Origin of the sequence: Streptomyces sp. SYP-A7185, assembly GCF_046103685.1 — a bacterium.
In the GTDB taxonomy this organism is placed as follows: Bacteria; Actinomycetota; Actinomycetes; order Streptomycetales; family Streptomycetaceae; genus Streptomyces.
This window is the reverse complement of record NZ_CP122310.1, coordinates 9,221,849-9,334,795: the sequence shown is the minus strand read 5'-3', so window position 1 is coordinate 9,334,795 and position 112,947 is coordinate 9,221,849. Positions and strand designations below refer to the sequence as shown.

The window sequence follows — 112,947 nt, the reverse complement described above, 5'->3', positions numbered from 1 at the left end:
GGAAGCGGTGCCCGAGGTCGTAGCCCCGGATGACGGTGAAGGAGCCGGTGCCGTCGTAGTCGGCCTCCAGGGCGGTGACCTCGCCGGTGAGCAGCGGTTCGCCGGAGCCCTGGCCGTCGGCCACCGGGGTCAGCACCACCTCGGTGCCGAACTTGACGTTGAGTTCCTTCAGCAGCAGACGGTGCGGGTCGCGGAAGGTGATCCGGAACGCGGCCGGCACTCCGGCGCCCTGGTCGACCCAGCCGTCGACGAACATCCGGGCGTACTCATCGGGCAGTTTCCGCCCGCCGAGCTTCACCTTCATGACACTGGAGAACGCGACGTCGGCCATCAGCGACCCACCTCCTGCAACGCGGGCAGCACGAGCTCCGTACCGGACCTGAGGGTCGAGGGGTCGTCGATCCCGTTGGCCTCGGCGATGGCCCGCCACGCCGTGGCGTCGCCGTACTCGCGCCAGGCCAGCGACTGCAGCGAGTCGCCGGCGACGACCCGGTGCACGCTCTGCGCGGTGAGCGCGCCGGAGGTCGGGTTCTGCCCCGGGGCGTCGCGCGGGATCTCGTGGAGCCGCAACTGGCAGGTGGCCCGGATGGGGACACCCGAGGTGCCGAAGAGGGTGTACGAGGCGTCGACGGAGGCGACGTAGGCGGTGAACCGGGCCGTCTTGAACGACCCCCACTGGAAGACGACCCACGGCGGCGACGGCTGATCGGCCTTCTTGCTCTTGGCGGTCACCCCACAGCAGTCGAGGAGCGTCTGCACCTTCTTCAGGACCTCGTTGCTCGTCGGCCGGTCGGAGGAGTCGAGGAAGATCTCCACGCTCATCTCGCGCTGCTCGGAGCCCATGAACTCCGGCATCGCGCCGTCGCGGTTGTCCGCGGTGGGCGTCATCGTCCAGTTGGCGCGGCGTCCGATGGTCAACTGCGCCGGGTTGAAGTCGAATTTGAACGTCTTGATGAGTCCGCCCGGCGTGGTGCTGGTGCCGACCGGGGGCTCGTGGATGGCGAGGCTTGCGCGAACGAGGCTCTTGCCGGCGCCATTGCTCTTGGGCATGTGGGTGTCTCCTGCTCCTCTCTCCGGACTCCCGGGTCACTCGGACCCCGGGCCCCTTGCTGGTTCCGGCTCTCTCAGTCCGTGAACCCGTGGTGGGCGATCTCCAGGACCTCCGTGGCGACGGCCGGGCTGCTGGGGTCGAGCCGGGGGCCCTGCCAGCTGACGGGGAGCACGTCGATCAGACCCCAGCGCGCGACCTGCGACCCGTCCGCGCGCAGCGCCGCTATCTCGGCGGTGGGCCGTTTGATCCCCGTCTGCACGGAGGAGATCCACTTGGCGACCTTCGTCGTGTCCGGAGTGAGGGGGCGGGTGAGGCGGATGGTGGAGAAGGTGACGCGGGAGGGCAGCTGCCAGACGAACCCGTTGTTGCCGCCCTCCTGCCGGTGCTCGATCTCCACCTGGGAGGAAAGCCCCTCGCACCCGTTGAAGAAGCCGAGGCTCTGGCCGTCGATGGACAGGCTGAACCAGATCGTGGAACCCGGGTCCTGACGGGGCATCGCGGGTGGGCCTTTCTGTCGGTGCTGAGGGTGGTGCTGTTGTGGCTGCGGCGGGCACGGCCGCACCGGGAGGAAGGGAGGTCGGGTCAGCGGCGGTCGTCGCGGAGCCTGCCGATCCGTTCGCGGTCCATGCGGAGTTCGGTGCGGACAAGGCGCGTGATGCGGCCGATCATGCGGTGCACGAGTTCGTCGAGCTGGAAGTCCGTGAGGTCCTTGGGGTCGAACGTCCCCTTGGGCACGCGGGTGTATTCGGGCGGCGGTTTGCTTCCGGCGGCGGACGACGTCGCCGAGGAGGTGTTCCTGTCGGGCGGGAACGGCAGGGGGTCGTCCCAGACCGTCTCCTGCTCCGGTCCGCTCTGCCGGCCCCGCTGCTCCTGCTGGCTGCCCGGCCACATCCGCTCCAGTGCCGACGCGGCGGTGGTCGCGGCGGCGGCCGCGAGCGCCCCGGTGGCCGAGCGGGTCGCCGAGCGCAGACCCCGCTGGACGACGGGCCCCCCGCCGGCGCCCGGCGCTGCGGTGCTGCCCGTCCGGGCTATGGGCAAGGGCTGGGCGGCCGTGCCCAGGGACGGGGTCGAGGGGGTGGCCAGGCGGGCTACCGGGAGGGGTGGCCGGGGTGCGGTGACGGAGCGATGTACGGGCGCACCGGGGTGGGTGGCGCGTTGCACGGGAGGACGCGCCACGGCCGGGGCGGCGGCCGGTCCGGGCCGGGTGAAGGTGCCTGGTTCGGCCAGTCGTTGGATCGGCGGCAGCGCCGCGGCGTTCGGCCGGGGGGTTGCCGGTGCCTGCGGCAGGCTGCTCGGCTGCGGCGCGGCTTCGCGGGGCGCGGCCGGTGTGGTGCGTGGCGCCCGCGGCTGCGGGGTGGCGTGGGCGTGGGGTGTACGGAGGCGTTGTGTCGGGGCGGGATCGGCGGGTGCCGTCGTGGTGCGCGTCGAGGCATGCGCGTCGGGGGTGGTGGCGCGCTGCACGGGCCGCACTGCGGGGGTGCCGGCGCGCGGTGCTGGGAGGGTCGGCGTCAGGGGCTCGGCAGGTGAGGGCCCCATTGCCCGTTGCACGGGCGTGGAGCCGGTGGGGTGCGCGGGCCCGGAGTCCGGCTGCGTGGTCGTGGTGCCGGCGAGCGGTACGGGGACCTGGCGCGGGGCGGAGACGGTGTCCGGCACGGAGGCGCGCTGGACCGGCAGTGCGGTGGGCGTCGTAGGCATGGGTGAGGCAGCCGGTGTGGTGGCCGAGCTGGGGGTGACGGCTCGTTGGACCGGTGACAGGGCCGGTCCAGTGGGTCCTGATGCTTCGTGGACGGGCTGCGCGGCGGCCCGGTCCGGTGCGGAGACCGGGTGTGCGGCGGCGCGCCGCACGGGTGGCACGGCAGGCGCCGCCTGCCCCGGCGCAGCAGCAGCCTCCGTGGGCGAGGTGGTGTCGACGGCGCGCCGGACCGGCGGCAGCGTCGAACCGGGGAGAGGCGCGGGCCGCGGCGAGGGAGCGGGCGCGGTGCGCGGGTGGGATGTGACGGCGCGTTGAACGGCTGCTGACGGCGGTGCCGTGGGCCCGCTCGGGGTGGGCGTCTCCTTCGGGCGATCCGGGCCTGGCGCCGCATGCGACTGCGGGGCGGTCGAGGTGGTCGGGGTGGGGGCGCCGGATGAGGTGGGCTGCTGGATCGGTGTGGCGGTGCGGGGCCTCGCCGGGCTGCTCGGCGTGGCGGGCGAGTGGGAGGCGAGGGCCCGCTGGACCGGTGGCGGAGCCGTGCGGTGACCACTGGGTGAGCGGTCAGCGTCGGGTGAGGGGGCAGGCCCCTGCCGCAGCGAGTCCGTGAGCGGTACGGCTCCCGGGGGCGGGGCGGTGACCGGCGCGCCGAGGGGGATGCGGCCGCGCGGGGCGGGCTTGCCGGTGGGCACCGTGGAGCGCTGGACCGGGGGTGCGGGGGGCGTGGCGGGCTGCTGTGCCGACGGCTCGGCGGAAGTGGCCGGTGCGGTGGCGGCGCCGAGGTCCGAGGGTGCCGCTGTGCGTGGCGTGGCTGACGGCGGTGCGGGCGTCGGCGCCTTGGGCAGGGCGTCGGAGGTGACCGGGGCGCCGAGGCCCGGGCGGGGGGCCTGGTGGGAGGTGCGGCGCTGGACCGGCGGGAGCTGGGGGTGCACGGACGGTATCGACGCGTCATAACTTGGCCTGCGCCCGGCAGGGTTCGGCAGCCGTGCAGAGGTCGTTCCGCTCGCGGACAGCGCTCTGCTCTCCTCAGCACGCGCAGCACCCTGCTCCGCAGCAGGGGTGCTCCTCGCCGCACGCGCGTCGGAGGCCGCCGCCGGCCACGAAGAACCCGACACCGGCGGCACGGGGGTGTCGGCGCTCCGTGTCGCCCGCTGCACCAGCGGCCCCGCGGCGGACGGCTGGTGGCGGTGGTCGGCCGCCTTCTCGGCGGCCGGCGCCGCCGCCGACGACGAAGGACTCGGCCCAGGCACGGGAGGAGCGCTGGGCCCGGTTGACGACATATCCGTGGAGGGAGCTGCCGGAGTGGACGCTCCGCCTCCCCCGTCTCCCGAAGCAGCCGTCCCCGCCCGGTCAGACGCGGCAGCCGGCGCAACCTCCCGACGGGCCACCGGCAGGACGCGGCGCTGCACGGCGGCCGCAGGCGCGAGCGGCGCCCTGGTCAGAGCGGGAGGTCGTGTGGTCGACGGGGGCACGGCGGCCGGGGCGGACGTCACGCGGATGCCGCGGGCCGGGGTGGGCGAGGGCGTGGCAGCGCTCGGCGCGCGGGACGGCGTGACCGGCGGCGTCCCGCTCCCCTCCTGCACGGCACGCGAGCGCTGCACGATCCGCGGCTCAGGGAGTCGTCCGCCGGAACTCTGTGCCTCGGGGCGTCGTGGCCCCTGAGGTAGAGAGGCCAGGCCACCGCCCCGCGGCCCGGTGCCGTGTCCCTGGGGCGCCGCCGCACGCTGCACCGGCACGGACGCGGTCACGGGCGAACCCCCCGGCGCCGATGCAGGCCGCCGCGCGGCTCCCAGTCCCGTACGGCCGGCTTCTGTGCCCGACCGGGCAGGTGCCGCGCGCCTCCCTCCGCCGGCGGAGCCCGAAGGTCCCTGCGAGACCCGGGACATGGTGCGCCCGGCGGTCAACCCCGCCGGCCCCGCGGTCCCCACCGAGGGACGGGAGGCGGCAGGCCCCATCGGGCCGCCGGACGCACCTGCCTGGGGCGGCTCCCCCGCTCCGGAGACCTCCGAAGCGGCGGGCAGCGCAGCCCGCTGCACCTCCCGCAACGGAGCCACCGGCATCTGCCGCGCCGACGGCAACGGCGACGACGGCGTCCAGGGCGCCGCCCTACCGGCCCGCTCAAGCCCAGTGACCGGCCGCGCCGTGTCGCTCAGCGGCCCGGACGGCGCGGAGGTGGAGGCGGCGGAGACCAGGCTGCTCGACGCGGCCTCATCCAGGACGCCGGGGCGTGACGACCCTGCCGTGAACGAAGGGTTCTGCCACGTGGACAGCCGCCTCCCGAACGCGGAGTCCGCCACGCCGGATCCGCCGCCGCGCACGGCCAGTTGGATCGGCGCCAGCCCGGACCAGGCGCCCGGGACCGCTGCCCCATTGCCGGACGCGGTGGCGGCCGGGGCGTCGGAGGCGGTGTCGGGGGTCGCCGAACCCCCGAGGTCGGCGCCCTCGAACGCATCCACCCCTCTGGTGCCGCCGCCGTTCCGTGCCCGCAGCCGATCGAAGAACCCCACCCCTCAGCCCTCCGCGCCGGCGAGCGTCACGAACGACGCGATCTGGTCCGTGTAGCGGCGGCGGTCGTGGTGCTCCAGGTCCAGGATCGTCTCCAGGTTCCAGTGGAAGTGATAGGCGACGTACGCGATCTCCTCGTGCAGTCGGTCGGTCGCGTACGTCACGATTCCCCCAGGCGGCTCCCGCCGAGTTCCACCTCGAACGGCTCGGAGCAGTGCGGGCACTGCACGGCGGCGCGGGTGTGCCCCTCGGCGTTGATCTGACGGTAGAAGTCCTGGAGGAACGCCAGGTCGGAGGCGAACAGGTTCTCCACCGTGCCGTCGTGCACCGACGGCAGCGAGCCCAGGCGCGTGATGACCCGGCCCAGGAGCACCACCGACAGGTACGCCGGGTTCTCCTGGACGCGGACATCGCGCAGCGGGACCAGCTCGTCCCGCGCGGTCGACAGGCGCATCACGCCGTCGCGGTGCACGGTGCCCGCCTCGTCCACGTATCCGCGCGGCAGCTGGAAGGGAAACTCCGTGCGCAGCACCCGCGGTGCGGGGTCGGGCTGAGCGGCGGCGGGGGACGGAGCGGGGGACTCCGCTCCCGCCGCCGCGGTCTGGGTGGTGGCCGGGGGCGCCGCGACGGCCGCGCCCGTGTCCGGCGCACCGGCAGCCTTGCGACGCATTACTCGATGACCAGTTCTTCGAAGACGATGGTGACGGTCTCGGTCAGCACGGCGGCCTCGCCGGCCTTCAGGCTGCTGGCGTCGATCTTGCTGCACCAGGCGTTGCGCAGGTTGTAGCGCTTCACCGGGTTGTCCTCGTAGTCCATCATGATGATCGAGGCGTTCTTGCGGGCCGTGCTCATGCGGCCGGTGATCGAGTCGTTGATCCACTGCGTGAACGCGGACGACTGGGTCATGCCGCGCACGACGGTGCACTGCCCGTTCTTCTGCACGCCCGGCAGGATGGCGGTCTCGATCTTGCCTTGGGCGGTGTTCTGCTGGCTGACGATGATGTCCTGTTCGAGCGTCAGGCCGCTGACCTCCTGGAGGTACTCGACCATCACCCCGTCGATCTGCAGACCGAAGTTGTGTGAGGTGAGGGAGTCACCCTGCATGAGACTCATGGAATCGCTGTCCTTCTAGTGCTTCGTCGATGGCGTACGCGGGCCGTGTACGGAGGCCGGGGCCGGGGGCGACGTGCGCCCTACTCGTCCAGCTCCCCGCTGCCGCTGGAGAACTGGGACAGCCGGAAGATCACGAACTCGGCGGGCTTGACCGGCGCGACACCGATCTCGCACACGACCCGGCCCAGGTCCACCGACTCCGGCGGGTTGGTCTCCTCGTCGCACTTGACGTAGTACGCCTCCTCGGGCCGCTGGCCGAAGAGCGCGCCGTTGCGCCACTCGGTGACCAGGAACGCCGAGATGTTGCGCCGGATCCGGGCCCACAGCGCGTGGTCGTTCGGCTCGAACACCACCCACTGGGTGCCGATCAGGATCGACTCCTCCAGGTAGTTGAAGTAGCGGCGGATGTTCAGGTAGCGCCACTCGGGGTCCGAGGCCAGCGTGCGCGCGCCCCAGACGCGGATGCCGCGGCCGGGGAAGGCGCGGATGCAGTTGACGCCGATGGGGTTGAGCAGGTCCTGCTCGCCCCGGGTGATCTGGAGCTCCAGGTCGATGGCGCCGCGGACGACCTCGTTGGCGGGCGCCTTGTGCACGCCGCGCTCGGCGTCGTTGCGGGCCCAGATGCCGGCGATGTGACCGCTGGGCGGCATCATGCGGGCCTTGCCCGACGCCGGGTCGAAGGTCTTGAGCCAGGGGTAGTACAGGGCCGCGTACTTGGAGTCGTAGCCGGCCGTCTCCTGGCGCCACACCCGGATCTGACGGGCGTTCAGGCTCGGCGGCGGATCGATGACCGCGACCCGGTCGCCCATCAGCTCGCAGTGCGCGATGAGCCCGAGCTGCACGGCCTTGACGGCCTCCAGGTCGATCGCGCCCTGCTGGTAGGCGGCCATGAGGTCGGGGACGGCCACCATGGATATCTCGTCGATGGCCTCCAGGCCGCCGAAGCCGGTGCGGTCGGCGGAGTCGCCCAGGTACTGGGCCGGGCCGGGGTGCGAGCCGCCGTCCTGCTCCGTCGCCACGGGCACGGGGGCCGGGGCGGGAGGCGCCGGCAGGGCCACGGTCTGGTTCTCCGGGCGGGCCAGCTGCGCACCGGAGGCGTTCTCCGTCACGGTGATGAGCTTGGAGCGCTCCTTGACCTGCGTGACGACGTAGCTCCGGTTGCCCTTCTTGGCGCTGACGTCGAAGGTCTCGACCTGCTTGTCACCGCTCTTGACGATCAGCTTGAAGCGCTCGGCGGGGCCTTCGCCCTCGGGGTCGGCGACCTCCACGCTCAGCGGGCCGTTCGCGCCCGGTGCCGTGGCCGCCACGGAGAACGTGCCGAGCTGCCGGGGCTCGGCGGCGGGCAGCGCGGGCGCGGGCGCCGCGCCGTTCACCGCGGCGGTGTTCCTGCCGCCCGCCACCGACCCGCTCGACCCTTCGGCGGCGCCGCCCACCCGCACCACGTAGGCGGCCGATCCGCCGTTGTTGAAGAAGCCGTAGACGGCATGAGCGAGGTAGTAGCCGTCGGTGAAGTCGCCGAAGGCGGCGACGTACTGGGTCCAGTTGGTCACCAGCGTGGGCTCGTTGAGCGGGCCGGACGACGCGAGTCCGACGAAGGCCGCAACGGAGGTCCCCACTCCCTCGATCGGGCGCGAGCCGCCGGACACCTCCTCGACGTAGACGCCGGGCGACAAGTAGGACGGCATGCTCTGATCTCCTCGGGGTACGAGACGGGACTTCTTCAGCCTGCTCGGCGCGGAGCAGCGGGGGAATGTCCTCGGGTGCCATGACCCGGGCAACGCCGATGCCCGCGAGGGCACTTCGCCGTGCACCGGTCACGAGAATCCGCCGACGCTCGCGGGCTCACCCCCATTCGGAGTTGGCCCATACGTCCTGGATGGTCTCGTGGTTCCTTGCGGACATGCCGCGCAGATCCGCATCACGCTGACGCTTGACGGCTTCGAATACCGCCGGATGCTCCTTTTGGAAGCGCTCGATGGTTTCGTACTGGTCGGCGATTTTGTTGTGCGCCGCCACGCCTCCGGCGACCATCGACAAAGCCCGTCCCGCCGCGCTGACGATCGGGTGCGGGACAGCCGACATGGCCTTGCCGATCCCCATCCCCATCGCCGCGGAGCCCGTGGCGGAGGACAGTGCCTTTTTGGCGTTCTCGGACTTCAGAGCTTCCCAATCATTGCGAAGTCCCTTTCCTTCGCTTTCGCTGGCCCGATTCGCGATTTCCTCCACCACCGAATTTGCTTTCTCCAGATTATTTGCGGTCCAGAGACCCCAACGCACCATTTCTACGGTCTTTTCCGGGGCCTGCGGGCCCCCGGACAGCGCATCCAGGCGGCCGGTGACGGCTCCGCTCACGCCCTCCATGAACCCTGCCGATATCGGATTCTCCGGGGTCCGCTGGGCGAGTTCCGGCCTAACCCTCTGCGACAGAGCGTCGGCCAGCCCCGCGGTGCCGAGACCTACGGCGGGTTGCGCGGCGGGGCGACCGGCACCGGGCCTGGCTGCGGAGAGTCGCTGCAGGAGTTCCGGTGCCATGTCGTAGACCGACATGTTCTTGCTGGGGCCGGTCGGCCCTGCTTCAGCGCGATTCCCGGCTGCCTCCTTGGGGGGGTCGCCGATTTTTTCGCAGATTGCTTCGGCCAGCTTCTTCGCGCCGTCTGCGCTTTTCTCGTACACACGAGCTTCGCTGTCGTTCAGTACCTGGTCGACAGCCGGGACGAGGCGAAACCCCATGACACCTGCCGCGCGCAGCGGAGACAAATGATGACGTGCACTGTAAATGAGTTCAACCGACACCTTGAACTGACGGAGGAACGCCTTTACATCGTCGAAACTATCCAGCGCCTGAGTGGTCGACGTTTCCGGGTCTTTCAAGCTCACCCGTCGCTGGACAGCGGGCGCGGCGAGGGCGTCCCCGTCGTGCGACGCGTGTGCTCCGTGGGCGTGGGCCTCGGCATGCTCCGAGGGCGCGGGGGCGGGCGCACTGCTCAGGGCATGCGCGGTGGCCTCCGCCGCCTTCTCATGCTTGTCGTCGGGGTGGCTGACCTTGATACCGCTGCGTTGAACGGTTCCCTCGACGTCTCCACTCCGCTGCTGCTTGACGTGCTCGAGCTCGTGGATCATCGTGTGCCGGTCCAACGGTCGGTCGCCGACGACGATGTGCTCGCCCGCGGTGAGGGCATGCGCGCCCATCATCTTGGCGGACTCCGCCGCCGCCGCGTCGTCATGCATGCGCACGGTGGAGAAGTTCGAACCCATCAACGCGCCCAACTCGCTGGCGACTTGGGGTTCCAGCGGCCGTCCCGGGCTCTTGAGGACCTTGTCCAGACTCTCCCGCTGCATGCCGGCCTCCTCCGCCTTCGCCTGCTGCATCTCTGCCTCCGGCCCGGCGAATTCATTGCTGACGGCAACCCGCCGCTGCACGGTGGCCGGCCCGTCGCTGCGGTGACCGCAGTCAGGACCGTGCTGGTGCTGGTCCTGCGCCCAGGGATGACCAGCGTTGCGCAGCATCTGGACCACGGCCGCGTTGCCTGCCGACGCCTGGGCTGCCGCCAGGCCTTGAGGGCCGGCCCTACGGCTTGTCGAACGCTGACGCTGCTGCCGGCTGACGCTGCCTTCGTTGTTCTTTTCGCCGGATTGATCGCGCACAAATGTCTCTCTTTCTTGCCTATGGGTAGGGAGGTAGGGGTGCAGCGGCGTGAAGGTGGGGCACGTCCGGGATACTCGCCGCAACACGCTCGGCGCCAGGGACGGAGGGGCAGGGTGGGTGGCGTGATCGGGCAGAGTTCGGAGGCGTCGCGGCCGTTCGCCGTTCGTGTCCGACGCTCGTGGGGCGGGGCTTGGGTGCGGTCACCGGCCCGATGCGCCCAGGAGCGGTGCCTGCGGGCTTCACGCTGATCCGTCCGGGACCGCAGGACATCGCTGCTGCCCCTCCAGGCAGCCAGGTATGCCCGGCGGACTCCTGACGTCCCGCGCTGCTTCTCCTAGCGTCGGGGCGTGAGCCTATGGACTTCTCTGGAACCCGCTTCCGCGACCGTCGATCCCGGCAGCAGCACCACCGTGCGGCTGAAGGTGCGTAACACCGGTGACATCGTCGACGAGTACCGCTTCGAACCGGTCGGTGATCTGTCGCCCTGGACCACGGTGGAGCCGCCCTCGCTGCGGCTCTACCCGGGTACGACCGGCACGGTGGAGCTGACGTTCGCCCCGCCGCGCACGCCCGACGCGACCGCGGGACCTCATCCGTACGCGGTGCGGATCACGCCCACCGAGCACCCGGACGCCGTGACCGTGCCCGAGGGCAACCTCACCATCACCCCCTTCACCGAGGTGCGCGCCGAGCTGGTGCCACCGACGGTGAAGGGACGCTTGCGGGGGCGGCCGCGGCTCGCGGTGGACAACCTGGGCAACACCAAGGTCACCGCCTCGCTCAGCGGCAGCGACACCGGTGACCGCCTCTCGTACGACCTGCAGCCCAGCAACATCCAGATCGAGCCGGGCCGGGCCGCGTTCGTGAAGACCACGCTGCGCCCCCGGCAGATCACCTGGTTCGGTTCCAAGCAGGAACAGCCCTACACGCTGGCCGTACGGCGCTCGGGCACCGAGCCGATGGACGTGGACGGCACCTTCGTGCAGCGCGGGTTCCTGCCCGGCTGGCTGGCCACCACCTTCGCCCTGCTGCTCGCGCTCGCCATCGCTTTCGTCGTGATCTGGCTGTCGTACAAGCCGCAGGTGAAGAGCGTGGCGCGGGAGAAGCCCGTGGAGGCCGGGAAGATCGCGCCGTCCAGTCCGCCCCCGCCGATCAGCAGTGCGCCGCCTTCTCCCGAGGCGAAGCCGGAGGACGACGAGAAGAAGGAGCCCGAGGGCGATGGCTCGGGCGGTGGCGGCGGGGGCGGCGGAGGCGGCGGCGACAAGCCCCCGAAGCCCAAGAAGGCGACCGCGGCCGACGCGGTGCGCAAACTCGCCGAACGCAGCGAGGGCCGGCACGTCTGCTACCGCGCTTTCGTCGCGGGCAAGGGCTGGCAGGACCCGGTGTGCGACGGGAGCGAGGCCGGCACGGTCGGCAAGGGCACGCCCATCAAGGCGCTGAACATCGCGGTGGTCAACACCAAGGGCGTCAGGGGCACCGGCGCCTGGGTCGGCGAGGGGTGGCGCAAGGAGATCCCCTGGTCGGACGCGGAAGACGGCAAGAACCTGTACTTCGGCAGTTCAAAGAGCGCCGATCCCGCTCTGGAGGGCTACACCTTCCAGGTCCTCGACGGCGTCGTGTGCAGCGACGCCCGGGTGAAGGGCGGCCAGTGGATGGGCCGGGTGTGCACCGACCCGGGCGGGTGGAAGTACCACGGCAGCCCCATCGAGCAGTACAAGCAGCTGGAGGCGGTCCGCTTCACCGTGTGACGGCGTGTGCCGGCCCCCTTGGGCCACCGGGCTCCGGTCAGCGCCGGCGCTCGGTGGCCCGCGGTCACCAGTTGGCCTCGCCCGGGACGAGTCGGCCCGCCTTGCGGTATTCGCGGCGGGCCCCTTCCAGGAGGTCGCCCGCCGCGACCGGCTCGTCCCGCCCGGCCGCCAGGTAGGCGGCGGTGACCACCGCGCTGCGGATGGAGCCGCCCGCCAGCTCGAAGTCGCGGGCGAGCGGGCCCAGTTCGATGCCTTCGGCATGGGGGACGTGCGCCAGGCCGTGGTGCCACAGCGCCAGGCGCTGGTCCGCCTCGGGGAAGGGGAAGTCGACCACCAGGTCCAGGCGGCGGGTGAACGCGTCGTCGATGTTGGCGCGCAGGTTGGTGGTCAGCAGCGCGATGCCGTCGAAGGACTCCAGGCGCTGCAGCAGGTAGGCGCTCTCCATGTTGGCGTACCGGTCGTGGGAGTCCTTGACCTCGGAGCGCTTGCCGAAGACGGCGTCGGCCTCGTCGAAGAGGAGTACGGCGTCCGTGCGGTCGGCCTCCGTGAAGATCCGCTCCAGGTTCTTCTCGGTCTCCCCCACGTACTTGTCCACGATCGAGGAGAGCTGGACCACGTACAGGTCCACGCCCAGATCGGCGGCGACCACCTCGGCGGACAGCGTCTTGCCGGTGCCGGACTCCCCCGCGAAGAGTCCAAGGACCCCGCGGCCGCGTCCGCCGCCCGCGCTGAGCCGCCAGTCGCCCAGGACGCGGTCGCGGTGGCGGGCACGCAGGGCGAGTTCCTGGAGCTGGGCTAGGGGCGCGGCGGGCAGGACCAGGTCCTGCCAGGTCACGTCGGGCCGGATCCGGCGGGCGTGCTGTTCGAGGCCGGAGGCCGACTGCTGCCGGGCGGCGAGCCGCACGTGGGCGGCGGAGAGCGGGGCCCCGTCGAAGGCGGCGAGCGTCACGGCGGCTTGTGCGGCGCGCCCGATGCGCTCGGCGCCCAGGTGGTAGGGGGCCACGGTGGCGGCCAGGTCGAAGCCGTCGGCCGCCGCGCCCAGCGCGCTGTGCCAGGTGGCCGTGCCGCCCGCGGGGAGGCGGGGGGCTTGGAGCACCAGCGGATCGTGGGCGGACCACTGCGGATCGTACGGGCGCGGGTCGGCGAGCAGCACGGTGACGTCGGTGGCGGCGGCCAGTTGGGCGACCAGGGGGCCCGGTGGGTCGGGCAGGCCCGACACGACCACGGCCCGACCGGTCAGGCGTGCCTCACGCAACAACTCGGGCAGCTGGTCCGCGGAACCGGAGAAGCGCAGGGCGCCGAGGCCCGCCGCGTCCAGAGCGGAGGCGAGGGCGGCCAGGGCGTCGCCCTCCCGGTGCTCCTGTAGATAGGCGGTGCAGGGCCCCGCCCCGAGCCGGGCGGCGAGCCGTCGCACGAAGGTCTCGTCGTGCGCGGCGCCGTGCTGCGGGACCGGCATCGGCTGCAACAGGTCCAACAGCGCGGCATCGGGGGTGGCATCACCCAGCAGATGGGCGGTGACCCGGTCGGGCACGCGCAAAGAGCGGGTGAGCAGCGGCCGTTCGGCGTCCTCTACCTCCAGCAGACCCAGCGAGCGCAGGGGCGCCGAGAGGTGGAAGCGGGCGCGAGCGTCGGGCAGGTGTGCAGGGATCCCGCACAGTTCCAGGGCGAGCGTCACGGTGGCGCGGCGGCGGCTCACGTCGTCGTTGAGGTAGCCGTACAGCGGCTCGAAGGTGCGGTCGAGGTCGGGGGCGAGAGCGATGAGCAGGACGGCCGCGTCCAACTCGGTCAGGCCCAGCCGGGCGGCGATGCCGGGCAGGCGGTCGTCGGGGTCGCCGGAGCCCCGGCCGTGTGCTGCCGACGCCCCCGGCGGCCGGATGTCCGCCTCCGTCGGGATGTCCGCCTCGGGGGCGGTGTCCACCTCGGGCGCCGTACGTGGCCAGGCGTGCAGCAGATGACGTACGGCCTGCTCGGACAGGTACAGGCCGCGCAGGGGGTCGTCCGCGGTGGGGTCGCCGGCGGAGCGGGCCTCGACGAGGGCGGTCACCGTGTGCCGCAGCGCGCCCAGTCGTTCGAGAAGGTGGCGCGCGGGTCCTGCGGCGGCCGGTTCCTGCGGGCGAGGGGCGGTCGGCGCGTGGCCATCCAGGGCGGGGATGCTCATGACTGCTGCCTGCGGCGGGCTGCCGCCTGCTCGCGGGCGGTGCGGGCTGCCGACTGCTCACGAGTGGCACGGGCCGCCGCCACCTGGCGGGGACGGTGGGAACGGTCCTCCGACCGGGGCGGGCCGCCGTCGGCGGCGCGCAGCCGGACCGTGGCGCCTTCGGTGACCGGCGGTCCCGCGTCGTAGTCGGGGTGCGCCGGGAAGGGCACGGTCACCGCCACGTCCAGCGAGGGTTTGAGCTCTCCGCCCAGGGCCGACCAGATGTCCGCGAGGGATCTGGCTTCCGACCGGCTGCCGGAGACCGCCACCGGAACCGAGAGGCCCAGGCGCCCCAGCGCGTCCGGGAGCGCCTGGGGGGACAACAGCTCGTGCGGCAGCAACGTCGCCAGCACCGCGGACAGCAGACGGTGCTCGTCCTGCGGCGTCTTCGTCCAGGCCGTCACCAGATACGAGAGCCGGAACCAACGCGGGGGACGCCGGCGGCGGACGACGACGTCCCGTTCGTCGCGCAGTCCGGTATGGCCGCGCTGGCGCAGGGAGACGTCCTCCCGGATGTCGTACAAGTACGCGTTGACCACGGGCGCGTTGCGCCGGGCCGCCCAGTCGCGGGTCGGCACGTCGAAGGACACGTCGATGCCGGACCCGGACAGCGCCCCGCCCCCGATGAGGCCCTTGAGCACCTCGTCCACCTCATGGATCACCCTTGCGCTCCCACCTGCGGTTCGCTGCCTTGCCGGCCGAGGACGGCCCCATCGATCGTGCCCGTAGGGGCGGCGGGCGTGCAGGTCCGTCGGGGATGACGCGGGGGCAGCGTGCGCTGCCCCAAGAGGCCGCCAGGGGCGCCCGTCCGATGGCCGTCCCGGGAATCCGGCCGACGGCCGTCTCGGGAATCCGTCCGACGGCCGTTTCGGGAATCCGCCCGATGGCCGTCCGGGAATCCGGCCGATCAGATGTAGCCCTCGCGCAGGGCGTAGGCGACCACGTGCGCGCGGTTGCGCAGGTTCAGGCGTGTGGTCAGGCCGTGCATGACGTTCTTGACGGTCCGTTCGGAGTACGAGAGCTTCAGGGCGATCTCCGAGGTGTCGAACCCCTCGGCCACCAGCGCCACGACGTCCACTTCCCGCTTGGTGAAGCCCCGGAAACCTCCCGACAGTTCGCTGCCGCCCCGGCTCAAGCGGCCCACCTGTCCGATGAGTTGCCCCAGCAGGTCCGCCGGCAGGTCGCCTCCTCCCCTGGCCGTCGTCAGCACCGCCTGGACCAGCCGCTGCGCGGTTGCCTCATGACGCCAGACGATGGCGCCCACACCGCACTCGATGACCGCGAGGAGTTCGCGTTCGTGGATCGATCCCGCGACGAGCACCGCGCGCGCTCCCTCGACGCGTACCGCGCGCCTCAGCCGGGCCAGCGCGGCCTCGTCAAGGGTCTCCTCGATGAGCAACGCCACCGTGGCGGGGCCCGAGTCCATTTCCAGTTGGACCTCGGGGTGCCGACGCAACTGACTGAAGACTCCCTCGCGGCTGATGGGATCGGGGGCGCTGACGGCGACCCGCACCCTATTGGTCGTCGGTAAAGCTGTCGGCGAAGCGGAAGAGACCGGAGTATCCGGGGTCGAACTGGACACGCGAATTTCCTTACTTGTGGGGCCGCGGGGGGTGCCAGGGCACCTCCGCAGTCAGCCGATCGGCCGGAATCTTGGGAGGCGGCGGACCGGAGGGGTGCCTTGAGGGACGGCCGGGACCACCACGGGTGCGCCAAGTGGCGGACCGGCGGCGCCCGGTCGCGGTCAGGAACAGTTCTTGTAGAAGTGCTTCCAGCCGTCGGTGGGCATGGCCGGCGGCTCGGCCGGGGTCCCGGTCTGGCCGTACTTCTGCTGTAGGTCGTAGTCATACGCGCCGGGTCCGCCGCCGGGTTCGGTCAGACGGATGGAGCGCTCCCACACGCCGTCGCCCGCGTTGTTCAGGACGGCCAGGTCCGGGTAGCCGTCGCCGCCGTAGTCGGCGACGCGGAGCTGCTTGGCCTCGCCCTGCTCGCCGATGTCGGAGTGCCGGGCGCCGGCCGAGCCCAGGTTCGACCGCTTGAGCGGGCCGGGGCGGAATTCCGCGACTCGTGCGGGGTTGGGGTCGTCCGCGCCGGAGGGTGTGACGAGGTTGACGACCATGTCCAGGGTGCCGTCGTTCTGGAAGTCGGCGACCGCGGCGGTGGCGACTTCGCCCGGCTTCGCGCCGAGGAGCGTGGCCACGTTCTTCTTGCTGCCGAAGGAGCCGTCGACGGCTCCCCACTGCACCGTCATCTTGGTGCCGGTGTGCCCGGGGTTGATGATCTTGTCCGGGCGGCCGTCACCGTCGAGGTCACCGATCAGCGTCGTGGCGCCGGACAGGCAGGGGGCCGCCCCGGCGGCCTTGCCGGACCGTGCCGCGCCTCCCTCGTCCGGCGACCCGGCCGCGTTGGCCTGGTACCCGGCAGCGGTCAGGGCGAGGGCCACCGCCGCGACCGGGGCGGCGAGCAGGCGTGAACGCTTGCGAATCATGTGCGAACTCCTCTTGTCATAGATGCGGCAGAAGGCCCGACGAGGATGGGCGAGGGCCGGCTCCACGGCACGCCCGCCCGCGGAGGTGGGCGCGCCGTCATGAACGCGCAGTGCTCCGCGCGCTGCGGGGCGCCGGAAGATCTCCCGGATGCGCACCCCCCGAGCTTGCGGGGCGATCCCTCCAGACCGCCACAACATCCGGGCAATCAGGGACGCTGGAACGCAAGAAGACCCTCTGAGCAGGCAGAACGCACGCTGCCTGGAACGCCGGGCTGGGACGCGCCCGACCTTTGGCAGCCACAGAGAGATGCGAAAAACACCTGCGGCGGGGTGCCCGGCCCTCCCACGTCACCGCGCTTGCAAGCCCCCGAACGCGAGACTGGCGGCAGCGGTCGGGACCGCGGCAGCAGCGCGTGCGGAGCGACGACGCACCACACGGGCAGTGGTGTTGGAGCGCATGGCAGATCCCCCCGATGGACAGCGGGTGGCGTTCCCTCGCCGGAACACCCCCCACTCTGATCGGGACCGCTAACGCAAAGCTCCCACCCCGCTAACATCCGCCTACTGACCTTTCCGATGAGTTGTCGGAGGTTACGTCGTGATCGACAGACCGGTGCTGTCCAGGCATCCGTCGATGAGGGGCGGTGTGTACTGGATGCGTCTCAGGCCGCTGCGGATGGTCTGGACGAGGTGGTCCCGGCTGGCGAAGACGGTGTTGGCTGTCACGGCCCGCCGCAGAAGAGACCAGATCCCTTCTACTGGGTTCAAGTCCGGTGCGTACGACGGGAGCTGGATGATGCTCAGCCAGTCGTGCTCGGCTGCGTAGTCGCGGATTGCGGCACTGCGGTGGACGTTGAGATTGTCCCAGATCACGACGATGGGGCCGCCGAGTTGGAGATGAGCGCGCACGAGCAGGTCACGGTAGTTCTGCCAGGTGAAGCCTCGTTGAGCGCCCAGGTGGTGGCCCTGGATCCGTGGCCGGTAGATGAGCCGGCTGCGTTCGCCGGGTTTGTAGCAGGCGAGTGCGGCCAGGGTCACTCGGCCGCGGGAGGCGCCATTGAACCGGACCACCGGGGTCTTCCCCTTCGGCGCCCAGGTGCGTCCACGATGCGACGTCATCGTGACAGCGGCTTCGTCCTCGAAGACGAGCCAGGCCCCGAGCGCCGCCGCGGTGGCTTTGCCGATGGCCAGGTCTCCTTCACCCAGCCTGCAACGGCTGCCTCGTCCCGTTCCACTGCCCGACGCCCGGGCTGCTGGCAGGACCAGCCGTGACGCCGCAGTAACTCCCAGACTCCGCGGACGGACAGGCTCACACCCAGCTTTTCGGCGATGAGGGCCTGCACCCGGGACAGTGTCCATCGCTCGTTCGGCCACCCGTGGAACACCGATCCCCGCAGCAGCTCTTCCTCCAGCTCAGCGAACTTCTCAAGGCTCACCTTCGGGCTCTTGGCCGGTCCCGAACAGCGCAGGCCAGCGGTGCCGTTCTCCCTCCATGCCCGCCGCCACCGCTCAACCGAACGGACACTCACGCGAAGGCCCTTCGCGATCACCGAGTTCCTCTCACCCTGCTCAAAACCCTCTGCCGCCAGCATCCGTATCCGTTCCCGGGCAGCTTGTTCATGAGTCCTGAGCCCACCTCCTTGCGCATACCGCATATCACCGGGATAGCGCGAAGCACCGTCAGCGTCACCCCCGACAACTCATCGGAAAGGTCAGTAACGCGCGCGAGAGCAGCGCCGAGCCGCCTCTCTGCCGTGTGCGCGGGAGGGGCCGCGTTCTCCGTGGCGGGATGGGAGCGGCGCGGACCGGGGGACGCGGTCGTCGCCACTTGATGATCGCCACCCGTAGTGGCACAACGTCGCACAGGCGCTCGCCCGCGAAGGCCTGCCATAAACGGACGGGGTTCGGGCAGCCACACAGCATGGCAGTCGACGTGCACGTTCTGCGCAGACAACTGGACACCACGCACCATCAGTCCCGCGCCCTGGTGGCGAGGGCCCGTCAAGCCGCGACCGCGAGTCAGCTGAGCCGCAAGCTCAGCCGTGAACGGCGTTTCGAGCGGTAGTCATCGCCCTGCCCGTCCGGCCAGGCGCCGGCACGACCTCTCATGTCGCCGCCTCCGGATGCGGAACAGCATGGGGCAGCTGTCCTCTCCCCTCTGGCGGCGGATGTGGAGGAATTACGGCGAGAGAACACGCAGTTGCGTCAGGCGCTTGTCACCCGGTCGACGGTGGACCAGGCCCGCGGCGTGCTGATGGCGGTGGGATCTTGCGGAGCCGACCGTGCTTGGGAAGTCCTGGTGGACACGCCCCACCAGCGCACCAACATCAAGCTGCGGCACATCGCAGAAAAGATCGTGGCCAGTACCGACGGCGGAGAGATCCCCGCGGCCGTAGGAGCAGCATTGAAGCGGTCGCTGGCCCGCCAGTCCTCCTCGCTGCGGGCGCCCGCGTCCTCCGACCGGGCCTGAGGCCGATTCCTCGCAATGCCCGTACGCAGACGGCCTGTTCCGGCACCCCGTCACCCGGCGCCGCCCCGAACAGAGGTCTCATTGCCAATCGGATGGGACGAGCGTTAACTGGATCCGTGTCCTCCCCCCATGGCGCCCTGGAATACTTCTGGCCTTCCCGGCGCGCCTATCTGTTCGATCTGTTCTGTCGGTAGGCGACTTGCGCGTACCTGGCACGAGGCGTCCTGCGCCCGTGCTGTCGCGCACTCCCAGCACGCCCGCGACGACACACGAACAGAGGATCACCATGTCTGTGACCGATGAACTGCTGGCCAACAACGCGTTGTACGCGAAGTCCTTCTCAGGACCGCTGCCGCTGCCGCCCGCCAAGCATGTGGCCGTCCTGGCCTGCATGGACGCCCGCCTCAACGTCTATGCCCTGCTCGGCCTGCACGAGGGCGAGGCGCACGTCGTACGCAACGCGGGCGGCGTCGTCACGCATGACGAGATCCGCTCGCTCGCCATCAGCCAGCGCCTGCTCGGCACCACCGAGATCATCCTGATCCATCACACGGACTGCGGGATGCTCACCTTCACCGACGACGGCTTCAAGGACGATCTCCAACGTGAGACGGGGATCCGCCCGCCCTGGGCAGCAGAAGCCTTCACGGACCTGACCACGGATGTGCGGCAGTCCATCGCCAGGATCAAGGCCGACCCGTTCATCCTGCACAAGGACGCCGTACGAGGATTCATCTTCGACGTAGCCAACGGCAAACTCAACGAAGTGATCTGAGAACCCCACGTCCCGACTCCCACCCGGCACAGGACATGAACAGCCTGTCCGGGCAGCCTTTGTGCTCGGGGACACAGGGGGCACAACGCTTCGTGCGAAGCAACGGGCGCCGGCCGGGCCGGCGTCCCACTCGCGGCTCCCCGCCCGGCGCCGCCGGGCCCGCGCAGGATTCGGCCGTCCGTCGTGGATCTGGGCCAGGACGGCCCGGCAGCGGGGTGCCTATTCGACTTCGCCGCGTACCCGCCGTTTGAGCTCCAGTTGGGCCCAGACGCGTTTTCCGCGTCGGCCGTGGGGTCCCAGGAGGGTGGTGTCCCAGTGCTGGCTGAGCGCGTCCACCAACAGCAGTCCGCGGCCGTGCAGGCCCGCGGTGTGCGGGGCGCCCAGGTGCGGCAGGTCGCGTGAGGTGTCGACGACGGCGACCAGCAGCCGGGCGAGCCGCGGCAGTGCGTGAGCAGTTCAACGGGCGCTGGATGGCAGGTGGGAGGAAAAGCGCAGGCACGGCCGTGCGCAGGTGAGCGGAAATTTCCGGGTCCTTGCTCCCGGCGAGAGGCTGCACGTCCCATCGTGTGGTGGCTACGGTGAGTGGGTGACCGGAAATTTCCTCCTGCGGCTCAAGATCGATCAAGCCGGTTTCACACAGAGCGAGTTGGTCGACGCGCTCAATGCCGAACTGCGTGCGGCGGGCGAGCGTGACAGCGTCGGCGATCGCACGGTCCGCACCTGGCTGACCGGAGAATCGGCCTGGCCGCACCGGGCGAAACGCGCGGCACTGACGGCAGTATTCGGGTGCACCGTCCAGGAGCTGGGATTCGTGGACCCGGCCGCGCCCGCACCACCGCAGGAGGACCCCGACGTGATCCGCCGTACGTTCCTCAACGTATCCGCCGGTGTCGTGGCCGCCCCCTTGATCGGGTCGCGACCGTTCAGGGTCGGGACCTCCGACGTCGCGCGGCTGCGCACCGGCCTGCAGAAACTGACGGATCTCGATGACCGGCGTGGCGGCCATGCAGAGCTGGAGAAGAGCGCACTGGCCGGGGCTCGAGAGGCCGTCACCCTGCAAAACCAGGCGGCATCCCAGCGCGTACGGCTGCGCCTGTTCAGTGTGGCCGCCGATTTCGTCGCTACCGCCGCTTGGTCGTGCATCGACGCACGGCAGCTCGAGCGCGCTCATGGCCACCTGAACGAAGCGCTGCGGTTGGCAGGGATGGGGCAAGACCCGGCGGCACAGCTGCGCGTATGGAATTCCTCCGCGATGCTCGCCCATCAGCGAGGTGAACACGGGGAGGCCGTCGCAGCAGGACAGGCAGCGCAGTCCGTCGGCGTGACCCGCAGCGACCCGCTCTTTGCCTCGCTGGCCCACGCCCGCACCGGCTGCGGCCACGCCAACCGCGGGGATCGCCAAGCGGCCCTGCGCTCGATCGGGTACGCCGAAGAGGCCCTGACCAAAGCCCACGACCGCCCCCGCCCACCCTGGGTCTCCTTCTACGGCCCCGCCGAGCTGCACGCCCTGAGCGCCGTCGTCCGGGACCGCATCGGAGAGCACGCCGCCGCGGAGGCCGCGTCCTACCGCGCCTTGGCGGTCCTGCCCGCACACTTCCGCCGCAACCGCGCCCTCATCACCTGCCGTCTTGCCCTCGCTCAACTCCACCAAGGCGATGCCGACCAGGCTTGTGCCACGAGCGAGGAGGTCTTCGCATTCATGTCCGGGGCGCCGATCCCGGCTCGTATGCGTGTACTCCTGGGAGATTTCTACCGCGAGCTGCTCACCCTCGCGCCCACGGCGACGATGGCCAGAGAGTGGGGCGACCGTTATCGCACCGAATGGAGCCCTACGTGACCACGGAGACAGAGCTTCGGCAGTTCGCGCACGAGGATCTGGACGCGATCCGCGACACTCTGCTGGCGGTCCACCAGGACGCCTACGCAGCCCAGATGGACGATGAATTCCATCAGCGCTTCGCCTGGTTCGTCGACCACTGGGGCGGCAATCCTGGCTTCTCCTGCGTGATCGCCTACCACGGCGACGAGCCGATCGGATTCGCCTACGGAGCTCCGGCAGCACCGGGCCGCGAATGGTGGCGCGAACACCTTGATCCCGCACCGGCGGAGCCGGAGACGTTCGCCGTGTCCGAGCTGATGGTCAAGGTGGATCACCGCAAACAGGGCCTGTCCCAACGGCTCCACGGCGCGCTGCTGGGAAAGCGCGGCGAGGCCCTGGCGGTACTGCTGGTCGACACCACCCACCCCAAGGTCCAGGCGCTGTACGAGGCATGGGGATACCGCAAGGTCGGCGAACGCCGGCCCTTTCCCGACTCCCCGCTGTACGCCGTGATGCTCCTGAGTCTCAGGGGCTTCCAAGGGAAGCGGAAGCGGTCGGCAGGTGCCGGTGGGGGCTCGGCCGCGTCCGGCATGTGAACCTTCTCCATGCCGCCTGTCGGCGCCGAGGGGCGCCTGAGGTCCCAGGCCCGACAGCGCCGAGCTCATGCGCATCGCGCGCGTCGGCCCGCTCCGCACGGTGCTCCGCTCTGTGCGCCGTCAGTCCGCAGAGCGGACCGGAAACGTCGCGCAGGTCATGCAGGAGGCAGAGCATGGCGCCCCCATCGCTCCGGCCTCTCAGGAGAATCAGTGCGATCTACTGTCCGACAGAGACTTCTTGCCTGCATGGCGAGTGTCCTCTTCCTGCTGTCCTTTGTGCCAGCCGTGCCCGCGGCCGCCGCTTCACGCTCTTTGACCGTCCACACCGACAAGGGTTCGGTCGCGGGAGCCTCGGCAGACGACGTCGACCGTTACTCCGGTATCCCGTACGCGGCTGCGCCCGTCGCCGCCAAACGCTGGCAGCCTCCGGCGCCCGCCGCCGCCTGGAGGGGCACCCGGCCTGCCACTTCCCCTGGTTCTCGCTGCCTGCAGAACGGGAGCAGCACGAGCCCGGGGATGAGTGAAGACTGCCTGTATCTGAACGTCTACACCCCCGCCCACAGGAGCAACCGCCCGCTGCCGGTGATGTTCTGGATCCACGGCGGCGGCTTCTCCTCCGGTTCGGGAGACACCCAGGACGGCTCGCTGATCGCCAAGACCAACAACGTCGTGGTCGTCACGATCAACTACCGCCTCGGGGTGTTCGGCTTCCTCGACCTGCCCGGGCTCAGCAAGCAGGGCGCGGGCAACTACGGCCTGCTCGACCAGCAGGCGGCGCTGCGCTGGACCCAGCGCAACATCGGCGCGTTCGGCGGGGACGCGAACCGCGTCACCATCGCCGGTGAGTCGGCCGGCGGCCACTCCGTCTGCGCGCTCCTGGCGTCGCCCCCGGCCCGCGGCCTCTTCTCGGGCGCGATCATCCAGAGCGGCGGATGCCCGAGCTATACGGTCGAGCAGGCCGTCGCCCGCGGGAAGAAGTACGCGACGGCCGCCGGCTGCTCCGCCGCCTCGGCCGATCTGGCCTGCCTGCGGACCAAGCCCGCCAGTGAACTACAGGCCGCCGCGAAAGACTTCATCGGCGGCCTCGTGACCGGTCCGCTGCCCACGTCCGGGGTTCCCGAACTGCCGGTCGCACCGCTGAAGGCCGTACGCACCGGCCGTACCGCGAACGTCCCCCTCCTCATCGGCCACACGCGTGACGAAGTGCGCAGCTGGGCGCGTCCGTTCGCGAACGCGACGAAGGCCCAGTACGAGAAGGCGGTCCGCATCGAGTTCGGGGACGAGGCCGACGCCGTCCTCGCGCACTATCCGTTCAGCGCCTATGGCGACGCGTACACCGGGGCGTACGCCTTCGGCGCACTGTGGGGTGATAGCAGCACCTTCTTCGGCCTCGGGGGCTGCCAGTACCAGAACCTCACGGCCCAGTACGCGAAGCGTCAACCCCACACGTACTACTACGAGTTCAACGACCCGCACCCGCCCACCGGCCGGCCATCGACCGGCTTCGATCCGGGCGCCTCGCATGCCAGCGAGATGCCGTATCTGTTGCCTTCGGCGACCTCGGCGCTGCTGACTCCCGAGCAGCGGCAGCTGTCCGGCGAGATGGTGCGCTACTGGGGCTCGTTCGTGCAGCACGGCAAGCCCGCCACCCCGGGCATCGCCCCCTGGCCTTCGTTCCGTGCCGGGACGTTCATGTCGCTGCTGCCGGGCGGTGAGAGCCGGGCACTGGACACCGGCGTGTACGAGGCGCGCCGCCAGTGCGCCTTCTGGAACTCCATCGACTACGACTGGCTTCCCGTCGACCCCGACCAACTCGCCGCTCAGGCAGGCGTTTCCCCGTCCTGATCCGATGAGCGCGAAGGGCCCCCTCCTGTGGAGGGGGCCCTTTGAGTGTGTGCGGCGGCAGAGCACGCGGGTTCAGGTACCGGTGCGCTCCATGTCGAGCACGATCTTGCCCACCGCCGTGCCCGAGCGCAGCCGCTCCACCGCCTCGCCGAGCGCGTCCATCCCGTAGCTCTCGTAGGGCAGCGTCAGCGCGCCGGAGGACAGGTCGGGCAGCAGGCGCAGCGCCTCGGGGGCGACCTCCGGGCCGCGGCTCATCATGTTCACGGGAAGCAGGGAGACGTCGGCGAGGAAGAAGTCCGCCAGGTCCAGGGTGAGTTCGCGGCCGGCCGTGTAGCCGAGGAGCGCGGCCCGGCCCCGCGGGCGGACCAGGGTGAGGGCATCGCGCAGGATCTGGCCGCCGACCGAGTCGATCAGGACGTCGACCTTGCCGCCGATCGCCTCCTCGGAGAGGTCGGAGGCGAGCAGTGCCTTGGCGACGCCGGGTACGTGCGGCAGTTTCGCCGGGCGGCTGACCACGCCGACCACCTCCGCGCCGGCGCGTGCCGCGAGCTGCACGGCCACGGCACCGACCGCGCCGGACGCGCCGGTGACCAGGACCCGCTCCCCCGGCCGCACCTGGGCGATCGCGTGGACGGTCGCCCAGGCGGTGCCGACCGGGGAGAAGTAGATGCAGGCCAGAGCGGGGTCGGTGCCCTCGGGCATGGTCTCCGCGGCGGTGTCCGGCACGAGCGCGTGCTCGGCCCAGGCGCCGTCACGGCTCAGGCCGAGCCCCTCACCGCGCAGCCGCACCAGAGCACCCTCGGGGTGGGTGTCCGAGGCGACGACGTAGCCGCTGCCCTGGGTGCCGGGGATGAACGGCAGCTCGGGCAGGATGCCGAACTGTCCGTCGAGGATGTTGAGGTCCAGATGGGCGGCGGTGGCCGCCGCCACCCGGACGAGGGTGTGCCCGGGGCGCGGCTCGGGCACGGGACGTTCCCCGAGCTTGGGCAGCGTGCCGAACTCCTCGAGGAAGAGGGCGCGCGATGTGGACGAGGCGGTGCTCACGTGCTGTGTTCTCCATTCTTCCCCCGCTGGTCACGGCGCTTCCCCCGTTAGATCGTTTCGGCCACCGTTTACACCTTAGCTCCATACTTGTGTAGTACACGCATCGCGATGACGCGCAGGATCCGGTCGTAGACGAGGCCCAGGGTGCCGAGGGTGATGATGCCGACGAAGACCCAGTCGATCCGGCCGTAGTTCCGGGAAGTCCAGATCAGGGAGCCAAGGCCCACCTGGGCGGCGACGATCTCGGCCGAGACGATCGTCAGGAAGCTGTTTCCCATGGCGAGGCGGGCGCCCGTGAGGATGTACGGGACCGTGGACGGCAGCACGACGCGTTGCAGGATCTGGCGGCGGCCGGCTCCGAGGCTGGCCGCGGCCCGCAGCTTGGACTCGTTGACGGCCATCACGCCCGCGCTGGTGTTGAGCGTGACGATGAAGACGGCCGTGTAGAAGATCAGGACCACCTTGGAACTCTCACCGATGCCCAGCCACACCACCGCCAGGGTCACGAAGGCGACCGGCGGGATGAAGCGGAAGAACTCGGTGTACGGCTCCAGGAGCAGGCGGACGATCCTGATCTGCCCGATGAGCAGGCCGACCGGGGCGCCCACCACGACGCCCAGGCCCCAGCCGATCAGAATGCGGCGGCTGGAGGCGATGACCGAGTTGCCAAGGGTGCCGTCGGCCGCCAGTTCACGGGCGGCCGACAGGGTCTGACGCGGCGAGGCGACCAGGGACGGGCCGTACTTCATGGCCAGGAGCTGCCAGACGCCCAGGCCGACAAGGAGGGCGACGGCGTAGAGGCCGACGGCACGCAGCGCCTGTCCGCCGCCCTTCCCTTTGGTGCGGCGCGGGCGGGTGCGGGTGCGGGCCGGGGCCGCCACCTCGGTCGTGGTGATCGTCATGCGCCCTTCGCCTCTCGGTCGAGCTGGTCGTCCAGTCCCTGATCGCGCATGGCCTTGCGGACCTCTTCTCCGATGTCCTCGCGCAGCCGGCCGCGCAGACGCAGGGCGGCGGGGTCGGACTCCTCGCGCGGACGCGGCAGGTCGACCGTGTACAGGGACTTGATCGAGGCCGCGGGGCCCGCCGTCATCACGGCGACCCGGTCGGCCAGGAGGATCGCCTCGTCGATGTCGTGCGTGACGAAGACGACGGTGCAGCCGGACGCGCTCCAGATGCGGGCCGTCTCCTGCTGCAGCACCTGCCGGGTCTGCGCGTCGAGCGCGCCGAAGGGCTCGTCCATCAGGACGACGCCCGGTTCGTTGGCCAGGACCCGGGCGATCTGGACGCGCTGGCGCATGCCGCCGCTGAGCTGGCCGGGGTAGCGGTCCGCGCAGTGGCGCAGGCCGACCAGGCCGAGGTACTCGTCGGCAACCCGGTTCTGCTCGGCGCGGGACAGGCCGCGCATGCGAGGCCCGAAGGTGACGTTCTGCTGCACGGTGAGCCAGTCGAAGAGGGCCTCACTGCTCTGGAACACCATGCCGAGGTCCGGGCCGGGGCCGCGGACGGGCGTGCCGTCCGCGGTGAGAGTCCCCTCGCTGACCTGGATGAATCCCGCCATCGCCGACAACAGCGTGGACTTGCCGCAGCCGCTGGGTCCGAGCAGACAGAGAAACTCTCCGGCCGCGATGTCCAGATCGATGCCTTGGACGGCCCGGAAGTCACCGAAGGAGATGCCCGCGCCCTCGACGCGCAGAGCCGCTCCGCGTCCGGCTGCCTGTTCCGTACGCGGACGGGGGCCTGCCACCGTCCGCGCGGCCACCGCATCCTCCCCCGGCACCGTCTCCTTCTCGATCCCCTTGATCGCCTCGGTCATCAGGACCCCTCCGCGTTGTCGGAAAGCCAGCCGCGCTGGACGGTGCGGGACACGTCGGGGCGGGCCTTGACCTTGCCGGTGTCCAGGTAGAACTGGGCGGTGCTTTCGTAGCCCTTGAGGTCCTTGGCCGTGAAGTCGCGCACGGCGAAGTCGATCTCCTTCGCCGCGTTCAGGGTCTGGTCGGTGGGGATCTTCGCGGCCTTCTTGGTGGCCTTCGCCGCGCCCTGCGGATCGCTCTCGGTCTTCTTCGTCGCTTCCGCGAGGGCGGCGGCCACCTTGACGGCGACGCTCTTGTTGTCCTTGAGCCAGGGCGCCGTCGACAGCAGCCAGTGCTGGTAGCTGAAGCCGTAGTCGCCGGTGGTCTCCAGGACGCGCTGGCCCAGCTCCTCCCCCTTGCCCGGCCACGGCTCCCACAGGACGTAGGCGTCCACGTCACCCTTCTTGGTGAGCGCCGGGATCTCGGCGGGGTCGGCCGTGATGAATTCGACCGCGTCGGGCTTGATGTCCTTCGATTCGAGGAACCGCGTGGCGGCCAGCTCGGACAGGCCCGGGACCACGGCCATCTTCCGGATCTTCGCGGGGGACTTCACACCGGGCCGCAGGACGACCTTGAGGTACTTGCCGGAGTCCTCGTACACGAGCAGTGAGCGCAGGTCCGGGTTCTGTCCGAGCAGGCCGATGGTGGTGGCATCGGAGTTCCCCGCCATCTGGACCTGCCCGGCGTTCAGAGCGTCGACGCCCTCCCCGCCCTTGGCGAACTGGACGAGGTCGACGTCGAGCCCGTGCTTGGCCCACAGTCCCTGGGCATCGGCCACGAAGAACGGCGCGTACCCGGCGTCGATACCGACCGCGATACGGATGTGGGGATCACCTGCCCCGCCGCCGGAGCCCGAGCCGGCATCGGTGGTGCCCGCGCCGCAGGCGGTCACCGCGGTCAGTACGGCGGCGAGGAAGACGGTGCCGGCGATGCGCTGCACCGGGCGGGCTTTGGGGCGGGACGTTGTCTGCATGGTCACCTCAGAGTGGGGCGCTTTTCGGCAGGTAATCGGGGTGCGGGCCCGCGAGTGGGCGAACGCTACTGCCGGTCGAAGGGCAGGTGCATGCGCAACGGTCCGCTCAGCGGGACGGCCCGGACATGGCGCGTCGAGGGCGGTCACTTGGCGTGCTGGTCGTACCAGCCGCGCAGCAGCACGGTGTCGTAGTCGGGTGCGCTCTTGATGAGCTTCTGTGCGAGGAGAAAGTCCACGATCTTGCGTGAGGAGGCGACATCGGTCGCCGTCAGAGCGCGGGACTCGAAGGAGATCTCGCCGATGGCCTTCTTTGTCTGTCCCACCGGCAGTTGGGCCTGCCGGTGAGCCGCGAGGGCGCCCGCGTGCGGATCCTTCGTCACCAGCCGGTCGGCCTCCGCGACCACCTTGAACACCTTCCCGGCGAGATCCTGATGCTCCTTCAGCCACTGCTGGTCCGCGAGCAGCCACTGCCGGTAGGTGACGCCGAAGTCGCCGGTGGAACCGGCGACGTGGCCGCCCGCCTCGACGCCCTTGGTCACCCAGGGGTCGAAAAGGATGTAGCCGTCGATGTCGCCGCGCTGGAGCATGGTGGGGATCTCCTGCGGCGAACTCTGCTGGATCTTCACGGAGTCCGGCTCGACGCCATGGCGCTGCAAGTACTCGTGCGTGGCATACAGACCGATGCCCTGGATCGAGCCCATCGACTTGATCTGCCGCGGTGAGGTGATGCCCTTGCGCAGAACGACCTTGAGGAGGCGGCCCGAGGACTGGAAGACGCCCAGGGCGCGCAGGCGCGGGTTGCTCACCATCTGCGGCAGCGCGGTGGAGTCCGCGTTGGCCGACATCTGGGCGGTACCGGCCGTGACCGCCTGGGCCGCGGCCGGACCCCCCTCCACCTTCGTCAGCCGCACGTCGAGGCCGGCCTTCTCGAACATGCCGCGCTCGGCAGCCAGATACAGCGGGGCGTACGAGGCGTCGACGCCGAGCGCGATCCGGACGGTGGGGCTCTTGCCGCCCGCGGATCCCGCCGAGTCGGTGGTGCCCGCGCCGCAGGCGGTGGCGAGGAGCAGAGCGAACAGGCCGAGCAGGGCGGCCACCGGGCGCCGTCTGGTGCGGTGGAGACAGAACATCGGATGCGACCTCCGGGTCGGAGTGCTGTCGAGGTGGCGGAAACCTGGCACCCCGGGAGGCCGGCGGAAAGCGCGGTGTCCCGCCTGGCGGACCGGCTCGATTGAGGCGACTTCCGGCCGTTCGTACGCTCCACCGATCTGAGGCTCGAACGGCAAGGAGCTCACATGCCCCCCAGGAGCACGACCGAGGGCGCGTCCACGACGCGGCGCGTGGTCATCGCGTCCGTCGCCGGCAACATGATGGAGTGGTACGACTTCTTCCTGTACACCACCGCTGCCGCGCTGGTCCTCGGCAGCGTCTTCTTCCCCTCCGGCGGCCATCCGCTGGTCGGCACCATCGCGGCCCTGGCCGGTCATGCCGTGGGGTTCGCCGCCCGGCCCATCGGGGGTCTGATCTTCGGACACATCGGTGACCGGCGCGGGCGCAAGGCCGCGCTCATGGGGACGCTCTCGCTGATGGGCGGCGCCACCTTCTGTATGGGGCTGCTGCCCTCGTATTCCACGGCCGGTCTGCTCTCCCCGCTGCTCCTGGTCCTGCTGCGGGTCCTCCAGGGCGCGGCGGCCGGCGGCGAATGGGGTGGCGGCGTTTTGATCATCACCGAGAACGTCCCGGCCGAGCGGCGCGGGTTCCTCGCCTCGTTCAGCTCCTGCGGCATGGGCCTGGGCTTCGTCCTGTCGGCCTTGGCGCTGTGGCTGGCCGAGCAGGTGTCCGGGGACGGCTTCCTCGTCTGGGGCTGGCGGCTCCCGTTCCTGGCCAGCGTCGTGATCTTCCTGGTGGGGATCTACATCCGCCGCAATCTCGGCGAGACGGACAGCTTTGAGGCCGAGGCGACCGACACCGAGAGCACACCTCATACGCCGCTGCGGGAAGTGCTGCGGCGGCATCCGCGCCAGGTGCTTTTCGCGATGGCGCTGCGCTTCTCCGACAGCGGCGCCAGCTACATCTTCATGTCCTTCTCCCTCGTGTACGGGCGGTACGTGGGGATCTCCTCGACCGTGCTGCTGTGGGCCGGGATCGGCGGGATGCTGGTGGACTCGGCGATGATGGTCGTCTTCGGCCGGCTCTCCGACAAGGTGGGCAGGCGTCCCGTCTATCTGGGCGGGGCGATCGGCATGCTGGTGTGGTCGGCACCCTTCTTCATGCTCATGAGCACGGGCCAGACCGCCGCGGTGTGGGTGGCGTTCGTCGTCGGCCACATCACCATGGCCGCGATGATCGGCGTGCAGCCCTCGTACTTCTCCGAGCTGTTCAGCACCAGCACCCGGTACTCCGGGATGGCGCTGGGCCACGAGCTGTCGACGGCCATCGCCGGTGGCCTGTCACCCGTGGTGGCCACGGCACTCCTTGCCGCCACGGGGCACTTCCTGCCGGTCGCGCTGCTGACCATGGGGCTGGCTCTCGTCTCGCTGGTGGCCCTGGTCTTCTTCGCGCACGTCCCGCAGGAGCCCGGACAGGACGCCCCGCGCGACGCCGACCAGCCCCAAAAGGAGGAGCACACCACGCCTGTTGCCTGATTTTTACACTCCCGCCCCTCTATGCAACATGGCGTTGTTGCACTTCAAATGGCCTGTACCGCCATGCGACGACGTGAGGGGACGCTGATGGGGTCGTACGCCGACGAGGACCTCTTGCTGCCGAATTCCGTTCTGGGCAAGGCTCAGCTGCTGCTCGCCGCGTTCGAATCGGGGGCGGACCGACTGCGGCTGAGCGAGCTGAGCCGCCGCTCGGGCGTACCCAAGGCGTCGGCGTACCGGCTCGCCCAGGAACTGGTGCAGTGGGGGCTGCTGGACCGGCACGGCGAGATGTACGAACTCGGCATCAGGCTCTTCCACCTGGGGCAGCGGGTGGCCGCCTCCTCGGTGCTGCGGACCGTGGCCCGCCCGCTGATGGCCGACCTGTTCACACGCACCCGCACGGCCGTGCACCTCTCGGTCCTCGACGGCGGCCACGTCCTGTTCCTGGAAAAAATCGCGGGCGAGGCCAACGTGCTCACCCACTCATACGTCGGCGGTCGCCTCCCCGCCTCCTGCACGGCGACCGGTCAGATGCTGCTCGCCCTGGCCGCGGACGGACCCGAGCGGGTGGCCGCGCTCGTCGGCAGGGGGCTGCCCGCACTGACCCCGCGCTCCGTCACGGACCCGCAGACCCTGGCCCAGCGGCTGTCCAGGGCGGCCCGCCAGGGGTACGCGCTGGAGCGCGAGGGGGTCAGGATCGGCGACGCCAGCCTCGCCGTACCGGTGGCGCTGGCCGGGACGGAGTACGCGGCGCTCTCGGTCACCGGACCGATCACGCAGGTGTCGGCGGACCGCCACCTCGCGGCGCTGCGGGCCACGGCGGACAGGATCGAGCGGGGCGTGGCGCGGCAGACGGAGGAGAGTCCGTCGTACCGAACGCCCCGCGCGGCGCGCACGGTCCACGGCCCGAAGCCGGCCGGGGTACGTCCCGCCCACGCCACGAGCTGAGCACTCTTTCGCCGGCGCCAGCGAGCCACGCCCGGCTGCGGTTCCGGTCAGCAGAACAGCCCGGTGGCCCGCCTCCCCGCCCCCGGTGATCGTGAGATTCCGCAAAGGCTGCGGACACCTAAGGGGAGGAGCCGTGGTGGGACCAGACACGGACCCGAAAGCACTGCGCGTGCTCGACCTGACCGACGAACTCGCCCTGCAGGGCGCCCGCTTGCTCGTCGGCATCGGCGCCGACGTCGTACGCACCGAACCGGGCACCGGCCTCGACCCGGCGGCCCGTGCGCACTGGCACGCGGGCAAACGCTGGGTGCCGGCGGCGGACCTGGCCGGCCTCGACGCACTGGCGGCGGCCGCCGACGTCGTCCTGGAGAGCGGGCCCGTGGCGCGGCTGCGCGGCCTGCGGGAGGACGGCTCGTCCCGATGGCCGCACACCGTGCATGTGGTGGTGACGCCCTTCGGGCTGACCGGGCCGCGCCGCGAGTGGACCGGCGACGATCTGGTGCTCGCGTCGGCGGGCGGCATGACCTGGCTCGGCGGACTCCCCGACGGGCAGCCCAAGCCACCGCCGCGCGAGCAGGCGCTGCAGACCGCCGGCGCCCACGCGGCGATCGGGGCGCTCCTGGCCGTCGTGTCGGGCACCCCGCAACTGGTCGACGTCTCCGCGCAGGAGGCCGTCGCCGCCACACTGGAGACCGCCGCCCTCGCCTGGATCCACGCCGGACGCTTCCCCGTACGCAACGGCGGGGTGTACGAACACGTGGCGCACCAGATCTTCGAGACCGCGGACGGATACGTGGCCGGGGGCTACTCCGGCAGCAACCGGATGTGGACGGACCTGCTGGCGTGGATGGCCGAGCGGGGCGAGGCCGAAGACCTCCTCGACGAGCGCTGGCAGGACGCCGCGTTCCGATGGCAACAGCGCCCCCATGTGGACGCCGTCGTACGGCGGTTCGCGGCGCGGCGGACGGCCGCCGAACTGGCCGCGGAGGCGCGGGAGCGGGCCCTGCCGTGGGCGGAGGTCGTACCGGCCACGCGTCTGACCGACAACCCGCAGCTGCGCGACCGCCGGTCCCTGGTCACGATCACCGGCGAGGGGCTGCCGGACGGCGGCGTCGAGGACGTCGGCTTCCCGTGGGCGGCGCTGCCGCGGCCGCTCACGCTGCCCGCGCTGCGGGAGGCGGCGCCCGGAGATGCGCCGTGGCGCGGGTCCGAGCCGAGAAAGGCGCGCGGCAGCGGTGAGAAGCCCAAGTCCAAGGCCCTGGAGGGAGTGCGGGTCCTCGACCTGACCTGGGTCCTCGCCGGTCCGTACGTGACCAAGCAGCTCGGGGAGCACGGTGCGGACATCGTCAAGATCGAGTCGCGGCACCGTCAGGACCCCACGCGTTTCGCCCCGTCGATGCATCTGCGGCCGGGCTCCGACCCCGATGACAGCGGCTACTTCATCAACTTCAACCGCAACAAGCGCGGCGTCGCCCTGAACCTGCGGACCGAGGAGGGCCGGCGGCTGCTGCGCGCGCTGGTCCCGCACTGCGACGTCGTCGTGGAGAACTTCAGCCCGGGTGTGCTCGCCCGCTGGGGCATGGACTACGCGTCGCTGCGCGAACTCAACCCGGACGTGATCCTGGTGTCGATGGCAGGGGTCGGGCAGACCGGGCCCTGGCGCAACGCCGTCACGTTCGCCGACACACTCGCCGCGATGTCCGGCCTGTCCAGCGAGACCCGCGCCCCGGGCGGCCCGCCGCAAGGCCTGACCTTCGGGCTCGGTGACATGATCGCGGCCAACTCCGCGGTGCTCGCCACGCTCGACCTGCTGGCACGGGGGCGTGGCGGGCACGTGGATCTGTCCCAGCTGGAGGCGATGGCCGCGACGATGGGCCCGGCCGCCCTCGAATCCGTCCTCGGCACCGGCGCCCCCGACCCCCGGACCGCCGAGTTCCCGAACCGGTCGCCGCACGCCGTGCCGCACGGGGTGTATCCGGCGGCCGGGGACGACCGGTGGGTGGCGGTGTCGGTGGCCGACGAAGCCCAGTGGCACGCCCTGACGCGCCTCGCCGACCTCCCCTGCTCCCACGGCGACTTGACTGCCCGCCGGGCGCACGAGGACGAGATCGACACCGCCCTCGCCGCCTGGACGGGCCGGCACGACGCGCACAAACTGGCCGAGACACTCCAGGCGGAAGGCATCGCGGCGGCGGTCGTGGCAACCGGGCAGGACCTGGTCGAGGCCGACGAGCAGCTCGCGGCCCGCGGCTTCTACCCCGTACTGGACCACCCCCTCACCGGGCCGGTCCGGCACGAGGGCATCGTCGCGCGGCTGGCCGCCACGCCGGGCGAACTCGACCGGCCCGCACCTCTCCTGGGCCAGCACACCGGCGAGGTACTGCGGGAACTGCTGGGCCTGAGCGACGACCAGTTGAGGGACCTGACCGCCGAGGGAGTGACCGAGTGAGCGAGGCGAGGATGACTCAGGAGAAGCTGACCCAAAAAAGGCCGACCGAGGACAAGCTGACCGAGGACAAGCCCTCCGTACTGCACGTGACGCACGACGGCGCCGTGGCCACCGTCCGCGTGGACCGTCCCAAGGTGAACGCCGTGGATCCGGCGATGATCGAGGAGTTCCTCGCGACCCTGTCGCCGCTGGCCGCCGATCCGAAGGTGCGCTGCATCGTCATCACCGGCACCGGCCGGTTCTTCGTCGCCGGTGCCGACATCGCCGTCATGCGGGACCTGTCCGCGGAGAACCAGGCGAAGATGCGCCGCTGGATCCACGTACAGCGGGTGATCGAGCAGGCCCCCAAGCCGGTCGTCGCGGCGATGAACGGCCACGCGCTGGGCGGCGGCGCGGAGTTGGCGCTCGCCTGCGACCTGAGGATCCTCTCGACGCAGGCCACCTTCGGCTTTCCGGAGATGCGGCTGGGGCTGTTCCCGGGGGCCGGTGGCAGTCAGCGACTCCCCCGGCTCGTCGGCCCCCACCTGGCGAAGCGCCTGATCATCGAGGGAGAAGGGCTGACACCGCGACGCGCCCTGGAGCTCGGCCTGGTCGATGTCGTGGTGGAGCACACCGAGTTCGACGCGGTGGTCGCCGAGCGGGCCCGCCGCCTCGCGGCGCAGCCGACGGCCACCATCGCCCTGCTCAAGCGAGTGGTCGACGAGGGGTACGGGCTGCCCGTCGAACAGGCCCTGGAGCGCGAGGAGAAGGGCGTCGCCGACCTGATCGGGACGGCCGACGCGGCGGAGGGGCTTCAGGCGTTCCTCGACAAGCGGACGCCAGTGTTCATCGGACGGTGAGGCCACGCCGACGCGGGTGGTCCGGTTCCGGTGACCGGACCGCCCGCATTGGCGTGCCGGCATACGTTCCGCATCCTCGGCGGATGAGTTCCCTACAGCACACCGAGACCCAGCACATCGAGCCCCGGAACACCGGGGCCCAGCACACCGACGAAGCCGCGCAGGGCGGGACCGTACTCGTCACGGGCGGCACGAGCGGGATCGGCCTGGCCATCGCGGAGGCGGTTGCCCGAGCCGGGCGCCCCGTGGTGGTCACCGGGCGTTCCGAAGAGCGCTGCCGCACGGCGGCCAAACAACTGGAAAGCATCGCGGGCGAACGCCAGCTGGCGCTGGTCGCCGACACCACCGACCCCGACGCGCTGGCCGCGGTCGTGGGCCGGGCCGCCGAACACTGGGGCCCCGTCACCGGCCTGGTGACCGCCGCCGGCCGGCTGGCCCGCGGCTCGGTGCTCGACCTCACGCCCGACGACTTCCGCGCCGCCCTCGACACCAACGTCATCGGCACCTGGCTGGCGATGCGCGCCGTCCTGCCCGGCATGCTCGACGCCGGTCACGGCCGCATCGTCACGATCGGCTCCGTGCTCGGCTCGACCGGCGCCCCCGAACGGGGCGGCTACGCCGCCACCAAGGGCGCGGTCGCCGCCCTCACCCGGTCGGCGGCCCTGGAGGTCGCCGGGACCGGCGTCACCGTGAACTGCGTGGCGCCCGGCCCCGTGCGCACCCCCATGAACGAGAGCGACACCACCACCGACGCCGCCGCCCAGGCCGCCTTCACCGCCAAGGTGCCGCTGGGCCGCTGGGGCAGGCCCGAGGACATCGCGCACGCGGTGCTCCCGCTGCTCGCCGCCGGCTCGGCCTTCACCACCGGCGCGGTGGTGCACGCGGACGGCGGCTACACCGCGCAGTGAGCACTCACCCGAGTCACCCCAGTCACCCCAGTCACCCAGCGAGAGCGGTTCGCTGAACGGACCGCGACGCTGGGCCCGCGCCCGGCTCGGTGATGGGCTTGACACCGCTCCCCCCGCATTCGTACGGAAGGACTCGCATGTCACCAGCACCGGAGAGCCACTACGCGGACGGCGCGGGCATCCGCTACCACTACCACGACCTCGGCTCGGGGCCCGACACCGTGTTCCTGCACGGTGGCGGCCCCGGCTGCACCGCGTGGAGCGACTTCGGGCCCGTCGCGCACCTGTTCGCCGCCGACCGGCGCTGTCTGCTCGTCGACATCCAGCAGTACGGCAAATCGGAGAAGTCCTCCATCCAGGGCCCGATGTGGGACCACCACGCGGCGAAGACCGTCGGCCTGCTCGACACGCTCGGCGTCGACCGCGCCGACTTCGTGTGCAGCTCGTGGGGTGGCACCATCGCCCTCAACCTCGCCGCGAAGTACCCGGACCGGGTCCGCTCGCTGGTCATCACGGGCAGCATGCCCGTCTTCTACGGGCCGCTCGCCCCGCTCCCGGAGAACGGTCACCGCGGCCGCACGGCCCGCGACGTCTACTACGGCGGCGAGGGCCCCACCCGCGAGAAAATGCGGGACCTCATCACGAAGCTGGAGTGGTACGACGGCGCGAAGCTCCCCGAGGAGACACTGACGCTGCGCTACGAGCAGAGCCTCGACGAGGAGGAGCGCGCGCTGGCGGCCATGTCCGACTCGCCGCGCGGCGACTGGCAGGACCTCACCGAGGAACTGGGGCAGATCCAGGCTCCCACGCTGTTCATGTGGGGCATGCAGGACGCGTTCCTCACCCCGGACTACCCGCTGATGCTGGCCCGCATGGTGCCGAACGGGAACCTCCACGTGATGGACCACACCTCCCACCACCTGGAGGAGGAGCGTCCCGAGGCGTACCACTCGGTGGTCAGCGGCTTCCTCGACTCCCTGAGCTGAACGTCCCCCTCCCCCACCTCCCTTCGGAGTGCAGCATGTCCATCTGGACCGAGATCAGCCCCACCCCCTTCCGCGTCGAGTACGTCGACGCCGCCGGCGTCCCCACCCGCACCCTGCGCGCCGGTGACCCGAACGCCCAGGCCGTCGTCTTCCTGCACGGCACCAGCGGTCACCTGGAGGCCTTCGCGCGCAACATCACCGCGCACGCCGCCTACGACCTGCACGCCATCGACATGCTCGGCCACGGCTACACCGGCAAGCCCGACAAGCCCTACGAGATCGCCGACTACGTCACCCACCTGCTCGACTACCTGGACGCCGTCGGCCTCGACGGCGTCCACATCGTCGGCGAGTCCCTGGGCGGCTGGGTCGGCGCCCGCGCCGCCATCGAACACCCCGAGCGGGTGCGCAGCCTCCAACTCCTATGCTCCGGCGGCACCGTGGCCAACCCCGAAGTGATGGAGCGCATCCGCACCAGCACCAAGAAGGCCGTCACGTCCGACGACATCGAGCTGACCCGCAAGCGGATGCGGCTGCTCATGGCCGAGGACGCCTCCGCCACCGAGGAGCTGGTGCAGGTCCGGCACGCGATCTACCACACGCCGGAGTTCGTCGCGGGCGTCGACAACCTGCTGTCCCTCCAGGAGATGGAGCGCCGCCAGCGCAATCTGCTGCGCCCGGAGCACTTGGCGCAGATCACCCAGCCGACGCTGGTGGTGTGGGGACGCCAGAACCCGTTCGGCGACACCCCCGAGGCGACGGCGCTGCACGAGGGCATCCCCGGCTCGCGCCTCGAACTCTTCGAGAACTGCGGGCACTGGCCGCAGCACGAGCAGGCCGAGCGCTACAACGCGCTCAGCCTCGAATTCATCGACAAGGCCGCCGGCTGATGCGGGCGGTCCGGTTCCACGACTGGGGCGCGGCTCCGGTCCTCGACGAGGTGCCCGAGCCCGTCCGCGCGCCGGGCGAGGTGCTCGTCCAGGTCACGGCGGGTGGAGTCTCGCACCTCGATGCCACCGTCGCGTCCGGCGACTTCGAGCTCAAGCCCTCGCTTCCGTACATCGGCGGTGTCGAGGGCGCGGGTACGGTCCTGGAGGCGGACGCCGACTCCGGTCTGGCCCCCGGCGCCCAGGTCGTGCTGCGCGGCGGCGGCCTGGGTCTTCTGCGTGACGGCACGTGGACCGAGCGGGTCAGCGTGAAGCGCAAGGCCGTCACCCCGCTCGACGCCCCGCTCGCTCCCGCGGTGGCGGCGAGCTTCTTCGTCCCCGCCACGACCGCGTACGTGGCGCTGCACGACGTCGCCCGGATCGGCCGGGACGAGGACGTCGTCGTCGTCGGCGCCGCCGGTGCGGTCGGCGCGATGGTGGCCCAGCAGGCGCTGGCCGCGGGCGCCCGGGTGACCGGTGTGGTCGGCCGGGAGGACCAGCTGGCCGACGTGCCGAAGGGGGTGGAGGCTCTGACGCTGGAGGCGGCGGAAGGTCTCGCCGAGCACCGGTCGGCCTCGCTGCTCGTCGACACGCTCGGCGGCGCGGGCCTGGTCGGCCGCAGCCGGTGGGTGCGGCGGGGCGGACGCGCCGTGGTCATCGGCTATGTGGCGGGCCCGCACGTCGAGTTCGACCTGCCGCGCTGGCTGCTCGACGAGGTGGCGCTGCTGCCGGTGAACATGATCCGCCAGGAGCGCCGGGCCCGCGAGGTCTCCGGCGACCTGGTCCGGCGGCTCTCCGAGGGTGAACTGGACCTGGCGGTCGAGGAGTTCGCTCTCGCTGACGCATCCGCGGCGCTTGACGCGCTGCGGGGTGGGCGCGTGCGGGGACGGGCTGTGCTGCTGCCCGGGTGAGAGCCGATGCCCGGGGGCGTGGAAGCTGGTCGGAGCTCCCACGCCCCCTGAAGTGTGCCTCTCCCCGAAGAGAGCGCGCATCACCGGCCGCCGTTCAGGCCCGCGTGTAGCCGCCGTCGGCGAAGAGTTCGGCGCCGGTGACGAACGACGAGGCGTCCGACGCCAGGAAGAGGGCGGCCTCGGCGATCTCCTCGGCGTCGGCCAGCCGTCCCAGGGGCACGGTGGCCTCCGCGAACCGGTCGACGTCCGGCCCCGCGGCACCCAGCAGGCCGGGGGTCCGCGTGGGCCCCGGGCTGAGCACGTTGACCCGGAACCGGCGCTCCCGCGACTGCCGGGCCCAGTTGTGCACGAGGTTGCTCAGCGCCGCCTTCGAAGCGCTGTAGACCTCGAGCTGCTCGTTGGGCCGCACGCTGTTGCTCGAACCGATGACCAGGATGGAGGCGCGGTCCGCCAGCAGCGGAAGCGCCTTTTGAACGGTGAACAGCGGACCCTTGACGTTGACGGCGAGCGTCAGGTCGACGTTCGCCTCGGTGTGCCCGCCGAGCGCGGCGTCCGCGACGAGTCCCGCGTTGGCCACCAGCACGTCGATGCGACCGGCTTCCTCCCTGACTCGCGCGTAGAGGGCGTCCAGGTCGGCCAAGACCGCGACGTCGGATCGCACGCCGGTGGCCGCCGGGCCCAGCTCCTTGACCGCCGCTTCGAGGCGGTCGGTGTCCCGGCCGGTCACGAAAACCCGCGCCCCTTCCCGGACGAAGCGGTGGGCGATGGCCAGCCCGATCCCGCTCGTCCCGCCGGTGATCACGGCCACCTTCTCGTGCATCACGCCTGTCATACCGAACTCCCTCAGTTATGGAATCGATCGTCCATAACGTAGGCAGTAATGGACGATCGAGTCAAGAATGGGTACGCTGAGAACATGCCCAGACCGCGGAAATTCGACGAGCGCCAAGTCCTGGACCAGGCCCGGGAGCAGTTCTGGTCGACCGGCTATGCGGGAACCCGCATGGACGACATCGCGCAGGCGACCGGCCTGGGCAAGGGCAGCCTGTACGGCGCGTTCGGCGACAAGGGCAAGCTGTTCCACCGCGTGTTCGGCGAGTGGTGCACCGCGGTCCTCGACGTGGCCGAGGAGCGGCTGGCAGGCGGTCCGGACGCGGAGGCCCTGGCCCGCATCTCGGGGTACGTGCACCTCATGGCGGAGAACACCGCCTCCGACACCGAGCGCCGCGGGTGCCTGTTGGCCAAGGGCGCGGCCGAACTGGCCCAGCAGGATCCGACGGTCGCCGGGCAGTCGGCCGCGACCATGAGGGCGCTGCAGACCCTCCTGCGGACGCAGATCAGCGCCGCCCAGCGCCACGGCGACATCGACAGCGCCGCGGATCCGGAGCGGTTGGCGGCACTGCTCCTGACGGTGGTCCGCGGTATCGAGGCGGTGGGCAAGGCCGGCCTGGCCCCGGAGACCCTGCGCACCATCGCGGACACCGCACTGGCGGTCCTGCCCACGCCCGAGGGGAAGAAGCACCCCGCGACCGAGCGCGCTCCGGGACGCCAGACCTGACCCGGCGCCATCACGGCGACAAGATCAGCCGGACAACGCCTCGTCGCACCGGTCCCACGTCCCCCCGCTCACCCCCCGCTCGCGCAGCACGGCCTTGCAGACCTTGCCCGTCTCCGTGAGCGGCAGCTGCGCGACCACCTCGACATAGCGCGGCACCACGAACGCGGGAAGCTCCCGCGCGCAGTGGCGCGCCACCTGCGCCGGGTCGAGCGTGCGCCCGGCGCGCGGCACGACCGCCACCATCACCTCGTCCTCGGCGAGCGTGGACGGGACCGGGAACGCGGCCGCCTCGGCGACATCGGGATGCGCCCGCAGCGCCGTCTCGACCTCGTACGAGGAGATGTTCTCGCCGCGGCGCCGGATGCTGTCCTTGACGCGGTCGACGAAACGGAACCAGCCGTCGGGCTCGCGCACCACACGGTCCCCGGTGCGGCGCCACGCACCCGGATCCGGAGTCACACCGCCCAGGTAGCCCGTGGCGAAGGCATGGTCCTGGTCGGTGCGGACCACGAGTTCCCCGGGCGTTCCGTCCGCCACGGAGCAGAGGTCCGCGTCCACGACCCGCGCCCCGAAGCCGTCGCGCACCGTGCCCATGTACCCGGGACGGCAGTCCTCCGGTACGGAGCCGATGACCAGGTTGGTCTCCGTGGAGCCGAACCCGTCGACCAGGGCCACGCCGAACCGTTCACGGAACACCTCCCACAGCGCGCCGGGCGTGCCCGGACCGAGTCCGCGCCAGGCCCGGTGCGCGCGGTCGGCGGACCCTGGCGGTTGCGCGAGCAGCATCGGCACCATGGCGCCGAGCACGTACACGCACGTGGCTCCCGTCTCGGCGGCCCGTGTCCAGTGGCGCGAGGCGGAGAATCTGCGGTCCACCACCATGGAGGCCCCCACCGTCATCGCCTGCGCCAGCGTGTTGAGCGCGTTGGTATGGAACAGGGGCAGGCACGTGTAGAGGACGTCGTCGGCGGTCAGCCGCAGCGAGTCGGCCACATTCCGGCCCCACCAGCTGAACTGGGCGTGCGGGCAGCGCACCCCGCGGGAGGGGCCGGTGGTGCCGGAGGTGAACAGGATGGCGGCCGTGTCGCCGGGACGGGAGGGGTGGGCGTCGAGCGCCTTTTCGATGCCGGGGACCGGCGCCTGCGGCGAACCGGTCACCCACACCTCCCCCGCGTATCCCACCTCCCCCACCCGTGCGGCCAGCTCCTCCTCCGCGTACAGGAACCGCGGCCGCGACTCGTCCAGCGCGTGCCGGAGCAGCCGTCCGTGCAGGGCCGTGTTGAGCGGGACCACGACCGCGCCGAGCCAGGCACAGCCCAGCACCAGGTCGATCAGTTCGACGCGGTTGGACAGGAGCGCGGCGACCCGGTCCCCCGGGCGGCAGCCGCGGGCCGCCAGTGCGCCGGCCATCGTGGCCGCGGCCGCGCGCGTCTGCGCGTAGGTGCGCATGGTTCCGTCGACGGTGAGGAGGGTCCGTTCGCCGTGGCGTGCGGCCGCCGCGTCGACCAGGCCGGGAATCGTCATGCGGTGCATGAACGGATGCTGTCCGCCCGCCCCTGAGCGATCAAGGTCCATGGTTCGCTGACCGGTCCGCCGCCGGCCGCGGTCCGTTCACCGGAACAGGTTCATAGGCAGGCGTGGCGCCGCGCCGGATGCTCGTGCCGCACACCCCACTGGAGCAGGAGGCCACGACGAGATGACGACGAGCGAACGATCCCCCGCCGCACGGAAGACCGCAGCGAAGGAGCCCGCCAAGGCGCCCCGCGCATCCGCCGAGAAGATCGGCCGGCAGGACTGGTCGTCCTGGCCCCACTACGACAAGGCGGCGTCCGGTTTCCGCGGCTACTGGTACCCGGTCACCTGGGCTAGCCACATCACCGGCGACCCGAAACCGTTCACGCTCTGCGGCGAGAAGATCACGCTGATCCGCGACAACGGCAAGGTGTACGCGCTGCACAATCGCTGCCCGCACCGCGGCGTCCCGCTGTCGGAGGGCAACCAGCAGTTCCCCGGCACCGTCAGCTGCCCGTATCACGGCTGGACCTTCGACCTGCCCACGGGCAATCTGGCCGCGGTCATCACCGACGGTCCCGGCTGCCGCCTCACGGGCAAGCTGGGCGTGCGCACGTACGCCGTCGAGGAGCGGCTCGGCATGGTCTGGGTGTACATGCCCATCGCCGAGGAGGAGCCGCACCCCATCGACGAGCAGCTGCCCGAGGAACTGGTGTCGAACGCCTTCGTGATGGGCGGCCGCTTCGATCAACGCGGCGGCAACTGGCGCTTCGCCTGCGAGAACGGCTTCGACGAAGGACACGCCAAGTACCTCCACCGGACGGCACTGTGGCGGCTGCTCAAGCCGATGCCGACATGGAACATCACGCGGATCGTGCCGAAGGACCGCTGGATCTACCGCGTCCAGGACGAGGTCTACTGGGACGCCGACTTCCCGGGCGTGGGCCGCTGGACCAACAAGCGGTGGTGGATGAAGCAGCCGCCGGAGGGGACGTTCAACCTCGGCAACACCGGCGCGACCGACAAGGTCGACCCGGTGATCGAGTCGCAGGACTTCCCCGGCTTCGCGTCCCTGTCGATGCCGGGCATGCTGCGGATCGCCTACCCCAACTTCATGCACTACGAGTTCTACGTGCCGATCGACGCCGACAACCACATGTACGTCGGCGTGATGGTCAACTTCAAGCGGGGCTGGGACACCCTCCGCTTCTACGGCAAGTACCTCGGCGCCATCCGCTGGCTGTTCCACGGTCAGTTCTCCGGCCAGGACGCCTGGATGGTCGACATCACCGACGCGCCCCCGGAGAAGCTCTACCGCCCCGACGTGTCGCTGACCGCCTGGCGCAACCTCAGCGAGGAGGAGTACGCGAAGAAGCTCGCCGCCGTCGGCGTCACCGAACCCGCCACGGACACCACGGACACCATCGAAACGGAGGCCTGATCATGGCCCGCACCCTGTTCAAGATCCTGCTCGGTGTCGCCCTCGCGGTGGCGCTCCCCCTCGCCAAGAAGCGCTTCGCGGAGACGACGATGACCCAGGTCCACCGGGTCAACCAGTGAGCGGCGACGCAGCCGTCGACGGGAGCGCCGAGCCCTCCGGGCTCTCCGGGCTCGACGACCGGCGTCGCACCTGGGTGACGGAGGCCTGGGGGCATGTCACCGACGAGCGGCTGCGCGAGCTGATCGTGGGCCTCGTCGGGATCGCCAGTCCGACCGGTGACGAGCGCCCGCTCGCCGACCACATCGCCGGGACCCTCGCGTCGGTGGGTCTGCGCGCGGCCTGTCAGCCGCTCGACGGCCGCCAGGCGAACGCCTGGGCCCGCCTGGAGGGCGACGGCACCGGCCCCGATCTGATGCTGTACGCGCCCATCGACACCCTCACCACGGGTGCCGAGAGCGAGGACGTGCCGTGGATCGGGCCGAAGCTGCGCGAGGACATGCGCCCCGAGGCCACCGTCTACGACGACCTGGTGACCGGCCTCGGCGCCTCCAACCCCAAAGGCCACGCGGCCTGCGTGATGATGGCCGCCGAGGCGATCGCGCTGGCCGGCGTGCCGCTCACCGGGGACCTGGTGGCCGCGTTCGGCGCCGGCGGCATGCCCACCAACGCCCGGCCCGGCAGCGACCGGCTCAACACCGGCCAGGGCGCGGGCTGCTCGTTCCTCCTGGAGCAGGGCGTGTACACCGACTACGCGGTCATCGCCAAGCCGGGCTGGACCGTGTCCTGGGACGAGGTCGGCCTGGTCTGGTTCGAGGTGACGGTGCACGGCCTCCACACCTACGTGGGCTCGCGCCACCGGCTCCCGTACGACAACGCGATCAGCCGCGCCGGCGACGTCGTACGGCACCTGGAGCAGTGGTTCGCCGAGTACGCGAAGCGGCACACCGGCGGCACGGTGGCGCCGCAGGGCATCGTGTCGTCGGTGCGCGGCGGCTGGCCGCGGATGGCCGCGGTGACCACGGCGGCGTGCACCCTGCGGGTCGACCTGCGGATCGCCCCGCAGACGACACCCATGCAGGCCAAGCGTGAGTTCAGCGCGGCCATGGCGGAGTTGAAGCGCTCGATGCCGGGGCTCGACGCCACGGTCGAGATGATCCTCGCCATCCCGGGGACCACCACCAGCCGGGAGAGCTGGGTCTTCCGCAGCGCGGTCGCCGGATGGGAGGCCCTCGAAGGGCGCCCGCACGAGGTCGTGAACGGCAACAGCGGTGCGACCGACGCGAACATCCTGCGCGGGCGCGGCATCCCGACGGTCCGCGTCGGGATGCCGAAGGTGGCCGAGGCGCCCTTCGACATCGACTTCGCGCGCGGCATGAACACCGTCTCCGTACGGGAGATGCAGAAACTGACCCGCCATCTGATCCGCACAGCGGTCGACACCGTGACCCGTTCCCACGCGGAGTGCGTCTCCGCCGGGCAGTCCGGGTCCGCCGTGGAGCCGGAAGGAGCATCGGCATGAGCGAGATCGTGCTCGGCGTGGGGGCCTCCCACAGCACATTGATGAACACGCACTGGGAGGAGACCCTCCACAAGGACCGGGCCGAACGCTTCCGTGACGCACTGCGCGCGGCCCGCGACGAACTGGCCCGGGTCCGCCCCGACACCGTCGTCCTGATCGGCTCGAACCACTTCCGCGGGTTCTGGCTCGATCTGATCCCGCCGTTCACGCTGGGCGTCGGGGAGTGTATCGCCAGCGGCGAGTCCGGGACCCCGAAGGGCCCGCAGCCGGTCGATGTGCCGCTCGCCCGGCACATCGCCGAGTCGTTGGTGGAGAGCGGCCGCTTCGACCCCGCCTTCTCCGCCCGGCTCCAGATCGACCACGGGCAGTCGCACGCCATCCAGTACCTGCTCGACGGGCTCGACGTGGAGATCGTGCCGCTGGTGGTGAACGTCTTCGCCCCACCGCTGCCGACCCTGGAGCGGTGCGAGCAGCTGGGCCGCGCCCTCCGCGAGGCCGTGCTCGCCTTCCCCGGCGACCGGCGGGTCGCGGTGGTCGGCTCGGGCGGGCTCTCGCACCGGCTGCCCTGGCCGGACTGGCGCGAACCGCACGGTGCTGACGAGGAGTTCATGGTCGGCTCGTGGCTCAACGGCCGCGAGAACTGGCAGGACTACGACGCCCGCCGCCGCGAGATCATCCGGGCCGCAGAGGCCTCCCTCACCCCGGAGTTCGACAACGAGTTCCTCACCCTTCTCGAACGGGGCGAGGCACACCGCCTCACCGCGTACACGACCGAGGAGTTGGAGAAGGCCGCGGGCAACGGCGCACAGGAGCTGCGGACCTGGCTGCTGATGGCCGCCGCCCTCGATCATGCGCCCGCCCGGCGTCTGGCGTACGAGCCGATGCCCGAGTGGCTCACCGGGATGGGCGTCGCGGTCATCGACCCGGCGGCCGTGGACGCGCGGCAGTCGGCATGAAAGCGCCGGCCGACGTGGCGCCGGCCGGTCGCCACAGCCTCGCCGCCCCGGCGCCGCAGGGCCTCGTGCTCTCCGCGCGCCGCGCCGCGCCGGGGCCCGAGAGCGAGGAGGTGGGCGGGGCCGACCCCATGAACTCCGTGCTGGGAAAGGTCCGCCCGATCCTGGAGGCCTTCACCTCCGACGACGCCGCCCTCTCGCTGGCCGAGCTGGTGCGCCGGTCGGGAGTGGCCAAGGCCACGGTGCACCGGCTGGCCGGGGAGCTGGTCACCTGGGGGCTGTTGGAGCGGGAGGGGTGTGACTACCGGCTGGGACTGCGGCTGTTCGAGCTGGGGCAGCGGGTGCACCGGCAGCGCATCCTGCGCGAGGCCGTGCAGCCGTACATGGAGGACTTGCTTCTGATCACCCGGGAGACCATCCACTTCGCCATCCACGACAGCCTGGACGTCGTCTACCTGGACAAGATCTTCCCGCACCGCGGGCTGAACGCCGAGTCCCGGGTGGCAGGCCGGCTCCCGCTGTACTGCACGGGCACCGGCAAATCGATCCTCGCCTACTCGCCGCCCTCCCTCTTCGTCGACGTGGTCCGCGGCGGCCTCAAGCCGATCACCCGGCACACGGTGATCTCGCCGGGCCGCCTGCGCGCCCAGCTCGACCGGATCCGGGAGGAGGGCATCGTCCTGGAGTGCGAGGAGATCCGGCTCGGATACGCGAGCCTGGCTGTCCCGGTGTTCGCCGGGGGCACCACGCTGGTGGGCGCGCTGTCCATCACGGCGCCCACCTACCGGATGGACGCGGCGGGGTACGCGACGGCGCTGCGGACCGCCGCGCTGGGCATCGGCCGGTCTCTGGCCTGAGTGCTCCTGAGTGCTCCTGAATGCTCCGCCCGTTGCGCGGTGGCAGGTCCGCCGCGTGACTGGGTGTGCGGCAAGCAAAGCGGTACACGCAACACGCGTGCGAGGGGCCCGCCGAACGGCGGGCCCCTCGCCGTCTTCCGGATGCACGACGCCCCGGCGCACCCCCCTGACCAGCCGCGTCCTGCTCACCGGAACGACTCCGTAGGGAGAACCGCTCCCCCGTTCCTACGCTCAGCGACATGAGCCAACTCACCGACGACGCCGGCGTCCTGACCACCGACGTCCTGATCATCGGCGCCGGTCCGGCGGGCCTCTACGGCGCCTACTACGCCGGATTCCGCGGCCTGACCGTCACCGTCATGGACGTCCTGCCACAGCTCGGCGGGCAGATCAGCGCGATGTATCCCGAGAAGCCGATCTTCGACATCGCCGGCTTCCTGTCCGTACGCGGCCGCGACCTGGTGGACGGGCTCGTCGCCCAGGCCGAGCCGTACTCCCCGCGCTATCTCCTGGGCCACCGGGCCGCCGAGCTGACGCACGACGCCGAAGGACTGCCGGTCGTCCGCAGCGACCAGGGGGCGACGGTGCGGGCCAGAGCCGTCGTCATCACCGGCGGCGTGGGGACGTTCACCCCACGCCCGCTGCCCGCCGGGGAGGAGTTTGTCGGGCGCGGTCTGGAGTACTTCGTGCCGGACCCGTCCGTGCACGCGGAACGCGACGTCGTGGTCGTCGGCGGCGGTGACAGCGCCTTCGACTGGGCGGCCCTCCTCGCGCCGATCGCCCGCTCGGTCACCCTCGTGCACCGCACCGCCCGCTTCCGCGCCCACGCGGCATCCGTGGAGAAGGTCCGCACCCTCGGCGTGGAGATCGTCACCGACTGCGAGGTGAGCCGGCTCACCGGCGCCGACCGGGTGGAGCAGGCCGAGATACGGCACCGCATCACCAAGGAGACCCGCCTCGTCCCCGCCGGGAGCGTCGTCGCCTCGCTCGGCTTCCTCGCCGACCTCGGGCCGCTGCAGCACTGGGGCCTCGGCCTCCAGGCCCAGAGGATCAGCGTCGACACCCACATGGCGACCAACTTGCCCCGGGTGTTCGCCGCGGGCGACATCACCGACTATCCCGGCAAGGTCCGCCTCATCTCGGTCGGCTTCGGCGAGGCCGCCACCGCCGTCAACAACGCCGCCACCGTCATCGACCCGGAGGCGGCCCTGTTCCCCGGGCACTCCACCGAGAAGGAGCACTGAACACACCATGGCGTACGTCATCGGCGCGTCCTGCGTCGACATCATGGACCGGTCCTGCATGGAGGAGTGCCCGGTCGACTGCATCTACGAGGGCGAGCGCAAGCTCTACATCAACCCTATGGAGTGCATCGACTGCGGGGCCTGCGAGGTCGCCTGCCCCGAGCAGGCGATCACGGTGGACCGCAAGGCGGACCCCGACTTCCGCGAGGACAACCGGACCTTCTTCGTGGAGGTGCTGCCCGGCCGCGACAGCGCGCTCGGCTCCCCCGGCGGGGCGGCTCCCCTGGGCCCGGTGGGCGTCGACACTCCGCTGGTGAGCGCTCGGTGAACACCGTCGAGGGCGGCATCGACGCCGCGTACGGCCTGCGGCACGTGAGCTCCGCACCGGACCCCGCCCTGCGACCTCATCGAAGCCGTCGGCGCCGCGGTGCTGCCGACCCTGTGAAGAAAGCGACCCACACATGACGGATACCTCGGACGCGAGCAAACTGCGCAAGGGCTACGCCCCCAGCCGCTTCGGACAGCTGCACTACGTGGAGTGCGGTGACGGTGAGCCCGTGCTGCTGCTCCACCAGACGCCCCGTTCCTGGACGGAGTTTCGCGGCGTGCTCCCCCTGGTCGGTGCCCGGTACCGGGCGATCGCGATGGACACCGTGGGCTACGGGGCCTCGGCGAAGCCCGAGGGCCCGCACTCCATCGAGCGGTTCGCCGACGGAGTGAGCGATCTGGTCGAGGCGCTTGGCCTGGACCGGTTCCACCTCGTCGGCCATCACACCGGCGGGGTCATCGCCGTCGAGGTGGCGGCCCGCTTCCAGGACCGGGTGGCGAGCCTGGTGCTCTCGGCGGCCGCGTTCGTCGACGACGAGAAGCGCAGTGGTGCGAACGGGCACGGCCCTATCGACCACGTCGACCCGAAGGCCGACGGCTCGCATCTGCGGGAGCTGTGGGACAAAAAGCGGCCCTTCTACCAGCCGGGCGAGGAAGCGGCCCTGACCCGGTACGTCATCGACGCGCTGACCGTCCTCGACCGGGTCGAGGAGGGCCACGAGGCGGTGCGCCGCTACGCCATGGAACCCCGCCTGCCGGAGATCACCGCGCGCACGCTCGCGGTCTGCGCCCCCGACGACAGGTTCTCCCGGCCGTCCCTGGCGAAGTTCGCGGCGGCGCTCGGCTGTCCGACCAGAGTGCTGTCCGACGGGCACGTGGCGGCGCCGGAGCAGGTGCCGCAGGAGTTCGCCGACACCGTCCTGGAGTGGGCCGGCCGCGGCTGACCTTAGCGCGAGGGTCGCCGCCACCGAGGCGGCGACCCGGGAGCGTCAGGTGCGGGTCCAGCGCTGGTTGCTGCCGTTCGAGCAGGAGTAGAGCTGGATCAGGGTGCCGTTGACGGTTCCGGCCCCGACCGCGTCGAGGCACAGGCCGGACTGGACACCGACGATGGATCCGTCGGAGTTGAGGCGCCACTTCTGGTTGTCGGCGCCCCAGCAGCTGTAGATCTGGACCTTGGCGCCGTTGCCGGTGCCGCCCGCGTCCAGGCACTTGTCGCCGTAGACCCTGAGTTCACCGGCGGCGGTGTACGTCCACTGCTGGTTGGTGCCGCCCGAGCAATCCCACAGCTGGAGTGTGGTGCCGTCGGTGGTGCTGGAGTTGGGGACGTCGAGGCAGCGGCCCGAGCCGGTGCCCTTGATCGCTTGGGAGTCCGAAGGAGGCGTGGTGGAACCGCCGTTGAGTGCGCTGAGGACGGCGGTGTAGGCGGGCTTCTTGCTGCCGTCACCATTGAACAGCAGCGGCGTGTCCTGCGCTCGCCAGGAGTCGGTGTCGCGCACGCCCCAGACGGTGATGCCCAGGCAGCGCGAAACGGCCAGGCAGTCGTTGGTCACATTGGCGTAGGTCGTGGCCGAGGCGCCCTGAATGTCGAGTTCGGTGACGGCCACGTCGACGCCGAGGGCGGCGAAGTTCTGCAGGGTGGTGCGGAAGTTGCTGTGGTAGGGGCTGCCGCTGTTGAAATGGGACTGGAAGCCGACGCAGTCGATCGGCACGCCGCGCTGCTTGAAGTCCTTGACCATGGCGTACATGGCCTGGGTCTTGGCCCAGGTCCAGTTCTCGACGTTGTAGTCGTTGTAGCAGAGCTTGGCGGCCGGGTCGGCGGCGCGCGCGGCACGGAAGGCGACCTCGATCCAGTCGTTGCCGGTGCGCTGAAGATTGGAGTCGCGCCGGGCTCCCGAACTGCCGTCGGCGAAGGCCTCGTTCACGACGTCCCACTGGGCGATCTTGCCCTTGTAGTGGCCCATCACTCCGTTGATGTGGTCGATCATCGCCTGGCGCAGGGCGCTGCCGCTGAGGCTCTGCATCCAGCCGGGCTGCTGCGAGTGCCAGGCCAGGGTGTGACCGCGCACCTGCTTGCCGTTCTGCACCGCCCAGTTGTAGACGCGGTCGGCGGCGGTGAAGTTGAACTGGCCGCGCTGCGGCTCGGTGGCGTCGATCTTCATCTCATTCTCGGCCGTCACCGAGTTGAACTCACGGCCCGCGATCGTCGTGTACGCCGATTCGCCGAGCTTCCCCGAGGCGATGGCGGTGCCGAAGTAGCGGCCGCTCTGCGCGGCGGCGGCGCCGAGCGTGCTCTCGGCCGCGTGTGCGGTCGGCGCCACCACTGCGGCGACCAGCGCGAGGACAGCGACGGTCAGTGATAACAGCAGACCGCGGAGCTTTCGGCGGACAACGGGTCTGGGTAGGGCGGACAAGCCCATGACGGTGCCTCCAAAGTCGAAAGGGCGAGAGGGCAAGAGGACTGAGGCGCGGGGCGTGCGTCGCCCGCCCCCCCATGCGGCGGGCGGACGGGGCGTGCGGCGATGCGTGGATATGCCGTGCGGCACAGAGTGTTCAGAACCGGCATGGTCGATATCTCGAACCGCGATCGGCTTCTCAGACAAGAATGGTCGAGCGATTGACGGTGGATCGTCAATACTCCCCGCAGAAGAAGTTTCCGTTCCTGATCCGAAACTTCCGAAGCCGCATCGATCGACACGACACATCGCCAACCTCGTTCGCGAGGCGCGGTTTGCGGCCAGATCGGCGACAGGCCTTGACCGTACGGGCCCCTCGTTCCTAGCTTGTGGCGTCAATGAATCCGGAAATCTTCCGGAAACTTTCGAAAATGTTTCGGCCCCTGCCTGACGCGCCCCGCGCCCTTCCCTGGAGGCCCTCCGATGTGGTTACGCCACTCGTCCCCACCCCGTCTCAGACGCCTGCTCACCGTCCTGTCACCCCTGCTGCTCCTGGCTGCCTTCCTCAGCGCCCAGCCCGCCGCAGCCGCGCCGACCATCGACCCCAACGCCTCGTACGTCCTGGTCAACCGCAACAGCGGCAAAGCCCTCGACCTCTACAACATGGCGACCAACGACGGCGCCCGCATCACCCAGTGGCCCAGAAACGACCAGAGCCAGCAGCAGTGGCAGTTCGTCGATTCCGGGGACGGCTACTACCGCGTCAAGTCCCGCCTGTCGGGCAAGGTCCTTGACGTCCACAACTGGTCCACCGCGAACGGCGGCTCGATCGTCCAGTGGACCGACCTGAACGCCACCAACCAGCAGTGGCGGATGGCCGACAGCTCGGACGGCTATGTGCGGCTCATCTCACGCCACAGCAGCAAGGCCCTCGAAGTACAGGGCGGCTCCAACGCCGACAACGCGAACATCGTCCAGTACGACGACTGGGGCGGCGCCAACCAGCAGTGGAAACTCGTCAAGGTCGGCGACGACACCCCCGGCGCGTGCGCTCTCCCCTCGTCCTACCGCTGGACATCGACGGGCGCGCTGGCCCAGCCCAAGTCGGGCTGGGTGTCGCTCAAGGACTTCACCGTCGTCCCCTACAACGGCAAACAGCTCGTCTACGCGACCACGCACGACACGGGAACGAGTTGGGGTTCGATGAACTTCAACCTGTTCACCAACTGGTCGGAGATGGCATCGGCCGGCCAGAACACGATGTCGACGTCCGCCGTCGCACCCACGCTCTTCTACTTCGCGCCGAAGAACATCTGGGTGCTCACCTACCAGTGGGGCGGAAGCGCCTTCTCGTACCGGACGTCGAGCGACCCCACCAACCCGAACGGCTGGTCGTCCCCGCAGGTGCTCTTCTCCGGAAGCATCGCCGACTCCGGAACCGGACCCATCGACCAGACCCTCATCGGTGACGGGACGAACATGTACCTGTTCTTCGCCGGTGACAACGGCAAGATCTACCGGGCCAGCATGCCTATCGGAAACTTCCCGGGCAGCTTCGGCACGACCTCGACCGTGGTCATGAGCGACACGACGAACAACCTCTTCGAAGCCCCGCAGGTCTACAAGCTGCAGGGCCAGAACCGCTACCTCATGATCGTCGAGGCGATCGGCTCGCAGGGCCGCTACTTCCGCTCGTTCACCGCCACCAACCTGAACGGCTCCTGGACCCCCCAGGCCGCGACGGAAAGCAACCCCTTCGCCGGCAAGGCCAACAGCGGCGCCACCTGGACCAACGACATCAGCCACGGCGAACTGATCCGCACCAGCCCCGACCAGACCATGACCGTCGATCCCTGCAAACTGCAGTTCCTCTACCAGGGGCGCAGCCCCAGCTCAGGCGGCGACTACGGCCTCCTGCCCTACCGCCCGGGTCTGCTCACCCTCCAGCGCTGACGGCACGACGCGGATCCGGCTCCGACAGGAAGCCGGATCCGCGCACCAGACATCCCACCCCGCCGCGAGATGGTGAGCCACACCGCCAGGAATGGCACCAAGAAGATCGCGAGGCAGGAGCTGAACGTGCCCAGACGCGCCTCCGGTTCGTGGCGCTGGAGCAGTGCCAGGAGCACCCGTAGACCATCCCGCGAGCAGGAATAGGCAGTCGAGGCCCTGCCCGGCTCGCACCACGTCGAGGTCAACATCCTCGTGTCGGCTCGATCGGTATATGACCAAGGCTGCCCTTGGGCTGTTGCGACAGCGGCACGATTCCGAGGTCGAGCAGGCATGGCGGGCACAGGTAGATGACTCGCCCGCCGCACGACAGAGTGGGTTCCAGGCCGACAGGAATCGGCTCGATGGTCGGTTCGTCGCACTCGCGGCAGAACTTGGTCACGGCCCGCACACCGGGGCGCACGCCCACAACTCCGCTGTGACCGTCCGGCCGAAGTGATCCCGGTACGTGACGCAGCCAAGCAACCGATCACGGAACAGACGCCGGCCACACAACGCACAGGCCTGCTCGGTGAGTTGCAGATTGCTCAGTGTCTTCGGATCCGGAAGCACATCAGGGCAGACCGCGTTCACCTTCATGGTGTCCGCCCCAGGGCCGACCGGTTCTCGTGCATGCTCGCACGAAGGATCTCATCCTCCTTCGCCTCACGCACACGGTCAGGGTCGGCATCCCACTCACGGCCTCCGCCCGGCGGGCGGAGCTGCAGGTACGGACCTTCGTGCCCCATCACACGGCCCAGACGCTGCCGCCCCATGTCGATGACCAAAACGCCGACGGGAAAGTGCTCCACGACGTCGGGCACCGTGCTGTCACTGGCTCGCTGTCGACTGTGGTCGGTCATGTGTCTACTCTCAGCTCGGGCATGCCTCGGGGCCGTCCCGCGGTCACCGTGGGCTTCTTGATCTCACCAGCATCTTGTGGAATGGACGCCGTTTCGATCCCCCACCGGTAATCTCACGGTGAGATGGTTTTCCTCTCGTGGGCGATACCGGGGGCCGCCGTGCCAACAGCACTGGAACCGATCGAGCTACCCGACTGGGCATGGGAACGAGCCGAAGTCCGAAAGGCTCTGAGAGCGCGCGACATGGGCGCCGTATTTCGGCATGTGCAGCAGTACACAGGCGCCAGCCAGTCCAGGATCGCCGTCGCAGCAGGCATGACTCAAGCTCGAGTCAACGAGATCATCAACAGCCGTCGCGAGGTGACCCGCCTGGACGTGTACGAGCGCATCGCCGACGGCCTGCACATGCCTGATGATGCCCGCCACCTACTCGGCCTCGCGGCGAGTCGGGAAAGGAGGGCCGGCGGGGCGGCATTCGACCTCGCCGCGTTCCCCGAGGTCGTACGCGTGTACGCAGCGCAGGGTTCAGCAGCCAGAGAGATCCGGGAACAGGCACGTGAAGCAACGGAAGTGGATGTCCTAGCCGTTCGGGGACTCGGCTTGATCGGCCTGAACGACAGCCTTCTCCGCAATTGCCTTCAGCCTGCGCAAGGCCGCAAGGACCGTCGAATCAGGGTAGCCCTGCTTGATCCGGACAGTGACGCTCTTATTCGGCGCGCGGCCGAGATCGGGGAGTCGACAGAATCGCTGTCAGGCGGAGTCCGTTTGACGGAAGCCAAACTGCGGGAGCTTGCTGCCGTGAGCGACGTTCAGGTGTACCGCTATCGCATGCTGCCCACTTGGCGGTTCATCCGTATCGACTCCACCATGTTCGTCAGTGCCTTCGACGCAGGGTGGGAGGGCCACGAGTCGGCAACGTACAAACTCATGGAGACACCGCACGGGCCGCTGTTCCGGGGGTTTCGCCGCATGTTCGAAGCAGTGATCGACAGCGGATGCCGTGCGGTGTGACCGGGGAAGGAACCGTTCGTGATCGAAGCGGAGTTGAAGGCCCAAGTCCACGCTCCTGAGGCTGTCATGCGGCAGCTTGAGACACTCGCCGCAGCTCGCGTTGAGGTCTACCAGGACACGTACTACGACCGCCCCAACCGCCTGCTGGAACAGGGTGGAGAGGAGCTGCGTATACGGACCGTCCACGGCGCGGATGGAACCCGCACGGTCCTCACGTTCAAGGGCGAAGCCGTGGACGTGGCCTCCGGCTCCAAACCCGAGTACGAAACTCTCGTCGACGACGCCACGGCCGTGCACGCCATTCTGCGTGGGCTGGGGTTCGTCGAATGCATCGCCTTCGAAAAGCGCTGCCGCAACTACGCCTTTGAGACGCGTGGCAGGCGGATGTTGGCCACTCTCGTCCGCGTACCGGAGATCGACGGAACGTTCCTGGAAATCGAGACTCTGGTCGACGCGAGCGACCTGACTCCAGCCCTTGACGACATCCGAGCCACTCTCGTCGATCTGGGCATCAGCCAGGACGATTTGACGACAGAGCTCTACACGGACGCGGTCGCCGCCCAGCGCAGGGACTGACGAAGCAGCAGGACGATGTCCTGCTTGGCGCTTGCCATGGCGAGGAATTCGATGGCTACAGGTGCGGAGCTGGGTTTGCATGGCGCCTTGGACAACAACTTCTCCCGGACGCCTGCGCATCACGCGGTGGAGCACGAAGATGCCGAGACTTTTGCGCAGAGGCGCCGGCGATTCCGGCGCAAGCGAGGAACTACCCGGTCTTGCGCTCGCAACGCCAGTGCAGGCGCCCACATCCGTTCCACCACCGGACTCGGTCCGCTCAAGAGCCCAGCGGGGCCGCTGGACCGGCGCCTGCACCCCTGCGGCCGACCCTCGACTCACCCGCAGAACAAGATCCAGCACCTACCGCAGCACTAGGAAGTCGTCACCTCGATCGGTACATAGCCGAGAGAGCCCTTGGGCTGTTGCGACAGCGGCACGATTCCGAGGTCGAGCAGGCATGGCGGGCACAGGTAGATGACTCGCCCGCCGCACGACAGAGTGGGTTCCAGGCCGACAGGAATCGGCTCGATGGTCGGCTCGTCGCACTCGCGACAGATCTTGGTCATGGCCCGCACACCGGGGCGCACGCCCACAACTCCGCTGTGACCGTCCGGCCGAAGCAATCCCGATACGTCACGCAGCCAAGCAACCGATCACGGAACAGACGCCGGCCACACAACGCGCACGCCTGCTCGGTGAGTTGCAGATTGCTCAGTGTCTTCGGATCCGGAAGCACATCAGGGTGCGCCGACCTCGACTTCATGGCGACTGTCCCTCAGCGGTGTGCCTCACCTCGCGCATGCTGGCACGAAGGATCTCGTCTCCCACGGCCTCACGGTCGTCGGCAGGGTCAGCGTCCCACTCGCGGCCCCCACCCGGCGGACGGAGTTGCAGGTACGGGCCTTCGTGACCCATCACCCGTCCCAACCGCTGCCGCCCCATGTCGACGGCCAGGACGCCGACGGGGAGCTCGCTGGCGGCAGCCGGCGCCGCTCCATCCGTATCTGCTGTGCGGTGATTGTTTGGCATGGTCGTCTGCTTTCGATCAGATGGACCGCGTCCTCCGGACATTGGCTCGCCTCTCTCTCGGCGCAGAGGTGTAGCGGTTGCGGCTGCCGGTGGGCCTGTTTTCGCTCGCATCACCGCGGTCATACGGGCGCCGTGCACCGCGTAGAGATGTCTATGGCACGGCCTCCTCAGAGCCCGGACGGCGGAACACTCGGCGCAGGCCCGTTCACAGCCGTCCTTGCCGATTTCGTAGTCGAAGGTGGTGACGTGGCAGTCCCCGGTCGCGACAGTCCCTGCGGTGCGCATGTCGATCCGGGGATTCATCACATGGGGGCGATTTCCCGCCCCATTGGTGGTCGCGCACAGGCCGTGGTCTTCCAGGTGCGCAGCAAGTCGTAGCAGGTCTTCGGTATCCACACGGAGACGATCTCAATGGCTGCGACGGGAAGGGATATGACAACCTGTGACACGGAGTTGATGTTGATGCGCGCAGTTGCGATCACGGGTACCCGGAGCACCGGCCATCGGAGCCTCGACGAGTACGCGGCCCTGTTCGGCGAATACCTCACCCCCTTCGTTGTCGACGCGCACTTCTACATCGGTGGCGCAAAGGGGATCGACTCGCTCTGCCTGCTCTGGCTGGCCGAGAACTCCGGCGCGCCGATCACGGTGGTGGCTCCGGGGAGGGTCGACCAGCAGCCGCCCCAGGCGCGCGAGGCGATTGTCCGGTGCCGCGACCGCATCACGGAAGTCGTCGAGCTGCATGCCGCCGAGCTCTCATCGGACGCGTATCACGCACGGAACCGATGGATGGTCGACCGTGCTCGGATGACGATCGGGTTTCCGCATCACCGCGAGCCGAGCAGCGGGACGTGGCAGACCCTCAGGTACACGGCCGATGTGGGCAAACCACGGCTGATCGTGCCCGTGTAGACCCACTTTGCGCCACCATGGGTGTATGAACGGCCGGGCCGCGGGGGCGGCATTGCTGCGGGCGCTTCGTCACAGGCGGGGGTTGTCCTTGTCCGGTACGGCTCGCGCCCTGCTCGCCATCGCCGCCGAACTCCATCAGCCCCGCAGCGCGTTTCCCTCGGTCGCAAGCGTGCAGCGGTGTGTCGCACGCTGGGAGAGCCGCACGCCGGCCCTGCCGGACGAGCGGTACCAGCTTCTCCTCGCCCACCTCTACGCCCGCACCCCAGCTGGCCAGGTGGCCCTGGGAGCCGGTTCTGACTTCGCCGAGTTCCTGCAGGCACTCGCCGACTTCGGGGAGGGCGAAGCGCGCATCAGCGAGCTGCGCAGCCTGATGGTGCGGGCGGCGACCGATTCCGGGGGTGGAATGCTCGCGTTCCTCGCCCCCGGTCTACAGGCCACCCTGAGCACGGCGCTCGCCGATCCCTCCCGCACCGATGAGGCAACGGTGGCCGGGCTCGCGGCGGTGGTTTCGGACGTCAACTCCCAGGTGGGTTCGCTGCCCTTCGTGCGCTTGCAGTTGATCCTTTCTCCCGCCGTCGAGGCGTGCCGACAGCTGCGGCTCGGGGGCGTACCCGAACCGGTCGTGCCCGCCCTGCGGGAGGCATCGGTCGCGGCCTCGATGCTCGCCGGGCGGCTGGCCTTCGAAACCCGGGACGATGCCGCTTCCTGTGCTCTGTACGCGGAGGCGACAGGCGAGGCCGAGCGCCTCGGGCAGCCGTGGCGGAGGGCATGCGTCGACATGAGCCACGCCCTGGTCACCCTGTACTCGGCTCAGGGGCTGGAGGACGCGCGTCGTCTGGTCGACTCCGCGGTGTGTGCGGCGCGGTCCGGAGATTCGCTGTTGGTGCGCTCACGCGCCCACGCTCTCCAGGCAGAGCTCGCGGCGCGCGCCGGGTTCGAGCGACAGGCTCAGGCTGCGTTGCGGCTGGCGTGGCACGACCTCGACGCTGACCACACAGAAGATCCGATGCCCACCTCGTTCTCGCCCGCACACCTGCACGGTTTCGAGGGGGTGTGTCAGCTGTACATCGGTGACCCAAGCATCGCGCACGCCCAGTTCGCCAGCGCGGTTGATGCGCTCGCCGCCCCACGGGAGCACGTTCAGCGGGCCATCGTCACAACGGATCAGGCGTTGGCCCGGATTCGACTGGGCGATCCGCGCGCCGCGGCGGAACTGCTGCACGATTGCGTGACGGCAGCGAGCACGACCGGAGGCCGAGTACCTGCGCTCAGGCTGCGGCGCGCCCGCAACGAACTGCGGCCCTGGCGGCGGGAGGACTTCGTCGCCGCTCTCGACGATCACCTCATGGATGTGCTCGGTAGCTGATGGTCGGTGCAGGTCAGGTGCTGTGCTCGGACAGTACCGAGAGGCTTGTCAACGTGTACGTCCACGGGCTACTCGTCACCCGCACTCGACGCTGCGTCTTCGGCGCGTAGGCGGGCAATGCGTGACTGCAAGGACCCGAACGCGCCCGAGCCGACCAGCCAGGAGGCATCAGCGCAGGTACCTCGTCTGAGACGGCCTCCACAAGCCGACCCCTGCCCCGTCGGCCATCGGGACGCGTTGTCAGTGGTGCCGCTTAGAGTGCTGCCCGGTGATCACGAATCGTGTGCGAGGGGTGGGCGTGTGAGCGGCGGGATTCAGTGGCTGGTCGGGCTGGAGAACTGGATGTCCAGCGTGGTGTTCGCGCGCGGGATATCCCCGCAGGAACTCGCTCTGCGCATGGGAGGTGAACCAGGAACGGCGACTGAGCCGATCACCGATGCCGAGGTGTGGAATCTGGGGCTCGTGGTGTACCGGCCGGGCGCGGACGGTGATGGTGTGGTGCGCGTCGGCGAGCAGGAGGGCTGGTCCTTCGCCGTGGAGTACGGGCATTCGACCGGTGGCGACCGGCTTGCGGAGATCTCACGCAACGGTGCCGAGGCCGTCCGCTACGTACCGATGCAGGAGCACCCACCCGCCACTGTGGACTACGCCAGGGACGGTCTGGTCCGGTGCGGATTCGGCCTGGGCGAGGAGCTGTGGCGCTGGGGCGCGGAGCCTGACCTGCTGCTAGCCGATCTTGTTGCCGCTCAGGTGCTCGACCCCACCGGGACCGCGCATGTCGCGCACGAGGATGCGGACTTCAGGGACACCTACCGCCGCAGTCTCGGTGTCGTCGAGCGGCGGTTCGGGCTTTCGCTCTCCCCCGCATATCTCCGTGACGCCCGTCTGCCTGCGTACGCGGTCCGTGGGACCCCGGACATGCGGACCTGACCGCCGGGGGATCACTTGCCGGAGCGGGCCGCTGCTGGGCGAAGGTGGCTTGCTCGACGCGGCAAAATGCACGCGGCAGCTGGCGCCGCAGTCTCACATCCGCGCTCTCAGCACGTCGACCTCGCAGCCCGGTGCGGACGGATCGAAGCCGTGCTCGGTCAGCCACCGGACCCCCAGGAGGCTGCGCAGTGACCACCACGCCTGGATCACGCCGAGGTCGACGTCGGTGCCGTAGCCGGCGATGACGTCGGCGAGGTGCTCCTCATGGCCGAGAGTGAAGGTGGCCAGGTCGTAGAGGGCATCGCCCTGGCCCGCCTCGGACCAGTCGATGATGCCGGTGACCTCGTCGCCGTCGGTGAAGACGTGCGCGATCTGTAGGTCGCCGTGCGTGAACGCCGGAGTCCACGGGCGGAGTGCGCCCTCGGCGATCTGGCGGTTGCGGGTGACGAGGTCGGCGGGCAGGATGCCGTTCGTCACGAGCCACTCGCATTCTTCGTCGAGTTCCGCCGCCAGCGCGGCGATGCTGCGGCGGGCCCGTCCGAGCCGGGGCGGCAGCGGCGCGTCGTGCAGCTTGCGGATGGCGGCGCCTGCCGCGGCCCACGCCTCCGGTGACCCGGCCGAGGGCCCTCCGAGGCGGCCCAGCGTCGTCCCCGCGAGCGCGGCGAGCGCGAGCACCGGCGGCTTGCGCCACAGAATCTCCGGGGTCGGTACCGGCGCGAGGCCCATCGCCTCGACCTCGGCGTCGATGCGCGCCTGATCCGCGTCCACTTTCAAGAACACGTCGCCCACCCGCAGGGTCACGCGCTCGGAATGGGCGACGACGACGTTGACTTCATCCATGGGCGATCAGTATCCCGGGAGTGATCGTCGAGGTCGCCGGGTTTGTCACGTGCGGTGATGCGGTGCGACGCCAAGCGGTCACGCGGCTGAGTGTGTCCCGCTGCCCGGCATCTTCGTGCGGCACGAGAGTGGCCTCAGAGCGCGCCGGCCGGTCCGAGCAGGTTGGTGGTGGAGGCAACGATTCGCCGGGGCCCAGAGGCGTGTGCCCCTGGGTCCCGGCGGACCGCGGTGTGCCTACAGTGCGGGGTAGGCGTTCTTCATGAGCTCCTGGAACTGGGCGGAGAACCAGTGGCCGGAGAGCGGCGCGTTGGGCAGCGCCCCGGACATGTTGTTGTTGTTCCGGGGGTTACCGGTGTACGTCGGGTCGCACATGCGGTCGAAGCCCTTGCCCTCGTCGTTGTCGATGGCGGTGCTCGAACCGTCGGACTCCCCCGGCGGCTTCATCCACACATAGGCGTCGATGCCGGTCGCCGGGTTGGCCTGCGGTCGCTCGCCCAGTCCGGCGCCGGACTGGTTGCACCAGTTGCCCAGGTGGATGCGGCGGTCGTAGCGCCCGCCGTCCACATAGGTGTCGACGCTGGTGGTGGCGCCGGGTCCGGCGGGCCGCGCCGCGCCGCCCCAGCCGTTGCGGGAGGTGTCGATCAGCATGCCGAGGTTCTGGTCGAAGCCCAGCGAGACCAGCTTGGTGCGCATGGCCTGCGCGTACGACAGCTCGTCAGTGTAGCGGTTCCAGTCCACCCACTTGGACTCGCGCACCGACTTGCCCGCGACGGTGTCGCCGATGGCGAAATTGTTTTCCTTGAGTGCGCTGTAGTTGGCCGTGTTCACGATGAAGCCGTGGACGTCGGACAGCTTCGCGCCGTTGCCGGAGGCGGTGGTCTTGAACAGTTCGGCGGAGGGGCCGAAGTTGTCGTCCCAGCCGAGCCAGCCGTGGTGGCCGGCGTCGATGTAGTTGTAGACGTTCTTGATGTCACCGAGCTTGTCGAGGGCGTACCCGACGCCCTTCTGGTAGTTGCCGTTGGCCTTCATCACGTCGCAGTTGGGCGTGGCCGTGGGACGGCCGGAGACGTTGGTGACGAGGTTGGGCAGCGAGTCGATCTCGATCGTGGTGACGATGCGCAGGGCCGCGTACTTGGGGTCGGCGAGGATCGCGGCGATGGGGTCGATGAAGTCGGTCTTGTACTTGTCGATCTCCGTCGGGCCGAGTTCGCCGTTGGAGGCCAGGGCGGAGCAGTCTCGGCCGGGCAGGTCGTAGACGACGAGTTGGACGACTTGTTCGCCGCTGCCCTTCTGGGCGAGGGCCGCGTCGAGGTGGTCGCGCAGGCCCATGCCGTCGCCCACGCCGTTGATGGCGGCGATGCGGTCGAGCCAGACGCCGGTGGGCTGGTCGGCGATGCGGGAGCCGCCGGTCTCGGCCTTGGCCTTGGCGGACCACTCCGGGTTCACGTACACCTTGGCGCCGGCGTAGGGGTTGTCGACGCGGTCACCGGGTTCGGTCGGATCCGTGGGGTCGGTGGGGTCCGTGGGATCGGTCGGGTCGGTGTCCTCGTTGCAGGTGACGCCGTTCAGCTTGAAGGTGGCCGGCAGGGCGTTGCTGCCGCTGTAGGAGGCGTTGAAGCCGAAGGAGGCCGAGGCGCCGGTGGCGAGCGCGCCGTTATAGGAGGCGTTCTTGGCGGTGACGGCGGCGCCGGTCTGGGCGATGTCGGCGTTCCAGCCGTTGGTGACCTTCTGGTTGCCCGCGTAGGACCAGGTGAGGTTCCAGCCGTTGACCGCGGCACCGTTGTTGGTGACGGTGACGGCGGTGGTGAAGCCGCTGTCCCACTGGTTTTGGATCTTGTACTCGACGCTGCAGGCGGGCGCCGCGGCCCCGGCGCCGTCGGGCATCGCGGTGGCGGTGCCGACGCAGGCGGCGCCGGTGAGGACGAGGGCGGTGAGCACGGCGGTGCCGGCTCTCGATCGGAAACGGCTCATGGGTTGCGGTGTCCCTTTCCAGAGGTGAACGGGGTCGTACGGTCAGGGGTGGCCGTACGGTCATGGGTGGTCGTACGGTCAGGGGTGCTCGTACGCTGCGGGGCGTTCATCCGTTCACCGCGCGCAGGTGATCGCGCAGGCCGGTCCCGAACGCGGTCGGTGTGCCGTCGTACGAGCTGATGAGGGAGGGACCGGTCGAGCAGTCCCAGGTGTTCCAGGTCCAGCCGAGATAGGACAGCCGGCGGTCGTCGAACCACTTCATGACGCGGTCGATGAATCCGTGCGCGCAGGTGTTCTCGCCGATCTCCCCGGCCACCAGCGGCACTTGCGCCGCGACGGGGGCGAGCGTGGAGTCCCAGCAGCTCTCGGTGGAGCAGGTGTTGAAGTTGTAGACGTGCCAGGCCGCGGCGAGATTGGCGGCCGGGTCCACGGGCCGGTGGGCGAGCCACTGCCCCAGGTCGTTGGAGTAGGCAAGGCCGCCGGCCAGGATCACGTTCTGGGCGCCCGTGGAGCGGACGGCATCGAGGAGGTCCTGCATGCCCGCGACTTCGTAGCCGATGCCCGGGCAGGTGCCGCCGTCCTTCCAGCAGGCCCACGCGTCGGCGAGGTTCGGCGTCGCGCGGTCCGGATAGGGCTCGTTGAACAGGTCGAAGACGACCGTCGGATCGTCCTTGTAGGCGCCGGCGACCGACGACCAGAAGCCGGGCGCGTAGCGGGCGTCGGGCATCGGTTTCTGGCAGGTGGCGTGGAGGTCGCCGCAGCCCGCCGAGTTGCCGGTGTACTGGCCGTAGGACCAGTGCATCTCCAGGATCGGCGTCATGCCGTGCGCCTTGACCTTGGTGACCAGCTCCTTGATGGCACTTTGGTAGCGGGCGCCGCCGTACTCGGGCTTGATGTTGTCCAGGCCCAGCCAGCACTCCTCGTTGAGCGGGATCCGGACGGCGTTGGACTTCCAGTCGGCGATCGCCGCGACGGACGCGTCGTCGACCGGGCCGTCGAAGATCCCACGGCCCTGGACGCACATGAACTCGGCGCCGGAGCGGTTCACGCCCAGGATCCGGCGGGTGGCACCGGAGGCGTCGACGAGCTTGTTCCCGGCGACCTTCAGCGCCGGGGCCTCACCCCCACCCCCTGGATCCGTCGGATCGGTCGGGTCGGTGGGATCGGTCGGGTCCGTGGGGTCGGTGACATCGGTGTTGCAGGTGACGCCGTTCAGCTCGAAGGCCGCCGGCACCGTGTTGGCGCCCGGACGCGATCCGATGAACCCGGCCTCGACGCTGCCGCCGGAGGGCAGCGCACCGTTCCAGGACTCGTTGGCCGCGGTGACGGCCGTTGCGCTCTGGGACCACTTGGCGCCCCAGCCCTGCGTGATCTTCTGTCCGTCGGCGAAGGCGAAGGACAGGCTCCAGCTGTCCTTGGCCGCGCCGTTGTTGGTGACCTTCACCGCGGACTGGAAGCCGCTGTCCCACTGTCCGGTGACGGAGTACTCCACCGTGCAGGCGGGGGCGGCCGCGGCGTCGGCCCGTGGAGCGAGCGCCGCCGCCGAGACGACGACGCACGCGAGCAGGGTTGCGGGTAGTGCATGGCGCGGGGGGTGGCGCATGAGCGACTCCTTGCAGCTCGGGCGCGACCGGCTCAAGGCCGGTGCGTCGACTGATGGAACCGCTCCCACTGGTTGCTGGTGGACTGTAGAGAAGGAACTGCCGTCAAGCAACAGAGGGGTTCCGAAATTTCCCTGTCGAATTAATTCGACTCTTCAAGCCTCTTGACCCTCAATTCCCCCGTCCCCATCCTTGGGAGCGCTCCCACTGGTTCATGGGCGGTGACGCCACATCACCGCCCCACCCCTCGCTCTTTGAACCGCAAGGAGGAATCAGGGCCATGCCACAAAGACGGGCCCGGCGGCTGTGGACCGCTGTCGCGGCCACCCTGGCACTACCGCTCGCCACCCTCACCTCACTGCCAACTACCGCAGAAGCAGCGGCAGTTGCGTGCAGCGTCGACTACAAGACCAACGACTGGGGCTCCGGCTTCACCGCCGAGCTGACCATCACCAACCGCGGCAGCGCGGCGATCGACGGCTGGACCCTCACCTACACCTACGGCGGCAATCAGAAACTGGCCAACGGCTGGAATGCCACCTGGTCGCAGTCCGGAAAAGCGATCACCGCGAAAAACCTCGGCCACAACGCAAAGATCGCCCCCGGCGCCGCCGCCACGACAGGCGCGCAATTCACCTACAGCGGCGCGAATTCGGCGCCCACTGATTTCGCCGTCAACGGCACCACGTGCGCGGGCGCCCACCAGCCGCCGATCACTGTGCTCACCAGCCCGAAGGCCGGCGCGGTCTACTCGGCAGGCGACACCGTCCCGCTCGCCGCCACCGCCGCGGCGGCCGACGGTGCAGACATCGACAAGGTCGAGTTCTACGACGACACGACGCTGCTCGGCACGGACACCACCGCCCCCTACGGACTCGACGCCGACGGCCTGGCGGCCGGGACCCACTCCCTGTACGCGAAGGCGTACGACAGCCAGGGCGCGTCCGGCGAGTCGACACCGGTGGGCATCACGGTCGCGGCGGGCCCCGCCCTGGTCGCCACGCCGTCCCAACTCGGCGTCCGGCAGGGCACGTCCGGCACCTTCGACGTGAAGCTGTCGACGCAGCCCACCTCGAACGTGACGGTCGCCACGGCCCGCACCAGCGGCAACACGGGCCTGTCGGTGTCCTCCGGCGCGAGCCTGACCTTCACCCCGTCGAACTGGAACGCGGCGCAGAAGGTGACCATCGCGGCCGACGCCTCCGGTACGGGCGCGGCCACCTTCCACGTGACGGCTCCGGGCCACACCAAGGCCGCGGTCACGGTCACCCAGCTCGCCGCGTCCAAGACGTACGACGCCCGCTTCCTCGACCTCTACGGGAAGATCACCGATCCGGCCAACGGCTACTTCTCGCCGGAGGGCGTGCCCTACCACTCCGTCGAGACACTGATCGTCGAGGCGCCGGACCACGGCCACGAGACGACCTCGGAGGCCTACAGCTACCTCCTGTGGCTCCAGGCCATGTACGGCAAGGTCAGCGGCGACTGGTCGAAGTTCAACGGGGCGTGGGAGATCATGGAGAAGTACATGATCCCCACCCACGCGGACCAGCCGACGACCTCCTCCTACAACGCCTCCAAACCGGCGACGTACGCACCCGAGCACGACCTGCCCTCCCAGTACCCGGCCAAGCTCGACGCGTCGGTCTCCGTGGGCAGCGACCCGATCGCATCGGAACTGCGGAGCGCCTACGGCACGGACGACATCTACGGCATGCACTGGCTGCAGGACGTCGACAACGTCTACGGCTACGGCAACGAACCCGGCAGGTGCGAGGCGGGCCCGAGCGCCACCGGCCCCTCCTACATCAACACCTTCCAGCGCGGCGCGCAGGAGTCGGTGTGGGAGACGGTCCCGCAGCCCACGTGCGACGCCTTCAAGTACGGCGGCAAGAACGGGTACCTGGACCTGTTCACCGGCGACTCCTCCTACGCCAAGCAGTGGAAGTTCACCAACGCCCCGGACGCCGACGCGCGCGCGGTGCAGGCCGCCTACTGGGCCAATGTATGGGCCAAGCAGCAGGGCAAGGGCTCCGACATCGCGGCGACCGTCGGCAAGGCCGCCAAGATGGGCGACTATCTGCGCTACTCGATGTACGACAAGTACTTCAAGAAGGTCGGCAACTGCACCGGGCCGACCACCTGCCCGGCCGGCAGCGGCAAAGACGCCTCGCACTACCTGATGTCCTGGTACTACGCATGGGGCGGCGCGACCGACACCTCGGCGGGCTGGTCCTGGCGCATCGGCTCCAGCCACACGCACGGCGGCTACCAGAACCCCCTCGCCGCCTACGCGCTCTCCTCGGCCGCCGACCTGAAGCCCAAGTCGGCCACGGGTCAGGCGGACTGGGCCAAGTCGCTCGACCGGCAGCTGGAGTTCTACCGCTGGCTCCAGTCGGACGAGGGCGCCATCGCCGGCGGCGCGACCAACAGCTGGGGCGGCAGCTACGGCACCCCGCCGGCGGGCACGCCGACGTTCCACGGCATGTACTACGACGAGGCGCCCGTCTACCACGACCCGCCGTCCAACCAGTGGTTCGGCTTCCAGGCCTGGTCGATGGAGCGCGTGGCCGAGTACTACCAGCAGACGGGCGACGCCGACGCCAGGACGGTCCTGGACAAGTGGGTCGACTGGGCCCTGTCCAAGACGACGATCCATCCCGACGGCACGTTCCGCATCCCCGCCACGCTCCAGTGGTCGGGCAAGCCCGACACCTGGAACGCGTCGAGCCCCGGCGCCAACACGGGTCTGCACGTCACGGTCGCCGACTACACCAACGACGTCGGAGTCGCCGCGGCGTACGCCAAGACCCTGACGTACTACGCCGCCAAGTCCGGTGACACACGGGCCAAGACGGTGGCGAAGGCACTGCTCGACGGCATGTGGGAGCACGACCAGGACGCGCTGGGCATCGCCGTGCCCGAGACCCGCGCCGACTACGGCCGCTTCGACGACCCGGTCTATGTGCCGAGCGGCTGGACGGGCACGATGCCAGGCGGCGACAAGATCGACTCGTCGTCCACGTTCTCCTCGCTGCGCTCCTTCTACGAGGACGACCCCGACTGGTCGAAGGTCGAGGCCTATCTGGCGGGCGGGGCGGCGCCGACGTTCACCTACCACCGGTTCTGGGCCCAGGCGGACATCGCGCTCGCCATGGGTTCGTACGCGGAACTGCTCGAGTAACGCCCCGCCGGCGGCAGCTCCGCGCACACCGGGCCGGGCGGGCCCCCTCCTCGGGGCTCGCCCGGCCCTCGGCCGTCCCTTTCGGCGACCGGTGTACGGTGGATATGTAAACCGATCGGTATACCGGCGGGAGGTTCAAGCGATGAGTGCGTCCGCGTTCATGCGAGCTGTGCGCATCACGGAACACGGAGGACCAGAGGTTCTCGAACTGACGGAGGTCGCCGTCCCGGCCCCTCAGCCGGGCGAGGCACTGGTCCAGGTCAGCGCCGTGGCCCTGAACAACACCGACCTGTGGACCCGGCAGGGTGCCTACGGCCTGCCCGACGACCCGAAGGCCACCTCGGGCTGGCGCGGCCCGATCGACTTCCCGCGCATCCAGGGCGCCGACGTGGCCGGCCGGGTCGTGGCCGTCGGCACCGGCGTGGCGGACAGCCTCGTGGGCCGCCGCGTGGTCGTCGACCCCGCGATCTACGACGGCGAGGGGCCGGACGCCCACCCGGTGGGGCTGATGGGCAGCGAACGCGACGGCGGCTACGCCCAGTACGTGACCGCGCCGGCCGAGCGCGTCCACGACGTGACGCGATCCCCCCTCACCGACGAGCAGCTGGCGACCTTGCCGACCGCCTACGGCACGGCCCTGGGCATGATCGAGCGCGGCCGGCTCGGCACGGGCGAAACCGCCCTGGTCTCGGGAGCCTCCGGCGGTGTCGGGATCGCGCTGGTGCAGATCGCCCGGGCGCGCGGGGCCAGGGTGATCGCCATCAGCAGCGGAGCCAAGATCGACGCGGTGCGCGCGGCAGGCGCGCACGAGGTCATCGACCGTGCCGGAGACGTCACCGGGCAGCTGCGCGCCGCCGCGCCCGAAGGCATCGACGTCGCGCTGGACGTCGTGGCCGGCGAGCTGGTGGGCCAGGGGCTGCCGCTGCTGCGCGAAGGGGGCCGGTGGGTGATCGCCGGCGCGCTCGGCGGCTATGACGTGGCCTTCGACGTGCGCCGGCTCTACCTGCACAACGCCCAGGTCATCGGTTCGGCCATGCACACCCCCGCCCACTTCGACCTCCTCATGGACCTGGCACGCCAAGGTGCGATCCGCCCCGTCATCGCCGCGACGTTCCCCCTGGACCAGGCCGCGCAGGCGCAGGAAGAACTCTCGCGCCGGGATCACGTGGGAAAGATCGTCATGCGCCCCTGAGCCGCGTCCGATGGCTCGGTCCCCGCGGCGCGTGAGCCGCGGGGACCCGCTGCGCGGTCAGTGTTGCGCGACGACTCCCGACAGCTCGTTGGTGCTCTGCGGCAGGGTGACGGAGGTGGTCTTCTTGCCGGTGTCCAGGTCGATGGCGTGCAGGGCCTTCTCGCTGGGGTCGGAGACGTAGGCGGTGTGGTCGCGGACGAACAGGGTGGGCCGGGCCTGCTGCCAGTCCAGCGGTTCCTGCCACTTGCCCACGGCCGGGATCTTCTTCTCGGTCTTGCCGCTCGCCGGGTCGATCACGTGGATCGCGCCGTCGGTGCCCAGGACGAGCGCCTCGCCCTGCGGGCCGCGGGCCAGCGAGCGGAAGGAGTAGCTGGTGCCCAGGTCGACCAGGCGGATCTGCTTCTTCACGGTGTCGATGAGCGAGATGCGGGTGGGCCGTTCCAGTTCGGCTTCCGCGTCGGTCTTGTAGTCACCGAGCAAAACCGGTGAGGCGTCGCTGCCGGCCTGGTTGCCGATGCGGCCGTAGGCGTCGGGGGCGTCGACCTTGGTGAACTTGCCGTCCTGGTAGATCAGTACGCCGTCCTCGCAGCCGACGGCGATGGCCTCGTCCCGGGCGGCGGCCTCGCCGTGGACGCCGGGGCACTTCTCGTTGCGCGTGACTTCCTTGTTGTTCTTGTCCAGGACCAGGGCGCCGGTCCGCTTCTCCTCGGTGCCCAGGGTGCTGAGGAGTTCACCGTCGGCCAGCTCGATGGCGACGCCGTGATGCGCCTCGGCGGAGGCGTAGGTACGGCCTTCCGGCTTCTTGCCGCCGTTCAGATCGGCGGGGTCGAAGACGTTGACCTCGCCGGTGCCGTCGGTGAAGAGCACCGTCTTGCCCGCATGCCGCACGACGTGACCGGGCTTGGAACCCTTGTACTCGATGCCGGTGAAGGCCTGGCCGGTGGCGTCGAGGACACGGAAGCCCGCGTCGGTGGAGACCACCACATGATCCTTGTCCCCGGCCGGGTTGACCCGGTTGAAGCCGGGGAGCTTGAGGGTCTTGGCCACCTGCAGGCTCTTGCCGTCCAGGATGTACAGGCCGCCGTCGAAGCCGGCGACCAGCGGGTCCTTGACCGCGGCGGGGGCGGCGGTCGCACGGTCGGCCGCCTTGGCGCCGGAGGAGGTGCTGCCCCCACCGCAGGCGGTCAAGACCGTGGCCACCGCCAGGGTGAGTGCCGTGCCCGTCAAAGCCCTGGTGCGTATGGACGTGTTCATCGGTGTCCCTTCTCTGGCCGCGCGGTGGCGGCAATGGTGTGCGAGGTACTCGGCCCGAGCGGCCGGTGGGTGTCGCCGCGCGCGGGTCAGTCGGCTCCGGCGGCCGCGGTCAGACCGTCGGTCATGGCGGTGGTGTTGGCGCGCATCATCCGCAGATAGGTGTCGGCGCCCTGGCCCTTCGCGGTCAGCGACTCCGAATACAGCTCGACAACCTGGACCTGGCCGCCCAGTTCTCCGCGCAACACCTCGGCGAGCCGTGCGGGCCGGGAGGAGTCGGCGAACACGGTGCGTACGCCGGCTCGTCGCATCGCCACGGTGAGCGAGCGCAGATCCGATGAGCTGGGTGAGGCCAGCGTGGTGCCGCTGGGGATGACCGCGCCGATCACCTGGAAGTCGAAGCGGTCGGCGAGATAACCGAAGACGTGATGGTTGGTCACCAGGGCGCGTCTGTCCTCGGGGACACGGTCGAAGGACGTCTCCATCCAGGTGGTCAGGTCCTTGAGTTGCCGGTCGTAGTGGTCCGCGTTGGCGCGTATGGCGCCCTCGTCCACGCCCTCGACGTGCTCGACCACCTGGTCGGCCATCAGGCCGGCGGCTTTGCGCACCCGGTCCGGGTCGGTCCAGAAGTGCGGGTCGCGCTGCCCCTCTTCGCCCGCGGGGCCGCCGTCGCCGGCCGCGTGGAAGGTGAGCGGGTCGGCCGCCTCCCCGGCCGCGAAGGTGGCCACGCCGGACTCGCGAGCGGCGTCCACGTGCCGCAGGACGTTCTCCTCCAGCCCCAAACCGTTGTAGACCACCAGGTCGGCGCGTTCCAGCTGGGCGGCCTGCACGGCCGAAAGCCCGAAGGAGTGCGGGTCGGCGTTGGGCTGCATCAATACGGTGACCTCGGCTTCGTCGCCGACGATCTCCCGGGTGATGTCACCGAGGATGTTGGTGGTGACGACGATCTTCGGCTGGTCCTCACCGGTGGTGCAGGCGCAGGCGGCAGCGGCCGTCACCACGGCGAGCAGGCCCAGGATCAGACTGCGCAGCCGGGCCGCGCCCACGCGTACGCGCTGTTTCGCGGCGGCGGCGCTCATCGGCCCGTCTCCGCCATGAGGACCGGCTTGATGTCCAGGTCGAAGGAGCGTGCCACGCGCAGGTCGTCGTTGTAGTCGATCTCGAAGACCCTTTTGCCCCGGGGGTCGTTGACATAGGCGCGGCTGCGGTCGATCTCGATCACGGGGGCGCCGGTACCGGTTTCGGTGTGGGTGCCGGTGTGGGTGTCGGCCTGCACTTTTCCGGTCAGGAGCGGCTTGGTCCGTGCGGTCTGCCGGCCGTCGGCGATGGCGTAGCCGTGCAGCGAGCCGTCGGTCTCCAGGACGAGCAGCGGGGAGCCCTCCCCCGCGGTGTTGGCCGCGAGGACGGGCCCGGTGTCCACCCGGGTCCACGTGCGGGCGGTGACGTCCAGGACCCATACGGCGTCGGTGCCGGCCGCGGCGGTGAGCGTGTCGCTGCCCGGGCGCTGGCGGAAGGAGACGGCCCGTTCCTTGGCCGGCACCTGCTGCCCGTAGGCCATCTTCTCGGCGGTGAAAGCGCCGTCCTTCTCCCGCACGAGCAGCGCGCCGTCGGCACAGCCCAGCACCACACCGCGCCGGGTGACCGCGTCACCCCGAGGGTCCTCGCACGTCGCGTCGGGGGAGGCGACGCGCCGCCCTTCGCGGTCGAACACGGCCAGCTTCGTGGTGCCGCCCTCGTCCACCAGGGCCAGGAGGTGCTCCTGGTAGGGCACGACGGGCCCGGCGTAGGTGTCCGGCAGGGTTCGCGAAGGCACGATCTTGCCCTTTTCCAGCGTGGCCCGGTCGTACAGAACGCTCCGCCCGTCCTTGTCGGTGACCGCGGACAGCGCCTTGTCGCTGCGCACCTGTGCCCCGCGGCCCGCGCGGAACGTGCCGACGTCCCGTATCGCCGCGCGGTAGTAGTGGACGTGGTCCCCGTGGTCCACCGTCCAGGCGCCGCTGTCGAGCACATGGGTGCCGCCGGAGGCGTGGAGGTAGCCGAACCTTCCGTCCGTTCCCAGTCGGGCGGCGCCCTTGACCCGGTCCGTGGTGTGCGCCTTGCCGGTGATGAGGTCGAGCACCCGACTGCTGCCGCTGTCGGGATCGTTGAGGAGCAGCCGGGACTGCTGCTCGGCGGCTTCCTTCGCTCCCTCCACGTACCCGTGCGGTGTGGCGGACGAAGGACTCGTCGCCGCTGGGGCGTCGTCGCCCTTCTGTCCGGCGCAGCTCGTGGCGAGCAGTGCGGTCAGTGCCAGTGCGGCCCAAGCCCACCCAGTGGTGTTTCTGCGGACGGTCACGACAATCGCCTCAGGCTTCTTTCAGTTGGCGGCAAGGACGGGAGCGGAGGTGAGGCGCGCACGGCGGTGACGCAGGCCGGACACCACGTGGGAGAGGAAGAACAGGCTCACCGCGAGGGCCGAGACGGTCGCGCCGGCGGCGGTGCCCAGGTGCCAGGACAGCAGGAGGCCGCCGAAGGTGGCGGCGGCGCCGAGAAGCGCGGCGAGCGCCATGACCCCGCCGACGCCGCGCGCCCACGGCAGGGCCGCCGCGGGCGGGGCGATGAGCAGCCCCAGGACCAGCAGTGTTCCCACGATGTGGAACGAGGCCACGATCGCCAGGCCGAGCAGTCCCAGGAGCACGGCGTGCGCCAGGCGCGGACGCAGCCCCAGGGTCTTCGCCTTGCGCGCGTCGAAGGCCAGGGCCAAGAAGGCGCGGTGGCCCAGGACGGACACCACCAGGGCCGCGCCCAGCGCCGCCGCGAGCAGCCAGAGGTCCTGCTGCCGGACGGCGAGGACGTCGCCGAAGAGGAAGCCGGTCAGGTCCACCGCGAAGGACTGCGAGCGCGACACGATGATCACGCCGAGCGAGAGCATGCCGACGAAGAGCAGCCCGATGCCGGTGTCCTGCGACAGCCTCGGCGTACGCCCGAGCGCGGTGACGCCCGCCGTCATGACAGCCGCGCTGGCCACCGCGCCCACCAGCAGGTTCCCGCCGAACAGCGCGGCCAGCGCGACCCCCGGCAGCAGGCCGTGGGACATGGCGTCACCGAGGAAGGCCATGCCTCTCAGCACCACCCAGGTGCCGGCCAGCGCACAGATCGCGGACACCAGGATTCCGCCCCACAGGGCGCGCTGCACGAAGGTGACCTCGAACGGGGCCGTCAACCATTCCACGCCGGGGACACTACAATGAAAATCATGTTCAAAACACCAGTCCCCTCGCCCACCACCACCCGGGAAAGGGCTCCCCGCGTTCGCTTCACCGCCTTGTGCGCCGGCTATCCGGGGCGCCCCGTCCTGCACCAACTCACCGCCGAGATACCGAGGTTGGCCACCACGGCGCTCGTCGGCCCCAACGGCAGCGGCAAGTCGACCCTGCTCGGCGCGCTCGCCGGTGTGATCCGCCCGACATCCGGCGAACTGCTCCACACCGGAGACCTGCCGCCCGCGTTCGTGCCGCAGCGCGGAGCCGTCGGCGACACCCTGCCCCTCACCGTCCGGCAGACCGTGCAGATGGGACGCTGGGGCCGGCGCGGACCGTGGCGACGGCTGACCCGCCGGGACCACGCAACCGTGGACGCCGCACTCGATCGCCTCGGCATCGGCGACCTCGCCGCACGCCAGCTGGGAGAGCTGTCGGGCGGACAACGCCAACGCGCCCTCATCGCACAGGGGTTGGCCCAGGAATCGGACCTGCTCCTGCTGGACGAACCCACCACGGGCCTGGACCCCGAGGCACGGGAGCGGATCGGGGCGCTGCTGACCACCCTGGTCGCCGACGGCGTGACGGTCGTCCAGGCCACCCACGACCTCCGGGCCGCGCGTGCGGCGGACGCCTGCCTCCTGCTCCACGACGGCCGCCTCGCCGGACAAGGACACCCCGGACAAGTGCTCACCACGGCCGCGCTGGCCCAGCTCTGGCACACCCTGTGAGCCTGCCGCGGCCCGACGCGCACCGGCGGCGACGCCGACCGGTCACCGTGGCCGACGCCACCAAGTCAGTCGCCGGCGGCGGCGAAGGCGGCTATGGCGGCAGCCACGGCTTCGGGCTGCTCGTCGGGGATGAAGTGGCCGGCGTCGGGCACGACGACTCCGGTGACGCTGTCGGCCCAGGGGCCGATGGAGGCTGCCATGTCCGGGATGGAGCCGTGGCTGCTGGACATGCCCAGGACGGGCACGGTCAGGTGCCGCCCATCGAGCGCCCGGTGGTTCAAGCGCGCCGACTCGGCGGCGTCACGGTAGTAGGCAAGGGCGGCGCGAAGACCGCCGTCGGCGGCAAGGGCCGCCGCGTAGTGGTCGAGGTCGGTGTCGTCGAAGGCGTCAGGAGACAGGGCCTTCGTTCTCAGGAACCAGGCGACATACTCCCGTTCGCGACCGGCGAGCAGCGTCTCGGGCAGGTCGGGCACAAGGTGGAACGCGAAATGCCAGGTCTTCCACGCCCGGGCCGGATCGGTGGGAATCGACTCCGGAAGCGTGATGCCGGGGATTCCGGCGTCGAGCAGGGCGAGCCCGCGCAGCTGCTTTTCGTACTTGAGGGCGAGGGAGAAGGCGACCCAGGCGCCGACGTCGTGGGCGGCCAGCCAGTAGGTCGACACGCCGATTTCCCTGACGGCGGCGTGGACGTGGGCGGCAACCGTGTGGGTGTCATAGCTGTGCTTCGGGCGCTCGGAGTGCCCCTGGCCCGGCAGGTCGATCGCGATGACGCGGAACCGGTCGGCGAGAGCGGGCATGACCTGCCGCCAGGCCCGCCAGGTTTGCGGGAACCCCGCGAGCAGGACGACCGCCGGGCCCGCCGGGCGGCCGCCTGCGACGGCGTGCAGGCGGATGCCGTCTGCGTGGACCCAGCGGTGGGTGAATCCGTCCAGGTCGTGCAGGGGCAGGTCACGCACAGGGTTGGCGTCGGAAACCTGCCCGGTGGTGGTCGCGGGGTCGGTCACGGGAATCCTCCGTCGGTGCGGTGTCGCTGATGGGGTGCCGGTTCCCGGGCCAGTCGCGCGAGCGCGCCGGCGCCCGCGGTGGTGGGGCGGCGGCTGCCGGGGCGCAGCGGTGCCCTTGCGGCGCTCTCCCGGGATGGTGCGAGGCCCCGGCCATGATCACGTCGGCAACGTAACACATCTTGAACCAATCAGTTCAAGATAGACTGACGCGCAGCACGGTCACCGACTCACCACCCCGGCAAGGACGTCTCACGTGGCAGGCAAGAAGCAGTTCGACATGGACGCGGCACTCGACGCCGCGATGATCCAGTTCTGGCGGGCCGGCTATGCCGACACCTCGGTGGACGACCTCTCACGGGCGACCGGCCTGAACCGCAGCTCCATCTACTCCTCGCTCGGCGACAAGGACACGCTCTTCCTGCGCTGCCTGGATCGCTACGCCGCGCGCTACGGCGACCAGTACGACGCCGCCCTGTCGTGTGCGGCGTCGGAACCCCTTGCGGCTGTTCGCGCCTTCTTCGAGGTCACCCTTGAGCGCATCGCCGACCCCGAACTGCCCGACGGATGCCTCATCGCCCAGTCGGCCATGGCGATTCCGGTGCTGAGCCCGGCCGTCGCCGCGCACGCGAAGGAGGCGCTCGGCTTCCAGCGTTCACGCCTGCGCGCCGCCCTGACGGCCGGGCGATGGGCCGCGCAGGACACCGAGGCCTTCGCCGAACACACGGCGGCCGTGAACCAGTCTCTGGCCGTCATGAGCAGAGCCGGAGCGAGCCCGGCACAACTGCGGGCCGTGGTGGGCGTGACCGTCGAGGCACTCTCGCACGCGTTGCGCGCAGCTGAACGCGGGTAGGTGTACGGTCCGACCCCGGCGGCGGGCACGCCGACCCTCCGGGGCGGCGAGCGGCGGTGGCGAGAGCTCCCGGGCCGCCGCGCGAGGCGGGTGGTGCGGGCCGGCGCACACCGGCCCGCAGCCAGGGCCCTCGTCCTCAGGCGCGGCGCCGCAGGCGCTCAGCGATGCCGTGGGTCAGCTTCATCTGGTCGTCCTCAAGGTTCCATTTCCCCTTCTGGTACGCGTGGTTGCTCACCCAGAACACCATGATCTTGTCGCGGCGGAACTCCGCGACCGTCGCCAGCGACCAGTCGTTGCCCCCGTCGTGCCAGGCGACCCGGCCGTCATCGGAGTCGACCACCACCCAGCCATAGCCATAGGCCCCGTCCAGCTCCGGCACCCGCACCTGCGGGGCGAACAGTTTCCGCCGCGCGGTCGCGGACAGGACGCCGTCGCCGGTGAGGGCGCGATGCCAGCGGAACATGTCCCGGGCCGTGGAGAGCATTCCGCCGTTGCCGCGCAGATTCCAGGACGGGCCGTCGGGCGCCCACGGGTGGTCCATCGGCCGTCCCCGCGGGCGTCCGTGGCGGTCGTACTCGACGGCGACCCGTTCGCGCTTCCACGCGGGCAGCACGTATCCGGTGTGGGACATCCCGGCGGGCTTGAACAGGTGGTCGGCCAGATAGCGTTCGTAGCTCTGGCCCGAGACCTTTTCGACGATCGCGGCGAGCAGGCTGTAGCCGACGTTCGAGTAGCGAAACTCCGTGCCGGGGGCCGACCGCAGCCGGGCCTTCATCGCGCCGGCCAGCAACTCCTGGCGTGACAGCGGGTCGTAGTCGTCGCCGAGCGACTCGGGCAGGCCCGCCGTATGGGAGAGGAGCTGGTGCAGGGTGATGGCCCGCTTGTCCTCGGGTACGGAGCTCAGATGCGCACCGATCCGGTCGCTCACCCGCAGCCTGCCGCTCATCTCCAGCTTCAGGATCGCGGCGGCGGTGAACTGCTTCGTGATCGACATGACGTCGTAGACGGTGTCGCAGGTCGCGGGGGTCTTCGCCGCGCGGTCGGCGAGTCCGCGCCCCGCGCAGTGCGTGAGCTCACCCCCTCGGGCGGCGGCCACGGTGATGCCGGCCCCCGGGGGCAGTACGCGGTCGAGGTAGCGGTCGATGTCCGCATCCGCCGGGCTCCGGCTCGCCGGGGGTGTTGCGCCCTGTGCGCCACCGGGCCCCGGCCCGGCCACGGTGTGCGCATCCGAGCACCCGACGAGGGTGAGCGCGAGGAACAGAACGAGGGAACCGACGCGGCCCACGTATGCCTCCAAGACAACGACGACAGATGTGAGACCAAAGCTGATCGCCGCCCTCGAGCTCCGGCAACGGATGAGCTGTTCGAGCTTGTGCGAGTCTGCATCCGTGCAGTTCAGCGACGTACACCGGAACCGGAGGGACCCGCATGACGCCACCGCCCGTGCCGCCCCGCACCGCCGAAACACCCGCGTTCATGGCGGAGTTGCGCCGCCTCAAGGCCTGGTCGGGCCTCAGCTTCCGGGAGTTGGAGCGCGCGGCCGCCGCGGCGGGTGAGGTGCTGCCGTACTCGACGGCCGCGACCATGCTGCGCCGGGAGCGCCTGCCCCGTGAGGCCGTCCTCGTCGCCTATGTCGTCGCCTGCGGTCTCGACGCCGACGCCACCCGGCGGTGGGTGGCCGCTCGCCGGGAACTGGCGATGGGCCCCCGGCCCTGTGCCACACCCGACCCGCCGGTCACCCCCGCCCCCTCCGTCGCGCCCGACCCATCCATCACGCTCAGGCCGACCGCCGCACCTGCCGCCGGGCCGCCCGCGCGGCGGCGGCGGTCGCGCTGGCGGCTCTCGGTCGTCGGCGTGGCGACGGCCGTCGCGGTCCTCCTCGGCGCGGGCGCGGCGGCGGTCGGCACCACGACCGTGCAGGAGGAGCAGACGGAGGTGAGTACGCACCTGCCCTGAGACCGCGGCGCCGCGGCCGGCTCCCGGGGCCTCACCGGCGTCACCGCACTTCCCGCATAATCCCTTGAGTTTGCTGTAGCGAAGGTTTACTCTTTCGATTCACGCCTCACCCACAGGCGTTCCACCTACACGCTGCACGCTGCACGACTGAGGGGAAGTATGCCCAGCCGATCCGACGATGTTTCCACTAGCAACCCGTCCCTCGACACCGATGACGCCCAGCGGCTCGCCCGCGAGGGACGGTGGCCCGCCGGCACGCGCAGACTCACCCACCGCGCAGGCCTCATCCGATTAGAGGGCCCCTTCACCGACAGCGCCCTGCACCGCGTACGTGCCACGGCGCCGGCACGCCAGGTGACCCGTGACGGGGAGGTGATCCTGATCTGGCCGCCGGGGACCGCGACCGTCACGTTTCACCGCACCGGCGTGATCACCGCGACCGGATTCTTCGAGGATGACGAGATCGCTGCGCTCGAAGAGTTTCATCCGGGTCGCACCATCACGCACACCCGAGAGCAACTCACCGTCTGGCCCACCGAAGTCCGCTCCGAACACCGGTGATGCGGGCAGCGCACAGCGGCGGCCCCTTCTTCGCCCCGGCTCCGCCGAATCCACCGACGCCCGCGATCTTTGTGCAGCACAATGGCGCGATGATCCGTTGCCGCCCCGTGGCGGCTGCCGCCCAGAACACCTCGCCGTGAGCGGAAAAGGGGACGACGTGAGTGAGACCCAGCGCCCGTCAGACATGTCGGGCCGGCTCAACACCAAAGTCGCGCACAACGCACGGGTGTGGAATTACTGGATCGGCGGGAAAGACCACTACGAGATCGACCAGAAAGTCGGCGACCAGGTCGTCACGATGTTCCCGGTCATCCGGGACGTGGCCCGCGCCGATCGCCAGTTTTTGCGCCGCACGGTCCGGTTCCTGGCCGCCGACCGCGGAGTGCGCCAGTTCCTGGACATCGGCACCGGGCTGCCGACCCTGGACAACACCCACGAGATCGCCCAACGGATCGCACCCGAGTCCCGGATCGTCTACGTCGACAACGACCCCATCGTGCTGGTCCACGCCCGCAGCCTGCTGACCGGCACGCCCCAGGGAGCCACCGACTACATCGACGCCGACATCCACCACCCCCAGGACGTGCTGGAGGGCGCATCGGCCACCCTCGACCTCCAGCGGCCCGTCGCGGTCATGATGCTGGGCATCCTCAACTTCGTTCTCGACACGGGCCAGGCACAGGACATCGTGCGCCGGATCATGGCCGCGGCCCCCTCCGGCAGCTATCTCGCGCTGACGCACCCCACCACCGACACCGATCTCGGGGGCGAGGGCAACGTCGAGGCCATGAAGTTCTGGAACGAGAACGCCACCCCGCCGATCACCGCCCGCAGCCGCGCGGAGATCAACTCCTTCTTCGACGGCCTGGACCTCGTCACCCCCGGCCTGGTCTCCTGCGCGCACTGGCGTGCCGAGTCCCACGGCGTCGGCGTGCTGCCGCAGTTCGGCGCGGTCGCGCGCAAACCCTGACGGCCGCGGGGACCGGCCCTCACGTCACCTCGTGGTCCACCGGGTCCTGGCCGGCGGCGGGGTCGAGCACGCGGAGGTAGTGCTGCGTGTGCCGACGGAAGGCGTCCGTCGCCGGATGCGCCGGGCGCGCCGGCCAGGCCAGATGGACGGTGACGGGCTCGGCGTCCCGCACCGGCAGGTAGCGCACGCCCGGATGGGAGTGCTGGTGGACGGTGCCCTCGGCGGTCACGCCGACCGCCGCGCCGATCGCGATCGTGGTCAGCCATTCGTCCACGCCGGGCACGGTCAGCGTGACGGGCCGCTTCCCCACCGGCCACAGCTCCGCCCCGGCCGTCGCCGCCGTCGCGCACAGCGCCACGGGCTCGGCCGCCAGGTCGGCCAGCCTCACGTCCGTGCGGTCCGCCAGCGGATGCCCCACGGGCACGGCGGCCATCCGCCGCTCGCGGGTCAGGGCCCGGTGACGCACGCGCGCGTCGTCGGGCTCGGGGCGCGCCCGCAAGAACGCCAGGTCCGCCTCGCCGCGGCGCAACAGCGCCACCGGATCGTCGGCGCGGCGCACGTCCACCGGGATGCCGGGGTGCCGCTCGCGCCAGGCGCGCAGCACCGGCACCGTATGGCTGCCCAGCGCCGCCCAGGCGAAGGCGAGCCGCAGCGGGCGGGGCGCACCGTCGCCGACGACATCGTCGAGGGCGTCGTCGAGTTGCCCCAGGATCCGGTGCGCGTGCTCCCACAGCCGCCGGCCCGGTTCGGTCAGCCGCACGCTGCGCGTCGTACGCTCCACGAGCCGCACGCCGAGGCGTTGTTCGAGCTGGGCGAGGGTGCGCGAGAGGGCGGGCTGGGTGAGGCGCAAGACGCGCGCGGCGTCCGTCAGCGACCCCTCGTCGCCGATCGCCCGCACGGCCCGCAGATGACGCAGCTCGACATTCATTACCCGCAATCATAAGTGCCGCCCAGAAGGCATTTCCCTGCCCGCACTCGCCCTGCCTAGCGTGAGCGTCATGACGAACAAGACGCAGCACATCCTCCTCGTCGGCGCGGGCGGCACCCTCGGCACCGGCGTGCACGCCGCCCTCACCGCGCGGGGCCACAAGGTCACCACCGTCGGCCGCACCTCGGGCGACCTGCGCTTCGACATCTCCGACCCGGCCCAGGTCACCGCCCTGTACGAGGCCGCCCGCGCGCACGGCCCGCTCGACGCGGTGGTCAGTGCCGCCGGCGCCGTCCCCTTCGCGCCCCTTCTTGAACTCGGTCCCGACGCCTGGCGGTCCGCCTTCACCGGCAAGGTCCTCTCCCAGGTCGAACTCGTCCGCCAGGGCCTCGCCCACGTCACCGCGCACGGCTCCTTCACCGTGATCACCGGCATCCTCGGCGAGCAGCCCATCCGCACCGGCGCCGCCGCCTCACTGGCCAACGGCGCCGTGGAGTCCTTCGTCCGCGCCGCCGCGATCGAGATCGCCCCACAGCGCGTCAACGCCGTATCGCCCAACGTCTTCACCGAGTCCCTCGACACGTACGGGGACTTCTTCCCCGGCATGGGCTCCGTGCCGCTGGAGCACGTCGCGCAGGCCTACGTCCGGTCGGTGGAGGGAGCACAGACCGGGCAGATCTACCGGGTGTGAGCCACAGGCGCCGCTCGGCGGCGTCGGCAGCATCCCCTCTCCGCCCTGCGGCGGGCGGGCGGCTCTCCCGCCGCCGCCCGCCCGCCTCCTTCGTCAGTAGCCGTAGATCATCTTGTAGGCGACCTCGGGCAGGAACTGGCCCGCCACCGTCCCGGCCCCCACACCGCAGTTGCCGTCGGACTCGCCCGGGACCTTGATCCACAGCAGCATTTCCGCGCCGCCGCCCGTCTGGCTCGGGGTGCCGATCCTGCGCCCTGCGGGGTTGCACCAGGCGCCGTTGGACCCGTTGCCGTTGCGGCTGGTGTCGACGACGAACGGCTTGGTGTAGCCGTAGGACGCCAGCGCCGCGTTGACCGCGTTGCCGTAGCCCGTGTTCTGGCCGGTGGCGTAGTAGTTGGAGACGTTCAGCGAGAAGCCGTGGGCCTGACGGGCGCCCGCTCCGTTCAAGTGCTGCGCGATGGTGCCCGCGTCCAGCCATCCGGGGTTGCCCGCGTCCAGGTAGGTCCAGGTGTGGGGTGCCGCGGCGCTGAACCGGGCGAGCGCGTGCTTGAGCATGCCGTTGCGCTCGTCTATCTGCGCCTGGCTCAGGCAGCTGTAGTCGCCCAGCGAGTCGGGTTCGACGATGACCAGTGCGGGGCGGGTGCCGATGGCCGCGGCGAACGATTCGATCCAGGTGCGATAGGCGGCGGGGGTGCCCGCGCCGCCGCCGGAGTGGCCACCGCAGGCGTCCCGGCCGGGGATGTTGTAGGCGACCAAAACCGGCAGCTTGTCGGCTCTGTCGGCGGCACCGACATACGAGGAGACGGCGCCGGCGATGTCCCCGCTCCAGCTGCCGAACCAGCGTGCGATGGGCCGCTGCGCGATGTCGGCCCGGATGGCGGCGGCCCGGCCGTCGCCCGGATTGGCCGCCACCCAGGCGGCCGCGGAGGAGTTCGGGTCGACGTAGAACCCGCTGGTCAGGCTGATCGGTGAGGCTTGGGCTGCGGCCGGCGCTCCTGTCGCGGCGGGGGCGAGCAGGCAGGCGAGAACGATCGTCATGGCCGTTCCGATGGCGGTTCCGATGGCACGTCTCATGGTTCATCCCTTCTTTGGGAGCGCTCCCACATGCAGGGGTCTGCCAGCGGGCGCTCGGCGGCTCCGGGATGGGACACGGCAAGGCTGCGGGGAGGCCGGGCAGCTCCGGGTGACCGACCGTCAAGGCTCTCGCCGTCACCCAGGAAGGTGACAGCCGCCCCGTGCGCCGTCAAGGGTCACGGTGGATGTTCTGAAGAAGGAAGGCCCGAAAGCCTTGATCTCCGGGGGCGGGTCGGGGCGACGGCGCTCGACGGTCTCGGCGGTGATGCGCGGCCTTCGGGCCGAACGCTCACCACGCCGGCAAAGGCCCTCAACCGGGTCCCTGCGGTCCATCGTCGCGGGCCGCAGGAACCCGACGGCACTACGCCTCACTGCCGAAGCGTGGTGCCTAGGCGCTGTTTCTCGGATCTCCTGACATGACAGGGTTGTTGTGGTCAGTCTGGAGTCATGGGTCGTGGGGATTTAACGAATGCGGAGTGGGATCGGCTGGAGTCGTTTCTGCCGCGGGGCGGGACGCGTGGAGGCCGGTGGAGCGACCACCGTCGGGTGATCAACGGGGTGTTGTACCGAGTGCGGACGGGCGTGCAGTGGCGGGACCTGCCCGAGCGTTTCGGGCCCTGGGAGACCGTCTATAAGCGTCATCGCCGCTGGTCAGCGGACGGCACCTGGAAGATGCTGCTGTCGAAGATCCAGGCCGCCGAGGATTCGGCGGGCCGGGTCGACTGGGACGTGTCGGTGGACTCCACCGCAGTGCGGGCCCACCAGCACGCCGCCGGCGCCCGCAAAGCGCCACCGCCCAAGGTTCCTCAAAAGGGGGCCCGCGCAGCGACGAAGCAGACCGATCCGGTTCTGCGGAGACTGGCCGTCCGGCTGGAGGAGGTGGTCGCCTCGGCGAGTGCCTGGGACGCTCCCGCGGCGGACTGACCACCAAAATCCATCTCGCCGCCGACGGACACTGTCGGCCCCTCGCGCTCCTGCTGACTCCGGGCCACTATGGTGACGGCCCGCAACTCGAGCCGGTTCTGCGGCAGATAGCCGTTCCACGCATCGGGGTCGGACGACCACGCTCCCGCCCCGACCATGTCCTGGCCGACAAGGCTTACACGTCCCGCAGCAACCGCCGCTACCTGCGACGACGCGGGATCGCCCACACCATTCCCGAGCGGCGGGACCAGCTCAGACACCGGCTCAACCGCGGCTCCCGCGGCGGTCGGCCCACCGGCTTCGACGGCGAGCAGTACAAAAAACGCAACACCGTCGAACGTGCCATCAACCGCCTGAAAGGCTTCCGAGCGGTCGCCACCCGCTACGAGAAACGGGCTTACATCTACCTCGGCACTGTCACCCTCGCAGCACTCATCATCTGGCTCCGCACATGATCCGAGAAACAGCGCCTAGTAGCGTCGTCCCCGGGGACGCGGACGCTCCAGTGCGAAGTCAACTGCCCGCGTTTCCCTCCCGCCACACCTGTCACCATCGCAAAGATGCGCGCAATGTCCCGGCGGGCCGCGCTCCACGATCCCGGTGCGCGGTCGCCCGGCACGCCCTGGTCATCCAAGCTCGGTATCCTGTCGTGGGCTCGATGATGAGGCCAGGGCCAGAAGGTGTCCGTCGTACGGGTGGGTTGTTGCGTCCTACGCACCGACCGGGAAGTCTGTGGCCCGACAGGCAACATCCATACGCGCCCCGCAAGGAGACTTCCCGTGACGGTCGACGCCCACCGCCCCGAGCTGGATCCCCAGGAGACCGACGGTCCGGCGGACGCAGTCCAAGAACTCGTCGACGAAGTCGAACAGCTGAAGCAGGCGCTGTGGTCGCACGCGACGGTCGACCAGGCCATCGGGGTGCTGCTCGTGCTGGGTCACATCGACCCGGACGAGGCGTGGGGCGTTCTTCGCACCGTGTCGATGCGCACCAACACCAAACTGCGGGTCGTCGCGGAAAGCATCCTGAAGTGGCGGCGCACGGGCCAACTCGCTCCCGAACTCCGCGAGGAGCTGGACCGCCAACTCCTGCACCGCAAGAGAACCGGATCACCCGCGGGCTGGTGACTCCTCCCCCGCCCAGGCGCTGAGAGCGCCGCTCACCCCGAGGGCACGACAAGCGCCGCCCTCCTTCGGCTCTTACGCGGTGATCAGGGTGCGGTCGTGGCCGGAGTGGTGGTGCCGCGTACGACCAGGCGGTGGGTGATCGTCAGGTCGGAGGCGGGTACCTCGTTGTCCGGGCTGTAGATGCGGTCCGCCAGGCACTGCAGGGCGCGCTCGGCGATCTGGCGCTTGTCGGGCGAGACGGTGGTGAGGGTCGGGTGGCTGTACCGGCCGTCCTCGACGTCGTCGAAGCCGACGATGGCCAGTTCCTCCGGCACCCGCACCCCGCGCAGGTGCGCCATGTGCAGGGCCCCCAGGGCCAGTTCGTCGGTGAAGGCGAACACCGCGTCCGGGGCGCTGCCGTCGTCGAGCAGCTCCGCCATGGCCCGTGCGCCGTCCTCGCGGTGCAGTGCGGCCACCGGGCGTTCCCACTGCGGCCGGGGCGTGAGGCCGGCGTGGCGCAGGGCCCGGCGGTAGCCCTCGGCGCGCTGCTGCGCCGTGCCGTTGCGCAGGTGCGGCTGGAGCCCCACGGCCGCGATGCGGCGGCATCCCAGCCGCAGCAGATGTGTGGTGGCCTCCTCCGCCGCGGCCACGCTGTCGACCGCCACGCGGTCGGCGAGGCCCTGCGGGCTGCGCTCGCCGAGCAGGACGACGGGCAAGGAGCGTGCGGCGGCGGCCAGCTCGTCGGCCGCCAGGGCCCATGGGCTGATGATCAGTCCGTCCATCACGCGGCCGCCGTCGCCCGTCAGCAGGCGGCGTTCCGCTTCGGCGTCCCCCCGCGTCTGGTCGATGATCACCGTCCATGAGCGGCGCCGGGCCTCGTCCACCAGGAGGCCGGCGAGCTCCGCGAAGTACGGGGAGTCGAGCTCCGGGATGGCCAGGCCGATGATGCCGGTGCGGCCGGCCCGCAGGCTGCGCGCGGCGAGGTTGGGGCGGTAGCCCAGCTCGTCGATCGCCTCCTGGACCCGTGCGCGCGTCTGCGCCGCGACCCGGGCGGAGCCGTTGACCACGTTCGACACGGTGCGCGCCGAGACCCCGGCCCGGGCGGCTACGTCTTTCAGGCTGCTGCTCACCCGCACATCGTGGCATGCCGGACGAGGCGCTCCAAGATCGCCGCCAGGAAACTATTGCAACGTTGAATTCAACGATGCAACATGTGCGGGACGTTCTGCTGCAAGGAGGCACGCATGAGCCCGCACGCATACCCCGGAGTCGATCCGGAGACCCTCGACGTGGACGTGACGCCCGACGTCGAGGCTCTGTACTCGGACGGCATCACCGCACGCAAAGGCGCCTTCACCACCGACTGGACCGACCGGCTGCGCGAGGACGTGGACATCGCCTTCCACGAGGCACTCGGACGGCCCGGCGGCGCCGTGGGACGCGGGCCGCACCGCTACTACGTGGAGATCCACCCCGAGCAACTGCGCGGCTTCGTCGACCTCGTGGACCACCCCTGGGTGCGCTCGGTCTGCACGGCCGTACTGGGCCCCGACTACCGCATCGTCGAACTCGGCTTCGACGTGCCGCTCGAAGGCGCCGTCAACCAGCCCTGGCACCGCGACTTCCCCATGCCGGAGACGACCCGTGCCGAACGGCGGCTGACCTCCCTGGCGTTCAACGTCACGGCCGTCGACACCCAGGAGGACATGGGCCCCTTCGAGATCGCGCCGGGCACCCAGTGGGACGACAGCCCCGAGTTCGGGCACGGCATGTTCCCGCCCAGGCCGCACTACCCGCGCTATGCGGAGCGGGCCGTGCGCAAGTACCCCCAGCGCGGCGACATTTCCGCGCGGACCGCACTGACCATCCACCGCGGAACGAAGAACCACTCCGCCAAGGCACGCCCGGTGCTCGTCCTGGGCGTCGACGGGCCCGACTCGACGAACGGCGACCGGCACGACACCGCCGTCACCCGCGCCTACTGGGAAACCCTGCCCGAGCGGGTCCGGCGCCATCTGCGCTGCCCCGTCGTCGACGTGCTGGAGCCGGTGACACAGAAGCACACCATCGAGGGTCTCGTGATGGGCGATGCCTGAGACGACCGTACGCCCCGAGCAGACGCAGGAATCCGCGGCCGGCCCACGGCGCGTGCCGCGCATGGTCTACGCGGTCTCGGTCGTGTCCGCCCTGGGCGGCCTGCTCTTCGGCTACGACACCGGCATCATCTCCGGCGCCCTGCTGCACCTGCGCCAGGACCTGGATCTCAGCTCCCGCCAGCAGGAGATCGTCGTCGGCGTCATCCTGCTCGGCGCGATGGCCGGCGCCCTGCTGTCGGGACGCCTCGCGGTACGCCACGGACGCCGCAAGGTCGTCATCGCGGTCGCGGTGGTCTTCGCGCTGGGGGCGGCGGCCGCCGCCGCGGCCCCCGATGTGGGCACCCTCGTCGCCGCCCGCTTCGTGCTCGGCCTCGCGGTGGGCGGCGCGTCCAACATGGTGCCGGTGTACATCGCCGAAGTGGCCCCCGCCAAGATCCGGGGCCGGCTCATGGTGCTGTTCCAGCTGATGGTCGCCACCGGCCAGCTCATCGCGTACCTGTGCGGGTGGGTGCTGTCCGGCAGCGGCGGCTGGCGCACGATGTTCGCCCTGGCCGTCCTGCCGGCCATGGCGCTGGGCATCGGCATGCTGTTCTTGCCCGAGAGCCCGCGCTGGCTCATCGAACGCGGCATGACCGACCGGGCCGTCAGGGTGCTGACCCGGCTGCGACCGGTCGGCACGGACGTCCGCAAAGAGGTCGACGAGATCGTCGAGGTGGCCGCGGACACCTCCACCGGCAGCTGGCGCGACCTCCGGCAGCGCTGGGTGCGTCCCGCGCTGCTGATCGCCGTGGGCATCGCGGCCTTCAGCCAGCTGACCGGCATCAACGCCGTCGTCTACTACGCTCCGACGATCCTCGTCGACGCGGGCTTCGGCGATACGGCCGCGCTCCTGACCGGAGTGGGCATCGGCGTGATGCTGGTGGCCGCAGGCGTGGTCGGGGCGATCGCGGTGGACCGGGTGGGCCGCCGGCGCACGATGCTGTGGTTCCTGCCCGGCTCCGGCCTGGCGATGGCGGTCATGGCGGTGGCCTTCCTCGGCTCGGGCAGTTCCCCCGCGCAGCGCTGGACGGTGATCGTCGCCCTGTTCGCGTACATCTTCTTCAACGGCGTGGGCATGCAGGCGGTGGTCTGGCTCATCGGGCCGGAGATCCTGCCCCTGAGCGTGCGCGGTCCGGCGACCAGTCTGGCCACGGTCACCGTGTGGGGCGTCGACCTGCTGATCGCGGTGACGGCCCTGACGGCCATCGAGAGCATCGGCCGGTCCGGCACCTTCCTCATCTACGCCCTGATGAACGTCGCCTGCATCGCGTTCGTGGCGGCGAAGGTACCCGAAACCCGGGGCAGATCCCTGGAGAGCATCGAGCGCGCCCTGCACCGCGGAGGCTCCTTCCGCAAGGCGCTCGACGGCACCTGAGCCGTACGGCCCGAGACGGCCGCGGAGCCGACACCACCGGGCGTGAAGCGACCTGGGCGAGTTGCTCCCTCCTGCCGTCGGGCACCCACTCCCCCGGGAGCGCTCGCCCGTGATCAACGGATGCCCAGGTGAGGGGAGTTCGCCGGGCCGGGCCCCGAGGAGCCCGGCGGCATGAGCCGCCGTCAGCCGTCCAGGGGCCGCCAGGCGGGGCGGTCACCGTCCCGACGGACCTGCCCGAAGACCACGTCGGCGAAGTGGACGCCGAAGCCGATGGTGTGCGGCTCCGCCAGCCGGGCGACGAGACGGCTGCGGTAAGTGGCCGCCTCGATGGGGTCGTGGTCCCAGGCCGAAGACCATTCGGGATGGTCGATCTGGATCGGTGAGTGCAGGGCGTCACCGAAGGCGATCAACCGCTGCCCGCCGGAGGAGATGACGTACTCGGCATGTCCGGGCGAGTGGCCTTTGGTCAGCCGCATCCGCACCCCCGGGAAGATCTCCTGCCCGTCGGCCACGGTCCGGACGCGCCCGGACAGTCCGGCGGTCTCCTGCGCCTCCACCAGGTCGCGCCGGTCCCATTCGGGTTCGGACACCAGGTAGTCGGCGTGGGTGAATACGGGCTGGTCGCCGCCCGGTGCCGGATGCCAGGCCCAGCCGGTGTGGTCCGGGTGCAGGTGGGTGAAGGCGACCGCCTCGATCTCCGCAGGTCCGCGGCCGAGTTCGGCCAGGCTCTCCAGGAGCGCGCCCCCGTGGATCGCTCCGCGTGGGCCATCCGGCCCGGGCGGCCAGGACTGCGGCCCGAACCCCGCGTCGATCAGCAGCGCCCGGCCGCCGTTCTCCACCAGCAGACCGCCGATGCTGGCCACCAGGCTGCCGGAGTCGTCGAGATATCCCGCGTGGTCTGCCCACACCTGCCGGGTGGTGTCGGGGAGCAAGTCGAGCGGCCTGAGCTGCACCGCTCCGTCCGGTACGTAGGACACCTTCGTGTCGCCCAGCCGTATCGAACGCATGGCGGCCGGCCGCCGCCATCGGCCCGCCTCATCGGCCCGGTTAGCCCGGTCAGCCCGGTCAGCCCGGCTAGTGATGGAGTGCGTCATCGTCCAACTCTCCCGTTTCCTCTGGGCAGTTGCCGTGCCCGTCGCCAGCAACGATGCCACGATAAGCATCAAGCTCGAATCATGCAAGCTTGAAATATTCTTACTTGATGGACTTGCTAGGATGGCCCCATGCCCACCCCTCTGGACCCCCAGGCCATCGCCGAGCGCAATTTGTGCAGCCTGGTGAACGGATTGGCCCAGCACATCGCCGACCACGTGCGCGAACGCGCCGCGACACTGGGCCTGACCGCCGCCCAGGCGACCGCGCTGCGCGAGATGAGCGGGCCGATGACCATGCGCGAACTCGCCGAGCGCATGACCTGTGAGCCCTCCAACGCCACCTTCGTCATCGACAAGCTGGAGAAGCAGGGCCTGGTCGAACGGCACGCGCACCCCACCGACCGGCGCGCCAAGCGCCTTGTCCTCACCACGGACGGCAGCGCCCTGCGCGAGCGGCTCCTCGACCTCCTCGCCCAGGACTCACCGCTGAGCGGCCTCTCCCCTCAACAACAGCGCTCTCTGCAGGACTTGATCGAGCAGGCCGTCGTCCGCCCTTGAGCCGACGACGGCGAGCCGGGCCACCACACCTGCCGTTCATGAACATCGTGTTGCCCCGCGGCGTACGAGCAGCCGGTTGCGTCGATACTGACCGGTGATCGAGGAACGGCGGGGACAGCGGTGGAGTGGACGATCTGGGCGGGGTTCGCCGCCGGCCTGCTGATCTCGACGGTGACCGCACCGGTCGGCGTATCCGGGGCGGTCTTCCTGCTGCCCGTCCAACTCAGCGTCCTGGGCGTACCGAGCCCCGCCGTCACGCCGACCAACCTGCTGTTCAACGTGGTGGCCGGGCCGGGTGCCCTGTGGCGCTACCGCCGCGACGGCGCTCTGCGCGGCGGCCTGGCCCGGCGCCTGGTGCTGTGGACGCTGCCGGGCGTCGTCGCCGGAGCGGCCGTCCGCGTCTTCGCCCTCCCCGGCTCCGACGTCTTCCGCGTTCTGGTCGCCGCCCTGCTCCTGCCGCTGGGGATCTGGCTGTCGTGGCGCACTCTGCGCCCCGCCCGCAAGCGGCCCCCCACCGCCGAGCCGGCACCGTACGCCCTCGCCGCTCTGGCACTGTCCGTCGGCGTGGTGGGCGGGATCTACGGGATCGGCGGGGGATCTCTCCTGGGGCCCATCCTCGTCGCCCGCGGTCTGCCCATGGCCCGCGTCGCCCCGGCCACGCTCGCCGCGACCTTCACCACCTCGCTCGCCGGAGCCGCCGCCTACACCGTCCTGGCCACGGCAAGCTCCGGTCCTGTCGCCCCCGACTGGCCGTTGGGCCTGGCCTGCGGCCTCGGCGGCCTGATCGGCGGCTACTTCGGCGCCCGCCTCCAGCCCCGCCTGCCCGAGACCGCGCTCCGCCTGCTGCTCGGCACCCTGGCCGCCACCCTCGGCACGCTGTACGCGCTCCAGTCCCTGACCTGAACGCACACGCGAAGGCCGGGCGACACACCCACAGCCCGGAAAGACCCACGGCCGGGAAAGACCCACGGCCGGGGAAGAGAGAACATGGCCTGTTCAGGTCGATCCCCTATCGTTCGCGCGGACCGCACGTCACCGCGCCGCCGGCCGTCAAGGAGTGAAGAGGTTGAGCACCACGCCTTCGCCCGCCCCCGGAGCCCCCGGCCAACTCCAGCGACGGCTGGGAGTGCCGGATGCGGTACTGATCGGTCTGGGTTCAATGATCGGCGCAGGGATCTTCGCCTCACTGGCTCCGGCCGCCCGCGCGGCCGGCTCCGGCCTGCTGATCGGTCTTGCCCTCGCAGCCATCGTCGCCTACTGCAACGCGACCTCATCGGCGCGGCTCGCCGCCCTCTATCCGGCCTCCGGAGGCACGTACGTCTACGGGCGTGAGCGTCTGGGAGCGTTCTGGGGCTATCTCGCCGGCTGGGCCTTCCTCATCGGCAAGACCGCCTCCTGCGCCGCCATGGCCCTGACCGTGGGCTCCTACGTCTGGCCCGGCCAGGCCCACGCGGTCGCCGTCGCCGCCGTGGTGGCGCTCACCGCGCTCAACTACACCGGTGTGCAGAAGTCCGCGCTGCTGACCCGCGTCATCGTGACCCTCGTCCTGGCCGTGCTCGCCGCCGTCGTGGCCGCCTCCCTCACCTCCGGCGCGGCGGACGCGGCCCGCCTCGACGTGGGGTCGGACGCCACCTTCGGCGGCGTGCTCCAGGCAGCGGGACTGCTGTTCTTCGCGTTCGCGGGCTACGCCCGCATCGCCACGCTCGGCGAGGAAGTCCGCGATCCGGCCCGCACCATCCCCCGGGCCATCCCGATCGCGCTGGGCATCACCCTGCTCGTCTACGCGGCCGTCGCCGTCTGCGTCCTGCTCGTCCTGGGGCCCGCCGGCCTGGCCGCGGCCGGGGAGCCGCTGACGGACGCGGCCCGCGCCGCGGGCGCGGACTGGCTCGTCCCCGGCGTGCGTGTCGGTGCGGCGGTCGCCGCCCTCGGCTCTCTGCTCGCCTTGATCCTCGGCGTCTCCCGCACCACCCTGGCCATGGCCCGCGACCACCACCTGCCCCACGCCCTGGCCGCCGTACACCCGAAGTTCATGGTCCCCCACCGGGCCGAGCTCCTCGTCGGCGCCGTCGTCGCCACCGCGGCCGCCATCGGGGACCTGCGCGGGGCCATCGGCTTCTCCTCCTTCGGCGTGCTCGCCTACTACGCCATCGCCAACGCCTGTGCCTGGACCCTGACCCCGGCCGAGGGCCGCCCGGCCCGGATCATCCCCGTCGTGGGCCTGGCCGGCTGCCTGGTCCTGGCCTTTGCCCTGCCGCTCGCCTCCGTGCTGGCCGGTGGCGCCGTCCTCCTGGCCGGCGCAGCCGCCTACGCGCTGCGCCGCACGGCCACATGAGCGCCCGCCGAGCTCAGCAACCAGGCCGCGGCGGGCCGAGGTTAGGGTGCGTGGGTACGCCCCCCTCCCCCGTCGAAAGCATCCGCCCGTATGGACACCAGCAGGCTGGGCCGCCCGCTCCGCCGCCACCGCGTCGCCCTGCAACTGTGCTTCGCGATCCCCGGCTTGTCGCTCGCGACCTGGGTCACCCGCACCCCCGATGTCCGCGACCAACTCGACGCCTCCACCGCCGAGATGGGCCTGGTGCTGTTCGGCATGTCGATCGGCTCGATGATGGGCATCCTGGTGGCCGGCGCCCTGGTGGCGCGGTTCTCCACCCGCCCCGTCATCCTTTCCGGCATGGCCCTCGTCCTGGCCAGCGTGGCCACGATGGCCATGGGCACCGCAGTGTCCTCGGCGCCAACGGTGACCTTCGGCCTGCTGCTTCTGGGCGCCGGCATGGGCCTGTCGGAGGTGGCCAGCAACGTCGACGGGGCCGCGGTGGAGCGCGAGCTCGACCGACCCGTACTGCCGGCCCTGCACGGTTGCTACAGCCTGGGCACCGTGGCCGGTGCGGTCCTCGGCGTGGCGGGCGCCGCCGTCGGCTTCCCGGTGTCCTGGCATCTCGCGATCATGCTGCTCCTCGTGGTCGCATTGTTCGCTGCCGTGGTGCCAAGACTGCGCCCCGGGGTCAGCCGCCGCATCAAGGACACCGACGCCCGGTCCGCACACGAGGCCACCGGTCCGGTCCGGGAGCGCCGGCTGTACCTCGACGGGCGGCTGCTGCTGATCGGCGGCGTGGTGCTGGGCATGACGCTGGCCGAGGGCTCCGCCACCGACTGGCTGCCGCTCCTCATGGTCGACGGTCATGACATGCCCGCGGGCCTGGGCTCGTTGGTGTACGCCGGCTTCGCCGCCGCCATGGCGGTCGGCCGCTTCGCCGGCGGTCCCATGGTCGCCCGCGTCGGCCGGCCCGCGATGCTGGGGGGCGGCGCGCTGCTGACGACCGTCGGCATAGCCCTTGTCTCGTTCGTGGACTCTCCGGTGGCCGCCGGGGGTGCCGTGCTGCTCTGGGGACTTGGCACCTCCCTCGGCTTCCCGCTGGCGCTGTCCGCAGCGGGCGAATCCGGACCGGACGCCGCCGGCCGCGTCGCCCTGACCTCCCGGATCGGCTACGTCGCGCTCCTGGCCGGGCCGCCCGCCCTCGGCTTCCTGGGCGAGCACCACGGGCTGCGCGCGGCGATGGTTCCCGTCCTGCTGCTGATGCTCGTCGCCGCCGCCTGCGCTCCCGCCACCGCCTCCCGGCACCGGCGCACCGCCGCGACGGGCACCGGCCCGACGGAGAAACCCGCCGTGCCGCCGACGCCGGGTGGGGATGCCACCGCCACAGGGCATCCCACCCGGAGCCAGCGGTGACCGTACGGCTCTCGGCAGGGCGGAGCGGCTGCGGTGCGACCGCGCCAGGAGACGGGTGATCTCGTACGGGTGAGGGGCGAGGCACACAGGCGGCCGTCTCGTTCGGATGTTCTCTATGTGAGACGGCGGTCCGAGGATCTCTCAGGGATGCCTATGGTGGTGCGCATGTTCGGACCCGCCCGTCAGCTCGCTCTCGCGCTCTTCGCGGCCACGCCGTGGAGCGTCGACGACGCGCTCTGTCGCCGCTGACACCACGCTCCGCGCTTCCGCGCGAGCAGCACGCGTCCGACCATCCCGCGGTTCCGCGCGCCCACCGCGCGTCCGTCCCTCCCCCCTCCCGTTCCCGGAGACCCCCGTGACCACCGCTCCCGATGCAGGGGCGCCGCCCCGGATCACCCTGCTGCCCCCTGTCCCCACCTCCGCGCCCGCTCCTCAGGCCGAAGCGCTGCCGCCGGTCCGGCGGACACCGCTGGTCATCGCGGGCCTCATCGGTGCCGCGCTCACCGGCTACGTCTTCACGGATCACGGCGCCAGGCCCGGCGTCCTGCTGCTGCTCGGCATCGGGCTCGGGTTCGCGCTGTTCCACTCCCGCTTCGGCTTCACCTCCGCCTGGCGCCAGCTGGTGGCCGTCGGCAACGGCACCGGGCTGCGGGCCCACACCCTGCTGCTCGGCACCACCGCGACGCTCTTCGCTCTGATCATCGGCACCGGCAGCGGCCTGTTCGGCTCGGTACCCGCCCCCAGCGCCGGGCCGATCGGCATAGCGCTGCTCGTCGGCGCCTTCCTGTTCGCCATCGGCATGCAACTGGGCGGCGCCTGCGCCTCCGGGACACTGTTCGCCGTCGGTTCCGGCCAGGGCACCATCGTGCTCACCCTCCTCGGCTTCATCACCGGTTCGACCCTGGCCGCCTGGCAGTTCGGCCTCTGGAACGATCTGCCCGCCCTCGATCCCTATGTACTGTCCGACCACGTCGGCTGGTTCGGCTCCTGGGCCCTGACGATCGCGGCGCTCGCCGGGATCTGGTTCATCGCCCGCGCCGTGCAGACCCGCCGCACTCCCCCGCCCGTCGGCACCCCGCCGTCGGCGCGCGGCACCCTCCGCCGTACGGTGCGGGGCTCTTGGCCCCTCGCCGCGGGCGCCTTGGCCCTGTCGGTGCTCGGCGCCGGCGTCCTGCTGGTCTCGGGCGGCGCCTGGGGGGTCACCAGCGCGTTCGCCCTGTGGGGCTCGAAGGCCGTGGACGCGCTCGGCGGCTCGCCGGAGACGTGGGCGTTCTGGCAGCAGCCCGGCAACGCGGCGCAGCTGTCGGGGCCGGTCCTTGCCGACAAGAACAGCCTCACCGACATCGGCATCATGGTCGGCGCGGCCGTCGCGGCGGCGGCCGGCGGGGTGTGGCAGCTGCACCGCACCATCCCCGCCCGCACCGCGCTCGCCGCCGTCATCGGCGGCATCCTGATGGGCATCGGCGCCCGCCTCGCAGGCGGCTGCAACATCGGCGCCTACCTGGCCGGCATCGCCTCCGGATCCCTCCACGGCTGGATCTGGGCCGCCGTAGCCCTCCTGGGCACCTGGGCCGGCCTGCGCCTGCGCCCCCTGTTCGGCCTGGGCAACCCCAAGCCGACGGACAGCGTCTGCTGACATCCAGCAGGGTGCGTGGCCGTCGGCTTCGGGCGTCACGGCCACGGAATCGCGTCCAGTAACCACGCCAATAAGGCGCCCACCGCTCCTGACACGATTGCGGCGGCCAAGGCGGGCCCAGGGCGCGCGCCGGCCTTGTCCGGACAGGGGCTCTTGCGGCTCAACCGTGGCATTCTGGATGTCCCTTCAGTGAGACCGGCATCGTTTCCGGGTGCTTTCACTTTGCTCGGCCGACGCGGTGTTGTGGGGGTGCGCACGCGTTGCAGGTCGCCGCAACGCCGCGCGAATCCGACGGGGGCGGGACGTGGACGAACTGGCGGAGCAGCCCGAGCACGCGGGAAGTCAAGAGCTGGCGCCTGTGCTGCGGGAGGACGCCGGGGGGAGCTTCCTGAAACCGATACCGCCGCACGTTGCGCCCGAATGCCGCGAGCTGGCCGAAGTGCTGCGTCATCTGTTCGTCGGCTTGCGCATTTCCGTGCGCCGCTATGCGGTGCGTACGCACTATGACCCCGGCACAGTGTCTCGTTACCTCAACGGAACGGCGGTGGCCCCGGCCGAGTTCGTCGAACGGCTGCTGACCGATGCCGCTCAGGCCCTGCGACGGCCTGTCTCCGTCGAGGTCACCGACCGAGTGACGGCCCTGCAACGGGCCGCGTTGAAGGCCACGAGCAAATTGGGCTACGAGGTACAACTCCTCAAAGACCAGTTGGTCCATGCCGACCGGAAACTTCAGTCCGCCGAGGCGAACGTGGAGGCGCTGTCCGAGGCGCTGTTGGTCAAGAAGCACCGCATTGCCGAGATGGACGCCGACCAGCAGCGGCTACAGCTGTCGTTCACCGTCCAGCAGAGCCAGGACCGGCGGGAACTGGAGTCGCTGAACGCCGCACACCATCGTCTGCTGGAGGAGCGTGAGCATCTCCTGGAGGAGATCTCGCAGCTTCGAGGGGCCCTTGGCCAGGCGCAACGCCAGGCCCTCGCGGCGGAGCAGCGGTGCGAGGCGCTGGAACATCAGATGCTCGCAGCGGAGGACAGCCTGGCCATTGAGGTCGAAGCACGCTCCGGCACCGATTTCGGCCGCTTCACCATCAGCTATGTGGGGCCCGACCGGCCGTGGGCGGTGTGGATCAGGCACCGGCTTGAGATCATCGGCCACGACGCCGCCATCCAGAGCTGGGATCCGCCCGTTGGCCTGCCCCTGCAGGAGGCCCTGCGCTCGCTCTTGGTGGTGGACGGCACCCACATACTGCTGCTCAGCGAGGAGTTCGTGCTGGCGGGCGGCCACAGCGAAGACGGCTGGGCGGGGGCTCTGCGGGCGGCCGCCCCATCCGTTCCCGCGGGCCGGCTCACCGCGTTCACCCTCACGGACCGCGCATTCCCCCACCTGAGCACCACGTTGGCGTGCACCCGGCTCCTCGGCGTCGATGCGGACGACGATGAGCGCCGTGTTCTGCAGTGGCTGAAGATCGACCCGGATCTCGGGGGCGTCAAGACCGGCGCCAGTGCCCCTCGATATCCGGCCGAGCCACCCCCCGTCTGGGGCGAGGTCCCCCGGCGCAATCCACGTTTCACCGGCCGGGGCACCCAGCTCGGACAGCTGCGCCACTGGCTGGACGATGCTCCGCCGGGCGCGGCCGTGGCGGCTCTGGTCGGCATGCCGGCCATCGGCAAGACACAGCTTGCCGCCGAGTACGCTCATCGGTTTGCCGCTCAGTACGACGTGGTGTGGTGGGTGCGGGCAGGGACGCCGGAGGAGTTCCGGCAGGGGCTCGCCGCTGCCGCGCCGGCCCTCGGGGCGGGCCAGGACGGTCGGTCCATCGACACGGTCCTGACCGCCCTGCGTCGAGGAACCCCGTACGGTCGCTGGTTGCTGGTTCTGGACGGTGCCGAGGAACCCGCGGACATCGCCGGCCTCCTCCCCGACGGCCCGGGCCACGTATTGATCACCTCTCAGAACAGCGACTGGGCAGAGCATCAGGTGGAGACGTTGCGGGTACTGCCACTTGACCGGCAGGAGAGCATTCAGCTGATCCACCGCAGGGTTCCGCGAATGCGGCCGCCCCAGGCTGACCGACTGGCCGACGAGCTGGGCGACCACCCCCTGGCCATCGCCCAGGCGCTCGCCTACCTCGATCACACCCGGATCGCCGTGGCGGAATACCTCGACCGGCTGCGCGACACCTCTTGGGAAAAGGCGCCCCTCAGGGCTACGGGCGACTATCCGACGACGTTCTCCCGCGCCCTGCTGGCCGTTCTCAGGCGGTTGCGCGAATCATCTTCTGAAGCTGTGGACCTCTTGCACGTCTGCGTCCTGTTCGCGGACAGCGGTGCCCCGCTCGGCCTGCTCCGGCTCAGCCTTCCGGAACCTTTGCGCGGACAGTCGCTGGATTCGCTGCGCTGGCAGGAGATGGTCGGCACCATCGTGGCGCATTCCCTCGCCGACGTGGAATCCGGCGAGGACAATGAGGAGGCCCTCGAGGCGCCCAGCGCCATTCTGCGCATGCACCCACTGGTCCGCCGAGTGGTCCGCGACGACATGGCCGGCGGTTACCGTTCGACGCTCCTGCGCCGCGTCCGCCACGCTCTCGCCACCGCCGATCCGCGGGATCCCACCCATGTCCGTGCCTGGCCGCAGTACGCCCAGATCGTCCCGCACCTGGAATCCTCGGCCGCGCCGGGCGAAGCCGGCGCAGAGGATTCAGGCCTGATCCTCAACTGTGCGCACTATCTTCATCTGCGCGGCGAAGTGCGCTCCGCGCTGTCTTTGATCGAACGCGTCGAGCGCGCATGGGCCAGTCGACCGGGCAAGGGCGACCCGCCTCAACCGCACGTCCTCGCAACGCGGCGCAGCGGCGTCCTGCGATCCCTCGGCGATTACGCCCAAGCGTGGGACGCCGACCGTCAGGAGCAGGAAAGACTCCGCGCGGCAGAGCTCCCGGAGTGTGCCGACCCGATCGAGACGACGGGTGACGTCGCGGCGGATCTGCGCGGACTTGGCCGCTACGAGAGCGCGTTGGAGCAAGCCCGCACGGCATGCAGAGGGCGTGAGGATCTGCATGGCATGAGCCATCCGTCGACCCTCGAAGCCGTAGTCGGGGTAGCTGATTCCCTACGCCTTCTCGGACGCTACTCCGAAGCCCTGTCATTGGATCGCCGCGCGGTAGCGGGCTATCAAAACCTCACGGAACCCCCGACCATCGGCAGCCTCCTCGCACAGGCACGCCACGCGCTGGACCTCCGTCTGCTGGGCCACTTCGAGAACGCCCTGGCACAGCAGTTGCAGGCCACACTCAGCTACCGTGAGCTGCTCGGTTTCGAGAACCCCGCCACCTTGTGCGCCGAACATCACCTGGCGCTCTGCGAGCTGCGCAACGACACCGTCGGAGAAGGGCTGACCAGGCTTCGAGAGGTGCGCCAAGCCGCCGATGAACTCCTGGGGCCCGACACCCCGCTTGCCCTCAGGGTCGCAACGAGCCATGCGGCCGCGGAGCGTTCGCACGGTGACCTAGATGAAGGCACCGCGCTGTGCCAAGACGCGGTGAGCCGCCACCGGTCACTGCTCGGGCATGAACACCCCTACACGGCAGGCGCGTTGACCAACCACGCGGCGGCCCTTCGAATGGGCGGTGACGCGGCGGGCGCCCTGGCCCTGGACGAACAGGCCATGCGGTCCGCCGCTACCGCCCTTGGCCCTCGCCACCCCTGGACGCTCGGCATCTCCTACAACCTCGCCTCTGATTTGAGCCACCAGGGTCGGCACAAGGCAGCCCTGTCACTGGCCAGGGCCACGGCTCGCGATACGGCGGCAACGCTGGGCCCTCGCCATCCACAGACGCTGCTGGCGCAGATGGCCGTCGCGGCGGAGCTCGATTCGAGGGGAGCCGACCAGGAAGGGCGGGAGATACGGGACCGCGCCCTGGCCGACCTCACACAAACCCTGGGAGAGCAGCACCGCCTCACCACCGCCGCCCAGGCCCACAGCCGCCCCATCTGGACCTTCGACCCGCTGCCGACCTGAACGGATCTCGCCTGGTCACTTACTCTCGACTGGTCACTGAACGCCGCATGATGGTCGAAAAGCTGAGGAACGCCGCGCTGGAGCTTGTGTCGGACGACGATTCGCTGGGCGGCCTGCGTCCGGCCCTGGAGGGGGACAAGACCGTCTTGGGCTATGAGCCCCAGGAGGGTTTCCCGGATCGCTGCTGGGTGCTGCACGCCGTTGCCGTGGGAGGGAAGCGGGCCCGGTGGGGTGAGGTGCTGGCGCAGCTCGGCAGGCGTCTGGAGGACTGGTCGTACACCCCCTCGTTCCGGGTCTTCGAGGGCCTTGACCTGCCCGAAGGCTTCGAAGGTCCGACCGTGGGCGAGATCGACCGCGGCAGTCTGGCCCGTCTGGTGGAGGTACTGGCCCGCCACAGCCCTACCGGGTTGCGTACGGAGTGCTACTGGGCCCAAGCCGCGATCGAGGACCTGGGGAGACCGGTTACGGCCCGTCGAGGCCGCCTGGATGAGGCGCTGGCCCACCACGATGCCTGCGCATGGCCCGAGCGAACTACAGGGTCCCGGTTCCCTGCGCACTGGTGGGCCCAGGAGGGCTCCTGGTTCGTCCTCACCGACTGGGACTTGAGTGCCACCGAAGTCTTCGGCTCTCAAGCCCTCATCGCCGGCCTTCTCGCTGACGACGAGCTGGAGGCCGTACGCCACCCGAGCATCGCCGAGGTTCAGGGCAACCACGCGCACTGGCGCGAGCGGGCGGACTGAGCCCGGCACCACTCCGGCCGGCCTCGCACACGCCGATGGACGGTCCCAGCAATTCATCCACGTCGCAGCTCGCCCAACACACCCTGCACACGCATGGCCAACGCTATTCGGGGCATTCGGCGAGGGTCGGCACAGCCACCGGAATCGCCTGTGGTTCGCCGCTCATCAACGGGAGATACAGATGCTGGCACTCGCGGCGGCCGTGCTGTTCGTCATCGCCTTCATCATCAACGTGAGCGAGACCTCCACCGAGGTGATCTTCAGCCCGACGAGCCTGATGCTCGTCGGGCTCGCCCTGCTCGCCTTGCACTTGGGCGGCGTGGGGTCGGGATGGTCGGCGCCCGGTCGGGGGCGCGGACGCCGCCGCTGAGCGTGGCTCGGGCGACTCCGACCCGACCTGCCACGAAGGTGACCAGTCCGTGCAACGCCTGCGCACGGCCACGGCCGTAGCGTCTGCGCAGAGATCTGCGCAGACGCTGCACCTCGCCGCTTCGCCCACCGCCGCGCGGGTCGCTCCACGGACCGAGCGCCAGGGCCCGGTGCTGACGGCGGGCACCGGCTCTGTCGGCACTACGCGGGAAGCGGGTGCGCGACACCGGTCTATTCGGGATCCACGAGCCCAGTGGCCACCAGCACGCCCATGAGGATCATGAAGCATCCAATGACCAGCGGGCCCGACCGGGCCGCCCCTTCGCCGGCGGCAGCATTCGCCCGCCCGAAGAAATTTCGCTGATTGACTGCCTTCTGCCCAAACTTCTTTCTGGTTGCTATCAGCGTGATTCCCGCGAGGAACGCAAAGACCGCAAGGAACACCCGCACAATCTCTCCTCTCATTACGGACCCGGCGACTGCAAGCAGGGCCACGGACGGACCAGAACCGTGCCCTCGAAGGGGGCTTGCAACCCACTGCTGACGCCGGACATCGAGTCGAGTGTGCCCCTGGGGTCCCGCCTGAAGCCGTTGTCCACACCCGCAGCTGGGGTCACCTGAAGACCGATCGGCCCGCCGTGGATGCGGGCCCGCCGTGGATGCGGGGCAGCCGTCCTGGTTCGAGCGGTCGGGAAGTGGTGGCTGACGCGCGGCTTCTTGGACAGACTCTCGGGCATGTCTGACAACGCGCTGTTCGTCGCCGGCCTCACCGGTGTGACGGCGATCGCGGCCAGTTCACTGGCGAGCTGGCTGACCAGCAGGGGCAACGCCCGCGCTGCCCGTGTCCAAGTCGACGCGGCCACTGCGGCGCAGCGCCGTGAGAGCACCCGGCAGACTCGGCGGGCCGCCTACCTGGAGCTCATCGAGCAGGCTCAGGTCGTCGCCGACGGGCTCCGGGGAGTCGACGGGCTCTCGACCGCCGAGTCCGACGCCGCCTTGACCGCACACCGTGATCGGCATCAGCAGTTGCGTCGTGCGGTGACCCTGATCGACCTGGAGGGCCCGTCCACGGTCCAAGTCGCGGCATCGAACCTGTTGATCATGTCGGGCACGCTCACGACCGCGCTGGCCGCCATGGCCGAGAACGCGTGCCGCGAGAACCGCCGTGAGTTCCAAGAAGCGCTGCGTGCCTACATTCGGCTGATCACGCCCTTTGTGGACGCAGCGGCCGCAACACTGAATGAGGCTTCGACAAACGGGTGATCAGGCCACGCGCTTCGAGGCAGCCGGCGCTCCCGAACAGACGTACACAGGGCCGCGCCGGGAAGATCGCGCAGTTCGGCGCCCTCCTGCCCGCGTCGGCGGTGATGAACGGCCAGCGCGTGATGCGCCCCGCTCAGCGTGCTGCTCGTCCTGGATTCCGTCGGCAACCGGCCGCTCGTCCCGCAAGCGCGGGGCCGCCACCCGGCCCACGTCGACTGGCGGCCTGGGCTCCTCGCCTCGATGCTGTTCGGGCGCTGCCCGCACACACCGCACCGAGAGGCCGGCTATGCCTGTGGACCATCCCGCCGCGGTGGGCGATGCACGCTCCCGGCTGGAGCTGCACGCGATCCAGGAGCTCCTGGACGCCCAGCGGCGACGGGTCACGGCGTACTTCGAGCTCAACCGGACCGGACCTCGCACGGACCCCGAAGCCCCCGCACCACGGCCGCCGACGTCCGCCGTCGCGCCCTCCCCCCAGGAGGTACTGGACGCCCTTCCGATCCCGGCTCTGCTGCTGACCCCCGTCTTCGGCGGCGACGGCGAGCTCCAGGACGCCCTCTTCCTGGCCCAGAACTCCTTGGCCGGATCCAACTCGGCCTCCCGGCCCCCCGCGGACTCCGTACCCTTCTGGGACGGTCCGCTGCCGCTGTTCCAGCACTTTCCCGGCCTTGCCGATACGGCGGTCCCGCGCATGCTGGTCGACGCCTGCCGCCAGCGCCTGCCGCAGGGCCCCGAAACGGTGGAGTGGCCGCTGTGCACGTCCACAGGGCCGGTGCGCATCAGCGCCGAGATCCGTGTCGCGCCCTGCGGCGACCACTTCCTGCTCACCTGGGAGCGGGGAAACCGCCTTCGCATGGCGGCCGCCGCCCAGCAGCTGATGCGTACCTGCTGGGCGGAGTGGAACCTCGGTGACCACGGCGTCGAGCCCTCCCGCGGATTCCGCCAGATCCTCGGCCTGGCCGAGGACGCTCCGGTGCCCGGCCTCTTCGACCTGGCCACCGCCGCCACACCGGAGAGCCTGCCCGCCCTTTACCAGGCGCTTTACGACGTCATCCTGCGCAAGCGCACCACCGAGTGCGAACTGCGCCTGCGCGGCAACGGCGATCGGGTGTTCCGCATGGTCGCCGAACCCGTGCGCATCGCCCCCGGCAGCCTGGTGTGGGCCCTGCGCGCGGTCCTCATCGACGTCACCACGGACCGCTGGCGGCGCGAGGCGGCCGAACGCGCCGAACGCGAGGCCCGCCACGAGCACGAGCGCGCCGAAGCCGTCGCGGAGGTCGCCGACGTCCTGCGCGAAGCCGTACTGCCCCATTTCCAGGACGAGTTGGAGTCCTTCGGCCTTGAGGCGGCGGCCGTCTACCGGCCCGACGCCGGGGGCGCCGGCGTCGGCGGCGACTGGTACAAGGCCCGCAAGCTGCCCGACGGCCGCATCCTGATCACCCTGGGCGACGCGCGCGGGCACGGCCTGGAAGCGGCCACGCTGATGGCCAAGCTGAGGTACGCCCTGGCGGGCCTGGCCTACACCGAAGAACCCGTCGAACGGCTCACACGGTGGCTCAACGAAGTGGCCTGCGCCGACGGCGGCGAATCCACCGCCACCGCGATCATCGCCCGCTACCACCCCGAACGCGCCCTGCTCCGCTGGACGTGCGCCGGACACCCGCGCCCGGTCCTGCTCCGCAACGGCCACGCCACCCAGCTGCCGACCCCGGACGGCGGCCCCGGGCTCCCCCTGGGCGTCCTGCCCGGCACGGCCTACACGGCCACCGCCACACCCCTGGAGGTCGGCGACATCGTCCTGATGTACTCCGACGGCCTGACCGAACGCCGGCCGACCGACCCCGACCTGGACACCCACCGCTTCCTCGCGGCCGCGGAGCGCTGCTTCGAGGAGGCCGCCCCGGGCCTCGACAGCACCGGCCTCCAGGAGTACGTCGAACGACTCGTGGCCCACTTGGACGGCCCGCACCGCACCGACGACGCCACTCTCCTCGCCCTGCGCCGGATCGCCACCTGACGCCGGCGGCCCGCGCCCCCGCGGCGAGGAGCCCGGGGCCCGTCGGACTACCGGGGGCTCGGCCCTGCCGCGTACGCCAGCGGGGGCGCGATCGCCTGGGCGTCCGCTCCCTCACCCACCCACAGGGCGATGAACAGCGCGGCGGCCGCTTCCAGGAGCCCGGCACGCTCGAGACCGCCCCCGGCCACGGGGTCACCACCGACGTCCCGTACGAGCTCACGCACCCGCGCGAGGGCCGTCTCGTCGTCCCCGCAGACGGGCACGGCCAGCGGCCGACCGTCGAAGACCGGCGGCCGCATGCGCCACACGTCCTCGTGGCAGAGGTTGAACGCTTTGACCACGTGGGCTCCCGGTGCCGCGGCGGCCAGCTGCTGCGCGGCTGAGGGGCCCCCTTCCGTCAGCAGCCGGAAGCCCGGTCCCACCGGGTTGGAGCAGTCCAGCAGCACCTTGCCCTCCAGGGCCGTGCTCAACTCTTGCGCCACGGCTGCTCCCACCCCGAAGGGCAGCGCGGCCAGCACCACCTGGCCGAACGCGGCCGCATCGCGCAGCCCGGCCGTCTTCGTACCGCCACCGAGACGCGCCGCGAGCCGCTCCGCGTTGTGTGCGTCCCGTCCCCCGATGACCACCTCGTGGCCGGCCCGCACCCAGTGGGTGGCCAGCGCGTCGGCCATGTTGCCCGTGCCCAGTACGCCGATTCTCATCACGCGGTCCCTCTCCCTGCCTGTTCGACCTTTCACACCGACGCTAGAAGACGGTTCGGGCACCATTTGGTACGTGACCACCAACGCCTTCCTGGCCGACTGCCGCGCCCGCCTCGCCTTCGACCTGCTCTCCAACACCTGGAACGCCGTGGTGCTGTGGGCGCTGCGCGACGGCCCCAGGCGTCCGGTGGAACTGCGCGGGCAGATCGGCGGAATCAGCTCCAAGGTCCTGACCGAGACCCTGCGGCGGTTGCAGTTCAACGGGCTGGTCGAGCGGCAGGAGCACCCCGAGGGGCCGGCACGGGTCGAGTACCGACTCACCCCGGTGGGGCGTACGTTGCTGGCGCCCATCGACGCCATCGGGGCCTGGGCCTTCGAGCACGGCGATGCGGTGATGGCCGCCCAGGAAGCGGCAGCCACGCCCGACCCGCAGCCCCGTGCCCCTCATTGCTAGCCGTTGCCGGACATCGCTGGACGGGGCGACCGCGCGAGCGCAGAGGGGCAGCAAAGGGCGGCACCCGGGCAGGCCGCCCCGCCTCAGGCCGCCGCCGCCGACTTCACCGCGTGGGCGACCCGCGTACGCAGCTCGGTGAACTCCGCGGACTCACGCAGCTCGTCGGCGTCGACCTTGCCCGTCGGCAGGGTGATCGGCAGGTCCAGGGCGACGGTCCCGGGGCTCTTGGTCAGCACCACGATGCGCGAGCCGAGGAACACCGCCTCGTCCGCGGAGTGGGTGACGAACACCGTGGTCCGTCCCGTCTGCGCGGTCACCTGCCGTACGTCCTCCTGAAGGCGCTCCCGGGTCAGCGCGTCCAGCGCGGCGAACGGCTCGTCGAGCAGGATCAGCGGGTTCTCGGCGGCCAGAGCGCGGGCGATGGCGACGCGCTGCTGCTGGCCCCCGGAGATCTCCCAGATGCGCCGCTCCTCCATCCCTTCGAGGCCCACGCGCGCCAGCAGCTCCGCCCGCCGCTCCTTCCATCGGGCCCGCTCGACCCCCGCGTACCGCAGTGCCAGATCGACGTTGCCCCGCACCGTCCGCCACGGGAACAGCCGCGGCGACTGGAACACCACACCGGCCGTCTGCCCCGGTCGTGGTGCGGCGCCCGAGATACGCACCGAGCCGTGCGTGGGCTGCTCGAAGCCCGCGATCAGTCGCAGCAGCGTACTTTTGCCGCAGCCGGACGCACCCACCAGCACCAGGAACTCGCCCGCGGGGACGGTCAGGTCGACGGGCCCCACCGCCGTGACCGTCTCGCGGCCCCGGCCGTACTGGTGGGTGACGCGGTCCAGGCGTACCGATCCGGCCCGCTCGGCGTCCCCGACCTCAACTGCCTTGGTCACGGTCTCACTTGAGGACATCGGGCAGTCCCTTCAGGTAGAAGGCCTTGCGGACGGCGTCCGCGGACGGCGCGGCGTCGATCTGCTTCTGGTCGGCCAGGAATTGCGCGGTGTCGGTGACGTAGGTCAGCAGCTTGCCCGGGTGGCCGTCGGTGCCCAGCCAGTCGGCGGAGGCGACCTCGCCCGGCGTGAGGAACACTCCTTGCGCGAGCTGGGCCTTGGCGTCCGCCGCGCTGATGCTGAGTTCGGCGGCGATGGCCTTGACCGAGCCGTCGGGGTCGGATTTGAGCAGGCGCAGGGCCTGGGCCTCGACCTTCCGCCAGGTGTCGATCGCCTTGGGGTCTCTGGAGATGAGCTCGTCGGACACCACGGCCAGGTCCAGCGTCGGCTTGCCCGCCGCGCCGATCTTCTTGCTGCTGGTGAGCTGGGTGCCCGTCTTGCGCAGCTCGTCCAGTGTCGGCAGCCAGACGTAGGCCGCGTCGATGTCCCCGCGCTGCCAGGCGGCGATGATCGCCTGCGGCTGGAGGTCCACGAGCTTGACGTCGGACGCCTTGAGACCGGCCGTCTCCAGCGCCGCCAGCAGGCTGTAGTGCGACGTCGAGGCGAAGGGCGTGGCGATCGTCTTGCCCTTGAGACCGGCGACATCGGATATCCCGGCACCCTTGCGGGCGACCAACGCCTCGTTCTCGCCCGCGACATCAAGAATGAAGGCGACCTTGTACGGGATCGGGGAACTCCCGGCGAGCCCGCGGGCGAACGGGCTGGAGCCCAGCGCGGCGATGTCGAGCGACTTGCCCAGGAAGGCCTGGTTGACGCTGGCACCGGAGTCGAACTTGATCCAAGTGATCTTGTAGTCCGGCAGCGCCTTCTCCAGCAGCTTCTTGTTCTTCACCAGCAGATCGCCGCTGGGAAAGGCGAAGTAGCCGATCCGCAGCCGCTTGGCCCCGCCCGACGTGGACGCCTCGCTGTCCGAGGAGCAGCCGGTGACGGCCGCGGACACCGCGGCCAGCGCGCCGGCCAGCAGCAGGCGTCGGGAAGGGTGGCCAGAAGGGCCGTCGGAAGTGAGGCGAGAGTAAGACATGGCGTGCCGTTTCTGTTCAGGAGGGAGTGCGGTGCGCAGGGGATCGCGGTGCAGCGGGGATGTGGTGCCGGAGGGATGTGATGCCGCAGGGCCTGTGGAGCAGGCGGGAGCGGCCGCCGAAGAGGGCAAGGAGACCTAGACGTGCCCGCGCCAGGGCACGACGGCTCGCTCCAGCCGAAGCAGCAGGCCGTCGATGGCGAGTCCGGAGATGCCGATGGCGATGATGCCGACGAGCACCACCGGAGTGTTGTTGTAGTTCGCCGCGTCCTTGACCATGCCGCCGATGCCGGGCAGTCCGTTGACCAACTCGGCGGCTACGAGGGAGGAGTAGGCCACGCCCACGGCCAGCCGGATGCCGGTCAGTGTCTGGGGCAGGGCGGAGGGCACGACGACGTCCTTGATGACGTCCCACCGCGAGCCGCCCAGGGCCCGCGCCGCCTCGATCAGGCTCTGCGACACGGCGGTCACCGCGGTCGTCGTGGAGACCGCCACCGGCGGGAAGGCGGCCACGGCCAACAGCGTGATCTTGGGTTCCTCGTTGATGCCCAGCCAGATGATGAGCAGCGAGAAGTACGCCAGCGGAGGCAGCGTCCGCAGGAAGGTGATCCAGGGCTCGAACAGCGACCGGACCCAGCCGACGGTGCCCATGAGGAGACCGAAAACCACCCCGAGGGCGATGCCGATGCCGGCACCGAGCGCAATCCGCCGCAGGCTGATGCCCAGGTGCTCGATGAGCGTGGTGCCGTTGTAGCCGCGTACTCCGTCGTGTGTCGTGGACACCTCGATGAACGCACTCCACACCTTGGCCGGAGGCGGAACCAGCGTCTCGCTCCACGTGCCGCTCACCGCCAGGAGCTGCCACAGCAGAAGGAACAGGAGCAGCGAGCCCAGCGGCAGACCGACATGGCGTACGCGGCGTCCCCACGCCGTGCCACGGGAGCGCTGACGCGGCGGCGGTATGTCGGGCGGTGGGGTCACGTCGACCTGAGGTGGAGAAGGGGTCGTGGACATGGGGACGAGGCCTCCGTGGGTGCCGGAAGAGGAGCGGGTGCCGCCGGACGGAGCCGGGCAACTCGGGGAAGCGCACCGAAGTGCGGAGACGAACAGGGCCGCGCCGCCGGGAAGTTCACCGGACGGAGGCGAGCGTCAGGAACGCTGGATCAACAACACGAACAACACGAAGCGGGGCGTCGGCACAGGTCGATGACCAGGCGTCGCACCAGCAGTTCGTGAATCATGGGGCCCATTTCTACCGCAGCCCCGGCGCTTCACCAAGTGGTGTCCCGCTCCCTGGACCACCTATCGAGGGGCGGGTCGACGACGAGGGGGACGGCGATGGGTCCGGGGCGATGGCCGGGCCCGCCCGGCCTCCGGGGGCGGCTGCCTCCAACAACGCCGCCCAGCCCAGCGCGTTGACGCTTCCGGTGTCGGCGGGAGCGACGCCCAGACCTCCGGGCCGAGAGCGAAACAACAGCGACAGCTGTTACACGGCCGCCACAAGCTTGTCATACACGAGCCGGAATGACGGGCCCGCGAGGGGCGGTTGCCGTGGTTATGACCATCGGCGTAGCTCTTTCACTCCAGGACCGAATCGACACCACGGTGCAGCTCTCGCGCGAGGCCCACGAGGCCGGACTGCGCTCGGTGTGGTTCGGCCAGACCTTCGCGTACGACTCCCCCACACTCGCCGCCATCGTCGGCCGCGAGGTGCCGGGACTGCACGTCGGCACCTCGGCGATCCCGATCTTCGGCCGGCACCCTCTTCCTGTCTCCAGCCAGGCCCAGACGGCTCAGGCAGCGACCGGCGGCCGCTACCACCTCGGCCTCGCGCTCGGCACGAAACTGCTGACCGAAGCGGGCTTCGGCATCCCCCACGAGCGTCCCATCGGCCGGCTGCGCGAGTTCCTCACCGCCCTGCGGCCACTGCTGGAGACGGGCAGCGCGGACTTCCACGGCGAGCTGCTCACCGCCGCCACTCCCTTGCCGGCGAAGGTCCCCGGTGCCGAACCACCGGTACCGCTCCTGGTGGCCGCCATGGGGCCGCAGGCGCTGCGCGTCTCGGGTGAACTCGCCGACGGCATCCTGCCGTTGCTGGCCGGTCCCCGCGCACTCGCCGAGCACATCGTCCCGGCCGTCACCGCCGCGGCCGAGGCGGCGGGCCGCCCCGCACCCAGGATCGTGGCCTTCGTGCCCGGCGTCGTCACCTCCGACGCCGACACGGTACGGGAGACCGCGACCGACTCCCTCGCGTTCTACGAACAGTTCCCCTCCTACCAGCGGGTCATCGGCCTCTCCGGCGCCACCCGGGCCGTCGACCTGGCCGCCATCGGCGACGAGGAGACGGTCGCGGCCGAGGTACGCCGGTATCGGGACGCCGGGGCGACGGAGGTGGTGTTCACGGCGACGGACCTGGGCGGTGAGGAGGACCGGCGACGGACCTGGGCCCTGCTCGGAGAGCTGGCGAAGGGCTGAGGCGTTGTCAGACACGGGACCGTCCACCGCATGACTGTGGTTCGCGGGAGCACCACTGGCCGAAAGCAGCCTCATCCAGAGCGCTTACCGCGAAGGTTTACCCCGACTCAACTCCAGGGTGGACGAAGTTGCCGTCCTCCGATGGGACCTTCTGAGGGCGCCGCGAAGGGCGGTGCCACCAGCGGAGAACCGCGAAGAAACAGGGGGAAGACATGGCAGTCACGAAGGGTCGCGTCGCCATCGCGGCGGCAGGCGGAGTGCTCATGCTCGTCACGGGCGTGGGCACCGCCCAGGCAGGATCGGAGGCGCCGACGGCGTCACGCTTCGCCCAGCAGGCCCGGTCCGCGCACCTGACCAGTGCGCAGACCACGGCGTTGCAGGCGGACGTGGACCGCTACGTGAAGAAGACGGGCGGGACCCAGGTCGCGCTCAACAAGGTCGACCTCAAGGGCAAGGGCGAGGTGCTGATCGCCCTGCCGGGCGAGGACCGCCCGCGCGACTTCGCCGCCGGAAACGGCACGCGCCTCGCCGCCGACCCGTGCCTGGGCGTGCCGGGCGTGTCCGGGAACTTCTGCGCCTACCAGCGCGACAACTTCCAGGGCACCATCATCAAGATGCGCCAGTGCAACACGAAGTACTACGTGTCCACCTGGGGCAGCGGCGGCTCCTGGGTCAACGACCAGACCCGCAACCAGGAGAGCCGCCGGGCCCGGATGTACAGCCCCAGCGGCACCCTGGTCTACAAGACACCGCGGGCCTACAGCTCCGACGCCCACGCCGACTGGAACCCCGTCCGCTACGTCATCCCCTGCGGCTAGAAACTGCGGGATGGCCGCGCGACCAAGCGGCCGGGGAGAGCCGCCGGCTCAAGCCCGTCCGCTGCCATAGCGGTTGAACGGCCACCTGAGCGAAAGTCCGAACGAACATGTCACGGGGCCTGATCCGGTGGGTGTTCCTCGTTCCCGCGCCGTCGTGGGAGGGGACCGCCGACTGGTTCGGGCTCCGTGCACGCGGGGACTTCCGTGCGCGCGGGGACCGGGGCCCGCGTCTCGGGCGGGCGGCACATCGACGGCAGAGTTCGATGTCAGTGCCGTGTGGCAGTGTCACCGCAATGATCACCGCCATCAGTTGGATCGAACCGGAGATGTCCCGTGCCGGCCGGTGATGAGGCTGCCGAGCCGGCTTCGCGGGCCGGCGGCGCCCCGGGCCCGCAAGCGGACGGCGAGGAGCACGCGCCGGATGGGCTGCCTCGGGCCTACCTGCTGTGGCTCGCCGGCATCCTGGTCTCGCTCGTCGGCAACGCGATCTTCTACTTCGCTCTCGGCTGGGCGGCCAGCGCATACGGCGGGAGCATCGCCGGCCTGACGCTGAGCGCGATCACGCTGCCGCGCGTGCTGCTGCTCCTCGTCGGAGGCGCGGTCAGCGACCGCGTCAGCGCACGCCGCGTACTGATCACCGGCGACGCGGCGATGCTGGTCTTCTCGCTCGTTCTCGCGGCCGCCGCCTACTCCCTGGGCGCTCCGCCCTTGCTGCTCGTCGCCACGGGCGTCGCGGTCGGTGTCGTCGACGCGTTCTACCTTCCGGCGTCGGGGTCCATGCCCCGTCGACTGGTGCCCACGTCCCAGCTGCCCCGTGCGCTGTCGCTGCGCCAGGTCGGCGGCCAGATGATCAACATGGGAGGCGCTCCGCTGGCCGGTGTACTCGTCGGCCTGGCGGGGTTCGCGGGCGCCGCAGTCGTCAACGCGGTCACCTTCGCCTGCACCCTCGTTGTCCTGATCGTCGTCCGACCGCAGCACGACGTGCCGCCGACCCCAAGTTCCGACGGCCTTCTCAGGGAAGCCGTGAGCGGGGTGAAGGTGGCCTTCGCCCATCCGGTGCTGCGCCCGGGGCTGTGGCTCACCGGGGCAGCCGCCGGCTTGCTGCTGCCCGTGCTGACCCTGCTGGTCCCCCTGCTCGCGCGTGAGGAGGAATGGGGTGCGGGAACCGCCGGGCTGGTGTTCGGAGCGCAGGGCGCGGGCATGGTGGCGGTCACCCTGGTGGTCGTGAGGCGCGGGCCGCTGGGGCGACCCGGTCTGCTGGCGGCGAGCGCCCTGGTCGTGGCGGGTGGGGGCGTCCTCATGCTCGGGGTCTCCCCCAATGCGCTCGCTGCCGTCGCGGCCGGCCTGGTCATCGGTGTCGGCAACGGGACCTTCTCCGCGCACATCGCGCCGCTGGTCCTCGCGTCATCGCCCGACACTCACCTGTCGCGCATCCAGGCGCTGCTCGTACTCGTGCAGAGCCTGGCCCTGTTGCTGATGAACAACGTGCTCGGCGCCCTGGTCGACCTCGAAGGCGCATCCGTCGTCGTTGTCACCTGCGCTGTCATGCTCGTGGGCGTGGGGCTGGCAGGTCTGACCTCCAGCCCGCTGCGAAACGACCGAACGGGGCTGGCGCGCACCTGATCCCGGCCCTCAACGCGGCGATCTCGACTTGGCCGGGATGCGATACGTGCCCCAGACACGCCCATCGACCTGCACGAGGAGTACGTACTCCTCGTGCAGGCCGATGGTGTCGGAGTGCTGCCTCACAGCCATGTCCCGCGTCGTGGTGAGGCCGCGTACCGCCGGTCACGGTCGCCGCGCCGCCGTGGGCTTCTCGGCGGTCGGCCTCACGGACTGCTGTGTCACCGTCCGGTGCCCACAGCCTGGCCGGGCGCGCAACCCGAATCCGTCACGCCCCACCGGATGCCGCACCCCATCAGAAATAGTGCTTGCGCCCGCCGACCTTGCGCCCGGTCGTGCCGAGCACCCACAGAATCGCGCCGACCAGGACGAGCACCCCGCCGATGGTCGTCAGCAGCGAAATACCGGCCAGCAGGCCGATGATGAGCAGAATGGCGCCGAGAACAATCATTTGGGTTCCTATCCTCAAGTCTCTTCGGTGCGTGCAGGTCCTCGCCTCGTCAGGTTCGCGGCACGCTCTGCGTAACCCAGGCCAGGAAGGTTCTGGCTCACCGCGTGATCCGCGGTGGCTGGACCCTGTTGTGCTTCCTCCGAGTGCCCCGCTCTTGGCCGCTCATGCATACGCAGTCCCGTCGGCCTCAAACAGAGGGGTGGCTTACTGTCTCGGTATGAACGAAGTGGATCCCCTGCTGAAGAGGCTGACCGACCGGGTGGAGCGGGAAGACCTCTCCCTGCCCATCACTTTGGTCGTGGATGGCACCACCATCACCGGTCAGGTGGTGCCGCACGCGGTCTGGGCCGAGCACATCGCCGAACAGCTCGACAGCTCGGGAAGCCGTGCGAGCTCCTTCTCCGCCGATTTCGCCTGGGAGAAGGAACAACCCGAGCGGGACGGCAGCTATCTCCATCTCAACGGGGGCAAGGTGGTCGGTTCCGGGGCCGCGTTTCCCGAGCGGGGCGGGCTGTTCCGTATCAGTCTGCGCAAGGTGGGCGGCTGGTTCCTGGGCGAGGTACAGGTTCACGGGTAGCAGCGCCTGACCCGGGGCGACGGGCCCGTGCTCAGACCCCGCGAGGTACTGGGTCGGCCCACCGCCCCCAGCTACCTGAGTTCCTTCCTCATCAACGTGCACATCGTCTCGTAGCGGCGCACCGACCCGTCGGGGGCACGCTCGTCCCATGAGTCAGGCTGACGGTCGTACGCGACATAACCCAGCCGTTCGTAGAGCGCGCGTGCCCGGGGATTGCTCTCCTCCACCCCGAGCTCGGCCTGCGGCAGGCCGCGGTTCTTGATGCGCAGCTCTGCGGCTTCGACGAGGAACGTGCCGATCCCGCAGGACCGCAGTGCGGGGTGGACGGCCAGCTGCCACAGCGTGCCGACGCCCTCCTTGACCTGGTAGTCGACGCCCCCCTTGGCCACGGGGATGTCCGCGGCCGGGCAGATCGCCAGGTAGTCGACCTCGCCGCTCCGGGCACGTTCCAGCTGGGCGGCGACGTTGGCCAGGTGGAGGTCGGACCCTGCCCACCCGCACGACGCCAGGTCCGCCCGTAGCAGATCACGGGCCGCCAGCGTCAACACAACCTTCTTCATCTCCAGCACCTCCGGCGAGCCAGCATCCCCGCCCTTCGCGCAACACGCCAGGCAGGCGCGGCGACCGGTCACGGGAGCGCCGACAGCACCGGCAGTGCCAAGGCGATCGAGTCGTGGCGTGCGGACCATCTGATCGTCGGCCGGGGGTGCCCGCCCCGTCCTGTGACGGACGGACTCCGCGCCCGTCGCGCGGAACGCCTCAGTCGCCTTGGAGGTGCAGCTCCAGGTCCGAAGACTCCGCGCAGCGCTCGGCCAGTTGGCGGATGCTCTGCAAGATGTCCCGCACCTGCTGGTTGTGCACCAGATCGCGGGTGGCGTCGACCTCAGAGATGAACTGCGGCATCTCCGCCGACGTAAGGATCTGCGAGCGATACGGGTCCACTCGGTTGAGCATCGGCAGAGCGCTTGCCGCACAGAGCCCGGAGAACAGGTCAGCCCAGTCCTGTACGGAATCCACCTGGGTCAGCCGACGGTTCTTGGGACTCGTCCCCCGCCGCGTCACTCGCATCAGCTTCACGTCAACACCCATGCCTCATACTCCCGACGACGTCCGTCGTGCGGTCCGTACCGCACGCCGCGACGATCCTCTCTTGGGTCAGCTCGCTGATGTCACAGCTTTTCCCTGCCGACCGCGGGTCGCTTCCGTGGCCACCGCGGGACTGCGCGCTTGCTCGGGGTCCCGCCGGCGGGCAGGGGCTCCGCGGATGCTCCCGCGGCGACTGCGGCGGTTTGGGGCGGGGCGATGCGGCGCAGCAGGAAGCCCGCGGCCAGGGCCATGGCGAACATGTTCACCGCGTACACCGCCGAAGGGATGGCCATTCGGGTGCTGTCCAGCAGCGAGGGGCTGAGGGCGATCGCCATGGACAGCGTGGTGTTGTGCATGCCGATCTCGAAGCAGGTCGCCACTGACTGACGGTGGTCGCCGCGGGCCAGGCGGGTCGCCCCGTAGCCGACCGTGAGGGAGATCGCGCCGAAGAGGAAGGTGACGAGGCCGACGTCGGCGAGATAGCCGAGCACGTTCTTCCGCTCGGCGGCGAGTGCGGCGATGATGATGCCGACGAGCGCGGCGACCGCCGTGATCTTGACCATCCGCGTGGAGCGCTCGGCGAAGTCCGGACGGCGGTGGCGGACCCACATCCCTGCCGCGACCGGTACCAGCACGATGAGGAAGACCTGAAGCGTCTTGTCGAAGCGCAGGCCCAGCGCCTCGTCCGTGCCGGTCATGAAGTGGTCGAGGGAGAGATTCACGATGATCGGCAGCGTGACGACGGCGATCACCGAATTGATGGCGGTCAGCGTGATGTTGAGGGCTACGTCGCCGCCGAAGAGATGGCTGAAGATGTTGGCCATCGTGCCGCCGGGCGAGGCCGCGAGCAGCATCATGCCGACGGCCAGCGCGGGGCTCAGGTCGAAGGCCAGCACCAGGCCCAGGCAGGCTGC

At 70.5% G+C, this 112,947-nt stretch carries 106 protein-coding genes (2 of these 106 only partly in view); 58 read left to right on the top strand and 48 right to left on the bottom strand.

All coding sequences use genetic code 11. The features are described 5' to 3' along the window. From QBL25_RS41185 to QBL25_RS41170, 4 genes are all read right to left on the bottom strand, one after another. A protein-coding gene (locus QBL25_RS41185; protein ID WP_409062094.1) for a VgrG-related protein crosses the window boundary here: on the bottom strand, positions 1-331 show its start. Its footprint begins 1,586 nt before the window's first position; the window shows 331 of its 1,917 coding nt (coding positions 1-331); its start codon is at positions 329-331; its stop codon lies beyond the left edge, outside the window. Continuing rightward, positions 331-1,050, bottom strand: coding sequence for a LysM peptidoglycan-binding domain-containing protein (locus QBL25_RS41180; protein WP_409062093.1), 720 nt, complete (start codon positions 1,048-1,050; stop codon positions 331-333). Before QBL25_RS41180 ends, QBL25_RS41185 begins: the two co-directional genes overlap by 1 nt. 74 nt (positions 1,051-1,124) lie before the next feature. Beyond that, positions 1,125-1,547 carry a phage tail protein gene (locus QBL25_RS41175; RefSeq protein ID WP_409062092.1) on the bottom strand — a complete coding sequence of 141 codons (423 nt, stop codon included), beginning with the start codon at positions 1,545-1,547 and terminating at the stop codon, positions 1,125-1,127. An 86-nt stretch (positions 1,548-1,633) separates the two neighbouring features. After that, positions 1,634-2,746 carry a hypothetical protein gene (locus QBL25_RS41170; protein WP_409062091.1) on the bottom strand — a complete coding sequence of 371 codons (1,113 nt, stop codon included), beginning with the start codon at positions 2,744-2,746 and terminating at the stop codon, positions 1,634-1,636. 418 nt (positions 2,747-3,164) lie between these two features. Here QBL25_RS41170 and QBL25_RS41165 point away from each other — a divergent pair, with 418 nt between their 5' ends. Together QBL25_RS41165 and QBL25_RS41160 are read left to right on the top strand one after the other, a co-directional pair. Next, positions 3,165-3,290, top strand: coding sequence for a hypothetical protein (locus tag QBL25_RS41165; RefSeq protein ID WP_409062090.1), 126 nt, complete (start codon positions 3,165-3,167; stop codon positions 3,288-3,290). Between the two features lie 1,335 nt (positions 3,291-4,625). After that, positions 4,626-5,303, top strand: a complete 678-nt coding sequence (locus tag QBL25_RS41160; protein WP_409062089.1) for a hypothetical protein — start codon at positions 4,626-4,628, stop codon at positions 5,301-5,303. On the opposite strand, the gene QBL25_RS41155 is transcribed toward QBL25_RS41160, so the two are convergent. The 5 genes from QBL25_RS41155 to QBL25_RS41135 all read right to left on the bottom strand — a co-directional run bounded on the left by QBL25_RS41155 (position 5,252) and on the right by QBL25_RS41135 (position 10,004). Then, positions 5,252-5,410, bottom strand: a complete 159-nt coding sequence (locus tag QBL25_RS41155) for a DUF6760 family protein (RefSeq protein ID WP_409062088.1) — start codon at positions 5,408-5,410, stop codon at positions 5,252-5,254. The genes QBL25_RS41160 and QBL25_RS41155 overlap by 52 nt on opposite strands. Next, a complete protein-coding gene (locus tag QBL25_RS41150) occupies positions 5,407-5,916 on the bottom strand; it encodes a hypothetical protein (RefSeq protein WP_409062087.1) in 510 nt (169 codons plus the stop codon). The genes QBL25_RS41155 and QBL25_RS41150 overlap by 4 nt, the downstream gene beginning before the upstream one ends. Beyond that, positions 5,916-6,359 carry a phage tail protein gene (locus QBL25_RS41145; protein WP_361195981.1) on the bottom strand — a complete coding sequence of 148 codons (444 nt, stop codon included), beginning with the start codon at positions 6,357-6,359 and terminating at the stop codon, positions 5,916-5,918. The genes QBL25_RS41150 and QBL25_RS41145 overlap by 1 nt, the downstream gene beginning before the upstream one ends. An 80-nt stretch (positions 6,360-6,439) precedes the next feature. Continuing rightward, positions 6,440-8,044 carry a phage tail sheath subtilisin-like domain-containing protein gene (locus QBL25_RS41140; protein WP_409062086.1) on the bottom strand — a complete coding sequence of 535 codons (1,605 nt, stop codon included), beginning with the start codon at positions 8,042-8,044 and terminating at the stop codon, positions 6,440-6,442. 157 nt (positions 8,045-8,201) lie between these two features. Next, the gene (locus QBL25_RS41135; RefSeq protein WP_409062085.1) at positions 8,202-10,004 is read right to left on the bottom strand and encodes a DUF4157 domain-containing protein; all 1,803 of its coding nucleotides are present in this window, start codon (positions 10,002-10,004) and stop codon (positions 8,202-8,204) included. A 348-nt stretch (positions 10,005-10,352) separates the two neighbouring features. Between QBL25_RS41135 and QBL25_RS41130 the strand changes: the two genes are divergently transcribed. Continuing rightward, positions 10,353-11,753 carry a hydrolase gene (locus tag QBL25_RS41130; protein WP_409062084.1) on the top strand — a complete coding sequence of 467 codons (1,401 nt, stop codon included), beginning with the start codon at positions 10,353-10,355 and terminating at the stop codon, positions 11,751-11,753. A gap of 64 nt (positions 11,754-11,817) precedes the next feature. Here QBL25_RS41130 and QBL25_RS41125 read toward each other — a convergent pair whose 3' ends face one another. From QBL25_RS41125 to QBL25_RS41100, 6 genes are all read right to left on the bottom strand, one after another. Further along, positions 11,818-13,911 carry an ATP-binding protein gene (locus QBL25_RS41125; RefSeq protein WP_409062083.1) on the bottom strand — a complete coding sequence of 698 codons (2,094 nt, stop codon included), beginning with the start codon at positions 13,909-13,911 and terminating at the stop codon, positions 11,818-11,820. Continuing rightward, complete coding sequence (locus QBL25_RS41120) at positions 13,908-14,612, bottom strand: DUF4255 domain-containing protein (RefSeq protein ID WP_409062082.1); 705 nt, start codon at positions 14,610-14,612, stop codon at positions 13,908-13,910. The genes QBL25_RS41125 and QBL25_RS41120 overlap by 4 nt, the downstream gene beginning before the upstream one ends. 245 nt (positions 14,613-14,857) lie before the next feature. Continuing rightward, positions 14,858-15,532, bottom strand: coding sequence for a LuxR C-terminal-related transcriptional regulator (locus tag QBL25_RS41115; RefSeq protein ID WP_409062081.1), 675 nt, complete (start codon positions 15,530-15,532; stop codon positions 14,858-14,860). A gap of 162 nt (positions 15,533-15,694) precedes the next feature. Continuing rightward, positions 15,695-16,438: an FG-GAP repeat domain-containing protein gene (locus QBL25_RS41110; RefSeq protein ID WP_409062080.1), complete on the bottom strand. Its 744-nt coding sequence runs from the start codon at positions 16,436-16,438 to the stop codon at positions 15,695-15,697. A 591-nt stretch (positions 16,439-17,029) separates the two neighbouring features. Further along, positions 17,030-17,557 (bottom strand): IS630 family transposase, encoded by a 528-nt coding sequence (locus QBL25_RS41105; RefSeq protein ID WP_409054987.1) that lies wholly within the window; start codon positions 17,555-17,557, stop codon positions 17,030-17,032. Then, positions 17,554-18,093: a winged helix-turn-helix domain-containing protein gene (locus tag QBL25_RS41100; protein WP_409054986.1), complete on the bottom strand. Its 540-nt coding sequence runs from the start codon at positions 18,091-18,093 to the stop codon at positions 17,554-17,556. Before QBL25_RS41100 ends, QBL25_RS41105 begins: the two co-directional genes overlap by 4 nt. A gap of 266 nt (positions 18,094-18,359) precedes the next feature. On the opposite strand from QBL25_RS41100, the gene QBL25_RS41095 reads away from it, so the two are divergent. The 6 genes from QBL25_RS41095 (at position 18,360) to QBL25_RS41070 (ending at position 23,943) form a co-directional block, all read left to right on the top strand. Continuing rightward, positions 18,360-18,503: a hypothetical protein gene (locus tag QBL25_RS41095; RefSeq protein WP_409062079.1), complete on the top strand. Its 144-nt coding sequence runs from the start codon at positions 18,360-18,362 to the stop codon at positions 18,501-18,503. Between the two features lie 42 nt (positions 18,504-18,545). Continuing rightward, the gene (locus QBL25_RS41090) at positions 18,546-18,908 is read left to right on the top strand and encodes an ANTAR domain-containing protein (RefSeq protein ID WP_409062078.1); all 363 of its coding nucleotides are present in this window, start codon (positions 18,546-18,548) and stop codon (positions 18,906-18,908) included. A gap of 286 nt (positions 18,909-19,194) precedes the next feature. Continuing rightward, positions 19,195-19,683: a beta-class carbonic anhydrase gene (locus QBL25_RS41085; RefSeq protein WP_409062077.1), complete on the top strand. Its 489-nt coding sequence runs from the start codon at positions 19,195-19,197 to the stop codon at positions 19,681-19,683. A gap of 586 nt (positions 19,684-20,269) precedes the next feature. Next, a complete protein-coding gene (locus tag QBL25_RS41080; RefSeq protein WP_409062076.1) occupies positions 20,270-21,520 on the top strand; it encodes an XRE family transcriptional regulator in 1,251 nt (416 codons plus the stop codon). Then, positions 21,505-22,098: a GNAT family N-acetyltransferase gene (locus QBL25_RS41075; protein WP_409062075.1), complete on the top strand. Its 594-nt coding sequence runs from the start codon at positions 21,505-21,507 to the stop codon at positions 22,096-22,098. Before QBL25_RS41080 ends, QBL25_RS41075 begins: the two co-directional genes overlap by 16 nt. 9 nt (positions 22,099-22,107) lie before the next feature. Next, positions 22,108-23,943, top strand: coding sequence for a carboxylesterase/lipase family protein (locus QBL25_RS41070; protein ID WP_409062074.1), 1,836 nt, complete (start codon positions 22,108-22,110; stop codon positions 23,941-23,943). 72 nt (positions 23,944-24,015) lie between these two features. On the opposite strand, the gene QBL25_RS41065 is transcribed toward QBL25_RS41070, so the two are convergent. The 5 genes from QBL25_RS41065 to QBL25_RS41045 form a co-directional block, all read right to left on the bottom strand. Further along, the gene (locus QBL25_RS41065) at positions 24,016-24,987 is read right to left on the bottom strand and encodes a zinc-binding alcohol dehydrogenase family protein (protein WP_409062073.1); all 972 of its coding nucleotides are present in this window, start codon (positions 24,985-24,987) and stop codon (positions 24,016-24,018) included. A gap of 68 nt (positions 24,988-25,055) precedes the next feature. After that, complete coding sequence (locus tag QBL25_RS41060) at positions 25,056-25,889, bottom strand: ABC transporter permease (RefSeq protein ID WP_409062072.1); 834 nt, start codon at positions 25,887-25,889, stop codon at positions 25,056-25,058. Further along, positions 25,886-26,800, bottom strand: a complete 915-nt coding sequence (locus tag QBL25_RS41055; protein ID WP_409062071.1) for an ABC transporter ATP-binding protein — start codon at positions 26,798-26,800, stop codon at positions 25,886-25,888. The genes QBL25_RS41060 and QBL25_RS41055 overlap by 4 nt, the downstream gene beginning before the upstream one ends. Then, positions 26,800-27,810 carry an ABC transporter substrate-binding protein gene (locus QBL25_RS41050; RefSeq protein ID WP_409062070.1) on the bottom strand — a complete coding sequence of 337 codons (1,011 nt, stop codon included), beginning with the start codon at positions 27,808-27,810 and terminating at the stop codon, positions 26,800-26,802. Before QBL25_RS41050 ends, QBL25_RS41055 begins: the two co-directional genes overlap by 1 nt. 143 nt (positions 27,811-27,953) lie before the next feature. Further along, positions 27,954-28,940 carry an ABC transporter substrate-binding protein gene (locus QBL25_RS41045; RefSeq protein WP_409062069.1) on the bottom strand — a complete coding sequence of 329 codons (987 nt, stop codon included), beginning with the start codon at positions 28,938-28,940 and terminating at the stop codon, positions 27,954-27,956. Between the two features lie 165 nt (positions 28,941-29,105). Here QBL25_RS41045 and QBL25_RS41040 point away from each other — a divergent pair, with 165 nt between their 5' ends. The 8 genes from QBL25_RS41040 to QBL25_RS41005 all read left to right on the top strand — a co-directional run bounded on the left by QBL25_RS41040 (position 29,106) and on the right by QBL25_RS41005 (position 38,422). Further along, positions 29,106-30,455, top strand: coding sequence for an MFS transporter (locus QBL25_RS41040; protein WP_409062068.1), 1,350 nt, complete (start codon positions 29,106-29,108; stop codon positions 30,453-30,455). 63 nt (positions 30,456-30,518) lie between these two features. Further along, positions 30,519-31,403 (top strand): IclR family transcriptional regulator, encoded by an 885-nt coding sequence (locus QBL25_RS41035; protein WP_409062067.1) that lies wholly within the window; start codon positions 30,519-30,521, stop codon positions 31,401-31,403. A gap of 136 nt (positions 31,404-31,539) precedes the next feature. Beyond that, on the top strand, positions 31,540-33,852 hold the full coding sequence (locus QBL25_RS41030) for a CoA transferase (protein WP_409062066.1): 2,313 nt from the start codon (positions 31,540-31,542) through the stop codon (positions 33,850-33,852). Continuing rightward, positions 33,849-34,691 carry an enoyl-CoA hydratase/isomerase family protein gene (locus QBL25_RS41025; protein ID WP_409062065.1) on the top strand — a complete coding sequence of 281 codons (843 nt, stop codon included), beginning with the start codon at positions 33,849-33,851 and terminating at the stop codon, positions 34,689-34,691. The genes QBL25_RS41030 and QBL25_RS41025 overlap by 4 nt, the downstream gene beginning before the upstream one ends. A gap of 83 nt (positions 34,692-34,774) precedes the next feature. Beyond that, the gene (locus tag QBL25_RS41020; protein WP_409062064.1) at positions 34,775-35,599 is read left to right on the top strand and encodes an SDR family NAD(P)-dependent oxidoreductase; all 825 of its coding nucleotides are present in this window, start codon (positions 34,775-34,777) and stop codon (positions 35,597-35,599) included. 137 nt (positions 35,600-35,736) lie between these two features. Then, positions 35,737-36,585: an alpha/beta fold hydrolase gene (locus tag QBL25_RS41015; protein WP_409062063.1), complete on the top strand. Its 849-nt coding sequence runs from the start codon at positions 35,737-35,739 to the stop codon at positions 36,583-36,585. Positions 36,586-36,620: 35 nt separating this feature from the next. Next, positions 36,621-37,475, top strand: a complete 855-nt coding sequence (locus QBL25_RS41010; RefSeq protein ID WP_409062062.1) for an alpha/beta fold hydrolase — start codon at positions 36,621-36,623, stop codon at positions 37,473-37,475. Further along, complete coding sequence (locus QBL25_RS41005; RefSeq protein ID WP_409062061.1) at positions 37,475-38,422, top strand: alcohol dehydrogenase catalytic domain-containing protein; 948 nt, start codon at positions 37,475-37,477, stop codon at positions 38,420-38,422. The genes QBL25_RS41010 and QBL25_RS41005 overlap by 1 nt, the downstream gene beginning before the upstream one ends. Before the next feature lie 94 nt (positions 38,423-38,516). Here the strand turns inward: QBL25_RS41005 and QBL25_RS41000 are convergent, their stop codons facing one another. Then, on the bottom strand, positions 38,517-39,254 hold the full coding sequence (locus QBL25_RS41000) for an SDR family NAD(P)-dependent oxidoreductase (protein ID WP_409062060.1): 738 nt from the start codon (positions 39,252-39,254) through the stop codon (positions 38,517-38,519). Positions 39,255-39,338: 84 nt separating this feature from the next. On the opposite strand from QBL25_RS41000, the gene QBL25_RS40995 reads away from it, so the two are divergent. After that, positions 39,339-39,980, top strand: a complete 642-nt coding sequence (locus QBL25_RS40995) for a TetR/AcrR family transcriptional regulator (RefSeq protein ID WP_409062059.1) — start codon at positions 39,339-39,341, stop codon at positions 39,978-39,980. Between the two features lie 24 nt (positions 39,981-40,004). Here QBL25_RS40995 and QBL25_RS40990 read toward each other — a convergent pair whose 3' ends face one another. Beyond that, entirely contained in the window at positions 40,005-41,513 is a 1,509-nt protein-coding gene (locus QBL25_RS40990) for an AMP-binding protein (protein ID WP_409062058.1), read from the bottom strand. 163 nt (positions 41,514-41,676) lie between these two features. On the opposite strand from QBL25_RS40990, the gene QBL25_RS40985 reads away from it, so the two are divergent. The 7 genes from QBL25_RS40985 (at position 41,677) to QBL25_RS40955 (ending at position 48,777) form a co-directional block, all read left to right on the top strand. Then, positions 41,677-42,933, top strand: coding sequence for an aromatic ring-hydroxylating oxygenase subunit alpha (locus QBL25_RS40985; RefSeq protein ID WP_409062057.1), 1,257 nt, complete (start codon positions 41,677-41,679; stop codon positions 42,931-42,933). Positions 42,934-43,048: 115 nt separating this feature from the next. After that, the gene (locus tag QBL25_RS40980; RefSeq protein WP_409062056.1) at positions 43,049-44,452 is read left to right on the top strand and encodes a M20 family metallopeptidase; all 1,404 of its coding nucleotides are present in this window, start codon (positions 43,049-43,051) and stop codon (positions 44,450-44,452) included. Beyond that, the gene (locus tag QBL25_RS40975; protein ID WP_409062055.1) at positions 44,449-45,408 is read left to right on the top strand and encodes a catechol 1,2-dioxygenase; all 960 of its coding nucleotides are present in this window, start codon (positions 44,449-44,451) and stop codon (positions 45,406-45,408) included. The genes QBL25_RS40980 and QBL25_RS40975 overlap by 4 nt, the downstream gene beginning before the upstream one ends. Then, positions 45,405-46,262, top strand: a complete 858-nt coding sequence (locus QBL25_RS40970; protein ID WP_409062054.1) for an IclR family transcriptional regulator — start codon at positions 45,405-45,407, stop codon at positions 46,260-46,262. Before QBL25_RS40975 ends, QBL25_RS40970 begins: the two co-directional genes overlap by 4 nt. A gap of 239 nt (positions 46,263-46,501) precedes the next feature. Continuing rightward, positions 46,502-47,506, top strand: a complete 1,005-nt coding sequence (locus QBL25_RS40965) for an NAD(P)/FAD-dependent oxidoreductase (RefSeq protein ID WP_409062053.1) — start codon at positions 46,502-46,504, stop codon at positions 47,504-47,506. Positions 47,507-47,513: 7 nt separating this feature from the next. Continuing rightward, complete coding sequence (fdxA, locus tag QBL25_RS40960; RefSeq protein ID WP_409062052.1) at positions 47,514-47,834, top strand: ferredoxin; 321 nt, start codon at positions 47,514-47,516, stop codon at positions 47,832-47,834. Between the two features lie 133 nt (positions 47,835-47,967). Beyond that, entirely contained in the window at positions 47,968-48,777 is an 810-nt protein-coding gene (locus QBL25_RS40955; RefSeq protein ID WP_409062051.1) for an alpha/beta fold hydrolase, read from the top strand. Between the two features lie 45 nt (positions 48,778-48,822). Here the strand turns inward: QBL25_RS40955 and QBL25_RS40950 are convergent, their stop codons facing one another. Next, on the bottom strand, positions 48,823-50,250 hold the full coding sequence (locus QBL25_RS40950; RefSeq protein WP_409062050.1) for an endo-1,4-beta-xylanase: 1,428 nt from the start codon (positions 50,248-50,250) through the stop codon (positions 48,823-48,825). A gap of 459 nt (positions 50,251-50,709) precedes the next feature. On the opposite strand from QBL25_RS40950, the gene QBL25_RS40945 reads away from it, so the two are divergent. Then, a complete protein-coding gene (locus tag QBL25_RS40945) occupies positions 50,710-52,179 on the top strand; it encodes a non-reducing end alpha-L-arabinofuranosidase family hydrolase (RefSeq protein WP_409062049.1) in 1,470 nt (489 codons plus the stop codon). 632 nt (positions 52,180-52,811) lie between these two features. Here the strand turns inward: QBL25_RS40945 and QBL25_RS40940 are convergent. Continuing rightward, on the bottom strand, positions 52,812-52,991 hold the full coding sequence (locus QBL25_RS40940; protein WP_409062953.1) for a hypothetical protein: 180 nt from the start codon (positions 52,989-52,991) through the stop codon (positions 52,812-52,814). A gap of 330 nt (positions 52,992-53,321) precedes the next feature. On the opposite strand from QBL25_RS40940, the gene QBL25_RS40935 reads away from it, so the two are divergent. After that, positions 53,322-54,089: a helix-turn-helix domain-containing protein gene (locus QBL25_RS40935; RefSeq protein ID WP_409062048.1), complete on the top strand. Its 768-nt coding sequence runs from the start codon at positions 53,322-53,324 to the stop codon at positions 54,087-54,089. 18 nt (positions 54,090-54,107) lie between these two features. Beyond that, positions 54,108-54,665, top strand: coding sequence for a class IV adenylate cyclase (gene cyaB / locus QBL25_RS40930; RefSeq protein ID WP_409062047.1), 558 nt, complete (start codon positions 54,108-54,110; stop codon positions 54,663-54,665). A 353-nt stretch (positions 54,666-55,018) separates the two neighbouring features. Here cyaB and QBL25_RS40925 read toward each other — a convergent pair whose 3' ends face one another. Then, a complete protein-coding gene (locus QBL25_RS40925; protein ID WP_409062046.1) occupies positions 55,019-55,213 on the bottom strand; it encodes a hypothetical protein in 195 nt (64 codons plus the stop codon). Positions 55,214-56,138: 925 nt separating this feature from the next. Here QBL25_RS40925 and QBL25_RS40920 point away from each other — a divergent pair. The 3 genes from QBL25_RS40920 to QBL25_RS40910 all read left to right on the top strand — a co-directional run bounded on the left by QBL25_RS40920 (position 56,139) and on the right by QBL25_RS40910 (position 58,884). Then, positions 56,139-56,588, top strand: coding sequence for a hypothetical protein (locus QBL25_RS40920; protein WP_409062045.1), 450 nt, complete (start codon positions 56,139-56,141; stop codon positions 56,586-56,588). Positions 56,589-56,613: 25 nt separating this feature from the next. Then, positions 56,614-57,954, top strand: a complete 1,341-nt coding sequence (locus QBL25_RS40915; protein WP_409062044.1) for a hypothetical protein — start codon at positions 56,614-56,616, stop codon at positions 57,952-57,954. 300 nt (positions 57,955-58,254) lie between these two features. After that, positions 58,255-58,884 (top strand): DUF6461 domain-containing protein, encoded by a 630-nt coding sequence (locus tag QBL25_RS40910; RefSeq protein ID WP_409062043.1) that lies wholly within the window; start codon positions 58,255-58,257, stop codon positions 58,882-58,884. Between the two features lie 93 nt (positions 58,885-58,977). Here the strand turns inward: QBL25_RS40910 and QBL25_RS40905 are convergent, their stop codons facing one another. From QBL25_RS40905 to QBL25_RS40895, 3 genes are all read right to left on the bottom strand, one after another. Beyond that, positions 58,978-59,724 carry a phosphotransferase family protein gene (locus QBL25_RS40905; RefSeq protein WP_409062042.1) on the bottom strand — a complete coding sequence of 249 codons (747 nt, stop codon included), beginning with the start codon at positions 59,722-59,724 and terminating at the stop codon, positions 58,978-58,980. Between the two features lie 234 nt (positions 59,725-59,958). Continuing rightward, positions 59,959-61,695: a glycoside hydrolase family 6 protein gene (locus QBL25_RS40900; RefSeq protein WP_409062041.1), complete on the bottom strand. Its 1,737-nt coding sequence runs from the start codon at positions 61,693-61,695 to the stop codon at positions 59,959-59,961. 106 nt (positions 61,696-61,801) lie between these two features. Next, complete coding sequence (locus QBL25_RS40895; protein ID WP_409062040.1) at positions 61,802-63,298, bottom strand: cellulose binding domain-containing protein; 1,497 nt, start codon at positions 63,296-63,298, stop codon at positions 61,802-61,804. Positions 63,299-63,576: 278 nt separating this feature from the next. On the opposite strand from QBL25_RS40895, the gene QBL25_RS40890 reads away from it, so the two are divergent. Then, the gene (locus tag QBL25_RS40890; protein WP_409062039.1) at positions 63,577-66,480 is read left to right on the top strand and encodes a glycoside hydrolase family 48 protein; all 2,904 of its coding nucleotides are present in this window, start codon (positions 63,577-63,579) and stop codon (positions 66,478-66,480) included. Between the two features lie 142 nt (positions 66,481-66,622). Then, positions 66,623-67,672, top strand: coding sequence for a zinc-binding dehydrogenase (locus QBL25_RS40885; RefSeq protein WP_409062038.1), 1,050 nt, complete (start codon positions 66,623-66,625; stop codon positions 67,670-67,672). Positions 67,673-67,729: 57 nt separating this feature from the next. Here the strand turns inward: QBL25_RS40885 and aztD are convergent, their stop codons facing one another. The 4 genes from aztD to aztB all read right to left on the bottom strand — a co-directional run bounded on the left by aztD (position 67,730) and on the right by aztB (position 72,134). Further along, a complete protein-coding gene (gene aztD, locus QBL25_RS40880; protein WP_409062037.1) occupies positions 67,730-68,926 on the bottom strand; it encodes a zinc metallochaperone AztD in 1,197 nt (398 codons plus the stop codon). A gap of 86 nt (positions 68,927-69,012) precedes the next feature. Further along, positions 69,013-70,002 (bottom strand): zinc ABC transporter substrate-binding protein AztC, encoded by a 990-nt coding sequence (aztC, locus tag QBL25_RS40875; RefSeq protein WP_409062036.1) that lies wholly within the window; start codon positions 70,000-70,002, stop codon positions 69,013-69,015. After that, entirely contained in the window at positions 69,999-71,258 is a 1,260-nt protein-coding gene (locus tag QBL25_RS40870) for a hypothetical protein (protein WP_409062035.1), read from the bottom strand. The genes aztC and QBL25_RS40870 overlap by 4 nt, the downstream gene beginning before the upstream one ends. A gap of 21 nt (positions 71,259-71,279) precedes the next feature. Then, the gene (gene aztB, locus QBL25_RS40865; RefSeq protein ID WP_409062034.1) at positions 71,280-72,134 is read right to left on the bottom strand and encodes a zinc ABC transporter permease AztB; all 855 of its coding nucleotides are present in this window, start codon (positions 72,132-72,134) and stop codon (positions 71,280-71,282) included. Positions 72,135-72,149: 15 nt separating this feature from the next. Here aztB and aztA point away from each other — a divergent pair, with 15 nt between their 5' ends. Continuing rightward, on the top strand, positions 72,150-72,893 hold the full coding sequence (gene aztA, locus QBL25_RS40860) for a zinc ABC transporter ATP-binding protein AztA (protein WP_409062033.1): 744 nt from the start codon (positions 72,150-72,152) through the stop codon (positions 72,891-72,893). Positions 72,894-72,958: 65 nt separating this feature from the next. Here aztA and QBL25_RS40855 read toward each other — a convergent pair whose 3' ends face one another. Further along, positions 72,959-73,897, bottom strand: a complete 939-nt coding sequence (locus tag QBL25_RS40855; RefSeq protein ID WP_409062032.1) for an alpha/beta fold hydrolase — start codon at positions 73,895-73,897, stop codon at positions 72,959-72,961. A gap of 253 nt (positions 73,898-74,150) precedes the next feature. Between QBL25_RS40855 and QBL25_RS40850 the strand changes: the two genes are divergently transcribed. Beyond that, positions 74,151-74,747, top strand: coding sequence for a TetR/AcrR family transcriptional regulator (locus QBL25_RS40850; protein ID WP_409062031.1), 597 nt, complete (start codon positions 74,151-74,153; stop codon positions 74,745-74,747). Positions 74,748-74,883: 136 nt separating this feature from the next. Here QBL25_RS40850 and QBL25_RS40845 read toward each other — a convergent pair whose 3' ends face one another. Beyond that, entirely contained in the window at positions 74,884-76,032 is a 1,149-nt protein-coding gene (locus QBL25_RS40845; protein ID WP_409062030.1) for a serine hydrolase domain-containing protein, read from the bottom strand. Between the two features lie 143 nt (positions 76,033-76,175). Between QBL25_RS40845 and QBL25_RS40840 the strand changes: the two genes are divergently transcribed. From QBL25_RS40840 to QBL25_RS40830, 3 genes are all read left to right on the top strand, one after another. Next, on the top strand, positions 76,176-76,703 hold the full coding sequence (locus QBL25_RS40840) for a hypothetical protein (RefSeq protein ID WP_409062029.1): 528 nt from the start codon (positions 76,176-76,178) through the stop codon (positions 76,701-76,703). A 159-nt stretch (positions 76,704-76,862) separates the two neighbouring features. Next, positions 76,863-77,264, top strand: coding sequence for a hypothetical protein (locus QBL25_RS40835; RefSeq protein ID WP_409062028.1), 402 nt, complete (start codon positions 76,863-76,865; stop codon positions 77,262-77,264). A gap of 157 nt (positions 77,265-77,421) precedes the next feature. After that, positions 77,422-78,234 carry an SAM-dependent methyltransferase gene (locus QBL25_RS40830; RefSeq protein ID WP_409062027.1) on the top strand — a complete coding sequence of 271 codons (813 nt, stop codon included), beginning with the start codon at positions 77,422-77,424 and terminating at the stop codon, positions 78,232-78,234. 19 nt (positions 78,235-78,253) lie between these two features. Here QBL25_RS40830 and QBL25_RS40825 read toward each other — a convergent pair whose 3' ends face one another. Then, the gene (locus QBL25_RS40825) at positions 78,254-79,162 is read right to left on the bottom strand and encodes a LysR family transcriptional regulator (protein WP_409062026.1); all 909 of its coding nucleotides are present in this window, start codon (positions 79,160-79,162) and stop codon (positions 78,254-78,256) included. Between the two features lie 70 nt (positions 79,163-79,232). On the opposite strand from QBL25_RS40825, the gene QBL25_RS40820 reads away from it, so the two are divergent. Then, entirely contained in the window at positions 79,233-79,853 is a 621-nt protein-coding gene (locus tag QBL25_RS40820) for a short chain dehydrogenase (protein ID WP_409062025.1), read from the top strand. A 93-nt stretch (positions 79,854-79,946) separates the two neighbouring features. On the opposite strand, the gene QBL25_RS40815 is transcribed toward QBL25_RS40820, so the two are convergent. Beyond that, positions 79,947-80,927 (bottom strand): glycoside hydrolase family 6 protein, encoded by a 981-nt coding sequence (locus QBL25_RS40815; protein ID WP_409062024.1) that lies wholly within the window; start codon positions 80,925-80,927, stop codon positions 79,947-79,949. 447 nt (positions 80,928-81,374) lie between these two features. Between QBL25_RS40815 and QBL25_RS40810 the strand changes: the two genes are divergently transcribed. Continuing rightward, positions 81,375-82,306 (top strand): IS5 family transposase gene (locus QBL25_RS40810; RefSeq protein ID WP_409055288.1). Its coding sequence is split into 2 segments (ribosomal slippage): positions 81,375-81,773 and positions 81,776-82,306, totalling 930 coding nucleotides; the frame shifts between segments, so codons are not numbered across the junction. 324 nt (positions 82,307-82,630) lie between these two features. Next, positions 82,631-82,978: an ANTAR domain-containing protein gene (locus QBL25_RS40805; protein ID WP_409062023.1), complete on the top strand. Its 348-nt coding sequence runs from the start codon at positions 82,631-82,633 to the stop codon at positions 82,976-82,978. An 83-nt stretch (positions 82,979-83,061) separates the two neighbouring features. On the opposite strand, the gene QBL25_RS40800 is transcribed toward QBL25_RS40805, so the two are convergent. Continuing rightward, entirely contained in the window at positions 83,062-84,087 is a 1,026-nt protein-coding gene (locus QBL25_RS40800; RefSeq protein WP_409062022.1) for a LacI family DNA-binding transcriptional regulator, read from the bottom strand. A gap of 114 nt (positions 84,088-84,201) precedes the next feature. On the opposite strand from QBL25_RS40800, the gene QBL25_RS40795 reads away from it, so the two are divergent. Then, on the top strand, positions 84,202-85,053 hold the full coding sequence (locus tag QBL25_RS40795; protein WP_409062021.1) for a phytanoyl-CoA dioxygenase family protein: 852 nt from the start codon (positions 84,202-84,204) through the stop codon (positions 85,051-85,053). Continuing rightward, positions 85,046-86,467: a sugar porter family MFS transporter gene (locus QBL25_RS40790; RefSeq protein WP_409062020.1), complete on the top strand. Its 1,422-nt coding sequence runs from the start codon at positions 85,046-85,048 to the stop codon at positions 86,465-86,467. Before QBL25_RS40795 ends, QBL25_RS40790 begins: the two co-directional genes overlap by 8 nt. 182 nt (positions 86,468-86,649) lie before the next feature. On the opposite strand, the gene QBL25_RS40785 is transcribed toward QBL25_RS40790, so the two are convergent. Further along, on the bottom strand, positions 86,650-87,474 hold the full coding sequence (locus QBL25_RS40785; RefSeq protein WP_409062019.1) for an MBL fold metallo-hydrolase: 825 nt from the start codon (positions 87,472-87,474) through the stop codon (positions 86,650-86,652). A gap of 216 nt (positions 87,475-87,690) precedes the next feature. On the opposite strand from QBL25_RS40785, the gene QBL25_RS40780 reads away from it, so the two are divergent. The 8 genes from QBL25_RS40780 to QBL25_RS40745 all read left to right on the top strand — a co-directional run bounded on the left by QBL25_RS40780 (position 87,691) and on the right by QBL25_RS40745 (position 98,607). Then, the gene (locus QBL25_RS40780) at positions 87,691-88,119 is read left to right on the top strand and encodes a MarR family winged helix-turn-helix transcriptional regulator (RefSeq protein WP_409062018.1); all 429 of its coding nucleotides are present in this window, start codon (positions 87,691-87,693) and stop codon (positions 88,117-88,119) included. A gap of 120 nt (positions 88,120-88,239) precedes the next feature. Then, positions 88,240-89,022: a sulfite exporter TauE/SafE family protein gene (locus QBL25_RS40775; protein WP_409062017.1), complete on the top strand. Its 783-nt coding sequence runs from the start codon at positions 88,240-88,242 to the stop codon at positions 89,020-89,022. A gap of 163 nt (positions 89,023-89,185) precedes the next feature. Beyond that, on the top strand, positions 89,186-90,451 hold the full coding sequence (locus QBL25_RS40770) for an APC family permease (protein ID WP_409062016.1): 1,266 nt from the start codon (positions 89,186-89,188) through the stop codon (positions 90,449-90,451). 90 nt (positions 90,452-90,541) lie between these two features. After that, on the top strand, positions 90,542-91,846 hold the full coding sequence (locus QBL25_RS40765; protein ID WP_409062015.1) for an MFS transporter: 1,305 nt from the start codon (positions 90,542-90,544) through the stop codon (positions 91,844-91,846). A gap of 355 nt (positions 91,847-92,201) precedes the next feature. Next, on the top strand, positions 92,202-93,482 hold the full coding sequence (locus QBL25_RS40760; RefSeq protein WP_409062014.1) for a YeeE/YedE family protein: 1,281 nt from the start codon (positions 92,202-92,204) through the stop codon (positions 93,480-93,482). A gap of 304 nt (positions 93,483-93,786) precedes the next feature. Then, positions 93,787-97,497, top strand: coding sequence for an FxSxx-COOH system tetratricopeptide repeat protein (gene fxsT / locus QBL25_RS40755; protein WP_409062013.1), 3,711 nt, complete (start codon positions 93,787-93,789; stop codon positions 97,495-97,497). A 47-nt stretch (positions 97,498-97,544) separates the two neighbouring features. Next, on the top strand, positions 97,545-98,237 hold the full coding sequence (locus QBL25_RS40750; protein WP_409062012.1) for a hypothetical protein: 693 nt from the start codon (positions 97,545-97,547) through the stop codon (positions 98,235-98,237). 181 nt (positions 98,238-98,418) lie between these two features. After that, positions 98,419-98,607: a hypothetical protein gene (locus QBL25_RS40745; protein WP_409062011.1), complete on the top strand. Its 189-nt coding sequence runs from the start codon at positions 98,419-98,421 to the stop codon at positions 98,605-98,607. Positions 98,608-98,837: 230 nt separating this feature from the next. Here QBL25_RS40745 and QBL25_RS40740 read toward each other — a convergent pair whose 3' ends face one another. Continuing rightward, positions 98,838-99,101, bottom strand: a complete 264-nt coding sequence (locus QBL25_RS40740; protein WP_409062010.1) for a hypothetical protein — start codon at positions 99,099-99,101, stop codon at positions 98,838-98,840. A gap of 240 nt (positions 99,102-99,341) precedes the next feature. Here QBL25_RS40740 and QBL25_RS40735 point away from each other — a divergent pair, with 240 nt between their 5' ends. Further along, complete coding sequence (locus tag QBL25_RS40735) at positions 99,342-99,869, top strand: hypothetical protein (protein ID WP_409062009.1); 528 nt, start codon at positions 99,342-99,344, stop codon at positions 99,867-99,869. Between the two features lie 286 nt (positions 99,870-100,155). Next, positions 100,156-101,886 (top strand): PP2C family protein-serine/threonine phosphatase, encoded by a 1,731-nt coding sequence (locus tag QBL25_RS40730; RefSeq protein WP_409062008.1) that lies wholly within the window; start codon positions 100,156-100,158, stop codon positions 101,884-101,886. Between the two features lie 47 nt (positions 101,887-101,933). On the opposite strand, the gene QBL25_RS40725 is transcribed toward QBL25_RS40730, so the two are convergent. After that, positions 101,934-102,587: an NADPH-dependent F420 reductase gene (locus QBL25_RS40725; protein WP_409062007.1), complete on the bottom strand. Its 654-nt coding sequence runs from the start codon at positions 102,585-102,587 to the stop codon at positions 101,934-101,936. Between the two features lie 73 nt (positions 102,588-102,660). On the opposite strand from QBL25_RS40725, the gene QBL25_RS40720 reads away from it, so the two are divergent. After that, positions 102,661-103,041 (top strand): winged helix-turn-helix transcriptional regulator, encoded by a 381-nt coding sequence (locus QBL25_RS40720; RefSeq protein WP_409062006.1) that lies wholly within the window; start codon positions 102,661-102,663, stop codon positions 103,039-103,041. An 83-nt stretch (positions 103,042-103,124) separates the two neighbouring features. On the opposite strand, the gene QBL25_RS40715 is transcribed toward QBL25_RS40720, so the two are convergent. The 3 genes from QBL25_RS40715 to QBL25_RS40705 form a co-directional block, all read right to left on the bottom strand. Next, positions 103,125-103,946: an ABC transporter ATP-binding protein gene (locus QBL25_RS40715; protein WP_409062005.1), complete on the bottom strand. Its 822-nt coding sequence runs from the start codon at positions 103,944-103,946 to the stop codon at positions 103,125-103,127. Continuing rightward, positions 103,933-105,006: a glycine betaine ABC transporter substrate-binding protein gene (locus QBL25_RS40710; protein WP_409062004.1), complete on the bottom strand. Its 1,074-nt coding sequence runs from the start codon at positions 105,004-105,006 to the stop codon at positions 103,933-103,935. The genes QBL25_RS40715 and QBL25_RS40710 overlap by 14 nt, the downstream gene beginning before the upstream one ends. 135 nt (positions 105,007-105,141) lie before the next feature. Further along, complete coding sequence (locus QBL25_RS40705) at positions 105,142-106,017, bottom strand: ABC transporter permease (protein ID WP_409062003.1); 876 nt, start codon at positions 106,015-106,017, stop codon at positions 105,142-105,144. 543 nt (positions 106,018-106,560) lie between these two features. On the opposite strand from QBL25_RS40705, the gene QBL25_RS40700 reads away from it, so the two are divergent. The 3 genes from QBL25_RS40700 (at position 106,561) to QBL25_RS40690 (ending at position 109,919) form a co-directional block, all read left to right on the top strand. Further along, positions 106,561-107,478, top strand: a complete 918-nt coding sequence (locus tag QBL25_RS40700; protein ID WP_409062002.1) for an LLM class F420-dependent oxidoreductase — start codon at positions 106,561-106,563, stop codon at positions 107,476-107,478. 212 nt (positions 107,479-107,690) lie between these two features. After that, the gene (locus tag QBL25_RS40695) at positions 107,691-108,296 is read left to right on the top strand and encodes a hypothetical protein (protein ID WP_409062001.1); all 606 of its coding nucleotides are present in this window, start codon (positions 107,691-107,693) and stop codon (positions 108,294-108,296) included. Positions 108,297-108,629: 333 nt separating this feature from the next. After that, the gene (locus QBL25_RS40690; protein WP_409062000.1) at positions 108,630-109,919 is read left to right on the top strand and encodes an MFS transporter; all 1,290 of its coding nucleotides are present in this window, start codon (positions 108,630-108,632) and stop codon (positions 109,917-109,919) included. A gap of 9 nt (positions 109,920-109,928) precedes the next feature. On the opposite strand, the gene QBL25_RS40685 is transcribed toward QBL25_RS40690, so the two are convergent. After that, positions 109,929-110,051 carry a hypothetical protein gene (locus QBL25_RS40685; protein WP_409061999.1) on the bottom strand — a complete coding sequence of 41 codons (123 nt, stop codon included), beginning with the start codon at positions 110,049-110,051 and terminating at the stop codon, positions 109,929-109,931. A gap of 163 nt (positions 110,052-110,214) precedes the next feature. After that, positions 110,215-110,370, bottom strand: a complete 156-nt coding sequence (locus QBL25_RS40680; RefSeq protein WP_409061998.1) for a hypothetical protein — start codon at positions 110,368-110,370, stop codon at positions 110,215-110,217. Between the two features lie 217 nt (positions 110,371-110,587). Here QBL25_RS40680 and QBL25_RS40675 point away from each other — a divergent pair, with 217 nt between their 5' ends. Then, complete coding sequence (locus QBL25_RS40675) at positions 110,588-110,947, top strand: hypothetical protein (protein WP_409061997.1); 360 nt, start codon at positions 110,588-110,590, stop codon at positions 110,945-110,947. Between the two features lie 71 nt (positions 110,948-111,018). Here the strand turns inward: QBL25_RS40675 and QBL25_RS40670 are convergent, their stop codons facing one another. The 3 genes from QBL25_RS40670 to QBL25_RS40660 all read right to left on the bottom strand — a co-directional run. Then, on the bottom strand, positions 111,019-111,507 hold the full coding sequence (locus QBL25_RS40670) for a GNAT family N-acetyltransferase (RefSeq protein ID WP_409061996.1): 489 nt from the start codon (positions 111,505-111,507) through the stop codon (positions 111,019-111,021). A gap of 199 nt (positions 111,508-111,706) precedes the next feature. Further along, the gene (locus tag QBL25_RS40665; protein WP_409061995.1) at positions 111,707-112,036 is read right to left on the bottom strand and encodes a hypothetical protein; all 330 of its coding nucleotides are present in this window, start codon (positions 112,034-112,036) and stop codon (positions 111,707-111,709) included. 80 nt (positions 112,037-112,116) lie between these two features. Beyond that, positions 112,117-112,947, bottom strand: partial view of a bile acid:sodium symporter family protein gene (locus QBL25_RS40660; RefSeq protein ID WP_409061994.1) — the 3' portion only. The gene runs 156 nt beyond the window's last position; 831 of the gene's 987 nt are visible here — the last part of the coding sequence; its start codon lies beyond the right edge, outside the window; the stop codon is at positions 112,117-112,119.

What these genes read in the sequence shown, in the direction of transcription:
- QBL25_RS41010 (WP_409062062.1), top strand. Translation starts at nt 36,621, where the DNA reads ATGTCCATCTGGACCGAGATCAGCCCCACCCCCTTCCGCGTCGAGTAC.
- QBL25_RS40975 (WP_409062055.1), top strand. Translation starts at nt 44,449, where the DNA reads ATGAGCGAGATCGTGCTCGGCGTGGGGGCCTCCCACAGCACATTGATG.
- QBL25_RS40990 (WP_409062058.1), bottom strand. Translation starts at nt 41,513, where the DNA reads ATGCACCGCATGACGATTCCCGGCCTGGTCGACGCGGCGGCCGCACGC.
- QBL25_RS41060 (WP_409062072.1), bottom strand. Translation starts at nt 25,889, where the DNA reads ATGACGATCACCACGACCGAGGTGGCGGCCCCGGCCCGCACCCGCACC.
- QBL25_RS41140 (WP_409062086.1), bottom strand. Translation starts at nt 8,044, where the DNA reads ATGCCGTCCTACTTGTCGCCCGGCGTCTACGTCGAGGAGGTGTCCGGC.
- QBL25_RS41170 (WP_409062091.1), bottom strand. Translation starts at nt 2,746, where the DNA reads ATGCCTACGACGCCCACCGCACTGCCGGTCCAGCGCGCCTCCGTGCCG.
- QBL25_RS40985 (WP_409062057.1), top strand. Translation starts at nt 41,677, where the DNA reads ATGACGACGAGCGAACGATCCCCCGCCGCACGGAAGACCGCAGCGAAG.
- QBL25_RS41005 (WP_409062061.1), top strand. Translation starts at nt 37,475, where the DNA reads ATGCGGGCGGTCCGGTTCCACGACTGGGGCGCGGCTCCGGTCCTCGAC.
- QBL25_RS40885 (WP_409062038.1), top strand. Translation starts at nt 66,623, where the DNA reads ATGAGTGCGTCCGCGTTCATGCGAGCTGTGCGCATCACGGAACACGGA.
- QBL25_RS40745 (WP_409062011.1), top strand. Translation starts at nt 98,419, where the DNA reads ATGCTGGCACTCGCGGCGGCCGTGCTGTTCGTCATCGCCTTCATCATC.
- aztA (WP_409062033.1), top strand. Translation starts at nt 72,150, where the DNA reads ATGAAAATCATGTTCAAAACACCAGTCCCCTCGCCCACCACCACCCGG.
- QBL25_RS40840 (WP_409062029.1), top strand. Translation starts at nt 76,176, where the DNA reads ATGACGCCACCGCCCGTGCCGCCCCGCACCGCCGAAACACCCGCGTTC.
- QBL25_RS40890 (WP_409062039.1), top strand. Translation starts at nt 63,577, where the DNA reads ATGCCACAAAGACGGGCCCGGCGGCTGTGGACCGCTGTCGCGGCCACC.
- QBL25_RS41105 (WP_409054987.1), bottom strand. Translation starts at nt 17,557, where the DNA reads ATGACGTCGCATCGTGGACGCACCTGGGCGCCGAAGGGGAAGACCCCG.
- QBL25_RS40835 (WP_409062028.1), top strand. Translation starts at nt 76,863, where the DNA reads ATGCCCAGCCGATCCGACGATGTTTCCACTAGCAACCCGTCCCTCGAC.
- QBL25_RS40995 (WP_409062059.1), top strand. Translation starts at nt 39,339, where the DNA reads ATGCCCAGACCGCGGAAATTCGACGAGCGCCAAGTCCTGGACCAGGCC.
- QBL25_RS40795 (WP_409062021.1), top strand. Translation starts at nt 84,202, where the DNA reads ATGAGCCCGCACGCATACCCCGGAGTCGATCCGGAGACCCTCGACGTG.
- QBL25_RS40820 (WP_409062025.1), top strand. Translation starts at nt 79,233, where the DNA reads ATGACGAACAAGACGCAGCACATCCTCCTCGTCGGCGCGGGCGGCACC.
- QBL25_RS40700 (WP_409062002.1), top strand. Translation starts at nt 106,561, where the DNA reads ATGACCATCGGCGTAGCTCTTTCACTCCAGGACCGAATCGACACCACG.
- QBL25_RS41095 (WP_409062079.1), top strand. Translation starts at nt 18,360, where the DNA reads ATGGCAGTCGACGTGCACGTTCTGCGCAGACAACTGGACACCACGCAC.
- QBL25_RS40935 (WP_409062048.1), top strand. Translation starts at nt 53,322, where the DNA reads ATGGGCGCCGTATTTCGGCATGTGCAGCAGTACACAGGCGCCAGCCAG.
- aztC (WP_409062036.1), bottom strand. Translation starts at nt 70,002, where the DNA reads ATGAGCGCCGCCGCCGCGAAACAGCGCGTACGCGTGGGCGCGGCCCGG.
- QBL25_RS41100 (WP_409054986.1), bottom strand. Translation starts at nt 18,093, where the DNA reads ATGCGGTATGCGCAAGGAGGTGGGCTCAGGACTCATGAACAAGCTGCC.
- QBL25_RS40735 (WP_409062009.1), top strand. Translation starts at nt 99,342, where the DNA reads ATGTCTGACAACGCGCTGTTCGTCGCCGGCCTCACCGGTGTGACGGCG.
- QBL25_RS41020 (WP_409062064.1), top strand. Translation starts at nt 34,775, where the DNA reads ATGAGTTCCCTACAGCACACCGAGACCCAGCACATCGAGCCCCGGAAC.
- QBL25_RS40715 (WP_409062005.1), bottom strand. Translation starts at nt 103,946, where the DNA reads ATGTCCTCAAGTGAGACCGTGACCAAGGCAGTTGAGGTCGGGGACGCC.
- QBL25_RS41035 (WP_409062067.1), top strand. Translation starts at nt 30,519, where the DNA reads ATGCGACGACGTGAGGGGACGCTGATGGGGTCGTACGCCGACGAGGAC.
- QBL25_RS40685 (WP_409061999.1), bottom strand. Translation starts at nt 110,051, where the DNA reads ATGGCTGTGAGGCAGCACTCCGACACCATCGGCCTGCACGAGGAGTAC.
- QBL25_RS41125 (WP_409062083.1), bottom strand. Translation starts at nt 13,911, where the DNA reads ATGAGCATCCCCGCCCTGGATGGCCACGCGCCGACCGCCCCTCGCCCG.
- QBL25_RS41090 (WP_409062078.1), top strand. Translation starts at nt 18,546, where the DNA reads ATGTCGCCGCCTCCGGATGCGGAACAGCATGGGGCAGCTGTCCTCTCC.
- QBL25_RS41160 (WP_409062089.1), top strand. Translation starts at nt 4,626, where the DNA reads ATGGTGCGCCCGGCGGTCAACCCCGCCGGCCCCGCGGTCCCCACCGAG.
- QBL25_RS40915 (WP_409062044.1), top strand. Translation starts at nt 56,614, where the DNA reads ATGAACGGCCGGGCCGCGGGGGCGGCATTGCTGCGGGCGCTTCGTCAC.
- QBL25_RS40940 (WP_409062953.1), bottom strand. Translation starts at nt 52,991, where the DNA reads ATGGGGCGGCAGCGTCTGGGCCGTGTGATGGGGCACGAAGGTCCGTAC.
- QBL25_RS41000 (WP_409062060.1), bottom strand. Translation starts at nt 39,254, where the DNA reads ATGACAGGCGTGATGCACGAGAAGGTGGCCGTGATCACCGGCGGGACG.
- QBL25_RS40950 (WP_409062050.1), bottom strand. Translation starts at nt 50,250, where the DNA reads ATGGGCTTGTCCGCCCTACCCAGACCCGTTGTCCGCCGAAAGCTCCGC.
- QBL25_RS41070 (WP_409062074.1), top strand. Translation starts at nt 22,108, where the DNA reads ATGCCGCCTGTCGGCGCCGAGGGGCGCCTGAGGTCCCAGGCCCGACAG.
- QBL25_RS41180 (WP_409062093.1), bottom strand. Translation starts at nt 1,050, where the DNA reads ATGCCCAAGAGCAATGGCGCCGGCAAGAGCCTCGTTCGCGCAAGCCTC.
- QBL25_RS40815 (WP_409062024.1), bottom strand. Translation starts at nt 80,927, where the DNA reads ATGAGACGTGCCATCGGAACCGCCATCGGAACGGCCATGACGATCGTT.
- QBL25_RS40905 (WP_409062042.1), bottom strand. Translation starts at nt 59,724, where the DNA reads ATGGATGAAGTCAACGTCGTCGTCGCCCATTCCGAGCGCGTGACCCTG.
- fdxA (WP_409062052.1), top strand. Translation starts at nt 47,514, where the DNA reads ATGGCGTACGTCATCGGCGCGTCCTGCGTCGACATCATGGACCGGTCC.
- QBL25_RS40680 (WP_409061998.1), bottom strand. Translation starts at nt 110,370, where the DNA reads ATGATTGTTCTCGGCGCCATTCTGCTCATCATCGGCCTGCTGGCCGGT.
- QBL25_RS40945 (WP_409062049.1), top strand. Translation starts at nt 50,710, where the DNA reads ATGTGGTTACGCCACTCGTCCCCACCCCGTCTCAGACGCCTGCTCACC.
- QBL25_RS41015 (WP_409062063.1), top strand. Translation starts at nt 35,737, where the DNA reads ATGTCACCAGCACCGGAGAGCCACTACGCGGACGGCGCGGGCATCCGC.
- QBL25_RS41040 (WP_409062068.1), top strand. Translation starts at nt 29,106, where the DNA reads ATGCCCCCCAGGAGCACGACCGAGGGCGCGTCCACGACGCGGCGCGTG.
- QBL25_RS40965 (WP_409062053.1), top strand. Translation starts at nt 46,502, where the DNA reads ATGAGCCAACTCACCGACGACGCCGGCGTCCTGACCACCGACGTCCTG.
- QBL25_RS41045 (WP_409062069.1), bottom strand. Translation starts at nt 28,940, where the DNA reads ATGTTCTGTCTCCACCGCACCAGACGGCGCCCGGTGGCCGCCCTGCTC.
- QBL25_RS40665 (WP_409061995.1), bottom strand. Translation starts at nt 112,036, where the DNA reads ATGGGTGTTGACGTGAAGCTGATGCGAGTGACGCGGCGGGGGACGAGT.
- QBL25_RS40925 (WP_409062046.1), bottom strand. Translation starts at nt 55,213, where the DNA reads ATGACCAAGATCTGTCGCGAGTGCGACGAGCCGACCATCGAGCCGATT.
- QBL25_RS41150 (WP_409062087.1), bottom strand. Translation starts at nt 5,916, where the DNA reads ATGCGTCGCAAGGCTGCCGGTGCGCCGGACACGGGCGCGGCCGTCGCG.
- QBL25_RS40710 (WP_409062004.1), bottom strand. Translation starts at nt 105,006, where the DNA reads ATGTCTTACTCTCGCCTCACTTCCGACGGCCCTTCTGGCCACCCTTCC.
- QBL25_RS41055 (WP_409062071.1), bottom strand. Translation starts at nt 26,800, where the DNA reads ATGACCGAGGCGATCAAGGGGATCGAGAAGGAGACGGTGCCGGGGGAG.
- QBL25_RS40970 (WP_409062054.1), top strand. Translation starts at nt 45,405, where the DNA reads ATGAAAGCGCCGGCCGACGTGGCGCCGGCCGGTCGCCACAGCCTCGCC.
- QBL25_RS40920 (WP_409062045.1), top strand. Translation starts at nt 56,139, where the DNA reads ATGCGCGCAGTTGCGATCACGGGTACCCGGAGCACCGGCCATCGGAGC.
- QBL25_RS40750 (WP_409062012.1), top strand. Translation starts at nt 97,545, where the DNA reads ATGATGGTCGAAAAGCTGAGGAACGCCGCGCTGGAGCTTGTGTCGGAC.
- QBL25_RS40725 (WP_409062007.1), bottom strand. Translation starts at nt 102,587, where the DNA reads ATGAGAATCGGCGTACTGGGCACGGGCAACATGGCCGACGCGCTGGCC.
- QBL25_RS41175 (WP_409062092.1), bottom strand. Translation starts at nt 1,547, where the DNA reads ATGCCCCGTCAGGACCCGGGTTCCACGATCTGGTTCAGCCTGTCCATC.
- QBL25_RS41050 (WP_409062070.1), bottom strand. Translation starts at nt 27,810, where the DNA reads ATGCAGACAACGTCCCGCCCCAAAGCCCGCCCGGTGCAGCGCATCGCC.
- QBL25_RS40765 (WP_409062015.1), top strand. Translation starts at nt 90,542, where the DNA reads ATGGACACCAGCAGGCTGGGCCGCCCGCTCCGCCGCCACCGCGTCGCC.
- QBL25_RS40955 (WP_409062051.1), top strand. Translation starts at nt 47,968, where the DNA reads ATGACGGATACCTCGGACGCGAGCAAACTGCGCAAGGGCTACGCCCCC.
- QBL25_RS40705 (WP_409062003.1), bottom strand. Translation starts at nt 106,017, where the DNA reads ATGTCCACGACCCCTTCTCCACCTCAGGTCGACGTGACCCCACCGCCC.
- QBL25_RS41110 (WP_409062080.1), bottom strand. Translation starts at nt 16,438, where the DNA reads ATGATTCGCAAGCGTTCACGCCTGCTCGCCGCCCCGGTCGCGGCGGTG.
- QBL25_RS40675 (WP_409061997.1), top strand. Translation starts at nt 110,588, where the DNA reads ATGAACGAAGTGGATCCCCTGCTGAAGAGGCTGACCGACCGGGTGGAG.
- QBL25_RS40780 (WP_409062018.1), top strand. Translation starts at nt 87,691, where the DNA reads ATGCCCACCCCTCTGGACCCCCAGGCCATCGCCGAGCGCAATTTGTGC.
- QBL25_RS40900 (WP_409062041.1), bottom strand. Translation starts at nt 61,695, where the DNA reads ATGAGCCGTTTCCGATCGAGAGCCGGCACCGCCGTGCTCACCGCCCTC.
- QBL25_RS40730 (WP_409062008.1), top strand. Translation starts at nt 100,156, where the DNA reads ATGCCTGTGGACCATCCCGCCGCGGTGGGCGATGCACGCTCCCGGCTG.
- QBL25_RS40790 (WP_409062020.1), top strand. Translation starts at nt 85,046, where the DNA reads ATGCCTGAGACGACCGTACGCCCCGAGCAGACGCAGGAATCCGCGGCC.
- QBL25_RS41145 (WP_361195981.1), bottom strand. Translation starts at nt 6,359, where the DNA reads ATGAGTCTCATGCAGGGTGACTCCCTCACCTCACACAACTTCGGTCTG.
- QBL25_RS40695 (WP_409062001.1), top strand. Translation starts at nt 107,691, where the DNA reads ATGGCAGTCACGAAGGGTCGCGTCGCCATCGCGGCGGCAGGCGGAGTG.
- QBL25_RS40785 (WP_409062019.1), bottom strand. Translation starts at nt 87,474, where the DNA reads ATGCGTTCGATACGGCTGGGCGACACGAAGGTGTCCTACGTACCGGAC.
- QBL25_RS41075 (WP_409062075.1), top strand. Translation starts at nt 21,505, where the DNA reads ATGGAGCCCTACGTGACCACGGAGACAGAGCTTCGGCAGTTCGCGCAC.
- QBL25_RS40895 (WP_409062040.1), bottom strand. Translation starts at nt 63,298, where the DNA reads ATGCGCCACCCCCCGCGCCATGCACTACCCGCAACCCTGCTCGCGTGC.
- QBL25_RS40825 (WP_409062026.1), bottom strand. Translation starts at nt 79,162, where the DNA reads ATGAATGTCGAGCTGCGTCATCTGCGGGCCGTGCGGGCGATCGGCGAC.
- aztD (WP_409062037.1), bottom strand. Translation starts at nt 68,926, where the DNA reads ATGAACACGTCCATACGCACCAGGGCTTTGACGGGCACGGCACTCACC.
- QBL25_RS41085 (WP_409062077.1), top strand. Translation starts at nt 19,195, where the DNA reads ATGTCTGTGACCGATGAACTGCTGGCCAACAACGCGTTGTACGCGAAG.
- QBL25_RS40670 (WP_409061996.1), bottom strand. Translation starts at nt 111,507, where the DNA reads ATGAAGAAGGTTGTGTTGACGCTGGCGGCCCGTGATCTGCTACGGGCG.